The sequence below is a fragment of the Melghirimyces algeriensis genome (assembly GCF_900182565.1).
Taxonomy (GTDB): Bacteria; Bacillota; Bacilli; order Thermoactinomycetales; family DSM-45169; genus Melghirimyces; species Melghirimyces algeriensis.
In genome coordinates this window covers 173015-288357 of the sequence record NZ_FXTI01000001.1, presented here as the reverse complement: position 1 = coordinate 288357, position 115343 = coordinate 173015, and the positions used below count along the sequence as shown (strand labels likewise).

At 47.7% G+C, this 115343-nt stretch carries 110 protein-coding genes, 1 tRNA gene, 5 pseudogenes, 2 riboswitches and 1 other annotated feature (2 of these 119 running past the window's edge); of the genes and pseudogenes, 27 read left to right on the top strand and 89 right to left on the bottom strand.

The genetic code is table 11. From position 1 onward, the window contains the following. The 16 genes and pseudogenes from FN782_RS01340 to FN782_RS01270 all read right to left on the bottom strand — a co-directional run. Window positions 1–228: pseudogene (locus tag FN782_RS01340) on the bottom strand (ATP-dependent Clp protease proteolytic subunit); its annotated part reaches 144 nt to the left of the window's first position; the annotation flags it as partial. Window positions 229–387: 159 nt separating this feature from the next. Continuing rightward, the gene (gene tig / locus FN782_RS01335) at window positions 388–1680 is read right to left on the bottom strand and encodes a trigger factor (RefSeq protein ID WP_142503966.1); all 1293 of its coding nucleotides are present in this window, start codon (window positions 1678–1680) and stop codon (window positions 388–390) included. Window positions 1681–1896: 216 nt separating this feature from the next. Next, a tRNA-Arg gene (locus FN782_RS01330) sits at window positions 1897–1973 on the bottom strand. A 155-nt stretch (window positions 1974–2128) separates the two neighbouring features. Continuing rightward, window positions 2129–2632 (bottom strand): metallophosphoesterase family protein, encoded by a 504-nt coding sequence (locus tag FN782_RS01325; RefSeq protein ID WP_185955964.1) that lies wholly within the window; start codon window positions 2630–2632, stop codon window positions 2129–2131. 7 nt (window positions 2633–2639) lie between these two features. Next, window positions 2640–3293 carry an XTP/dITP diphosphatase gene (locus tag FN782_RS01320; RefSeq protein ID WP_142503964.1) on the bottom strand — a complete coding sequence of 218 codons (654 nt, stop codon included), beginning with the start codon at window positions 3291–3293 and terminating at the stop codon, window positions 2640–2642. Further along, window positions 3259–4035 carry a ribonuclease PH gene (gene rph / locus FN782_RS01315; protein ID WP_142503963.1) on the bottom strand — a complete coding sequence of 259 codons (777 nt, stop codon included), beginning with the start codon at window positions 4033–4035 and terminating at the stop codon, window positions 3259–3261. Before rph ends, FN782_RS01320 begins: the two co-directional genes overlap by 35 nt. A 135-nt stretch (window positions 4036–4170) precedes the next feature. After that, window positions 4171–5214, bottom strand: coding sequence for a GerMN domain-containing protein (locus FN782_RS01310; RefSeq protein ID WP_142503962.1), 1044 nt, complete (start codon window positions 5212–5214; stop codon window positions 4171–4173). Between the two features lie 110 nt (window positions 5215–5324). Then, on the bottom strand, window positions 5325–5522 hold the full coding sequence (locus FN782_RS01305; protein ID WP_142503961.1) for a hypothetical protein: 198 nt from the start codon (window positions 5520–5522) through the stop codon (window positions 5325–5327). Window positions 5523–5604: 82 nt separating this feature from the next. Continuing rightward, the gene (racE, locus tag FN782_RS01300) at window positions 5605–6426 is read right to left on the bottom strand and encodes a glutamate racemase (protein WP_142504294.1); all 822 of its coding nucleotides are present in this window, start codon (window positions 6424–6426) and stop codon (window positions 5605–5607) included. A 150-nt stretch (window positions 6427–6576) separates the two neighbouring features. Then, window positions 6577–7008, bottom strand: a complete 432-nt coding sequence (locus tag FN782_RS01295; RefSeq protein ID WP_142503960.1) for a MarR family winged helix-turn-helix transcriptional regulator — start codon at window positions 7006–7008, stop codon at window positions 6577–6579. Between the two features lie 283 nt (window positions 7009–7291). Then, complete coding sequence (locus tag FN782_RS01290; RefSeq protein ID WP_142503959.1) at window positions 7292–7474, bottom strand: hypothetical protein; 183 nt, start codon at window positions 7472–7474, stop codon at window positions 7292–7294. 35 nt (window positions 7475–7509) lie between these two features. Next, entirely contained in the window at window positions 7510–8379 is an 870-nt protein-coding gene (locus tag FN782_RS01285; protein WP_142503958.1) for a polysaccharide deacetylase family protein, read from the bottom strand. A 96-nt stretch (window positions 8380–8475) separates the two neighbouring features. Next, window positions 8476–8565, bottom strand: a pseudogene (locus FN782_RS01280) (helix-turn-helix domain-containing protein); the annotation flags it as partial. Window positions 8566–8581: 16 nt separating this feature from the next. Beyond that, window positions 8582–10048: a recombinase family protein gene (locus tag FN782_RS01275; RefSeq protein WP_246064804.1), complete on the bottom strand. Its 1467-nt coding sequence runs from the start codon at window positions 10046–10048 to the stop codon at window positions 8582–8584. Between the two features lie 54 nt (window positions 10049–10102). Next, window positions 10103–10273 carry a hypothetical protein gene (locus tag FN782_RS16615; RefSeq protein WP_185955963.1) on the bottom strand — a complete coding sequence of 57 codons (171 nt, stop codon included), beginning with the start codon at window positions 10271–10273 and terminating at the stop codon, window positions 10103–10105. 205 nt (window positions 10274–10478) lie between these two features. Continuing rightward, window positions 10479–11381, bottom strand: coding sequence for a DMT family transporter (locus tag FN782_RS01270; protein WP_142503957.1), 903 nt, complete (start codon window positions 11379–11381; stop codon window positions 10479–10481). 483 nt (window positions 11382–11864) lie between these two features. Here FN782_RS01270 and FN782_RS16610 point away from each other — a divergent pair, with 483 nt between their 5' ends. Both FN782_RS16610 and FN782_RS01265 read left to right on the top strand, forming a co-directional pair. After that, the gene (locus FN782_RS16610; RefSeq protein ID WP_185955962.1) at window positions 11865–12041 is read left to right on the top strand and encodes a hypothetical protein; all 177 of its coding nucleotides are present in this window, start codon (window positions 11865–11867) and stop codon (window positions 12039–12041) included. A gap of 269 nt (window positions 12042–12310) precedes the next feature. After that, entirely contained in the window at window positions 12311–13351 is a 1041-nt protein-coding gene (locus tag FN782_RS01265) for a flavin-containing monooxygenase (RefSeq protein WP_185955961.1), read from the top strand. Window positions 13352–13409: 58 nt separating this feature from the next. On the opposite strand, the gene FN782_RS01260 is transcribed toward FN782_RS01265, so the two are convergent. The 11 genes from FN782_RS01260 to FN782_RS01210 all read right to left on the bottom strand — a co-directional run bounded on the left by FN782_RS01260 (window position 13410) and on the right by FN782_RS01210 (window position 23124). Beyond that, the gene (locus tag FN782_RS01260) at window positions 13410–13712 is read right to left on the bottom strand and encodes a DUF4870 domain-containing protein (RefSeq protein ID WP_142503956.1); all 303 of its coding nucleotides are present in this window, start codon (window positions 13710–13712) and stop codon (window positions 13410–13412) included. A 71-nt stretch (window positions 13713–13783) separates the two neighbouring features. Then, window positions 13784–14863, bottom strand: a complete 1080-nt coding sequence (locus FN782_RS01255) for an NAD(P)H-dependent flavin oxidoreductase (RefSeq protein WP_142503955.1) — start codon at window positions 14861–14863, stop codon at window positions 13784–13786. Window positions 14864–14904: 41 nt separating this feature from the next. Further along, window positions 14905–15840 carry a hypothetical protein gene (locus FN782_RS01250; protein ID WP_142503954.1) on the bottom strand — a complete coding sequence of 312 codons (936 nt, stop codon included), beginning with the start codon at window positions 15838–15840 and terminating at the stop codon, window positions 14905–14907. Next, window positions 15768–16925 carry a type III-B CRISPR module RAMP protein Cmr6 gene (gene cmr6 / locus FN782_RS01245; protein WP_142503953.1) on the bottom strand — a complete coding sequence of 386 codons (1158 nt, stop codon included), beginning with the start codon at window positions 16923–16925 and terminating at the stop codon, window positions 15768–15770. Before cmr6 ends, FN782_RS01250 begins: the two co-directional genes overlap by 73 nt. Window position 16926: 1 nt before the next feature. Continuing rightward, window positions 16927–17364 (bottom strand): type III-B CRISPR module-associated protein Cmr5, encoded by a 438-nt coding sequence (gene cmr5, locus FN782_RS01240; protein WP_142503952.1) that lies wholly within the window; start codon window positions 17362–17364, stop codon window positions 16927–16929. Next, window positions 17364–18188, bottom strand: a complete 825-nt coding sequence (gene cmr4, locus FN782_RS01235) for a type III-B CRISPR module RAMP protein Cmr4 (RefSeq protein ID WP_142503951.1) — start codon at window positions 18186–18188, stop codon at window positions 17364–17366. Before cmr4 ends, cmr5 begins: the two co-directional genes overlap by 1 nt. Continuing rightward, a complete protein-coding gene (gene cmr3 / locus FN782_RS01230; protein ID WP_185955960.1) occupies window positions 18185–19285 on the bottom strand; it encodes a type III-B CRISPR module-associated protein Cmr3 in 1101 nt (366 codons plus the stop codon). The genes cmr4 and cmr3 overlap by 4 nt, the downstream gene beginning before the upstream one ends. Next, window positions 19282–21132: a type III-B CRISPR-associated protein Cas10/Cmr2 gene (gene cas10, locus FN782_RS01225; RefSeq protein WP_185955959.1), complete on the bottom strand. Its 1851-nt coding sequence runs from the start codon at window positions 21130–21132 to the stop codon at window positions 19282–19284. The genes cmr3 and cas10 overlap by 4 nt, the downstream gene beginning before the upstream one ends. Next, window positions 21129–22208, bottom strand: coding sequence for a type III-B CRISPR module RAMP protein Cmr1 (gene cmr1, locus FN782_RS01220; RefSeq protein ID WP_142503948.1), 1080 nt, complete (start codon window positions 22206–22208; stop codon window positions 21129–21131). The genes cas10 and cmr1 overlap by 4 nt, the downstream gene beginning before the upstream one ends. Window positions 22209–22350: 142 nt before the next feature. Further along, window positions 22351–22512 carry a helix-turn-helix domain-containing protein gene (locus FN782_RS01215; RefSeq protein ID WP_142503947.1) on the bottom strand — a complete coding sequence of 54 codons (162 nt, stop codon included), beginning with the start codon at window positions 22510–22512 and terminating at the stop codon, window positions 22351–22353. Between the two features lie 165 nt (window positions 22513–22677). After that, window positions 22678–23124, bottom strand: coding sequence for a hypothetical protein (locus FN782_RS01210; RefSeq protein WP_142503946.1), 447 nt, complete (start codon window positions 23122–23124; stop codon window positions 22678–22680). 130 nt (window positions 23125–23254) lie between these two features. Between FN782_RS01210 and FN782_RS01205 the strand changes: the two genes are divergently transcribed. Continuing rightward, on the top strand, window positions 23255–24013 hold the full coding sequence (locus FN782_RS01205) for a hypothetical protein (RefSeq protein WP_142503945.1): 759 nt from the start codon (window positions 23255–23257) through the stop codon (window positions 24011–24013). A gap of 28 nt (window positions 24014–24041) precedes the next feature. On the opposite strand, the gene FN782_RS01200 is transcribed toward FN782_RS01205, so the two are convergent. After that, entirely contained in the window at window positions 24042–25631 is a 1590-nt protein-coding gene (locus tag FN782_RS01200; protein ID WP_185955958.1) for a M2 family metallopeptidase, read from the bottom strand. Window positions 25632–25755: 124 nt separating this feature from the next. Between FN782_RS01200 and FN782_RS01195 the strand changes: the two genes are divergently transcribed. From FN782_RS01195 to FN782_RS01180, 4 genes are all read left to right on the top strand, one after another. Beyond that, a complete protein-coding gene (locus tag FN782_RS01195; protein WP_142503943.1) occupies window positions 25756–26010 on the top strand; it encodes a DNA alkylation repair protein in 255 nt (84 codons plus the stop codon). Window positions 26011–26144: 134 nt separating this feature from the next. Further along, window positions 26145–27683: a fumarate hydratase gene (locus tag FN782_RS01190; protein WP_142503942.1), complete on the top strand. Its 1539-nt coding sequence runs from the start codon at window positions 26145–26147 to the stop codon at window positions 27681–27683. Window positions 27684–27836: 153 nt separating this feature from the next. Beyond that, on the top strand, window positions 27837–29900 hold the full coding sequence (locus FN782_RS01185) for a penicillin-binding transpeptidase domain-containing protein (RefSeq protein WP_185955957.1): 2064 nt from the start codon (window positions 27837–27839) through the stop codon (window positions 29898–29900). A gap of 62 nt (window positions 29901–29962) precedes the next feature. After that, complete coding sequence (locus tag FN782_RS01180; RefSeq protein ID WP_142503940.1) at window positions 29963–30847, top strand: DUF1002 domain-containing protein; 885 nt, start codon at window positions 29963–29965, stop codon at window positions 30845–30847. 53 nt (window positions 30848–30900) lie between these two features. Here FN782_RS01180 and sdhB read toward each other — a convergent pair whose 3' ends face one another. The 10 genes from sdhB to FN782_RS01125 all read right to left on the bottom strand — a co-directional run bounded on the left by sdhB (window position 30901) and on the right by FN782_RS01125 (window position 42701). After that, window positions 30901–31674, bottom strand: a complete 774-nt coding sequence (gene sdhB / locus FN782_RS01175) for a succinate dehydrogenase iron-sulfur subunit (protein ID WP_142503939.1) — start codon at window positions 31672–31674, stop codon at window positions 30901–30903. Continuing rightward, the gene (gene sdhA, locus FN782_RS01170; protein ID WP_142503938.1) at window positions 31671–33446 is read right to left on the bottom strand and encodes a succinate dehydrogenase flavoprotein subunit; all 1776 of its coding nucleotides are present in this window, start codon (window positions 33444–33446) and stop codon (window positions 31671–31673) included. The genes sdhB and sdhA overlap by 4 nt, the downstream gene beginning before the upstream one ends. Before the next feature lie 17 nt (window positions 33447–33463). Beyond that, window positions 33464–34105: a succinate dehydrogenase cytochrome b558 subunit gene (locus FN782_RS01165; RefSeq protein WP_142503937.1), complete on the bottom strand. Its 642-nt coding sequence runs from the start codon at window positions 34103–34105 to the stop codon at window positions 33464–33466. A 278-nt stretch (window positions 34106–34383) separates the two neighbouring features. Continuing rightward, complete coding sequence (gene metX, locus FN782_RS01160) at window positions 34384–35481, bottom strand: homoserine O-acetyltransferase MetX (protein WP_142503936.1); 1098 nt, start codon at window positions 35479–35481, stop codon at window positions 34384–34386. A gap of 102 nt (window positions 35482–35583) precedes the next feature. Continuing rightward, window positions 35584–35694, bottom strand: a riboswitch (SAM riboswitch). Between the two features lie 73 nt (window positions 35695–35767). Continuing rightward, a complete protein-coding gene (locus FN782_RS01155; RefSeq protein WP_142503935.1) occupies window positions 35768–36781 on the bottom strand; it encodes an ABC transporter ATP-binding protein in 1014 nt (337 codons plus the stop codon). 15 nt (window positions 36782–36796) lie between these two features. After that, window positions 36797–37717 carry an ABC transporter permease gene (locus FN782_RS01150; RefSeq protein ID WP_142503934.1) on the bottom strand — a complete coding sequence of 307 codons (921 nt, stop codon included), beginning with the start codon at window positions 37715–37717 and terminating at the stop codon, window positions 36797–36799. A 1-nt stretch (window position 37718) separates the two neighbouring features. Continuing rightward, window positions 37719–38666: an ABC transporter permease gene (locus tag FN782_RS01145; RefSeq protein ID WP_142503933.1), complete on the bottom strand. Its 948-nt coding sequence runs from the start codon at window positions 38664–38666 to the stop codon at window positions 37719–37721. A 97-nt stretch (window positions 38667–38763) separates the two neighbouring features. Further along, window positions 38764–40407, bottom strand: coding sequence for a peptide ABC transporter substrate-binding protein (locus FN782_RS01140; protein WP_342778332.1), 1644 nt, complete (start codon window positions 40405–40407; stop codon window positions 38764–38766). A 244-nt stretch (window positions 40408–40651) separates the two neighbouring features. Further along, entirely contained in the window at window positions 40652–41893 is a 1242-nt protein-coding gene (locus FN782_RS01135) for an aspartate kinase (protein ID WP_142503932.1), read from the bottom strand. A gap of 113 nt (window positions 41894–42006) precedes the next feature. Then, a riboswitch (Lysine riboswitch) is annotated at window positions 42007–42191 on the bottom strand. Window positions 42192–42377: 186 nt separating this feature from the next. After that, a complete protein-coding gene (locus FN782_RS01125; RefSeq protein WP_142503930.1) occupies window positions 42378–42701 on the bottom strand; it encodes an SCP2 sterol-binding domain-containing protein in 324 nt (107 codons plus the stop codon). Between the two features lie 264 nt (window positions 42702–42965). On the opposite strand from FN782_RS01125, the gene tatA reads away from it, so the two are divergent. Continuing rightward, window positions 42966–43154 carry a twin-arginine translocase TatA/TatE family subunit gene (gene tatA, locus FN782_RS01120; RefSeq protein ID WP_142503929.1) on the top strand — a complete coding sequence of 63 codons (189 nt, stop codon included), beginning with the start codon at window positions 42966–42968 and terminating at the stop codon, window positions 43152–43154. A gap of 46 nt (window positions 43155–43200) precedes the next feature. Here the strand turns inward: tatA and mobA are convergent, their stop codons facing one another. Continuing rightward, window positions 43201–43791, bottom strand: coding sequence for a molybdenum cofactor guanylyltransferase (gene mobA / locus FN782_RS01115; RefSeq protein WP_142503928.1), 591 nt, complete (start codon window positions 43789–43791; stop codon window positions 43201–43203). Window positions 43792–43803: 12 nt separating this feature from the next. Beyond that, on the bottom strand, window positions 43804–45612 hold the full coding sequence (uvrC, locus tag FN782_RS01110) for an excinuclease ABC subunit UvrC (protein ID WP_142503927.1): 1809 nt from the start codon (window positions 45610–45612) through the stop codon (window positions 43804–43806). A 146-nt stretch (window positions 45613–45758) separates the two neighbouring features. On the opposite strand from uvrC, the gene FN782_RS01105 reads away from it, so the two are divergent. Together FN782_RS01105 and FN782_RS01100 are read left to right on the top strand one after the other, a co-directional pair. Continuing rightward, window positions 45759–46733, top strand: coding sequence for a hypothetical protein (locus FN782_RS01105; protein ID WP_142503926.1), 975 nt, complete (start codon window positions 45759–45761; stop codon window positions 46731–46733). Window positions 46734–46883: 150 nt separating this feature from the next. After that, entirely contained in the window at window positions 46884–48125 is a 1242-nt protein-coding gene (locus FN782_RS01100; protein WP_142503925.1) for an MATE family efflux transporter, read from the top strand. 54 nt (window positions 48126–48179) lie between these two features. Here the strand turns inward: FN782_RS01100 and trxA are convergent, their stop codons facing one another. From trxA to FN782_RS01070, 6 genes are all read right to left on the bottom strand, one after another. Then, complete coding sequence (gene trxA / locus FN782_RS01095; RefSeq protein ID WP_142503924.1) at window positions 48180–48494, bottom strand: thioredoxin; 315 nt, start codon at window positions 48492–48494, stop codon at window positions 48180–48182. Between the two features lie 220 nt (window positions 48495–48714). Next, on the bottom strand, window positions 48715–49698 hold the full coding sequence (locus FN782_RS01090; protein ID WP_142503923.1) for an electron transfer flavoprotein subunit alpha/FixB family protein: 984 nt from the start codon (window positions 49696–49698) through the stop codon (window positions 48715–48717). 21 nt (window positions 49699–49719) lie between these two features. Further along, a complete protein-coding gene (locus FN782_RS01085) occupies window positions 49720–50490 on the bottom strand; it encodes an electron transfer flavoprotein subunit beta/FixA family protein (RefSeq protein WP_142503922.1) in 771 nt (256 codons plus the stop codon). Window positions 50491–50577: 87 nt separating this feature from the next. Then, complete coding sequence (locus tag FN782_RS01080) at window positions 50578–51162, bottom strand: fatty acid metabolism transcriptional regulator FadR (RefSeq protein WP_142503921.1); 585 nt, start codon at window positions 51160–51162, stop codon at window positions 50578–50580. Between the two features lie 215 nt (window positions 51163–51377). After that, a complete protein-coding gene (locus FN782_RS01075) occupies window positions 51378–53075 on the bottom strand; it encodes a long-chain-fatty-acid--CoA ligase (protein WP_142503920.1) in 1698 nt (565 codons plus the stop codon). A gap of 183 nt (window positions 53076–53258) precedes the next feature. After that, window positions 53259–54746: a spore germination protein gene (locus tag FN782_RS01070; RefSeq protein WP_142503919.1), complete on the bottom strand. Its 1488-nt coding sequence runs from the start codon at window positions 54744–54746 to the stop codon at window positions 53259–53261. 122 nt (window positions 54747–54868) lie between these two features. Between FN782_RS01070 and FN782_RS01065 the strand changes: the two genes are divergently transcribed. Then, complete coding sequence (locus FN782_RS01065; RefSeq protein WP_142503918.1) at window positions 54869–56137, top strand: BaiN/RdsA family NAD(P)/FAD-dependent oxidoreductase; 1269 nt, start codon at window positions 54869–54871, stop codon at window positions 56135–56137. An 863-nt stretch (window positions 56138–57000) separates the two neighbouring features. Here the strand turns inward: FN782_RS01065 and cas6 are convergent. Both cas6 and FN782_RS01055 read right to left on the bottom strand, forming a co-directional pair. Continuing rightward, complete coding sequence (cas6, locus tag FN782_RS01060; RefSeq protein ID WP_142503917.1) at window positions 57001–57759, bottom strand: CRISPR-associated endoribonuclease Cas6; 759 nt, start codon at window positions 57757–57759, stop codon at window positions 57001–57003. Window positions 57760–58161: 402 nt separating this feature from the next. After that, a pseudogene (locus tag FN782_RS01055) lies at window positions 58162–58362 on the bottom strand (SelT/SelW/SelH family protein); the annotation flags it as partial. 198 nt (window positions 58363–58560) lie between these two features. Between FN782_RS01055 and FN782_RS01050 the strand changes: the two are divergent. From FN782_RS01050 to FN782_RS01040, 3 genes are all read left to right on the top strand, one after another. After that, window positions 58561–59934, top strand: coding sequence for an RsmF rRNA methyltransferase first C-terminal domain-containing protein (locus tag FN782_RS01050; protein WP_142503915.1), 1374 nt, complete (start codon window positions 58561–58563; stop codon window positions 59932–59934). A gap of 204 nt (window positions 59935–60138) precedes the next feature. Then, a complete protein-coding gene (locus tag FN782_RS01045) occupies window positions 60139–60552 on the top strand; it encodes a PH domain-containing protein (RefSeq protein ID WP_142503914.1) in 414 nt (137 codons plus the stop codon). A 19-nt stretch (window positions 60553–60571) separates the two neighbouring features. Beyond that, a complete protein-coding gene (locus FN782_RS01040; RefSeq protein ID WP_246064803.1) occupies window positions 60572–60730 on the top strand; it encodes a methyltransferase RsmF C-terminal domain-like protein in 159 nt (52 codons plus the stop codon). Here the strand turns inward: FN782_RS01040 and FN782_RS01035 are convergent. From FN782_RS01035 to FN782_RS00980, 13 genes and pseudogenes are all read right to left on the bottom strand, one after another. Next, window positions 60703–60945: a hypothetical protein gene (locus FN782_RS01035; protein ID WP_142503912.1), complete on the bottom strand. Its 243-nt coding sequence runs from the start codon at window positions 60943–60945 to the stop codon at window positions 60703–60705. The two genes, FN782_RS01040 and FN782_RS01035, sit on opposite strands and share 28 nt — an antisense overlap. Before the next feature lie 63 nt (window positions 60946–61008). Continuing rightward, entirely contained in the window at window positions 61009–62205 is a 1197-nt protein-coding gene (locus tag FN782_RS01030) for an MFS transporter (RefSeq protein ID WP_142503911.1), read from the bottom strand. 455 nt (window positions 62206–62660) lie between these two features. Next, the gene (locus tag FN782_RS01025; protein ID WP_142503910.1) at window positions 62661–63317 is read right to left on the bottom strand and encodes an NfeD family protein; all 657 of its coding nucleotides are present in this window, start codon (window positions 63315–63317) and stop codon (window positions 62661–62663) included. 136 nt (window positions 63318–63453) lie between these two features. Next, a complete protein-coding gene (locus tag FN782_RS01020) occupies window positions 63454–65811 on the bottom strand; it encodes an endonuclease MutS2 (protein WP_142503909.1) in 2358 nt (785 codons plus the stop codon). Window positions 65812–65917: 106 nt separating this feature from the next. Next, complete coding sequence (sleB, locus tag FN782_RS01015; protein ID WP_425462673.1) at window positions 65918–66619, bottom strand: spore cortex-lytic enzyme; 702 nt, start codon at window positions 66617–66619, stop codon at window positions 65918–65920. 57 nt (window positions 66620–66676) lie between these two features. Further along, window positions 66677–66889, bottom strand: a pseudogene (locus FN782_RS17415) (peptidoglycan-binding domain-containing protein); the annotation flags it as partial. A gap of 125 nt (window positions 66890–67014) precedes the next feature. Beyond that, a complete protein-coding gene (gene polX / locus FN782_RS01010; protein ID WP_142503908.1) occupies window positions 67015–68742 on the bottom strand; it encodes a DNA polymerase/3'-5' exonuclease PolX in 1728 nt (575 codons plus the stop codon). Window positions 68743–68813: 71 nt separating this feature from the next. Beyond that, on the bottom strand, window positions 68814–69317 hold the full coding sequence (locus tag FN782_RS01005; RefSeq protein WP_142503907.1) for a CvpA family protein: 504 nt from the start codon (window positions 69315–69317) through the stop codon (window positions 68814–68816). A gap of 18 nt (window positions 69318–69335) precedes the next feature. Then, entirely contained in the window at window positions 69336–69587 is a 252-nt protein-coding gene (gene zapA, locus FN782_RS01000) for a cell division protein ZapA (RefSeq protein WP_142503906.1), read from the bottom strand. Between the two features lie 73 nt (window positions 69588–69660). Then, window positions 69661–72087, bottom strand: a complete 2427-nt coding sequence (gene pheT / locus FN782_RS00995; RefSeq protein WP_142503905.1) for a phenylalanine--tRNA ligase subunit beta — start codon at window positions 72085–72087, stop codon at window positions 69661–69663. 18 nt (window positions 72088–72105) lie between these two features. Continuing rightward, entirely contained in the window at window positions 72106–73140 is a 1035-nt protein-coding gene (gene pheS, locus FN782_RS00990) for a phenylalanine--tRNA ligase subunit alpha (protein WP_142503904.1), read from the bottom strand. A gap of 73 nt (window positions 73141–73213) precedes the next feature. Continuing rightward, window positions 73214–73459, bottom strand: a binding site (T-box leader). A gap of 235 nt (window positions 73460–73694) precedes the next feature. After that, complete coding sequence (locus FN782_RS00985) at window positions 73695–74492, bottom strand: TrmH family RNA methyltransferase (protein ID WP_142503903.1); 798 nt, start codon at window positions 74490–74492, stop codon at window positions 73695–73697. A gap of 2 nt (window positions 74493–74494) precedes the next feature. After that, the gene (locus FN782_RS00980; protein ID WP_281285906.1) at window positions 74495–75175 is read right to left on the bottom strand and encodes a potassium channel family protein; all 681 of its coding nucleotides are present in this window, start codon (window positions 75173–75175) and stop codon (window positions 74495–74497) included. 85 nt (window positions 75176–75260) lie between these two features. On the opposite strand from FN782_RS00980, the gene sspI reads away from it, so the two are divergent. Next, a complete protein-coding gene (gene sspI / locus FN782_RS00975; RefSeq protein WP_142503901.1) occupies window positions 75261–75497 on the top strand; it encodes a small acid-soluble spore protein SspI in 237 nt (78 codons plus the stop codon). A gap of 79 nt (window positions 75498–75576) precedes the next feature. Here the strand turns inward: sspI and FN782_RS00970 are convergent, their stop codons facing one another. The 4 genes from FN782_RS00970 to FN782_RS17040 form a co-directional block, all read right to left on the bottom strand. Continuing rightward, window positions 75577–76653, bottom strand: coding sequence for a M42 family metallopeptidase (locus FN782_RS00970; RefSeq protein ID WP_142504289.1), 1077 nt, complete (start codon window positions 76651–76653; stop codon window positions 75577–75579). 411 nt (window positions 76654–77064) lie between these two features. Beyond that, window positions 77065–77262: a spore germination protein gene (locus FN782_RS00965; protein ID WP_246064801.1), complete on the bottom strand. Its 198-nt coding sequence runs from the start codon at window positions 77260–77262 to the stop codon at window positions 77065–77067. A 179-nt stretch (window positions 77263–77441) separates the two neighbouring features. Next, window positions 77442–78107 carry an SGNH/GDSL hydrolase family protein gene (locus tag FN782_RS00960; RefSeq protein WP_185955956.1) on the bottom strand — a complete coding sequence of 222 codons (666 nt, stop codon included), beginning with the start codon at window positions 78105–78107 and terminating at the stop codon, window positions 77442–77444. A gap of 142 nt (window positions 78108–78249) precedes the next feature. Then, window positions 78250–78375: a sporulation protein YjcZ gene (locus FN782_RS17040; RefSeq protein WP_221930153.1), complete on the bottom strand. Its 126-nt coding sequence runs from the start codon at window positions 78373–78375 to the stop codon at window positions 78250–78252. A gap of 197 nt (window positions 78376–78572) precedes the next feature. Between FN782_RS17040 and FN782_RS00955 the strand changes: the two genes are divergently transcribed. The 5 genes from FN782_RS00955 to FN782_RS00935 all read left to right on the top strand — a co-directional run bounded on the left by FN782_RS00955 (window position 78573) and on the right by FN782_RS00935 (window position 81627). Continuing rightward, complete coding sequence (locus FN782_RS00955) at window positions 78573–78869, top strand: hypothetical protein (protein ID WP_142503898.1); 297 nt, start codon at window positions 78573–78575, stop codon at window positions 78867–78869. A gap of 320 nt (window positions 78870–79189) precedes the next feature. Beyond that, complete coding sequence (fabV, locus tag FN782_RS00950) at window positions 79190–80383, top strand: enoyl-ACP reductase FabV (protein ID WP_142503897.1); 1194 nt, start codon at window positions 79190–79192, stop codon at window positions 80381–80383. A gap of 255 nt (window positions 80384–80638) precedes the next feature. Then, window positions 80639–80974, top strand: a complete 336-nt coding sequence (locus FN782_RS00945; protein WP_142503896.1) for a hypothetical protein — start codon at window positions 80639–80641, stop codon at window positions 80972–80974. A gap of 110 nt (window positions 80975–81084) precedes the next feature. Next, the gene (locus FN782_RS00940) at window positions 81085–81366 is read left to right on the top strand and encodes a hypothetical protein (RefSeq protein ID WP_142503895.1); all 282 of its coding nucleotides are present in this window, start codon (window positions 81085–81087) and stop codon (window positions 81364–81366) included. A gap of 42 nt (window positions 81367–81408) precedes the next feature. After that, window positions 81409–81627, top strand: coding sequence for a hypothetical protein (locus FN782_RS00935; protein ID WP_142503894.1), 219 nt, complete (start codon window positions 81409–81411; stop codon window positions 81625–81627). Between the two features lie 128 nt (window positions 81628–81755). On the opposite strand, the gene FN782_RS16605 is transcribed toward FN782_RS00935, so the two are convergent. After that, on the bottom strand, window positions 81756–81911 hold the full coding sequence (locus FN782_RS16605; protein WP_185955955.1) for a hypothetical protein: 156 nt from the start codon (window positions 81909–81911) through the stop codon (window positions 81756–81758). A gap of 439 nt (window positions 81912–82350) precedes the next feature. On the opposite strand from FN782_RS16605, the gene thiD reads away from it, so the two are divergent. Continuing rightward, window positions 82351–83178 (top strand): bifunctional hydroxymethylpyrimidine kinase/phosphomethylpyrimidine kinase, encoded by an 828-nt coding sequence (gene thiD, locus FN782_RS00930; RefSeq protein WP_142503893.1) that lies wholly within the window; start codon window positions 82351–82353, stop codon window positions 83176–83178. 52 nt (window positions 83179–83230) lie between these two features. Further along, complete coding sequence (thiE, locus tag FN782_RS00925) at window positions 83231–83905, top strand: thiamine phosphate synthase (RefSeq protein WP_185955954.1); 675 nt, start codon at window positions 83231–83233, stop codon at window positions 83903–83905. A gap of 42 nt (window positions 83906–83947) precedes the next feature. On the opposite strand, the gene FN782_RS00920 is transcribed toward thiE, so the two are convergent. The 4 genes from FN782_RS00920 to FN782_RS00905 form a co-directional block, all read right to left on the bottom strand. Then, on the bottom strand, window positions 83948–84115 hold the full coding sequence (locus FN782_RS00920; RefSeq protein WP_246064824.1) for a cysteine-rich CWC family protein: 168 nt from the start codon (window positions 84113–84115) through the stop codon (window positions 83948–83950). A gap of 70 nt (window positions 84116–84185) precedes the next feature. Beyond that, window positions 84186–84947, bottom strand: a complete 762-nt coding sequence (locus FN782_RS00915; RefSeq protein ID WP_142504287.1) for an SDR family NAD(P)-dependent oxidoreductase — start codon at window positions 84945–84947, stop codon at window positions 84186–84188. Between the two features lie 45 nt (window positions 84948–84992). Beyond that, on the bottom strand, window positions 84993–85778 hold the full coding sequence (locus tag FN782_RS00910; RefSeq protein WP_142503891.1) for an enoyl-CoA hydratase/isomerase family protein: 786 nt from the start codon (window positions 85776–85778) through the stop codon (window positions 84993–84995). Window positions 85779–85925: 147 nt separating this feature from the next. Next, window positions 85926–87425, bottom strand: coding sequence for a Na+/H+ antiporter NhaC family protein (locus FN782_RS00905; protein WP_142503890.1), 1500 nt, complete (start codon window positions 87423–87425; stop codon window positions 85926–85928). Window positions 87426–87723: 298 nt separating this feature from the next. Between FN782_RS00905 and FN782_RS17105 the strand changes: the two are divergent. Next, window positions 87724–87870, top strand: a pseudogene (locus tag FN782_RS17105) (GNAT family N-acetyltransferase); the annotation flags it as partial. A gap of 72 nt (window positions 87871–87942) precedes the next feature. On the opposite strand, the gene FN782_RS00895 reads toward FN782_RS17105, so the two are convergent. After that, complete coding sequence (locus FN782_RS00895) at window positions 87943–88875, bottom strand: sporulation protein (RefSeq protein ID WP_142503889.1); 933 nt, start codon at window positions 88873–88875, stop codon at window positions 87943–87945. A 219-nt stretch (window positions 88876–89094) separates the two neighbouring features. Here FN782_RS00895 and FN782_RS00890 point away from each other — a divergent pair, with 219 nt between their 5' ends. Next, a complete protein-coding gene (locus tag FN782_RS00890; protein ID WP_142503888.1) occupies window positions 89095–89496 on the top strand; it encodes a DUF4870 domain-containing protein in 402 nt (133 codons plus the stop codon). 23 nt (window positions 89497–89519) lie between these two features. Here FN782_RS00890 and FN782_RS00885 read toward each other — a convergent pair whose 3' ends face one another. From FN782_RS00885 to ilvD, 13 genes are all read right to left on the bottom strand, one after another. After that, the gene (locus FN782_RS00885) at window positions 89520–90401 is read right to left on the bottom strand and encodes a YitT family protein (RefSeq protein WP_142503887.1); all 882 of its coding nucleotides are present in this window, start codon (window positions 90399–90401) and stop codon (window positions 89520–89522) included. A 118-nt stretch (window positions 90402–90519) separates the two neighbouring features. Continuing rightward, on the bottom strand, window positions 90520–91200 hold the full coding sequence (locus FN782_RS00880) for a LutC/YkgG family protein (RefSeq protein ID WP_142503886.1): 681 nt from the start codon (window positions 91198–91200) through the stop codon (window positions 90520–90522). Then, the gene (locus FN782_RS00875) at window positions 91193–92629 is read right to left on the bottom strand and encodes a LutB/LldF family L-lactate oxidation iron-sulfur protein (RefSeq protein WP_142503885.1); all 1437 of its coding nucleotides are present in this window, start codon (window positions 92627–92629) and stop codon (window positions 91193–91195) included. Before FN782_RS00875 ends, FN782_RS00880 begins: the two co-directional genes overlap by 8 nt. Beyond that, window positions 92626–93354, bottom strand: coding sequence for a (Fe-S)-binding protein (locus FN782_RS00870; protein WP_142503884.1), 729 nt, complete (start codon window positions 93352–93354; stop codon window positions 92626–92628). The genes FN782_RS00875 and FN782_RS00870 overlap by 4 nt, the downstream gene beginning before the upstream one ends. 58 nt (window positions 93355–93412) lie before the next feature. Beyond that, entirely contained in the window at window positions 93413–94150 is a 738-nt protein-coding gene (locus FN782_RS00865; RefSeq protein ID WP_142503883.1) for a FadR/GntR family transcriptional regulator, read from the bottom strand. Window positions 94151–94267: 117 nt separating this feature from the next. Continuing rightward, window positions 94268–96040: an L-lactate permease gene (locus tag FN782_RS00860; RefSeq protein ID WP_142503882.1), complete on the bottom strand. Its 1773-nt coding sequence runs from the start codon at window positions 96038–96040 to the stop codon at window positions 94268–94270. An 830-nt stretch (window positions 96041–96870) separates the two neighbouring features. Continuing rightward, on the bottom strand, window positions 96871–98493 hold the full coding sequence (locus FN782_RS00855; RefSeq protein WP_142504286.1) for a long-chain fatty acid--CoA ligase: 1623 nt from the start codon (window positions 98491–98493) through the stop codon (window positions 96871–96873). Window positions 98494–98833: 340 nt separating this feature from the next. Then, a complete protein-coding gene (gene leuB, locus FN782_RS00850) occupies window positions 98834–99952 on the bottom strand; it encodes a 3-isopropylmalate dehydrogenase (protein ID WP_142503881.1) in 1119 nt (372 codons plus the stop codon). A gap of 40 nt (window positions 99953–99992) precedes the next feature. Further along, window positions 99993–101549, bottom strand: coding sequence for a 2-isopropylmalate synthase (locus tag FN782_RS00845; RefSeq protein ID WP_142503880.1), 1557 nt, complete (start codon window positions 101547–101549; stop codon window positions 99993–99995). Between the two features lie 25 nt (window positions 101550–101574). Continuing rightward, a complete protein-coding gene (gene ilvC / locus FN782_RS00840) occupies window positions 101575–102588 on the bottom strand; it encodes a ketol-acid reductoisomerase (RefSeq protein WP_142503879.1) in 1014 nt (337 codons plus the stop codon). A gap of 119 nt (window positions 102589–102707) precedes the next feature. Next, window positions 102708–103217, bottom strand: a complete 510-nt coding sequence (gene ilvN / locus FN782_RS00835) for an acetolactate synthase small subunit (RefSeq protein WP_142503878.1) — start codon at window positions 103215–103217, stop codon at window positions 102708–102710. Then, window positions 103214–104935, bottom strand: coding sequence for a biosynthetic-type acetolactate synthase large subunit (gene ilvB / locus FN782_RS00830; protein WP_425462672.1), 1722 nt, complete (start codon window positions 104933–104935; stop codon window positions 103214–103216). Before ilvB ends, ilvN begins: the two co-directional genes overlap by 4 nt. Window positions 104936–105608: 673 nt before the next feature. After that, window positions 105609–107303, bottom strand: a complete 1695-nt coding sequence (gene ilvD, locus FN782_RS00825; RefSeq protein WP_142503876.1) for a dihydroxy-acid dehydratase — start codon at window positions 107301–107303, stop codon at window positions 105609–105611. A gap of 237 nt (window positions 107304–107540) precedes the next feature. On the opposite strand from ilvD, the gene FN782_RS00820 reads away from it, so the two are divergent. The 3 genes from FN782_RS00820 to FN782_RS00810 all read left to right on the top strand — a co-directional run bounded on the left by FN782_RS00820 (window position 107541) and on the right by FN782_RS00810 (window position 110761). Next, on the top strand, window positions 107541–107963 hold the full coding sequence (locus FN782_RS00820; protein WP_185955953.1) for a MarR family winged helix-turn-helix transcriptional regulator: 423 nt from the start codon (window positions 107541–107543) through the stop codon (window positions 107961–107963). Between the two features lie 18 nt (window positions 107964–107981). Then, a complete protein-coding gene (locus tag FN782_RS00815) occupies window positions 107982–109586 on the top strand; it encodes an MDR family MFS transporter (protein WP_142503874.1) in 1605 nt (534 codons plus the stop codon). Window positions 109587–109696: 110 nt separating this feature from the next. Beyond that, window positions 109697–110761, top strand: a complete 1065-nt coding sequence (locus FN782_RS00810) for a thermonuclease family protein (protein ID WP_142503873.1) — start codon at window positions 109697–109699, stop codon at window positions 110759–110761. A 29-nt stretch (window positions 110762–110790) separates the two neighbouring features. Here the strand turns inward: FN782_RS00810 and FN782_RS00805 are convergent, their stop codons facing one another. The 5 genes from FN782_RS00805 to FN782_RS00785 form a co-directional block, all read right to left on the bottom strand. Beyond that, on the bottom strand, window positions 110791–111192 hold the full coding sequence (locus FN782_RS00805; protein WP_142503872.1) for a Ger(x)C family spore germination C-terminal domain-containing protein: 402 nt from the start codon (window positions 111190–111192) through the stop codon (window positions 110791–110793). Between the two features lie 212 nt (window positions 111193–111404). Next, entirely contained in the window at window positions 111405–111614 is a 210-nt protein-coding gene (locus FN782_RS00800) for a Ger(x)C family spore germination protein (RefSeq protein WP_142503871.1), read from the bottom strand. 340 nt (window positions 111615–111954) lie between these two features. Further along, window positions 111955–113532 (bottom strand): hydantoinase/oxoprolinase N-terminal domain-containing protein, encoded by a 1578-nt coding sequence (locus FN782_RS00795; protein ID WP_142503870.1) that lies wholly within the window; start codon window positions 113530–113532, stop codon window positions 111955–111957. Continuing rightward, window positions 113532–114620, bottom strand: coding sequence for an S-methyl thiohydantoin desulfurase family protein (locus tag FN782_RS00790; RefSeq protein ID WP_142503869.1), 1089 nt, complete (start codon window positions 114618–114620; stop codon window positions 113532–113534). The genes FN782_RS00795 and FN782_RS00790 overlap by 1 nt, the downstream gene beginning before the upstream one ends. Before the next feature lie 21 nt (window positions 114621–114641). Then, window positions 114642–115343, bottom strand: the 3' portion of a protein-coding gene (locus tag FN782_RS00785; RefSeq protein ID WP_142503868.1) for a cytosine permease. 624 nt of this gene lie beyond the right edge of the window; 702 of the gene's 1326 nt are visible here — the last part of the coding sequence; its start codon lies beyond the right edge, outside the window; the stop codon is at window positions 114642–114644.

Sequence of the window (115343 nt, the reverse complement as noted above, 5' to 3'; positions counted from 1 at the left end):
GCGGTTGGTGAATCATCACCTCGCTGTCGGGCAAAGCAAAACGTTTCCCTTTGGTACCAGCCGCCAACAGGAATGCCCCCATGCTCGCAGCCATGCCCCACAAAAAATGGTGAAACGTTGGGTTTTATGTACGGAATCGCATCGTGGATTGCCATCCCCGCCGCAATGGACATCAGGTATGTACAGAGAAATATCTTTATCCGAATCCTCCGCTGTCAAGAACAATATTGGAGACTTGGTCGTTTTAAAGCCACCAATTCAAATCATTCGATCTTTCAAAAGGCATAATGAGCGACTTCTTCTCCCCTGAAATCCTTCCCTCCTTTCCGGATGGTTTAAAAACAAGGCACGCTTTCAACGTGCCTCGCTTTTTCCGTCCTATTTTCATTATGCCGTATTTTTACTATTGGATACAAGTAGGTCAACCGTTTTTCGGATCTGTACCTCATCACGGATTTGATCCATTCCGCCCTGAGCTTGCAGGAGTTTACGGACTTCTTCTTGCTCCCGTCCCATCTGTTCTGCCAATTTTTTCAGTTCCTCGTCTACTTCCTCATCACTGACTTCCACTTCCTCCGCTTCAGCGATGGCTTCCAAAACCAAACTGGCACGAACTTTTTTCTCCGCGTCATCTTTAAACTGTTCACGCAGATCAGATTTTTCCTGCCCAGTAAATTGTGCATACTGATCCAAGGTAACGCCTTGCATTTGGAGTTGTTGCTCGAATTGACGCATCATCTGATCAATCTCACGTTCCACCATCACTTCGGGCAGATCGATCTCTGCATTTTCAGCCGCCTTTTCAACCAAGGTGTTACGTTTGTAATTCTCTTCCTCTTTAGACTTTTGCTCTTTCAGTTTATTCTCTGTATCCACTTTCAATTCTTCCAATGTATCAAACTCACTGACATCCTGAGCAAATTCATCATCCAATTCAGGAAGATTCATCCGTTTGATTTCATGCATGACGACCTTGAAAACCGCATCCTTGCCAGCGAGATCCTCTGCATGATAATCCTCCGGGAACTGAACAGAGATATCCTTTTCCTCTCCTGATTTCATCCCGATCAACTGCTCTTCAAAACCAGGGATAAATTGGCCGGACCCCACTTCCAACGTATATTTTTCCGCTTTACCACCTTCGAAGGGTTCTCCGTCAACAAATCCTTCAAAATCAAAGGTTGCACGATCTTTCTCTTGTACCTGGCCGTCTTCCACAACTTCCAGGGTACCTTGTCGCTCCTGCATTTTTTTCAACTCGGATTCCACATCTTCTTCTTTGACGGAAAAGTCTTTTTCCGGCACTTCCAACCCTTTGTACTCACCGAGTTTCACTTCCGGTTTCACTGTCACCGTTGCCTTAAAAATAAAGGGCTTTCCTTTTTCCACTTGTTCAATATCGATTTCCGGTTGATCCACTGGTTCAATACCCGTTTCTTCAACAGCCGAAGGATAAACTTCCGGAACGGTAATTTCCACAGCATCCTGGTAGAGCGTTTCCACTCCAAAGCGTTTTTCGAAAATCGGACGGGGAACTTTTCCTTTTCGAAAACCCGGAACGTTTACATTCTTCACCACTTTCCGAAACGCTTGATCCAGCGCCTTGGAAAATTGTTTTTCATCCACCTCAACCGTGAGAACCCCACGGTTATTTTCAGTTTTTTCCCAACTTGCCTTCATCAGACTGTTTCCCTCCTGACGAACTCTATTTGAAACCATACGGGACAAATCAGCCGCTTCCCGTTGAGGGTTCCGTACCAATACAACTGTTTCATTATACCATATGCGCACTCCTTTGCAAGAGAAGCCACGCAGGCACAATAAAAGCCCCTTTCAGGGGGCAGATCAGATATAACTGTATTCTTCCCGGATGAAACCGGGAAAGCAATTGGTATCTGGCGTCCCAGGAGAGATTCGAACTCCCGACCGACGGCTTAGAAGGCCGTTGCTCTATCCAGCTGAGCTACTGGGACAGATCGATAAAGTCGCACGATATATATTATACCACAAACAGCTTTCTGTCAAGAAAAACTTTATTCAAATCCAAGATAACTGAAACGATCGCCATGGCTTCAAGATCATCAGGAACAGCCCTCCCCCGCAAGCCTCTGGCTTTACTTTCCACATGTCAAGGACGAAACACCCCACCCCTTTCAGGGATTGTTTCCCCCTCCGGCGTATAAAACGTGACAGAGAGTTTCCTCTCAGCACCCATTTCCACCACAGCATACGAAGGTCGGGGAAACCCGCGCGGGTCCACCAAACTGCCCGGATTGATCAGCAGAACGTTTCCCACCTGTTCGCAAACCGGAAAGTGGGTATGACCAAAGCAGGCAATCGTTGCTTCAATCTCTTCCGATCGATACTGCACCGGCAACAGGGAGCTTCTTACTTGATAACGATGTCCATGTGTAACAAAGAAGCGGTGTTCATTCACATCCCACCAATCTTCCTCAGGAACATCCTCCCAATCGCAATTCCCTCTCACCACAGTCAGTGAGCATTTAGGAAGCTGGTCTCGACGGGTACAGAAGTCGCCACAATGAATCACATGATCCGCCTGGGCCTGATCGACGACAGAATGAAGGGATTTCCCGTCACCGTGTGAATCGCTGACAACAAGAACACGCATCAGGAAATCACTCCTTGGAAAGACTCTTCTGATCAAAATCAAATTTTTCATTCAGCAAATGGATTAACCGCTCCGTTGCATGCGCCCGGTGACTGATCTGATTCTTCACATGCGGTGGTAACTCTGCCATGGTGCAACCCCGATCCGGAAGGAAAAATACAGGATCATAGCCAAATCCATACTCCCCCTGGGGATGAAAGGCGATTCGTCCCGGACACTCTCCACGAACGATAAACGTTTTTTCTCCAGGAACGGACAAAGCGAGAACACAAACAAAAGAAGCCCCCCGCTTATCCTGTGAAACCCCTTTTAGCTCATACAGCAACTTTTCTACATTTTGCTCATCCGTTGCTCCCAATCCGGCATAGCGAGCCGAGTAAACACCAGGAGCTCCGTTCAGGAAATCGACCGATAACCCGGAATCATCCGCAAAAACAGGTCGTCCCAAAACCTGTGAAATGGTTTCGGCCTTCTTCCTGGCATTGCCCTCAAACGTATCCTGATCCTCGATAATTTCCGGAAGCCCCTTAAACGAATGGAGCCCTACGACTTTGATTCCAAGCTGTTCACGAAAAATAGAGTTCAATTCACTGACTTTATGTTTGTTTTGCGTGGCAAACACCCATTCATTCCGATTCCATTCTGCTTTGGTTGTCGTCATTCGCCTTTCCTCCGATCAACGTTCCTGCTTCCTTCAATAATTCTTTTTGATATTGGATCAAGGTTTCCGTTCCTTGCTTGGATAACTCCAACAGCTGATTCAATTCTTCAGGAGAAAAAGGGGATTCTTCCCCGGTCCCTTGAACCTCTACATATTTGCCCGAACCGGTCATGACGACATTCATATCCACTTGAGCTTTGGAATCCTCTTGATAGCAAAGGTCAAGGACCGGATCACCATCCACAATTCCCACACTTGTCGCAGCCAAGTAGTCTGTAAGCGGCATAGAATCAAGGGTCCCACTGCGAACCAAACCATACAAAGCTTGACCTAATGCCACAAATGCACCGGTAATGGAAGCCGTCCGGGTACCTCCATCCGCCTGAATGACATCGCAATCCACCCAGATCGTCCGTTCACCCAACTGATCCAACCGAACCACAGAACGCAGGCTCCGGCCGATCAACCGTTGAATCTCCATGGTCCGTCCGCCCACTTTTCCCTTGCTGGACTCCCGGACGGTCCGGGTCTGGGTGGCGCGGGGCAACATCGAATACTCCGCTGTGACCCAGCCCTTTCCGGTACCCCGAAGGAAAAACGGTACGCGTTCCTCCACAGAAGCTGTACAGATTACTTTTGTATCCCCGACACAAATATAGACGGACCCTTCCGCATGTTTAATATAGTCGGGAACCATTTGCACTTTTCGAAGTTCATTATATTGCCGTCCGTCTATTCTCAAAATCATACCCCTCCAATATATAGTTTTTTTATTATAACACAGCACCTCAACCGGTGCGAGGCACCAAATTCAAAAGAAAAAGAGGCGTTCAACCACCTCTTTCGCCTTACCATGCCCACATCTTGCAAAAGCCACTCACATTTCTGCAGGGTTAATCCGTTCAGGTCGGGTAACCGGTTTTTCAAAATTGTCTCCACCCTGATCTTCCAGATCCGACTTTCCTTCAACAGTAATTTTCACTTTTTTTGCTGCAGTATTTTCTGTCAGTGACAGTACAATCGCATGAAGGGCATTTCGGGAAGCCTTTTTATCATCACTGTATTGCAACAATTCCTTACTGAAATCAGCTGTAGCTGTATCTCCTTTGATCTTTACGCTGTTTACCTTGATCGCCTCTGTCAACGCACTAACCAGTGGAGATCCATGTTCAGGACCTTTTGCAAGCTCATTGATCACCGCTTTAGCCACATTCTTCTGCGAATTGATCATCCGGGTGACGGGAACATAATAAACCGTGTTATCCTGGGTTTGCCCAAGAAAATACAGCGTTACCGGCATACTGTGACTCGCTTGGGTCCCTTTGGCCAATTCCAGATTGATTCCCCCATTTCGCGTCATTCCCTGGGCGGGGGTTTTCCCTTTTGGCATCGCTTCCAGTGCCTGTCCATCCACCCGGATGTCCACTTCTTTCACGGAATCAAAACCGGTCAATGTCCACGTTACTGCACTCAGTATCTTTTCTTCCATCTCCTTTTTATAATCCAAAAACTGTTTCGAAAAATCAACAGTCGCCGTACCATCTTTAATATCCAACCCGTTGATTTGGGTTCCCTCAGGTAAAATACCGCTGAACCCTTCTGGCAAATCCGATTCCGCCGGGCCTCCTTTCACCATATATTCCATGGCTTCTTTGGCAATCCCCTCCACCTTAGGAACATTCATTGTATAAGGAACGACGTAACCTGCATCGGTCATAAAGTAAAGCTCCAATTCATCCTTATGCTTTGCAGCGGAATCATCTTTGGAAGAATCGGATGAATCTTCTTCTTCCTTTTCCATATTCTTAGGGGGAGGATCGATTGGAGCGGACTCCTTTTTTTCTGGTCCAAAGAGACATCCTGTCAGAATGATTGGAAATAGCAGCAGAGGAACGATCCCTTTCCATAATCTGTAGCACATAATTTTTCCCTCCTGGGACAAAGTTCTAGTATATGTATACGAGCCCTGGAAGGAAATATCACACTTTGTTTGTTTCCCCAGAATGTTTGAGGGAAATGAAAAATACTCCCCTAAAGGGAGTGAGGTTCATGACAAAGTGGTGAAGGGGAGATATCCGTCTCCGCATCTCTTTCCTCCAGCAAAGAAGTGGAAGGAGTCCGCTTCACCCCCTCCGGTTCCAACCAGCGGCCAAAAGGGGAAGCAGGTTGTCCGCTAAACGGTTGGGACCTCCAGGGGTTCCGCTGGGTCGTCGGAAAAGGATGTTCCACCGGATCTCCCCCTCTTATTTATCTTTGTCAGCAGTCTCACTCCCTAAAGGGAGTATTTTTTGCTTAGACAGGAACTATGGAGCTAACCCGCAGGAATCTCTTTCAGCTCAGGTAACGCCACCTGCTTTACTGTTACCGGCTGTTCCAACCATCGTTCAGCGATGAACTGAAAAATCTCTGGTCTTCCACTGGTAAAGAAAAGGTGTTCACCCTGCTTGGATATACCATCGTATTGAATGCCCTTTTGATGTAGAACCGTACTCAGTTCACGGGCCGTCTCTTCAGCAGAACTGATCAAGGCGACTTCACTTCCCATTTCCTTTCCAATAAGCGAAGAAATCAAGGGATAATGAGTACACCCCAATATCAACGATTCCAAGCGGTGTTCTTTTAACGGAGCTAATGCCTGTTTCACAATTTGGCGAGCCGACCCATCATCACTTTCACCACTTTCCACCAAAGGAACCAAAGCGGGACAGGGATGACTGACGACATATAAATCTGGATCGATCTGCTTCAACGCTTTCTCATAGGCTGAGCTGCGAATGGTTCCCTGTGTACCGATTACACCGATTCTTCCCTGGTGGGATTCTTTAACGGCAGCGCGAGCACCTGGTTCAATCACTCCCAGTACAGGGATGGAAACCTCCCGGCGAACATCCTCCAGGGCGACCGCAGTAGCTGTATTACAGGCAATGACCAAAGCTTTCAAAGGATAAAGAGATAAATAACGAACAATTTCTTTGGTAAACGCATTCACTTCTTCCGGAGTCCGGGGACCGTATGGACAACGCAATGTATCTCCGAAGTAAATTACTTTTTCCTTGGGCAATTGCCGAAACACTTCCTTTACCACTGTCAAGCCACCAACACCGGAATCCAAAATACCAACGGCTCCCCGCATTATATATTGATCCGTCAAATTGTTCATCCTCCAGTAATGTAAATAACTTGGCTCCTTATCCTTCAACCTATGTCAAATCAATTGGATTGGTTTGTGTTAGAACCCTGCCAAAACCTTAAGTGATTTGTAAGTCGTTTGAAGGAACAGGAATTATCGATTCATTTCTTTGTGCAGAAGAGACAAATGTTCGGATATGTTCCTTACTTCTGATTCGGAAAACCGGGAAAGAATACCAGCCAAATAGGCTTGACGGGCCTCCAATACTTCAGAGATGATGGATTCCCCTTTTTCCAAAAGGTGAATTTGAACCACTCTGCGATCCCTCTTATCCCGCACTCGTTCCACCAGCTGGTTTTTTTCCATCCTGTCTACCAGGTCAGTCATTGTACTGCACGCTAGATACATCTTCTGACTCAATTCCCCGATTGTCATATCCCCTTCCTGATTCAACCATAATAATGCAGCAAACTGAGGAGGAGTAATGGGGAATTCCTCCAAAATATCCCTTCCTTTTCGTTTTACGATCTCGCTAATCTCCCTTACCAGCCGTTCAATCTCCGACACCAATTCATTTGTAGTCATAGCGCGGTACTTGCCACCGAATATTCACACAAACAAGCCTGTCTTTCCAATACGTATCATTTCTTGTTACCCAAACGGGCAGTTGCTTACACCTATCAGTCATTGTGAGAAAACGGTGACAACACCCTCCCCCCCTCCTTATATCCCACTTTTCCGATTATTTACAGATACACCTTGGTTCCTGGAAAAATGCATCGTTCGTTTTCGTGAATAGGAACCAAAACCACTCGCTTACATAGTAACGGATCAACAAGCCGGAAACAAGCATCTTCCATTGTTGCTCTTAAAAGATAAATGATGACATCCTACAGAAGGCTTTCTCCCGCAGGATGCATGCTGAGGTTGATGGCAAAGTGGAGAGAAGAGTCCACTTCATCCCCTCCGGCACCAACCAGCGGACACAATATCCGCTAAAGGGTTGGAACCTCCAGGGATTCCGCTGGGTTGTCGGAAAAGTATGCTCCATCGGAAATCCCCCTTTTATTACTTTTGTCAGCAGTCTCATGATCCTTTTTTCACCATCTCCGGAACGGTGACAAAACGAATGCCATCCGCTTTCAAACGAGGAATGATTTCATCCAAGGCTTCCACCATGGTAGATAAATCCTGTGTCCAATGCCCACCGCTGTGAAATAAAATGATGGAACCCGGATGGGTATTGCTCAGTACATTATGCTTGATCTCCTCTGTAGGGAGTTGCCGCCAGTCCAGAGAATCGACAGACCAACCGGTGATGTAATACCCCATATCCCTGAGTCTGCGTAAACGCTTTTCATCCATTTCCCCATAGGGTGCACGAAAAAACCGAGGACGATCACCCGTCGCTTGCTGAATCGATTTTTCCGTTTCCCGTACCTCCCAGTCCATCCGTTCCACACTTTCTTTTGGCAAGTTAGGATGCCAATACGTATGATTGCCAATTACATGGCCTTCATCCCGAATGCGACGGGTCACCTCCGGCAACGCCTTCACCCGTGAACCCATCAAGAAAAAGGTCGCCTTGACACGGTGCTTTTTTAACACATCCAACACTTGTGGAGTAAATCGTTGATCCGGTCCATCATCAAAAGTGAGCGCCACTTCGTTCCGATTTCTAGGTGCTCGCAAAACAAAAACATCAGGGTATTTCCTTTGCAATAAATCATTGGATACAGGATGCGGTTTACGGATGGAGTATTCAGGCCCTCCTTCAAGCGTTGGCAAATTCGCCACTTCCCGTTCCTTTGGCGAAAAATAGGTAGATGGTTGGGGATGTTCCGGTGATGATGGCTGTTTTGGCTGACTTTTCTGGGTACCGGGCATGCATCCGGTCAGAGTACTTAGGAATAAAAGGGTGCATAAAAGGAAGATAGACCTCCAATGAAAAACCATTGTTTATTCTCCTTTTCAGTGTTTTTTTCAGTGTACTTCCAAATGCCAAAAACCATACAAAAAAACCCTACACAGAGGGTAGGGCCAAAACACAGACTAAATTTCCAATTCTCCGAGCCGGACTAATTCCACCACTGCCTGAGACCGTCCTTTTACATTCAGTTTCTGCATCACATTTCTTATATGCACCCATTGCAAACCATTACTGGACTGGCATCTCAAATGAATAATCCACCTCAGTCGCCCCGTCCGGGTAAACCCGAATTTCATCAATCAATGTCCTCATGAATTCATACAAGTCCTGATTCTGCTCTTGCAGACATTCAAAAGCCTCTCGAAGGGACTCCATATGTTGTTCTCTATATTCTTTTTTCTTTAAAATGGATATCTGATCGTAAATGGCGCGGATTTGCCGGTCCACCTCTGTTCTTTTTTGCTCAAATTCCTCTTTATCAATCAATCGGTCCAGATACAATTCCAGTAAACGTTTTCGTCGCCTTTTCCATCGCTTTAGGCTTCGCCTGTATTGAAACAACTCATCCTGTTTTCTCTTCTCCAGTTGATTGGTAAGCAGCAAAGGAAAGGATTCCCCTTTCTTTTGCATATGATTGAGGATCATGGAACGGAATGCTTCATATGTAATCGGCTGATGATTGACACATCCCCCTCCACGACGCCATTTACTGCATTTCAAATACTTCCAGTGAACTGTACTGCCATCCACCCGTTTGCGATAAGACTGTACGATCACCATATGGCATCCACACTCACTGCACTTGGCTATTCCACGAAATTCATTCCATGGGGTAACTTTTCTCCTTGAAACGTTGTCATCCTTGCGGTTGGCAATCTGCCACTCGGTTCGAGAGATGATTGCCGGATGATGATCTTTAAAATATAACCATTTTTCCGGGGGATTCCGGATCTGTTTGCGCCGTCCATCTCTCTTAACCGTCGTATATTGATTCAGGATAAAATCGCCACAATAAACAGGGTTTCGGATAAGCCGCTGAACGGATGTGACCTGCCACTTATCGATCAACTTCGGCTTGATTCCACGGTTGTTTAGTTCATTCATAATCCGTTTATAACCCCAACCTTGGTTGTACCAACGATATATCATCCGCACGGTTGTCGCTTCTTTTTCATTGATCCTGAGGAATCCGTCTGTTTTGTCATAACCGAATGGAGTCTTACCAATATGCTCTCCTCTGCGCACCTTTGCGGCGAGCGCAGCAGAAATCCCAGCAGATAGTGTCCGGCTGTATTGAGCAGAGAACAATGACCACAATTCAAAAGCCATATCATTTTTCCCCTCTTTTTGGGAATCATATCCTTCCTCCACGGAAATGATCCGAACGTTATGAGCCATAAACACTTCACGGATCTCCAATGAGTCTTTTAAGTCCCTGGCCAAACGGCTGATGGATTTAAACACAACCATTTGAATCTCTTTTCGCTTGGCCTTCTCCAAAATCAGTTGGATGGAAGGTCTCTCTAAAAACAGCGTTCCACTGATTCCTTCATCTTTGAACACCTGATTTTCATCCCATCGATAACCATTGCGCTCCAGCCAGTTTCGACAAATATCCATCTGATTCTCCACCGAAGCGATTTGCTCATCCTTATCGGTTGAAACTCGGACATAGACTGCGTAGGTTGTACTCATATGTCCCTCCATTCGCAAAAATCGATGTACGGTCAAAGACGAAAAAAGCCACCTCTAATCGGTGGTTCCTTCAAAATCCCTTCTGTTTTTGTTCATGGTTTTTTCTGTTTCCTGTATCTCAAAATAGGGTTCCAGTGCCTTCCGAAACGTCTCTTTCATCGGTTGCGTACCATAAGTCTCTTTCACTACTCTTAACAACGCTCTTTTCCTGGTTGTCTTTTTCATGCTGACCACCTCTATCCTGAAACTATGCAGGGTGGACAGTTGTACGTCCCTGTTTTTTCATTAAAAAAACAGAAGGAGCCAAACGGATCATACAGTTACGAATGTTGAACAGATCAAGTTCTTTTTTCAACAGAAAAAAGCAAAAAAGACAGATTCCCAGATTCCCTTAAGAATCAGGCATCTGTCTTATCAACTGAACACGGATTTATTGTTTTAACACTTCATTCTTCACTCTATTATTTGCTGAGGTGGATAAAAGAAGCATGGAAAGAAGCAGCACAATCACTCCAACCCACCCATAAGCATGTAATTGTTCATCCAGCAAGGTGACGGCCAACACAGTGGCGGTTAAGGGCTCCAACAATCCTGCTACGGAAGCCTGTGTCGCTGTTGTCCGTTTCAGCCCCCAAATATAGAGGATATAGGCAAGTCCGGTCGGAACCCAGCCCAGAAGAAACAGCGCCCCCCAAATCTGCAGGTCCAAAGGTGGAAAAGTAACAAAAGGAAGCATCAACAAGGCGCCGATCGAGAAAGCCCAGGCGATAATGCGAAAGGGCTCCATCCCGGAAAGAAGCCTTTTCCCTACCAGAGTGTAACCACCGTAACAGAAGGCGGCAACAAGCGCCAATCCATTGCCCAATAGGAAATGCGTATCGGATAGACCACTCAAACTGTCCACTCCGATCAGCAAAGCAGTCCCTGTAATCCCCAGAAGCAAAGCCCAACCGGTTTTCCGGCTCCAGGGTTCACGGAGAAACCAGCGGGCACAGACTGCCACCAATACAGGAGCCAAACAGATGGTGATGAGCGTCGCCGTGGATACCATGGTTCGATCCACCGCAGAAAAATAGCTGATCTGATAGCCGGCAATCCCTGTACCAAACAAGAAAAGAAGGTGCTTGTGCGAGGTGTGTAACGGTTGAGCACTTCCACGTCTCTTTCTCTCCATCCAGGCTGCCAGAAGCATCATTGGAACACCAAACAGAAGGCGCCACGCCCCTATCGTAAGCGGTGCCAAGTGATGTTCCACACTTAACCATTTCCCGATTAACCCAGCTGTTCCCCACATCATCGCCGCCATACAAACCAACAACATTGCAAAACGCAATCTGATCCCCTCCCAAATATCTAATGGAGCGGGATCAAGCTGTTTCCCCACCTCTCAATCCCGCTGTCAATCCTTTGCGGGAATGAAGGGAGGGGGGAGGACACCCCGTAAAGCCATGGACCTTCCCTCCTTCAATCAGATATATATATTATAATAATTCGCTACAATTAAAACACATTATATTTCCAAGAGAATGATTGGTAAAATGTAAAAATGAAACGTTACTTGATATCGATCTGTTTTTTTCCATCCCCCTTGTAACATTGATTGAAACTGTATGGCAATGGTTTGGTTTCCATTGGCATGGGTTTCTAACTTGGTCTTTATATTTTGGACTCCTCTTACTAGGTGCCTACTTTACCAAATATCTGATAACAAAGGAAGACTAACCCTTTGAATTGAATGAACATGATTGGAGCCAAATCTCTCGAAAACGTTCGTTGGAATCCCAATCGTTTAGTAAAATGGAATAGAGGTGATACAATGAATCGCTATTTTATGTTCGTCTGCTGTGTGGCCATCCCTCTGGCGGTGCTGATTCAAATGGTATCGGAATGGTTTGGTTTCCGTTCACATGGGATTCTAAACTGGTCTTTAAATGTGGGACTCCTCTTACTCGCTGCCTACTTTACAAAAGATGCGAAAACAAATAAACATTAACATTTGCAATTCTCGATCCTTAGGTGGGATCGGGTATTTTTATTACTGATCAAATATTGTTTTCCTGACAGATCAAGCAATATCTTCTCTTTATGTTGTCAGATCGATTAATTGGTCATATAATCAATAAATGAACATTTGCTCATATAATCATCCATCAAACCAAAAAGACTGCTATCAGTAAGAATCTAAGGCGGTTGCACCTGAGAAGTACACGTTGCTGTTTTGGGTAAATATACCGATCATGAATTATAAGGAGAATGTAACAGATGATGAACAGATTTGATGTCATTGTTGTGGGCGCTGGGCAAGCTGGGTTGGCAATGGGATACGATCTGAAAAGGAATCATCGCTCATTTTGTATATTGGAATCCAATCAACGGGTAGGGGATTCTTGGCGTAAACGGTACGACTCCCTTGTTTTGTTTACTCCCAGAGTTTACAGTCAACTCCCCGGTATGAACGCTTCCAGAGACCCCCATACATATCCGACCAAAGATGATATAGCAGCCGATCTTGAAGCCTATGCTCATCGATACGCGTTACCCATCCACTTTCAAACAACCGTTCATTCATTGGAGAAACGAGATGGCCGATTCATTCTGAAAACCAACCGTGGAACCTATCAGGCAAATAAAGTAGTGATCTCCACCGGCCCTTTCCAGCAACCCTGGATTCCATCCTTTGCTGAGCAGTTATCTCCTGACATTGTACAAATGCATTCCTCTTCTTATCGAAATCCAAACCAATTGCAGGATGGAAACCTGTTAATTGTCGGGGGAGGAAATTCAGGTGCTCAAATTGCCGTGGAATGTGCGAAATATAGACAAACCTTTCTTTCCGTCAGTCGTCCCTTGAAATTTATGCCTTTACAAATCTTTGGAAAAAGCATCTTTTGGTACTATGAAAAGCTTGGGCTAATGGATGCTCCCACTACAAGCAAAAAAGGAGTATGGCTGAAAAAGCAGCCAGAAATCATATATGATTTGCATTTAAAAAGCGTGTTGAAAAGCGGAGACATCACCCTGAAATCCAAAGCGATTTTCACCACCTCTGGCCATGATGTAACCTTTGAGGATGGTACCCGGTTGGAAGTTCAAAATATTATTTGGGCCACCGGTTTCCAATCCGACTATCACTGGATTCAAATCCCGGATGTACTGGATGCCACTGGTCAACCCAAGCATAAAAGAGGGGTAAGTCCGGTAGACCAACTTTATTTTTTAGGCCTACCCTGGCTTTCCTGCCGAGGTTCCGCATTATTGGGATGGGTCGGAAAGGATGCTCAAGCTCTGATGCAATATCTATGAGATCGTGAAAATCGCTCGCCGGATGTTTCCGGCGAGCGAACGGTTTGTTTACCCTGTGTTAATCGATCCATGATCCAATGATCGGATACTCAAAGGGACGATCTTGCAGGGCTCTTACGATCCCTATAATCGGCACAATGAAACCAATCAAACTGAACAGAATCAAAAACGGCAAACCGATCAGGACAAAGGAGAAGAAATAGGAGATCCCAACCAGCAACCAGATGACAAAATGAAACACCAGCGCCTGCAAGGCCAAACGTTTTAACTCCTTCTCCGTGGCCAGCAACCAGACAATCAGTGGGACCAACGCTGGAGCAAACCATGTACTGGCATGGAGTACAACTTTAATGATCCGCATGTCGCTTCTCCTCCGTGTGTATTCGCTACTGTTATTCTACGTACAGTAAATACTTTCTGATTCCGCTTTTATCACATCTTATGAAATAAATCAACCAAATCCGTCACTTCTTGATCCACCCGATGTAACAGATCCCCTGCCGATTGCAACTGACCGAGTGAGGCCGCTTGTCCGCCCCACAAAGACATAACCTCCGTATTGCCCTGCTGGGAGGCGGCTTTGCGTAAAGGCTTGGTCAGAGCATTTTGTATCGGATAAGGCGGGATGGTTCCTGAATAGGATTTCATTTCCTGAATGAATGCATTTTGCATCCCGCGAGCGGGTCTGCCGGAGAAGGCTTTGGTGATTACGGTAGATTCATCTGTACTCTGAAGCAGGGCTGTTTTATGCCGTTCGTGTGCTCCGCTTTCTACGGTGGTTAAAAACGCAGAACCCATTTGCACCCCGGAGGCACCCAGAATCAAACTGGCCAACACACTCCTGCCGTCCATGATTCCCCCCGAAGCGATCACAGGGATGGACAGTTGATCTGCCACTTGTGGAATCAACGCCATCGACCCAATGTACGGCATGTTCTCCGCATGTTGAAAAGTTCCCCGATGCCCACCTGCTTCGCTTCCTTGCACCACAACCGCATCCACACCCTGCTCTTCCAACGCCAGGGCTTCCTTTACTGTCGTTGCCGTCCCCATCACCCAGGTTCCGTTCGCCTGAAGTTGTTGGATGATGGATGGCTCCAGAGTACCAAACGTAAAACTGAACACGGGAACCTTCTCTTCCAGGACGACGTTCAATTGATCCTCAAAAGCGAACCCCGAACGAGATGTCTGCCCCTGCGTGGTAATCCCCCGTTTCTTTTCTACAGCATGCAGATAGTCCTGCATCTGTTGAACTGCTTCTGCATCTTCCTCATAAGGGGTGGGAATCATTAAATTCACTGCAAAGGCACGCGTTGTTTTCTGACGAATCTCCATAATCGCCTCGCGCATCGCTTCCGGTGACATATACCCGGCCCCCAACGTTCCCAGCCCCCCGCCATTGGAGACAGCCGCCACCAGATCCGGTGTAGTCACTCCCCCCGCCATTCCCGCTTGCACAATGGGGAGGGAAAGGTTCACGCGTTCTGTAAGCTTCGTTTGCTTCCACGTCATAAAAGAAGCCTCCGTTTACTGTAGGGTATCGATTTGGGTAATCAATGGAAAATTTGCGCAAAAGCATACGTATGGGTCGTTAAAGAAACTTGGCTTCTAGCAAATTGATACCACCGATAGCTTTTGATTTCTTTCATCATATCTTCATTTTTTATTTCACCCGAACAATAAATCACTATTGGAATGGTATCTTTATGTTTCTTCAGTTCATCCAAGACGTCAGCAATACAGGAATCTTCTTGGCTATTGGATTCCGTATCATATTCATATAAAACAATATCTACTTTTTCTTGAGAAAGATGATGAGCCAAATTGTTGTCGGGTAAAGCTCGATATTCAATTTTTTTCCTGCTTAGAGGAGAGGTCGACACAATATCTTTTAATTCATCTCGATACAAAACAAGTATGTTTGAATTTTGAAACCAAGATTCCTTGGCAATCATCGTTTCCAATTCATTTACCTTATGTCGCAACTCGGTTACTTTACTCTCCATCAATTCATAAAACTTCTGGTTTGCTTCCTTCTCTAATTTCTCCTTCATTTCTTCTACTTGCTCTGTGTATTCTTTTTGGATATTTTTAATAGCCTTTTTTGAATGAAAACCAAAAAAGAGCAAAACTCCACCAACGACTGAAACGGTTACGGCAGAAATACCTATTACCATGTTTGAAAACATCTCCCATTCCTTCTCAACAAATTGCCGATAGGACTTGGTCTCCTCCTTCAAATAATCATAACTGTCATCCTTGGCGCTTAATTTGTCCACTTTTTGTTCCAATTTCTCCACTTTATCGGAGAGATCCTTTTCGTTCTCGGCAAAGGCAGTGGGGGAAATGAACACCAGCAGGGCAAGGAAGAAGGTGACAGCGATTCCCCAGATGGATAATTTTTTCGTCACGTTCACTACACCTCTTTGCACAAAATCGCATGAATCCGGGCGATTTTCTTTTTGTTCTTCGGGTTGGGCTTTTTCCATTGATCCGACCTATATTCCTGATACCAATCGATCAAATATTGAGCGATTTGTTGCTGTTCCTCTTTCGGGGTCGTCTCCGCCTCCATTCGGGGAAGCCACTTTTCATTCATCGATTGCATAAAACGCCCCGCATCATCTTCATAGCCATCCTGGACCATCTCCCTCATAATCGGAGGCAGTCGATTCCGTCTCCGTTCTGCTTCCGCTTGCTCCCGCTTCTTTTTCCACTCGTCCAGTTTTTGTGAGTCCATTTTAAACCGTCCATACCCCACAGCGGTCTTGGCTCCGGCACCAAACCATTTCAATGCTTCTTTTAACCACTTCAACAATATTTTTCTATGGTAGATCTCTTTTTGTCCCCCCGGTCGGCGTGGGGCAATCGCAAAGACAAACGGTTGACCTTTGGCCACTGTAAGAAACGGAATGGGCACCGGGTCATGGCGGTCGTGGGGAGGATTTTGTTCAGGGTTCGCGTAATACGGACCATAGTGAGGGGTCATGATATCCATTTCCAATTGAACCGTTCCTTGGGGAAGGGCATCGAAGAAAATCCATTCCCCAACCCTTTTTTCCGATCCCTCTGCTTTGGGTTCCGGCCCTAACAGACGGTGGGCCAATGAAGCATTTCCCGTTTCGTTCGCCCAGGCGCGGACCATCCCCTTGACGGAAGAGCCCGGCAGATAGGGGGTTCCCAAGGTAGGGTGCCAGGCAAAGCCGTTTTCCACGGGATGGGAGCGCCCCAATCCCGTCACAAACCGGCTCTCTGTTTTCATAGGGATGAAACAGCCAGAGCGGGCCTCCACCAGCCGTTGCATGCGCTGGACCGCTTCCTGAATCCGGGATGGATTCCCCACCTCCTTTTGCATCTGACCGTTCTCATCCTTTGGTTCAACCGTTACGGTTTCCATCCAACTCTGCTTCTTACCCTCTTCTAAAACCCAGAGTCCTTCATCATCCTCCTCCATCGTCCATCTATCGCAAAACTTGTCATACCAGAGACCCAGATGGACATCTTTCTTTTGCCCCGGCCATCTATATCCGAGATCAATATGTTTTTTCCGATATAAGGGTCGATGAAAGCCCACGTTACTTTGCCCCTCCTTCCGGCTGTTTCAGATACGCTACAGCCAACTTCTTGTGCCACTCCAGCCAGGCCAATGCTTCCGCCTGTGCGTGCATATAGGAACTCCGGCCACCGTTTATGATCGCTTGCAAAATATCTTCTTCCCCGGAATACGGCGCTTTAGATTCCTTCTGACAAAGCCAATCACTTACATGTTTGTAAAGCAAATAGTGCGGATCTTCCGTCTTTTCCCCCCGCTGGGCCGCTGCCAACAGTTGAGCCAATGCCTGACCCAAACCATTGGTCAAGATCGTAGCCGGAAGCCGTTCCACATAATCGGCATAACTGTCCTGCCACGCTTTATCCGGATACATTTTCAGAACGTCATCCACTTTGTTCATCGCGTCCTTCGCCCGGCGCTGATCCAGCGTGGGTTGATCCTGTCCAAGATGTTGGTTCATCATGCACCCTCCCATCCATCCGCGGAAATCAGGCACCATCCCTGACCAATCGTCTCATTGCCACCCATTTGGATATACCGGTGTCTTTTCAGATGGTTCATCACATTGGATAAATCGCAATCTTTCCCTCCCGGTCGAAGCATCAATAAGGTATAGAGCACGGTATCCACAGGCAAGGTTTCCTCCGACCACAAGTTTTGACTGGTTTTTTCCGCGGATAACTGGTTGCGAATCTGTACCGGCAAGCTGTAGCGGGCAAGATGTGCAAAATCGTGATTGCTGACAATCGCCAATTGCTCCTTCAGACGATGACAGACCTCCTGATGACCGATCAAGGGAGCAATCTGCCTTGTTAAATCCTCCATGAGTTCTGCATCCGTCCTGGTTTGAAAGCTTAATTCCTCCAAAAACAGCCCTTCGGTTTGATCCGCCACGACGGCCTGTTCAGGATGGACCTGGGGCTTCTGAAACGTCATGGAATGTCCAATCATCGAGGCATCCCGCTCCAACCGCTCCAAAATATAGGGACAGGTGACCCAACGGTACACCCCCTGCAACGAACGAACCGGCAACAATAAGAGGCGCGCATCCGTCACCGCGATCAACCCGGCATGTTCCTGTTCACCAAACCAACGGGATGCCTCTTTTTTCTTATCTTCCTGGATCATCTTATCGCGTAACGCACCCTTCATACTGGAGCCGACTACAACGGGATAACCCGTCGTCGATTCACGGGCTACCGGCAGATCGATGGCTCCATTGTGCTGCCCACTCCCTGGATGCATCATCGTTTCTGTCAATAATCCAATCATTTTGGCTTTCATGGTTGGATAACCTCCCCATTCCATTGTCCAATCACCAGTTGTCCCATTCCGTACTTCATTTTCTGTCCAACGATGCGACCATGCAGTTGAATCACCTGATCCCATGCTTCTTCATTGGCTTCCATCCACCATGTACTGCCGGCAGGAAGCAATGCTTGCAAAGGACGTGGTTTATTTTCCTTCAAATCCCATCCGCCGATCAATTCCGGCTTCCCAATACTGGCGGACCAGCATTTACCCGGCAACTCCGGTGGTTTCTCACACACCACATCGTTTACGTTCTTGTATTGTGCCGGTGTGATTAAGGTTGCGGTATAAAAGAGGCGTCCGTTCTTCGTATAAAGCTCTGGCCGTTTTGGCAACCAAGCCTGCAAACCGTCGTTCTCATCGCTGACGTCCACCATCGCCATACGCCCTTCACCGCCCAGGGGAATGGTCGTCCGTTTGGGATGCCAATCAGAAGGAACTCCATCTACACCCACAACGACGGACAACCCCTCTTCAGGACGGGTATGAATCGACGTATATAAGTGATGATCCTTGGCCGTGCGGGTCTTTTCATCCCGCATGATCCCCACCCGTCGCTCCGCTTTCCATAAATCCTCCGGTGTGATTATCGCTTCGGATGGCGGAATCTCCCCCGCCAAAATCTCATTTATTCCTTGCAAGGTGAGCCATGCTTCCAAATGTTTTCCTTTGATGCTGTCATCCTCCGGTACAGGCAACCGAACCATGCCCAGATCCGTCTCCACCTCTGAACCCGGTTTCAGACGCGTCAACTGCCATGCCCCCGTTTGATCCTTTTTCCCAACCAACGAGTATGGCACCGGGTACAACAGCGTTTCCTGCCATTTTAAAAACGGTCCGAGCAATCGCAAATCCCCTAAATCATCCCAACACCCCAATGGATGCGGTAATGGTTTTTTGGGAACCCATCCCTGTCTTCGTGCCAACGTCGTTCGAATCGCCCCCTGAAGGGTTTGCATCGGGGGCGGAAACCCGCTTTCCGGTTGAACGGCACTGGATTCACCTTGATGAAAGGGCATTCCTTTGCGAAAAAACCAGGTATCCAATGGGTGAAATGTCCACCACTTCAATCCTGCCCCCTCCCTTCTGTCGCCAGGAAATGGGCGATCAGCGCCCCTTCTGTGCGAAAGCGACCCGTTTGGATGTTTTTGTGAGGGTCCCGCCATTTCTCAAGGCAGACGGACATTAATGCCTCCATGCGTTCCTCTGCCTGTTCCCGTGTAGCTGTCCCATTGCTGCGTCGGTATTCCGCCACCAACAATTGCTGAATTCTCTCCTGATACGTTTTTTGATCCTTCTCATCCGGATCATGCCATGGCTCCAACCGCGAGCGCAGATGATGGAAAAAGGAAGGGGTGTACGCCTGTTCACCTTGAATCTGCCGGGCGACCGTTTCCAGCACCGATTGATCCGTTTGACCCTTCAGCGCTTCCTGCCACGGGCATGACCAGGTCCACACCGGTCCGCCCCCCTTCCAGACCCGGATCGCCAGACTGTCCCGTCCGCAAGCCCTTTTGGCCACATCATCCAGCAATTCATGGGCATTCTTTAGCACGCTCTGCAATGGAGCCTTGTAGTGAGCGTAGACTAACGCCGCAGAAATGGATGCCTCACTGGAAATATCGGCAAATGCGCGCTGATAGGCTTGGCGCAACCTTACCGCCGCCGGTAATCCGTTTTTCAAAGGAAACAGCGCCAATACATCATCCCCACCGGCATAGACTGTAAACCCTCTTTCTTCTTGAACAATTTCCGGCAAATCCGCAGTAAACTGGGCTAAACCCTGACTCACCTTTTCTCCTTGGTCATCCAACAACTGCCCCAATTGGTCCCCGTCCATTAACAACAAGGCATAGAATGGGGAGGGGGTATCCTTTCCTTCATCTGTCAACCGATATAGCGATTGATATAGCGCTTTCTGCAATGCTGCCTTTTCTTCGCTGGTTTGCTCCCAACCATGTTCCCGCCAGTAATTCTCCCGCTGGATGTTGGACAGAAAAAAGGCGTTTCCTTCCAACTTATAAAATTTGGAATCCACCTCATGTCCAGGATCTTCGGAACACATAATCTTGGCCTGTTGGGCCAGTTGAGTAAAGTTCCTCATCTCCTCCTGTTGCTCTTTCCTTCGGGAAAAGATCCATGGCATGGCAGCCAGATACCCTGTCGAAGGAAAATTGAGAGCTCCTTTGGGAAGCTTCCATTCCAATGCTTCCTCTGCCACCAATGGATAAAAGCGTTTAATCAGGCCGATTGCGCTTAAGCGTTCATTTTCCTGCAGATCAAAGGCAGAGATCCACTTTTTCTCGCGGATCGATTCCCAAAATTCTTGTTGCTGTTTCGGTTCACGAGACCGGACAAACCCGGACAACTCCTGCAAATTTCCGGTCAAGGTACATTTATCCCCCGGTTCTGATGGTGGAAAATGGGAGTGCCAGTATTTGCGGCGGCTTAGCAGGGAGGAATCATTACCCATGACCCAGGAGATCTCCCAGAATTCATCGACTTGACGATCCCAAATCGTTTTGGTCGCTTCTGGACAACCATTGGGAAACACTTTTTTCCACACGGCGTTTGCTACCTTTTTCCAGGCGCAGTCAACTGCTTCCGCGATCTCTTTTGGATGTGTGTTTTTGCAAATCTGTGCCTGAAACCGGTTGGGCAGTGAACCGATTCCTGCGGAAAGAGATGTTTTCGGGGTTTCCCCATCGTAGATCGCCTGGAGTAAAGGATCCAAAATCTTCTTGTTCTCATCATGGACCAGGGGATAACGAATTTCCCCACCTCTTCTTAACACTTCAGCCATCGCTTGTCCGCTCAAAAAAGACAATAAAAACGAACCCGCCAGCAGATCCCGGGTCCTGCGCGCCTGCGATACAAAGGATTGAACCGGTCCAATCGTCAGCTGTAAGGTTTTCAATCGCCTCCTGCCTCCCATCTGTACCCTTGATTCTGAAGATGATGGCGAAATGCATCCAATGTTTCCGCAATTTCAACCGAAAGGGTTTGATCTGGTTGCTCTTCCCCTTTTTCATTTCGGCAGACCACTTGATCGATTGAAGTATCAGTGGATAACACTGTCACAAACGGGTAATATTTTTTTCCAATTTTCACTATTCGCATCCAAATTGGAGAAGCGTTTCGGTCGCCTTTTTTCGGACTAAATGTCTTTTGTTCCTCTTCCTGTTTAATTATCAATGGTAACCCAACCGCTGCCCCCTTGGACCACTTTTTCCTTCCTGATATCTCTCGATCTCCCTCTTTTTCTCGGAAGTCCTTCAACGTCTTTCCGAGCTCGTCCATCGCTAGTTTCCAGTCGTGATAACCGTGCATATGTAAATGAAACGTACTTTTTCCATCCAACACCGTATGCTTTGGTTCGGTTGAACGTTTTCCCAGCCACCCCTGAATTTGATCCATCCCGGATTGAAAGGCATGCATCCATTCATGCGGTTTTTTTTGCCGATGGATAAGCGGCAGGCTGAACGGTTCTGATACGGAAGATTTGGGATCGATGCTTTTCAGTGTCAGACTGCCAAAGCCCCGGCGGGACCGGGAACCCAATCCACCCATATGCCCCAACAACCACACGGACGCCATCAACCGCTTCCAATCCTCCTCGTTTCCATGATCATCCAAATGACCCCGACGATAAAAGGAAATCTCAAATGAGGTGCCCACAGAGATCGGCTCTCTATTTTTTTTGATGGAAAACGACAAATAGGAATACCCTACTCCCTTCCTCCATTTTTTTTCATATTTTTCAGGTTGTGATATTGTTTTCAACCGCATTAAAAACCGGCTCTGTCCTCCTTTTTCTCCACCGCTTCCAAAGAGTTGCGGCTCATGTTTCCAGTAATGGGGATCAACCGCCCGATACCAGAAACGCAACGCGCCTTTGATCGATGGAATCCGGATTTCCGCTCGGCTTTGATCCGCTCCAAACATCAACATGGGTGTAACGGTTTGAAACCCTGCGGTCACAGTTTCTTTCATATAACCCCCTCCATCCGTTCATAGTGACATAATTGATTTCGATAAAAAATGTTATTTTTCCTTTCCATCCATATCATTTTAATCAATTATAATATTCTAAACATTATAGGGGTTGTCTCGTTTAACCGTATAGAAACTGTTTTCAAATCCTACACATTACATTCGAAATATGATTGCGGACGGTTTTTTCGCTGATAAAGAGTTGGTGCGCAATCTCTTTGGTCGTCTTATCCTGTACCAACAGTTCAAATACTTCCCTTTCCCTGTTGGTCAGCAACGGTTTCCTACTTTGATTGCTCGTCAAATGTGTCACCCCTCCTTGCTCGGGCTCTTAGAACACGAGGGTAAGGGACTCAGTCAAGTTATCCTATGAACAGGCTTATACCGTGGTGCGACGGGCAGGAAAAAATAGGCTGAATTTCCTGTGATCATGCCGGCTCGAAAATCCAAGGGACTGTGCTATCTTATGTCATTGGGATTCATGTAGTGACGTTTTCTCTCTCTGAAATCGAGGAAATCTCCTCCACTCTCTGGGAATCCACAACATCAAGGGAATACCAGGCAATCGGCGATGAAGCCATTCAGCGGCCATGGGTCTCGTGGTCAGCACCCAAGCGACACGGGAAATTTCCAGGAAAGGTACCCCCCATTCATGGCGGCTGAGCTGTACTCTGGGATAGGGAACCCCCGGAAAAGCGAGGATCGTATCCCCATAGCGCAAACATTGCTGAATACAAAGAGGAAGCGGGTAATCTTTGGAGCTTCGGAGCAAATGAATCGGTTCAAATCCCAAACGATTTACCAGCCGATCCGCATCTGCCTTTTGTGTCGGGGTTTTCCTTCTCTTTTTTCCAGCACTGGATAATACAGAACCATGTTTTACAAGATGGATAAATGGAACACCGTGAACAAACATCCGCCATTCCCCCTCTTTTGTATCCTTTCCCAACTGTCATCCGCTCATAAATCCCCAAAGATTTACTGTGATAGGTCAAGCCGTTGACAACATAGCATGGGAAAAACCGAACTTCGGAAGGAGGGGGAAGATGAGGCAAACCAATCTCCGTCATCCAAAAATGACAAGGCTTCAATCATCCCAGATCCGCCTGAGGTCCATTCCCATGGATAAAATCTGGCCAAATCCTCCTTCCATCATCCTTGCTTTTACGGAATTGGAACAGGATGAAATGTATGGAATGATCCCCGATTCCTTTATTCCTCGTTATTTGGAGACTGCCATCACGTTTGGAAAGAATGCCGCTTTCCATGAGCGCTACAATGAAAACCTGCCCCACTTGATGAACCGCTTGATGAAGTCCGGAATTCGGGTTCGTTTTATCAAAAGAAACAACACAGAATCAACCGAATGGGTTCGGGCCCAATATCGGCGAAAACCACCCACCATTGAAATTCATCAATCTTCCATGGATCAGCTGAGAAATTTTTTTGACCGTTCCGGTTATTCCGTAATCGAAGACGATCTCATCGCTCTCCATTTGTATCACGAGTGGTTTCATCATTTGGAAGAATCGACCTTGGGTCATACGGACCAACGTGTACCCAAAGTGCAAACAAAGCGTTGGGGCCCATTTTCCCTCCGCCAACGGATTCATCGACTCAGAGAGATTGCTGCTCACGCGTTTACGCAAGAAGCAATGGGACTCACCTGGTCGCCACTATTGCTGGATCATATCATCCTCTTCACCGAGAGAGGCTGGTCCAAGTCTCGAATTCGTGAACATTTTCAACAACTGAAAGAAAAATATACCGCTCTAATGGAACACATTGAAGATCCTTCACCATAAAATCCCTGCCTTTCGGCAGGGATAATTTTTATGCCTTTCCTTCCGGCACCACATACCGTATATAATCATCCGGATTCAGCTTCAGGATCTGGTCCCAGGTACTGGACATCCCTGTGTCAAAAATCTGCTCCTTAAGAAAATGTCCCGCGTCCGGATTTTCCACTAAGGGATGGGGTACATCAGGAAACCTCTTTTTCATGGACTCCAGAATTTGTGACGCCATCATCTCACCCAACAGCGCATTTGGGCAATAAAGCGGTTGGGTGACAAAATGGATCTGTGCAGCCCAATCCGGAGCGTTTCGATATTCTGGACGGGGGACAAACTGAATGGGTTCCATATCATCCCACCAAATGGAGTCCAGATCCCTGTCAGGGTCTTTGTAAAGATCACGCTCAAAATAACTCCTCGCCAAACACCAACGCACATAAACGAGGCGGTCCAGAACGGCCTGTTTTTTCAAGGATTCCGCTTCAGCCATCCACTCATCCGAAGAACCGCCTTTGATTCGCTTTAACCAAGCCGACTCCGTCAGCAGGCGATCCATGATAAGAGCAACCGCTTCTTTGGCAACTTCATGGGTCGCTTTCCTTAACAGCCAAGGAAGATTTCCATTTTGGAACTTGGCATAAACCGCATATCCCAGTGTATGAAGCAAGGTTCTCATACTATATGCATCCGAACGAAGATTGCATAAAATCCGGATGTCTCCCGCACCATCCAAATCCATACAAAAAGCATGCTGAGACTTGCCTTCCCGTTCGTACAGATCACTTCGCTGAAGAATTTCCGCTATATCGAGACCCATGCCTTGAAATGTTTGAATCGCTTGATCCTCCAGGTTGATATTCTCCCACCAAGCATCCGTATGGGGTTCACAGATGGCAGGCGCTGTCCGAAAGGTTAAATCAGCATAATGCCAAGGCCGAATTCCTTCCGGACGCAAAAAGCGATACGGCTTGGCCACAACTTTATCCAACTCCTGTTTTGCATCGGAGAACGGTTGATCCGTTGCTTCCTTTAACTGATCCAGAAGATGAAAAAGTCCTTTTTCCTCCCAACCATTCAGCTCAAGTAACATTTGATAAAAATCTGCATACCCTTTTTTTCTGGCTGTTTGATTACGAAGATGGATCAGCTCCAAAACCTGTTCCGCTACTAGACTTCCTACCTCTTGACCCGCTTTCCAGAGCCTTTTCCGTTTGTATGTATCCGTCTCTGTCCGAAGCATCGCATGAATGTCATTTTCTGATAGGCTCCGTTCTTGATCAACCGCTCGGAAATGGATAAACGCCAACTCTATTTCCGATATTAATTCCACCATCCGGTCCATCTCTTCCGGTTCCAACAAACCAAACATAAACTCCTGATACAAAAGGTCCAGTTGCTGTTGTTCCAGCGAAGGATTTTCTGTTTGCTTCCGCATCGCCTCCAACTTCTCAAAGCGTTGGGGATCGGAGAAAAAACGGATCCGTTCCTTTAACAGACGCGCATACGCTTCTTTCTCTTCTCTCTTCCCTGTTGTAGCGAACTTCCAGTAAGCTTTGGCCATCCGTTTGTCTATGGATTGTACAGTAGACACCACTTCATCAAGAAATGATTGTACGGAAGAATTCATAACCATCCTCCTTTAATGATGATGGATGCTTCCATCTTCGATTTCGAAGCAGACGTCTCCTTTCTCGTATCGTTGAATGGAGAAGGCGATTTGCAAAAATAATACATCCAGGAGGTGTTTATCCGTGGAAAATCCGTATCTATGTCCGGGCTGTGGAACCAACCGTTCCCGGTTCAATCTTATTCAACAAAACGTTCGTCCAGTAAAAAAAGACCCACAGACAGGAGAAATTATGGAAGAAGTGGATGCAAATGATCCCCTTCAAGCTACATATCGCGGAGAAGCAATCCGCGTCCAATGTGGAGTTTGCGCCTTAGTGGACACAGAAGAACGATTTATCAAGATGGCCCTATCTGGAGTGGGAAAAACGAACAGCTGAACTCTTTATATGTTTGCCCGAAAACCAATGGTTTCGGGCATTCTTTGTTTTTCACTCGGAAGAAGCTTGATTGTTATAATATAATTGTAAGAGAGATGAAGAAAACCGAATGGATAAAAGGAGTTTGTCTGCTGATGCAATCATTAAAAGAATCCTTGCTAGAGCTGATTACGGAAACCTCAACCAACCTTCCGCCCGACGTTCGGGCAGCGATTCAACAGGCGAAGGAAAAGGAGAATTCAGGAACGCGTGCCGCTTTAGCCTTATCCACCATTTCCGATAACATTCAAATGGCAGAAGAAAACACCTCCCCGATCTGCCAGGATACAGGAATGCCGACGTTTTATGTTTATGTTCCGGTTGGAGCCAACCAAATCAAAATCAGTCAAGCCATCCGGGAAGCCATTGTAGAAGCCACCCAAAACGGAAAACTCCGTCCAAACTCTGTCGATTCCTTGACAGGTGAAAACAGTGGCAATAATCTGGGGGAAGGCGTTCCGGTCATTCATTATGAACAATGGGAAAAGGATGAAATCGAGGTCAAGCTGATTTTAAAAGGGGGCGGCTGTGAAAACAAAAACATTCAATACAGCCTTCCCTGTGAACTGGAAGGCCTCGGCCGTGCCGGGCGTGATTTGGATGGCATTCGCAAATGTATTCTGCACAGTGTCTATCAGGCTCAAGGACAAGGATGCAGTGCGGGTTTTATCGGTGTGGGCATCGGCGGGGACCGAACCACCGGATATGAATTGGCGAAAAAACAGCTGTTCCGAAAAGCACACGATTCCAATCCCAACCCTGACCTCGCCCGATTGGAAGAATACATTATGGAAAATGCCAATAAACTGAGTATCGGAACCATGGGATTTGGCGGAACCACTACCCTTCTCGGATGCAAAATCGGAGCGATGCACCGAATTCCGGCCAGCTTCTATGTTTCCGTCGCCTATAACTGCTGGGCATTCCGTCGGCAAGGGATCACTGTGGACCCGGAAACCGGAAAGATCAAACGTTGGCTATATAAGGAGCAACCAACAGTGAAACCGGTCACTGTTTCTGAATCGGCCACAAAAACGGAAACGTCCGCTCCCCGTGAGGTTCGACTCACCCCTCCGATCTCCGAAGAAGCCATCCGGTCTCTTCGGGTAGGGGATATCGTCATTTTGGACGGTCTGATTCATACCGGACGGGATGCATTGCACAAATATCTGATCGATCATGAGGCTCCGGTTGACTTAAATGGGGGAGTCATCTACCATTGCGGTCCTGTAATGCTGAAAGACGCAAACGGCAACTGGGAGGTCAAAGCGGCCGGACCCACCACCAGTATCCGTGAAGAACCTTACCAAGCCGATATCATAAAGAAATTCGGTATTCGGGCTGTCATCGGAAAGGGCGGCATGGGAAGCCGGACATTGGAAGGATTAAAGGAACATGGAGCGGTTTATCTCAATGCCATCGGCGGTGCCGCTCAATACTATGCCGATTGTATTACCGGAGTGGACGGTGTTCACTTTATGGAGTTCGGCGTGCCGGAAGCGATGTGGCACCTTCATGTAAAAAACTTTGCAGCGATAGTCACCATGGATTCACATGGAAACAGTCTGCACAAAGATGTGGAAATGGACTCGTTAAAACGGCTCTCTCAATTTAAAGAAAAGGTTTTCTCCTGACAGCATCGATAAACTGTATAAAAGAGGCGGATTTCCGCCTCTTTTTTCATTCTCTATATTCCAAGAGTTTTATTCACACCCAACTCGATTCAGGTTAAAATGTTTTTTGTAATCATAGATGACACCCTTTACCAGCGAGGTGAACCCATATTCATGAAACAAAAATGGAAAGAAATACGAATAAACAAACGAATCGCTATTAGTTCTGTTCTTGTTGTTGGCTTCATGGTTGGTGCCTTCTTTTTCTTTATGAATTCTCCCGACTCCACACCGGATCAAGCGATGCAACAATATTTGGAGCATTGGGAAGAAGGCGACTATCAGGCGATGTATGAGCTTCTCAGCGCAGAGGCCAAAAAAAGGATCAGCCAGAAAGAGTTTATGAAGCAACATGAATCCATCGCCAAAAAGATGAAACAAAAGCAAATAAAGCTGGATATGAAAACCGCACAGGAGAAAGACCGAAACACAATCCCTTTCTCCGCAAAAATCGTTTCATCATTGGTTGGTAACCTCTCATTTCAAAACAAAGCTGAGCTAGTCGAAGAAGATAATGGATGGAGAGTAAACTGGACGCCTTCAGTTATTTTCCCGGAAATGAAAGAGGGAGATCAGATTCGCACTCTTCGCATCCCACCGGGACAGCGCGGAGAAATTACCGCACGCAATGGTGAGCCATTGGCCGTCAATAAAAAACGGACTGCCGTCGGGATGGTTCCCAATGAAGTAACAGACCTCAAAAAAACCAGTAAAAAACTGGCCAAAGCCTTGGATCTTGAACCGAAAGACGTCTATAAAAAAGTGAAGTCCGGAGCAAAGAAAAACCCGGATCGTTTTGTGGAAATCAAGACATGGAAAGGGGATGGGAAGAAACAGATCAAGCCGTTAAAGAAGATTGATGATATTTCGATCCGGGATCGCTCCCTCCGGGTGTATCCCCGGAAAGATTTGACCGCCCATGTAACGGGGTATATCCGCCCCATCACGGAAAAGCAACTGAAGAAGCGAAAGAAAGAGGGCTACCAAAAGGGAGACTGGATTGGACAACGCGGATTGGAACAAACCATGGAAGAACATCTTCGAGGAGCTCCGGGTTGGAAAGTGGTAATAGCAAACAAAAACGGGAAACAAAAAAAGGTGCTAGGCACCAAGCCTCCCACAGACGGGAAAGATCTTCAAGTGACGATCGATCTTGAGACGCAGGCCCAACTTTATCAGGGAATGAAAAAAGACAAGGGGGGCGGGGTTGCGATTGACCCTCGCACCGGAGAAGTTTTAGCAATGGTCAGCGCCCCTTCCTACGATCCCAATCAGTTCATCCAGGGCATGTCTCAGTCTGAATGGAAGCGCATCAGCGGGCCCACACAACCTTTAGCCAACCGGGCCAAACTCACCTACGCTCCAGGATCTACAATGAAAGCCATCACAGCAGCGATTGGTCTGGATACCAAAAAAATCACACCGAAAACCACCTATAATACGGATTCCGGCAAATGGCAAAAGAATTCATCCTGGGGTGGTTACTATGTAACGCGGGTGGATAACCCTGGCGGAGGTGTCGACTTGGGAAAAGCCTTGGCCTGGTCGGATAACATTTATTTTGCCAGAGTCGGTTTAAAGATCGGAGCTCCCACCATGATCAAGTATTACAAGAAGTTTGGCTTTGATGAAACGATCGATCTTCCGTTACAAGTCACTCCGTCTCAATATGCAAACAGCAACAATAAAACGTTGAAAAATGAGATCCTTTTGGCTGATACTGCCTATGGTCAAGGACAGCTTTTGGTAAGTCCGCTCCATTTGGCAACCATGTACACCACATTTGCCAATCAAGGAGATATGATCAAACCGAAAATTTTGATGGACTCTGACAAAAAAGTCAAGCGGGAAATATGGAAGGAAAAGGTGATCTCTCCCCAGACCGCGAACAAAGTGAAGGAGCTTTTGCAAGGCGTCGTCGAGCGCCCCAAAGGCTCTGCCCGTGACTTAAAAGTCAAAGGTGTGGAATTGGGAGCAAAAACCGGAACAGCGGAACTCAAGCAAAGTAAGGAGGATGAGAACGGACGGGAACTGGGCTGGCTCGCTTGGATGGCTGGAAAAGAAGGAGAAAAGCCTGACATTGTGGTGGCGACGATGGTGGATGAAGTACAGGACCGCGGAGGAAGTCATTACATCTTTCCTACGATTAAGAAAATGTTGAAACAACGCTATCACTAAGGTTCCATGAAACTTTTTGAGTACTTTTCACGTCTATATTAGAGAGAAAGGGGTTTTCAACCATGTACAGAAGAAACGTTCTCCACAAATGGACGTTATTTACGCTGATTGGAGTTTTTCTGTTCGCCTTGGCTCTCCCAGCCACCGTTTCGGCCGATGCTGTGGTGGGAGAAACCGTGGTCACCCTGGGTCAGGACCTGACCCCACAACAGAAAGAAGACATTCTGCAAGAAATGGATGTTTCCGATGACGTGAAGCAAATCACCGTAACCAACGAAGAAGAGCACAAATATCTTGGAGGCTACTTAAGCAAAGCAACCATTGGAACCCGTGCCCTCTCTTCCGCCAAAATCACTTTGGCGAAAAAAGGAACCGGGATCAAAGTTCAAACACATAACATCACGACCATCAATGAACAGATGTATGCCAATGCCCTGATTACTGCCGGAGTCAAAGACGCAGAAGTATATGTCACGGCTCCGACCCAGGTATCCGGAACTGCTGGTTTAACCGGAATGTTAAAAGCTTTTGAAGAAGCGACCGGAAAAAATATCAGTGAGGATCAAAAACAGGTTGCCAACGAAGAAATGGTTCGCACCTCGGAACTGGGAGAAAAGGTGGGCGATGAAAAGGCGGCCGAATTTATGACCAGAGTCAAGGAAGAAGTCGCCAAACAAAAACCGGACTCACCGGAAGAAGTGAAACAGATTGTGATCAATATTGCAGGAGATCTCAATATTGATCTGAGCAATCAAGAGACAAAGCAAATTACCAACCTTATGTATAAATTCTCAGAACTGAACCTGGACTGGGACAGTTTTACAGATCAATTAAACCAACTAAAAGACAAATTTAATATCAATACGGAAGAAGCACAGGGTTTCTTTGATAAAGTATGGAAATGGTTTTCCGATCTGTTCGATTGGATCAGAGGACTTTTCTCGTAAGTCTTTGATTGGTCTATAAAAAAGCACTCTCCGATTGGAGAGTGCTTTTATCTTTACCGGGAAAGCCATTTACGGAACATATGCTTGGTTCCTTCCCGGTTCATCCTGGCAATGGTTGTGGTCAATGGAATACCTTTGGGACAGGCCTGAACACAGTTTTGGGAGTTCCCGCATTCCTGGAGCCCTCCCTCTTCCAACAGGGCGTCTGTCCGCTCATGTTTGTTCATCGACCCAGTGGGGTGAGAGTTAAACAGATCCACCTGTCCAACAATAAAAGGCCCCATAAAATTGGAACGATCATTCACATTGGGACAGGCTTGCAAGCAAACCCCACAGGTCATACACTTGGACAGTTCATATCGCCATTGCCGGTCCACTTCCGGCATACGGGGACCGGCACCCAGATCATGGGTTCCATCAATGGGAACCCAAGCCTTCACCCGTTTCAAAGCATCAAACATCCGGCTGCGGTCAACCACCATATCCCGCATCACCGGAAATGTGTTCATGGGCTGAATCCGAATGGGTTGCTCCAGACCATCAATCAATGTGGAGCAAGCTTGGCGAGGTGTACCGTTGATCACCATGGAACAGGCACCGCATACCTCTTCCAGACAATTGGCTTCCCAACAAACCGGAGACACCTTTTCACCTTTGGTATTGACCGGATTCCGTTGAATCTCCATCAAAGAAGAGTTCACCGTCATATTGGGGCGATACTCCAGTTCAAACTCTTCCTCGTAAGGTTCACTTTCAGGAGAATCCTGACGCATGATAATGAAACGGACTGTTCGCTTTTCCGTTGCAGTCACCGTCTGATCACTCATTTACTCTCCGCCCCCTTACCTTCCGCTTGCTTGGCTACATCATACCGACGCGGGCGAGGCTTGATCAAAGAGGTATCCACTTCCTCATATTCAAAAGCCGGCCCGTTTTCCGTATATTTAGCCTTGGTCGTTTTCAACCATTCTTCATCGTTCCGATCAGGATAATCGGGCTTATAATGGGCTCCACGACTTTCATTCCGGTTATAGGCGCCCAGTGTGATCACCCGTGCCAACTCCAGCATATTCCACAAGTGGCGGACAAATGGAGCCGTCTGATTGCTCCAAGTGCCGGTATCGGATACGTTGATCCGTTTGTAACGTTCCATCAGCTCCTGGATTTTTTCGTCCGTTTTCTTCAGACGGTCATTGTAACGAACCACGGTCACATTGTCGGTCATCCATTGACCCAGCTCTTTATGCAATTTATACGGGTTTTCATCCCCATCCATCTTCAAAATGCTATCGAACTTTTCCTGTTCCTTTTTCTGATGCGATTCAAAAATACTGGAGGGTAGATCCTCCGCCGATTGATCCAGCCCGCGGATGTATTCCAGGGCATTGGGTCCGGCCACCATGCCGCCATAAATGCAGGAAAGCAGTGAGTTGGCACCCAGACGGTTTGCGCCGTGGTATTGATATTCACACTCCCCAGCAGCAAACAAGCCCGGAATATTTGTCATCTGATTAAAGTCAACCCACATTCCCCCCATGGAATAGTGAACCGCGGGGAAAATCTTCATTGGGACCTTGCGGGGATCTTCACCCATAAATTTCTCATAGATCTCAATGATACCGCCCAGTTTGATATCCAATTCTTTTGGGTCCTTATGGGAGAGGTCGAGATACACCATGTTTTCGCCATTGATCCCCAATTTCATATCCACACAAACTTTAAAGATCGCGCGTGTGGCGATATCCCGCGGAACCAGGTTTCCGTATGCCGGGTACATTTCTTCAAGGAAATACCAAGGTTTCCCATCCTTATATGTCCAGACACGTCCGCCCTCTCCACGGGCGGATTCCGACATCAGACGCAGCTTGTCATCTCCTGGAATGGCTGTGGGATGCACTTGAATAAATTCACCATTGGCATAATAAACACCCTGTTGATACAGAGCGCTCGCCGCCGTACCGGTGTTAATCATAGAGTTGGTCGATTTACCAAAGATAATTCCCGGACCCCCGGAAGCCATAATGACAGCATCTGCACGGAAAGAGCGAATCTCCATACTACGCCGGTCCTGGGCAACAATCCCACAGCAACGACCTTTATCATCCAGAACCGCGGAGAGAAACTCCCAGTGCTCATACTTGGTTACGTTGCCAGCCACTTCCCAACGGCGCACCTGTTCATCCAAGGCATACAGGAGTTGTTGTCCGGTGGTCGCACCGGCAAAGGCCGTCCGATGGTGCTTGGTTCCCCCAAAACGGCGGAAATCCAACAGTCCTTCCGGTGTCCGGTTAAACGGAACCCCCATCCGGTCCATGAGATAGATAATCCCCGGAGCGGCTTCTGTCATCGCTTTTACCGGTGGCTGGTTGGCGAGGAAGTCGCCACCGTAAACCGTATCATCAAAGTGTTCCCACGGGGAATCTCCTTCCCCTTTGGTGTTTACCGCACCGTTAATGCCCCCCTGAGCACAAACAGAGTGAGAACGACGGACTGGTACAATTGAAAACAGGTCGACATCGGCTCCCGCTTCGGCCACTTTAACAGCGGCCATCAGTCCGGCGAGGCCGCCACCGACGATGATGACTTTTTCCTTCTTCATTTTGGCAGTGCCCCTTTCTACCGCTGAGCCAATTGATTAGCAATTTCCCCGAATGCAAAGATAGCACGAATCCCTATGTAGCTGACCAACACAAAGACAACAGCCCAAACATAGGAAGAAATCCGTTGCGCGCGGGGTCCAACCGTAATTCCCCATGAAACCAAGAACGACCACATTCCGTTCGCAAAATGGAAGGTTGCTGCCAGAACACCGATGATATACCAGACTTGCGTGACCGGATCAGACAACAGATTCGCAGTCAATCCTGTCAGCGCATGGGCGTCGTAATCATACAAAGCCACTTTCAGGCGCGTTTGCCATACGTGCACCGAAACAAAAATCAAGGTGATTACCCCGGTTGCACGCTGGAGCATAAACATGATGTTCCGAAACGTACTGAAGTTTGAGAGGTTGTTCTTCGCCGTAAAGGCAATATACAACCCATAGACGCCATGGTACAGGAGAGGAAGAAAAATAAAAAAGATCTCCAAAACCGGCAGGAACGGTAAGCCCCAGATCCACTCCACCTGTTCAACGTAAGCGTTCACACCTTTGGTTGCTTCATAATTTGTAATTAGATGTTCAACCACAAAAAAGCCGACTGGGATTACACCCAGCAGGGAGTGCAACCGTCTGTTAAAAAAACTACGGTGCTTCATTCATCTGCCCCCCAATTACCCCTAATGGTATCTTGCTTGAACTTCAGAAACCTTCTCCCTCTCAAAAATGTGACCGGCAAAAACGCCGGTACCCATAAAAAATATGGAGTTGACAGGGAAGAAATGTTTCATCTCAGTGACATTGTACTCCCAAATCTGACAAAGCGTCAAGTTGGGCTTTCCTACTTACGTGGTAAAATACCCCAAAAGTCATAAATAAACCCCAAAAATCTTTACAAAAAAAAATGAACCGGTCTGGAAAATCCAACCGGTCGCATTTATCCGTCTATTTCCTGCAAAAAACTTCTGATTTTGGGACCCATTTGCGCATAATCCACCAAAAAAGCATCATGTCCATAGTCTGAATCCATCTCCAGAAGATCACACGTTTTCCCTAACGCCTTCAGATGGTTATACAATTCCAACTGCTGACTGAAGGGAAAGAGTTGATCCTGGCGGATGCCGATGATCAATATATCAGCTGTTATTTTTGATAAAGCGGACAGAATTCCTCCCCGACCCCGCCCCAAATCATGGGTATCCATTGCCCTTAGCAGATAGAGATAACTGTTGGCATCAAACCGATCCGACAACTTCTTCCCCTGGTAACGGAGATAACTCTCAACCTGAAAGAGAGCATCCAGCCCCAGGCCTGTCTTCTGCAAATTTCGGCTAAACCGCTGTTCAAACAGCTGCGGTGTTCGGTAACTCACCATCGCTACCATACGAGCCACTTTCATTCCATTCACGGGACCCGGTCCCGGATAATAATCCCCGCCCTGGTAATCAGGGTCTGACAGAATGGCCTGACGTCCGATATCATTGTATGCAATCGCTGTCGGAGTCAGGGAGTCAGCTGTCGCAATCGGGATCAGCTTTCGTGCAAAGCCGGGATACATAATCCCCCATTCCAGGACGAGCATCCCGCCCATCGAACCTCCAACAATCATTTCCACCCGTTCAATCCCCAGCTTCTCCAGACAACGCTTTTGGACAGAGACCATATCCCGAATGCTGACAAATGGAAAGGAAGATCCATACGGTTGTTTCGCACCGGATGGAACAGAGGATGGACCGGTCGTACCTTTGCATCCACCCAACACATTCATGGTGATCACATGAAAACGATCCGTATCAATCGCTTGACCGGAACCGATCAGACCATCCCACCAGCCGGGTTCAGCGGAGTCTCCAACCGCATGAGCATCTCCGGTCAAAGCATGACAGACCAACACTACATTTTCCCCACTCGCCTCCGGTGCCTGCCCAGCTGTCTCCAGTGCCACTTCCACATTTGGAAGCGTCTCGTCATTTTCCAGTTGGATCGATCCAAGGGGGATTGTCTGTTTTTGAAAAATACGGGCAGTTACCGGCATCTGTCATCCTCCTTTATCAATCTCATCCCATTGAATACAAAAACACCCTCTCCTGACGGAAGAGGGTGGTCGATGCATATAAACAATGATCCCCAATCCCTCTTCTCATCTTCCAAGGCATATGCCCCGCAGGAATTGGCACCTTTCCCTCAATCAATCAGGGTGGTTGCCGCGGTTTCATCAGGCCAGTCCCTCCACCGCTCTGGATAAGAAGAAGTAAATCAACGATATGGAATTGGATTTATCATAAAATGATATCACTCGATTGTCAAGGTTCACACATTTTTTATTTTGAAAGAATATTGACCTTCAAATCATTGACTTTAGGTGCAGCTGGGTGCTCTAACCAACAAAACACTTGATGTGAATCCGACACCTTCGTTTGCTCTGGCATCTCTTCATGGCAAATCTGCATGGCATAAGGACAGCGATCTGCAAATGGACACCCCTGGGGTGGACTGAGCAAATCCGGTGGAGAGCCGGGGATGGACTCCAGCTCATCTTCCTGTTTTTGATCCATTCGGGGAAGCGACTTCATTAGTCCCCAAGTGTAAGGATGCCGGGAACGGTGAAAAATATCCTCCACACCTCCGGTCTCCACAATCGTTCCCCCATACATCACTGCCACCCGCTGGGCCATCTCCGCCACGACTCCCAAGTCATGGGTGATTAGAATAATGGAAGTCTCCGTTTTCTCCTGAAGATCTTTCATTAAATCCAGAATTTGTGCCTGAATGGTGACATCCAGAGCGGTTGTCGGTTCATCCGCAATCAGGATTCTGGGATTGCAGGCAAGAGCAATGGCGATCATGGCCCGCTGACGCATCCCGCCACTGTATTGATGCGGATACTGGTACACCCGTTTCTCCGGATTGGGAATGCCAACGATCCGAAGCATCTCCACCGCCCGCTGCAACGCTTGCACTTTTCCATAAGACTGATGCCAGATCAACCCTTCCATGATTTGTTTCCCCACGGTCATGGTCGGGTTGAGCGAAGTCATCGGGTCCTGAAAGATCATCCCGATTTCCGATCCGCGAATATGATACATCTCTTTCTTGTCCACTTGGGTCAAATCTTTTCCATCAAACAGAATCTCTCCCGCTTTGATTCTTCCCGGCGGTGAGGGAATCAAACGGACAATCGATTGAGCGGTTACGCTTTTTCCGCTTCCGGACTCCCCCACAATGGCAAGGGTTTCCCCTTTATCCAGGGAAAAGTTGACACCCCGAACCGCTTTCACCTCACCATTGTATGTGTCAAAGGAAACATGCAGTCCATGAACCTCCAATACAGCCATGACTACTCACCCACCCTACTTTCGCATTTTCGGATCCAAGACATCGCGAAGTCCGTCCCCCAAAGCATTGAAACCCAGCAATGTTAAGCCCAGGAAAAAGGACGGGAAGAAAAGACGCCACCATTCATCCGACAAAATGACCACCAGAGCATCATCAACCATTGTTCCCCAGCTGGCAATCGGGGCTTGAACCCCCAATCCGAGAAAGCTGAGAAAGGCTTCCGCAAAGATCGCTTGGGGAATGGAAAAGGTAAGCAACACCAATATTGGCCCCATCGTATTGGGAATCAGATGTTTAAACATGATCCACTTGGTATTCGCCCCCAACGTGCGGGCGGCCAGAACATACTCCTGGTTTTTCAGCTGTAGAACTTGCCCGCGGACCAGACGTGCCATATTTAGCCATCCTGTCACGGTTAACGCGATAATAATGGTGGTAATGCCAGGTTCCAGGACCACCAGGAGCAAAATGACCACCAAGAGATAAGGCAGTCCCCACAACACATCCACAATGCGCATCATCACCTCATCCGTTCGTCCGCCCTTGTAACCGGCAATTCCCCCATACAACACACCGATGAACAGATCGATCATCGCTGCGGCGATCCCAATGATCAACGAAATCCTGGCCCCATACCAGGTACGGGTAAAGACATCCCTTCCCAAATCATCGGTACCAAACCAATGTTCACTGGATGGCTCCAAGTTTTTCTCTTCCAACAGATTCTGTTCATAATAAGTGTAATCGGAGATCCATGGACCGATAACCGCCATCAAAACCAATAACGAAATGATGATCAATCCGGTCATTCCCAGCCAGTTGCTGCGAAGACGTCTCCAGACATCCTGCCAGTATGAAACACTGGGACGCCGAATCGCCTCATATTGTTCCGCTTTCCGTTCAACACGCTGAAATTTATGTGCGGGAATCCCCATCCTATCCGGCCTCCTTTTCACCCAGTTTGATCCGTGGATCGATCAGTCCGTAAACCAGATCAACGAAAAAGTTCATCAAAATAAGCAAGCCGGAGTAAAAGATGGTGACTCCCATAATGACAGAGAAATCCCTTGTGGAAATACTTTCAACAAAGTATTTGCCAATACCGGGGATGGAAAAAATCTTCTCAATTACAAAACTTCCCGTTAAAATGCCCACCACGAGGGGACCCATAATTGTGACCACGGGAATAATGGCATTTCGCAAAGTGTGCCGGGTCAACACCCGGAGTGGTGGCAATCCTTTGGCCTGAGCGGTTCGAATGTAATCATTCCCCAACACATCCAGCATACTGGAACGCATTAAACGGGTCACCAAAGCCAATGGAGTAAATGCCAGAGCAATCGAAGGAAGCACAGTAAATTTAAATTCACCCCAAAACCCGTCTCCCCACTGTGCTAGGGGAAACAGTTCCCATTTCAAGCCGAAGTATTTTTGCAACAAGGGACCCAATACAAAACTGGGGATCGAGATGCCCAATACGGCAATAAACATCAAAATCATATCAGCCGGACGATTTTGTCGCACAGCGGCAATCATTCCCATAACAATTCCCGCCAGGCTGGCGATTACAATCGCCTGAAGCCCCAAACGGGCCGATACCGGAAAACCGTCTTCCAACATCTCGTTTACGGTTCGGTTGGGGGTTTTGATGGAGATTCCCAAATCCCCGGTCGCCAGATTTTTAATATAGAGAAGATACTGTTGTGGCAGCGGCTTGTCCAGGTTGTACTTGGCTTTCAGAGCTTTCAGCGTCTGCTCCGGCAATTTCTTCTCTGAAGTAAACGGGTCCCCCGGTATGGAGTGCATCAAAACAAACGTCATCGTGGAGATCAACCATAGCGTAATCAGCAGGAGCAGCAATCGTCCCCCCACATATCGAAGCATGTTTCACACCCCTTTCTTAAATGGAAAACAGAGCAGAACGGCAAAGCCACCCCGAACGAGGGGTGACCCGGCCGAATCTCTCTTTCGGACTTCGGCTTTATTTCTCCGTCACATACGCATGGATATAGCTCACACTGGAATCCGGGAGACGCTTTACGCCTTTTACATAATCTTGTTGCATATGGATTTTGGTGTAGAAATAGATGGGGGCAATCGGCATCTCATCCATTAAGAGATCCTCTGCCCGATGCATTGCTTCCATCCGCTTCTTTTGGTCCCCGGTGGATTTGGCTTCCTTAATCAGTTGATCATACTTTTTGTTGCTAAAGTTAATGTCGTTGTTTCCACCACCAGTTACATACATATCCATAAACGTCATCGGGTCGAGGTAGTCAGGCAACCAACCGTAACGAGCCACCTGAAAATCACCGGACCTGGTTTTATCCAAATAAACCTTCCACTCGGAGTTTCTCAGTTTTACATCCACACCCAGATGTTTTTTCCACATTTGCTGAATCGCTTCAGCGATCTTCTTATGGCCTTCATCCGTATTGTAATCAATGGTGACTTCAGGGAGTTGATCCCAACCTTCCTCTTTCATCCCTTCTTCCAGAAGCTTCTTGGCTTTCTCCGGCTCCGCTGTAGGTTGAAGATAATCTTCGCGGGTCTTCACCCATTCCTTGTTTTGCGCAAGGTCCGGCATTTGCCAAGGTACAAACCCAGTGGCTGGCTGCTGTCCACCCTGAACCACTTGTTCAACGATAAGTTTACGATCGATCGCCAAGGCAAAGGCTTTACGGATCTTTTTGTTGTTAAATGGCTTTTTATCCACATTGAACTTATAGTAGTAGTGAGCCGCTTCCGGGGTCGTCTCTGCCTCCCCTTTATCCAGCGATGTCTTGGTCAAATCCGTAGGGATCATGTTGGTCTCGTCAATCTTTCCGGCCTTGAACTGCTGATAACCGGTTTTGTCATCAGCGATAAATGGTAAGTTGATCTGATCCAGTTTCACGGATTTGGCATCCCAGTAATGTTTACTCTTTGCCAACTCAATCTTCTGATCGTGTTTCCAGGTTTTCAGTGTAAAGGGACCATTGCTGACATAGGTCTTTGCTTCAGCCGCCCACTTTTTATTTTTCTCCACGGTACTCTTGTTGACCGGCATCAAGGTATAAAAGGACGTCAAGCTTACGAAGTACGGGGTGGGTTTTTCCAGTTCCACCTCCAACGTTTGATCATCTACCGCCTTGACGCCCACCTCTTCCACTTTTGCCTTGCCTGCATGGTACTTCTCCCCATTCTTCAGATAAAAGAGTTGGTAAGCATAATCAGCAGCATTATCCGGATTGAGTACCCGCTTCCAGGCATATTCAAAATCCTCCGCTTTTACGGGATCTCCATTGCTCCATTTGGCATCTTTCCGAAGATGAAAGGTGATTTTCGTGGCGTCTTCATTGATATCCCATTTCTCAGCTACTGCGGGTTTCGGTTTCCCATCTTCCCCCATCCGCGTTAAGCCTTCCATCACATGACGGAGAATCAAACCAGACACATTATCCGTTGCTTTCAATGGGTCCAGACTGGGTGGTTCACTTGGGACCCGTCCCACATTTAACACCTGTTCCTCGGCCAATTTGCCATTTCCCTTATCCGCATCACTTGCTCCACCACACCCAGCCAACACCAGCATACTGAGAATCGCCAGCATCGATACCCATTTGGTCAAACCCTTCCTTTTCAACCATACAACCCCCTTGAATGCTTGACTAATCGGAAAAATCCGATTTCTAAAAAGATTTGAACAACCGGACAAATGGATGAGATCTGCGACACAAAAGTTTTTGCGTCCATATTCTCTATTCTTTGTTTACGAGCGAAATCCTCCTTTTATGATTAAATTTTTTAAATATTTAGTTTTAAAATAATATTATTTAAATAAAAAATAAACCCCGAAAGGATTACCCTTCCGGGGAAGAAATGGTTCGTCAGCGGACAGTTGCCAATTCATCCGTTTTTACATCCAGTCCAAAGGCTGTATGCAACTCCTGAACGGCCTGGGTCGCTTTTTCTTGAGGAATGACACAGGAGATCTTGATTTCAGAGGTAGAAATCATTTTAATGTGTATTCCGGATTGGGACAAGGTTGTAAACATTCTGGCTGCCACGCCCGGATGACTCACCATTCCGGCACCCACAGCAGATACCTTGGCCAACCCTGTCTCCGAGATCACATTGAGATAACCCAGTTCATCTCGGTTGGACTGAATCTCTTCACAAGCCTGCTCGCATTCGTCCTGATGCACACTAAACGCCACATTGATCCGCTCATCCTCGTGTTCACTGGTAACGATCATATCCACATTAATCTGAGCGTTTGCCAATTTATTAAATAACAGGGTGAGATGCTCGGAGCGGTTGGGAAGCCCCATGACTTTGATCCGGGCCACTTCCAGATCATGAGCCACTCCTCGTACCTGTCGTTCCTCTTCCATTTGTTCGGCCTCCTTTACCCAGGTTCCTTCTTCATTCTCAAAGCTGGATCGAACCACCAGTGGGACACGATGCGTCATGGCACATTCAACGGAACGGGGATGCAATACACCGGCTCCCAGATTGGCCAGCTCCAACATTTCCTCAAAACTGATCTCCTGAAGCTTTTGCGCTTTGGGTGCCATGCGGGGATCAGCGGTAAACACGCCTGTCACATCGGTATATATTTCGCAACAGTCGGCATTTAACGCTGCCGCAAGAGCAACGGCCGTTGTGTCAGAACCTCCCCGACCCAGCGTGGTGATCGCCCCTTCCGGAGAAACTCCTTGAAATCCGGCTACCACGACAACCTCTCCCCGGTTCAGAGCCTTCTGGATATGCGCTGTATCAATATGTTCAATCTTTGCTTTCCCGTGAATCGAATCCGTCTGGATTCCTGCTTGCCACCCTGTCATCGGACAAGCTTTTACCCCTAATTCCATCAATGCCATGGACAGAAGGGCAATGCTCACCTGTTCTCCGGTAGTCAGCAATACGTCCATCTCTCTTTTTGGAGGAGCATCACTGATATCCGTCGCCAAAGCAACCAGTTCATCGGTGGCTTTTCCCATGGCGGATACCGTCACCACCACCTGATGCCCTTCTGCCTGGGTACGAGCAATCCGTTCTGCCACTTTTTTTATCCGTTCCACCGATCCTACAGATGTTCCGCCAAACTTCTGCACCACAAGTCCCATGTTGGTTTGAGATCTCCTCTCCTCAGTTTAATCGTCTTCCTCTGATCGAAACACAAAGGCGACAGCAGGAAAGATCCAGCTGTCGCCAACAAACAAACAGCCTCGATCGTTCCCTGTGACATAGTGCTCCACGATCCGCTTCAGCTTCACGTGACAGTCCCGACCCTGTTCGAATCGGTCCCAGCTTTCGCCCGTTGCGGTATGGACGAAAACTTCGGCAGATATCCCTTTCCCAGCCGATCGTAGGTACCGCACCTCACGACAGGTACTGATGATGATCTGCTCCTCTAGTTCACACGAACGTGAGGAATGCATAATTCAGTTTGGAAAGACTCTCGCAACTTCCAAAGTTGTTCTGATCTTAACACAGACACTTTTCGTTCACAAGCAAAGAATATTGAATCATCCATTGGATTGTAAAAGGATGTAGCCGTCTCCAGTGGCTCCTTTGAGCTGAGCGCATTTGAAGTCCCAAATCGTCCGATCAGCGATATCGATCCAATAGATTTTGCAGTTTGATCGCTAGAGAAAGATCTCCCTTTACTTTCAGTTTCCCTGTCATAAACGCGGTCGTCGGGTTGAGATTCCCTTCGAGCAACTTTACAAAATTCTCTTCAGACATCTGAATGATGCAATTCGCCTCAGACGCTTCTTCTTCCAGATATTCCGCAGAATCATTCTTTAAATGAAGCTGATGATTTCCAACCCCGTAAATATCAAACTGATAAACCGTATTCATCCCTTGAATGCCCTCAGGGTCTTTGTTCATCTTGTCAACAACGGTCATAATCGTTTCCTTTACAGTCACATCAGACCCTCCTGCGAATGATGATTCATTCATTATTCCAAATAATTTTAATCATTTTCCGGTATCCTGTCAATCTTCTCCGGCAAACGGAATGATTTTCAGCAATACTTAAAGGAAACAGCATCGCTTTACATAAAAAGGTACATAAAACGTTAACTTGGAATTCATCCGATGGGGAAGTATAATAACCAGTAGAATAACGGATCGATATTCAATCGCGGACCTTTAGGTCAGCCAGATCGGAGTCCAAGGAGTTGATTTTCTGTGAGTACAGTTGGAATACCCGGATTGATCCTGATCATTCTGGCCGCTCTTCTGCTGTTTGGTCCCAGCAAACTGCCTGAGTTGGGACGGGCTGCCGGACGGACTCTCAAAGAGTTTAAAGACAGTGTCTCCGGCCTGAGCGACGATAAAAAAGACTCAGATAAAATAAAAGAAGCCGACCAGAAGTAATCAACAAACCCTCCGCCATCCATCAGCGGAGGGTTTTCCTTTGGAATTACGATTGGCCTTTCTCCCACTCGTTCACTTGCAGGTAATCTTCCGGTCGATTCATATTAAAAAAAGCCCGCGTTGGAAATGGCCCTGTCGTATACCGGGTTTGAATCTCTTGCAAAAAATCCTGAACCCTTCCCTTCCCCGCTTTCAGAAACCTTTCCAATGGGTCTAAACACCGGCGATGATAAACCGCAAACAAAGGGTGTATCCGACCATCAGAAACAGGTACCACCGCATCAAAGTCACCCTTAATTGCCACCTTCCGCAAATGCTGTGCCACACACCTTGATGCATACGGCAGATCACAGGCTGTTACCAGATTGAGCAGATAGGGAGATTGGGTTAGACCCGCATGAATTCCTGACAACGGACCTTTTCCAGGGTATTGATCAACCGCTATGGAAATCGCTGAATCATGAAATTGTGCAGGGTGTTTCACACTGATGATCGGAACCCATTCCGGATCGTTACACAGGCGTCGCAGCAAACGCTGAATCATCGGTTCCCCTGCAATGGATAGGGTTGCTTTGTTCCTGCCCATCCGTCGGGACTGGCCTCCGGTGAGAATAATCACTCCTGTATACGGGTTCATAGGCTCTCCCTGCTAATCGCTTTTTTCTGAAGCATCCTTTTCAGTTTTCTCATCACGTAAATATTTCCGGATTTCCCGTGCCAACCGGTCTCCGATTCCGGCCTTTCGGTACTCCTCCACACTTGCCTTTTTCATTCGCTCCAACGAACCAAAATGTTGGTATAAAAGCTGTTTACGCTTCTTTCCCACTCCAGGAATCTCATCCAACACTGATCGCACCATGGCTTTTCCCCGCGTTTGCCGATGAAATGCAACAGCAAACCGATGCACTTCTTCCTGAATCCGCTGAAGCAGATAAAACTCTTTGCTTCCCTGGGCCATATCCACCTTTTCCGGTGGTTGCCCAAAAAGAAGACGTGCCGTTTTATGCCGCTCGTCTTTCACCAAACCGGCCACGGGAATAAACAGGCCCAGTTCATTTTCCAATACATCCACCGCCGCTGACATCTGACCTCCCCCGCCGTCCACCACCACCAGTTCAGGAAGGGGTAAGTCTTCCTTCAAAATCCGGGTGTAGCGTCTTCGAATCACTTCCCGCATGGTCTCATAATCATCTGGACCCTGAACCGTACGTATTTTATACTTTCGATATTCTTTTTTATCCGGCTTTCCGTCGATAAACACCACCATCGCAGATACCGGATCAGTCCCTTGAATATTGGAATTATCAAAGGCTTCGATCCGTTTTGGATAACCGATTCCCAGTGATTCTCCCAATCGGCGGGCGGCTTCTACCGTGCGTCCCTGATCTCTTTCCAGGAGCTGAAATCGTTCAGCCAGGGCGATACGGGCATTTTCCTGCGCCATTTCCACCAGGCGCTTTTTCATTCCTCTTTTGGGAATATGGACATGTACCTTGGTCAGCCAATCATCCAGAAGCTCCGCTTCTGTCTCTTCCGGAAGATTGATTTCTTTCGGCAATGCCGGTTGTTCATGATAAAACTGTGTCACATAGGAAAGAAAATCTTCCTGTGCCTCTCCGTAATAGGGAAAAATGGCCACATCCCGTTCAATCAATTTTCCCTGACGAACAAAAAAGACCTGAACACACATCATTCCCTTGTCCGCAGCATAACCGAACACATCACGGTCAGCATGATCATTGAGAATGATATTCTGTCGGACCATTACAGATTCGATGTGCCGAATCAAATCCCGCAGTTCTTTTGCCCGTTCAAAGTTCAACGCTTCGGACGCCTGTCCCATCTTTTGTTCCAATTCCCGCTGTACGTCCTTATATCCCCCACCTAAAAACCGGACGATATTTCGCGTCATCTCCTCATACTGGGTGGGGTCCACATCAAACTCACAGGGTGCCAAACACTGCCCCAGATGATAGTAAAGGCATACACGCTTGGGGAGGGTCCGGCACTTTCGTAAAGGGTATAGCTTATCCAACAGTTTTTTCGTCTGTTGTGCCGCTTGGGCATTGGGATAGGGACCAAAGTAACGGGAGCCGTCTTTTTTCACTTTTCTTGTGACTTCCAATCGGGGGTGCGTTTCCTTTGTCAGTCGAATATACGGATAGGATTTGTCATCCTTCATCAATACATTGTAATGGGGCCGATGCCGCTTAATGAGATTGGCTTCTAGGATCAAAGCTTCCGTTGCACTTTGGGTGACTATATATTCAACATCTTCAATTTGTGAGATCATCAACTGTGTCTTTCCATCATGACTTCCAGTAAAATAAGAGCGAACGCGATTTTTAAGACTTTTCGCTTTTCCAACATAAATAATTTCTGCACTGGCATTCTTCATCAGATAACAACCGGGGAGATCCGGAAGCAGAGAGAGTTTATCATGCAATTTCTTTTTCATGGTTCTTCCCCCCTAGCTATTTATTATAAGGCTGGATTCATATTTAAACAAAGGTGATGATCCATTCTTTCATAAAAGTACTGCTTGTCCTTTAAACATTGAAAAGATACGATAGTTGTGACCATAACGTTGGGGGAGGAATTGGTTTGGGGGAAACATTCCGCCTGCTAAACCGGCATGGAACCAAGCTCTGGTTTGGTTCTGTCGTCACCGGATGCTGTATCTTTGTCTTTTTGTTACTTCCTTTATTGTTTTTTGCCATGATCATGGAACCTAAATCCGCAGATCTATTGGACCTTCTGAAGCGTTTGGCCGCTTCTCCCAGAACTGTTGAATCCATTGCAACGGAATCCATTCAGATCGTAATGGAACATAGTCGGCTGGTCGCCGGATATATCGGATTTTTTATGTTGTTAACACTCTTGAGTATTACATTTTTCAGAGCTGGACTGATCGGAGCGATTAGGCAAGCGGTACTGGAAAACCAAACTGGCATCGGACATTTCTTCTCCTATGGATTTCGCTATCTGTTTCGGGTGATCGGTTTGAACATTCTCAGCGTCCTTGCCTTTGGCATCCTATTGACAGGCTGGGGCTGTCTCTCCATCCTCACGATGGGAGAATCGTTTTGGATGATCCTGTTGGCCATCATTGGAGGAATTCTCAGCCTGCTTCTATTAAACGCTCTCACCCATTCCTCTGTGGTCATGTTTGCAGAAGAGATGGGGGTCTTTCGTTCCTTTGCCAATGGATTTAAACTGCTGTTCTCTCAATTTGGCCGAACGGTGGTTTCCTGTTTGCTTGCCATGATCACAGCTGTATTGACATCGATTTTGGTCATGTTCATTGCCGTTTTCCCGTGGTTGATTCTTCGCTTTTTTGATGACGGAGCCATTGCTGACATGGTGGGATTTACTTTCGGTGCTGTTCTGTTGGTACTCTTGGGAACCTTGCCAACCATCACAGCATATGTGATCCTTTTCCGCCGATATATTCTCCGGAATGCAGGGGACTTGTTTCCGGAAGATGATCAAACCCCGGTTCAATTATTATCATCCATTGATGGAAGCGAAACAGACGGTTTCAGCAACAACAAAGAAAAACAAACGTCAGATGGTTAATACAATCGGGCACAGGGATCTCTCCTGTGCTTCTTTTTTTCTAGATCCAAATATCTAAAAATGGCTCCAGCGTAATTTTCTGAAACCGAAACGATTGTCAATCGTATATGATGATTGTAAGATTATCTTTAGCTGGGAGGTTGTTGTTATATGGATACATACTTTGGCCTGCTTAAAAAGCACGGCTTAAAGATGTGGGGAGGTTACTTCCTAGGAAACCTCATCACCACTGTTGTTTTAAGCATGTTTATACTCATCTTCTACTTGGTTGGTTTAATCACCATATTTGCTGCAGTAGGAATCTCCGTTACAGATCTGCAAACAGGAAATATACCGGAAGGCAATTTAGAAGCGCTAGGCGCAGGAATGGTCTTCGGTATCATTCTCTTACTCATTCTCTACTGTCTGACGATATTGTTCACCTCATCTTTTCAAACCGCTGGCAGTTTGGGAATGGCCACTGAAGCAGTGCTGGATGGCAGTACTTCTCTGCTCTCTTTCTTCCGTTTGGGTTTTCGCTATTTCTGGCGAATCTTCCTGCAATCCATACTGATCATTCTGATTACCATTCCGATCAGTGTCCCATTGATTGCAGCCGACCTGGGGATTATGTTTGCCTATGAAGCCGACAGCATGATCTTCATGGTTTTCTGTGGAATCCTGTGGTTTCTTTTTCTATTGGCTCTGATCGGTTTTTTATGTCTGTTGATCTTTGCACCGGTCATCTTGATTGCTGAAAACAAAGGACCTTGGGAATCCATTAAACTCTCTTTCCAAGCTTCCCGGAAATCATTGGGGAAAACAGTTGGAACCATCCTGCTTCTGATTCTGTTGATGGTGTTCTTTTTCATTTTCTACGGAATCATCGGTGTGATTTTCACACTGGTTGGAGCTTCGGATTCTGGGGCCATTGGCATTCTTGTCAATTTTATGATGTTTGTACTGGTTCTTCTCACCATTCCGATGATAGGGGTTGCATCCACACTGTTTATCGCTTACCGCTACAAGCGATACATGCGCCGATGGGTCGCTCCAGATAAGGAAAAAACCGAGGAATGGAACCATCCCTACGGGGGAGGAAATGAAACCACTGTACCGGATGAAGGGTCTCACCATTCCCATCGAAACGATTCCTTCAGATCGAGTGAGGAATCCTATTCTTCCCCGTCCTCAACGGATCCGTTTTCTCCGGCAGAGAGACCACCATCGCCAACGTCCAATGATTCGTATACACCGGCTGAGAAACCCTCTTCCTCTCAGGGGAATGATCCGTTTACCCCTCCGGAGGAAAAAAGATATGACCCGTTCCTGCCACCCAGTGAAGGAACCGATTTTGCTCCATCGCAAATGGATGACAAAACATCTAAATCTGACAATGATAACAACGATTGACCACAAGAAAAACAGCCTGCACCAGATAAAGTGCAGGCTGTTTTCTATCCGATATTAAAAGTGGGGATTCAACCACTCCAACAGTTGTTCTTTGGGCTGGAAGCCGTGTAGCTTATCCACCATTTCCCCATCCTTGAAAACCATCAGGGTGGGAATGCTCATTACACCGAAACGCCCGGCAGTATCCGGGTTTTCATCCACGTTTACTTTGGCGATCTGGAGCTTGTCGCCCACTTCCTGATCAAGCTCCTCAAGCACCGGCGCAATCATTTTGCAGGGGCCACACCAAGGAGCCCAAAAATCCACCAATACCGTACCGGATGCCACTTCATTGCTAAATGTTTGATCGGTAATATCTTTAATCGCCATACAACTTCCTCCTCAAATAATCCTGCTTAAGACCCCGCACGGCTGAAATCCCATGATACTGGGCTTTGTAAGCTTTCAGCCACAGTATTTGTCAACCGTATCCACAGTATACCACTCCGAATTGAAAGTTCACAAGCATCATATACTCCCATATGTATATTGAGAAGCGAAAAACGGGCAGAAAATGAACATTTTCGCCCGTTTCCTTCCTTATAAATGATCAGTTCTCCACAAGCACTTTCTTGAATTCTTCTGTCAGCATCGGAACCACCTCAAAGAGGTCCCCGACAATTCCATAATCGGCTACACTGAAGATATTGGCTTCCGGGTCTTTATTGATTGCCACGATTACTTTGGAATTGGACATCCCCGCCAGGTGCTGGATCGCTCCAGAAATCCCGCAGGCAATGTACAGATCCGGCGTAACCACTTTTCCGGTTTGACCAATCTGAAGGGCATAATCACAGTATTCTGCATCACAGGCACCCCGCGAAGCACCGACAGCACCACCGAGAACGCTTGCCAACTCTTCAAGCGGTTTAAAGCCATCCGCACTCTTTACTCCGCGACCCCCGGCGATCACGACTCGAGCTTCTGACAGGTCAACACCGTCTGAGGTTTTTCGAACCACATCCTTGATCAGCGTCCGAAGGGAGTCTTTCTCCAACTGAACGTCCAACTCTTCCGTCACGGCAGAGCGGGAGGTATCAGCTTCCAGTGCCGGAATGTTGTTGGGTCGGATAGTAGCAAAGACAATGCCTTCTCGAACCGCTTTCTTCACAAAGGCCTTTCCTGCGTAGATCGGTCTTGTAAACACCATTTTTCCGTCCACAAGCTCCAGCCCGGTACAGTCCGAAATCAAACCTAAACCGAGACGGGCAGCGATCCGGGGGCTGACATCCCGACCGACGGCGGTATGGCCAGTGAAGATGACATCCGGCTCCACTTTTTCAATCACTTGTTTAAAAGCCTGAAAATAGGCGTCTGTTGTGTATTGATCCAACGCTGGATCGGTCACCAAAACCACCTGATCCGCACCATGATGCGAAAGCTTCTCCACCAAATCCTTTGCGTTACTGCCAAAGACTGTGGCGGTCACTACCCCGCCTTCGGCCACTTTGGTTGCCGCTGCCAGACTTTCCAACGTAACATTTCTCAGCTCTCCGTCACGAACATCAGCCAGTACCAGTACTTTTTTGCTCATCTCCCATTCCCCCTTCTACGCTCAAATAACTTTTGCTTCATTTTTTAGCAATTGAACGAGCTCCTTGGTCTGTTCCTCCAATTCCCCTTCCAGGATTTTGCCTGCCTCTTTTTCCGGGGGCAGTGAAATTTCTAGGGTTTCCGTTTTTCCTTCCAACTCATCCTCATCCAAATCCAGATCATCGAGATCCAGGCGTTCCATCGGTTTTTTCTTTGCCTTCATGATGCCGGGAAGGGAAGGGTAACGAGGATCGTTCAGCCCCTGTTGAGCAGTGAGCAAGATCGGCAGCTTGGACTGGATGTATTCCACATCCCCCTCCACATCTTTTTCCACTTCCACTCGGTCACCGTCCACTGTCACTTTTGTAATCGTGGAAATATGGGGAATTTCCAACAGTTCCGCCAATCGTGGACCTACCTGGGCAGAACCGTCATCAATCGCCATATACCCACCCAAAATGAGATCGTAATCCAAATCATTGATCACGGCTGCCAACACTTTGGCAATCGAGTATTCATCCGCATTTTCCAAGTCTTCATCATCAACAATAATGCCTTTATCTGCACCCATGGCCATTGCGGTGCGCAGAGCCTGTTCCGCACGTTCCGGTCCAACCGTGATCACGGTCACTTCCCCACCGTGTTCATCCCGAAGCCGAATCGCTTCCTCCACAGCGTATTCATCATAAGGATTAATGACAAACTCAACACCATCTTCACTGATCTGACCGTCTTCAATCACAATTTTCTCTTCCGTATCAAACGTTTGCTTCAAGCACACCAAAATATCCATTTACCCATTCCTCCTTCACCTGTCCAATCGGGTAGAAAACACCATCAATCCACAATCCCAAACCAGAAGAGGACAACCCATTGTTCTTTACTTACTCAGCCCGTTTAAAAACAAATCCAGCATCGGCTCCACCTGGTCCGTCAAACTGTATTTGCAATCTTTCATAATCCAGGATGTTACGGTCTCGTCCATCGTTCCAAAAATCATCCGTCGGGCCGTCCGGACATCGATATCCTCCCGAAATAGTCCGTCCTTGATCCCATCCTGAATCACCCGGTCAATGACACCCAAATACCGTTTCAGGATCAAACCGATCTCTTTCCTTACCGCTGGCTTGGACTGACGAAGTTCAATCTGGGTTACAATCGCCAGTTGCGCATCTGCCTGGAGGTACTCAAAATGCAGGCGGATCAGTTCCCGCAGTTGATTGACCGGAGATGGAACATTGGACAACGCCTTTTCCACATCCGAAATAAAAGCCCCCATTTTTTCATTAAACAGCGAAACAAGAACATCATCTTTATTCTCAAAATACAGGTAAATGGTCCCATCAGCCACATTGGCCTCACGGGCAATCTTGGAGACTTGGGCTTGATGGTATCCATATTGAGCGATTACTCGAACCGCTGCATTAATAATCGCATCATACTTTTCTCCGGTACGTTTTGCCATAACCTGCTTCCTTCCCTATTTCAGATACAAAAATGAATGACCATTCATTCAATACCTAGTTTATTCGATCGTTCCCTAGTCTGTCAACTCCAGAGAAGGAGCATGTAAGCGAATCCAAAAATATTATAGCAAAAGTTTCGTTGTGTAAACAAAGTAAAGCTTGTCAAATTTCAAGAAAAACCAAAATATCATAAAACAATATCGCCATCAACGCTTTATCCCGTCGTTTCCATCCCTTCTGATTTTCTGTTTTCCTCTTCAATAAGTACCCGTTTTAGGACTTTGCCCACTGTGGTTTTTGGCAACTCTTCCCGAAATTCATACTTGCGCGGAACCTTGTAATTGGCTAACTTTTCCCGGCAATAACGATCCAATTCTTCCTCTGTGGTTGTTTTACCCGGTTTTAAGACAATAAAAGCTTTCACTGTTTCTCCGCGATATGGGTCGGGTACTCCAATCACTGCCGCCTCCTGCACCTTGGGATGATCATAAAGCACCTCTTCCACTTCGCGTGGATAGATATTGAAGCCACCGGCAATAATCATATCCTTTTGTCGATCCATGATATAAAAGTATCCCTCATCATCCATCATGGCTATATCCCCTGTGTTCAACCAGCCATCCGACAATGCTCTGGCGGTTTCCTTTTCCTGGTTCCAGTATCCTTTCATCACTTGGGGCCCACGGACCTGAAGCTTTCCAGGAACCCCTGGGGGAACTTCTTCCCCTGTGTTTGGATCAAGAATCCGACAGTCCGTATCCGGCCAGGGAAGACCAATACTGCCGTTTTTCCGCTTTTCCCAAATCGGGTTGGCATGAGTAACCGGTGAACTTTCCGTCAGTCCATATCCTTCAACCAACCGACCTCCCGTCAGCTTTTCAAACTTCTCCTGAACCACAAGAGGAAGAGGAGCAGACCCGCTGATACAGGCTTGAATCGATGAAAGGTCATACTTCGGCGTATCCGGATGGTTGAGCAGAGCCACATACATCGTAGGTGCTCCGGGAAAGAGAGTGGGCCGTTCTTTATCAATCACTTTCAAGGTTTCCTTGGTATTGAATTTTGGTAAGAGAATGATGGTCGCTGCTTTGTATATGGCATAATTCATCGCCACCGTCATCCCGTATACATGGAAAAAGGGAACCAAGGCGAGCATTTTTTCCTCCCCATATTTCGCTTTGTGAACCCAGGCATTGCACTGAATGATATTGACGACGGTATTCCGGTGCGTCAGCATCGCCCCTTTGGCAAATCCTGTCGTCCCCCCAGTATATTGAATCAAGGCAATGTCATCCATCGAAGAAATCTCGGATTTCACCGGTTGAGGAAGCGCTTTCTTCATTAGCTGAGAAAAAGCATAAACACCGTCACCATATGGAATCTCCACATGAATTCCGTCCTTTTTCAACTTCAGCGGATAAAGAAGATTTTTGGGAAAAGGAAGGTAATCTTTGATACCGGTTACAATGATTCGCTTCAGGGGCGTTCGGGCACGTATCTTTTCCACTTGCTGATAAACCAGATCCAGACAGATAATCGTTTCCGTCCCGGAGTCATTCAACTGATGTTCCAACTCCCGTTCCTTATACATCGGGTTGGTCTGAACCACGATCCCCCCGATCAGCAAAACGGCGTAATAGGAGATCACCGACTGGGGGGAATTGGGCAACATGATCGAAACCCGATCACCCTGTTTGATACCCAACTCCTTCAGCACCTGAGCCATCCGATAAACATCATCCAAAAGCTCCTGGTAGGTTAAGCGCTTACCGAGAAAGTAAAGCGCTTCCCGCTCAGGAAAGTCCTTGGCTGCCTGTTCCAAAAAATAAGGTAACGGATGATCCGGATAGGTTAAGCTTTTCGGGATTGCTTCCGGATAGCATGAATACCAGGCCTTTTCTTTTACTGCCATGATGATATGACTCCCTCCTTCTTATGAATGAATGGTCATTCATAAGGGCTAATTCAGGAATGAAGATTTTTTTTTCATTTTATCGAACTTTCTACGGTTTTTGAACCTTATCGGAAAAAAAATCACGCCGATTCTCAGGGAAATCGACGCTGAATCATGGATTCCTACCGTTTCATCTAGGTTTTATCCTTGCCTGCGATCCGGATCACCTGGAGACAAAACGTTTGGCCGTTTGGTCTTAAGGGGCATCGGGGATCGGATCAGAACATCCTGAAACGCCTTGGGATTGAAGGGAATCAACGGCCAGAGATAAGGAACATTTAATGAGCGAGTGGTGGCCAACAGAATAAACCAGACAACCACTCCAAACAGGAGTCCCCAAACCTGAAACAATGCTGTCAGTATTAAAAAGATCACACGAAATATCCGGTTGGCCAAACCCAGTTCATAACTGGGCGTGGCAAACGTTCCAATCACAGCCGCAGCCAGGTAAAGAATAACTTCTGCGCTGAAAAGTCCCACATTGACAGCAGTCTCTCCCAACAGAATGGCCGCAATCAGCCCCATCGCTGTAGCCAGAGGGGATGGAGTGTGAATCGAGGCCATTCGCAATGTTTCCACTCCAATTTCTGCAAAGATCAATTGTAAAAACAGGGGGATTTCCCCCGGTTTATCCGGTCCGATAAACTCCAGTGCCTTTGGAAATATTTCCGGCTGAATCACTGCCAAATACCATAACGGAAGCAGAAAGAGCGACGAAAACATGGCAAAAAACCGAACCCAACGCAGTACTGCCCCCACTGCCGGCTTTTGCCGATACTCTTCCGCATGTTGAACATGATGAAAAAACGTTGTCGGTGTAATCATGACACTGGGAGAGGTATCCACATAAATCAGAACATGCCCTTCCAACAAATGGACCGATGCTACATCGGGGCGCTCCGTATACCGAACCATGGGATAGGGATTCCAGTTCCTTCGGAATACATGCTCTTCCAAGCTTTTTTCCGCCATGGGAAGACCATCGATCTCCACTTTGGAGAGGGAGTCCTTCAGCGTTTCCACTAAATCCGGATCGGCGACATCCTCCAGATAAGCGATGGCAATATCCGTTTTGGACCGCTTACCAATCTGCTGGTACTCAAACCGAAGCGAGGGGTCACGCAACCGCCGCCGTGTCAGTGCCGTGTTAAAAATGATCGTTTCCACAAATCCGTCGCGGGAACCCCGAACCACCCGCTCCACATCCGGCTCTTCCGGAAAACGGGCGGGATAGGTCCGCGCGTCGATCATGATCACCTGATCTTCCCCATCCATCAAAAGGGCGATCGGACCGGACAACACCCCCGTCACTACCGCTTCCAACCGATCTGCCTTCTCCACTTCCAAGTATCCGATATGGGTCTCCAACAGCTTTTTGATCGGGTCGGGTGCCAACTCTCCGCGTTCCAGGCGACCCAGATACATCATCACCCGGTTCAGGATCTCATCTTTCACAAATCCATCCACAAAATAAAGAGCAAATTTTTTGCCCGCATAGGTTAAGTCCCTCTTGTTCATGTCAAAGCTTTTCTCGACACCAAGTACCTCATCCAAAATCTTGGTGTTCTTCTCCAGGGACTTTTCCACTTTTCGCTGTTTCCAGTCCGCATCTCGCTTTTGATCCGCCATTGGCTCACCACCTTCCATCCATCTCAGTATTTCCCAATGAACGAAAAAGCATGAAGGGATTCTCCATTTGCGTTATGATAAGAAAGGTTTGAATCGATGGATCAACAAGGAGCGTTTTCTTTATGAAATATGATGTCATAGTCATCGGTGGAGGCCCCGCAGGATTGATGGCCAGTGTATCGGCCGGAATGCATCACGCCAAGGTCCTTTTACTGGACAAGGGCGACAAACTGGGTCGCAAACTGGCCATTTCCGGCGGTGGACGATGCAATGTAACCAATATCAAACCGATCGATGAATTGATTCAACACATTCCGGGGAATGGCCGATTTCTATACAGCGTCTTTTCCGTTTTTAACAATCGGGATTTGGCTCAGTTCTTTGAAAATCTGGGGGTTCAACTGAAAGAGGAAGACAACGGGCGGATGTTTCCCGTTTCCGATCGGGCCAAGTCCGTCGTGCAAGCCCTGATCCGCAAGGTAAAAGAAGTGGGTACCGATATCCGGGTCAACACACCTGTCAAACGGGTGCTGTATAAAGATGGACGCGTCATCGGTGTAGAATGTCATACGGGAAAGAAATATTACGCTCCAGCGGTCATCATTGCCGTTGGAGGGAGCTCCGCAACACATACAGGGAGTACGGGTGACGGATATCCATGGGCTGAGGAAGCCGGGCACACCATCACCGAACTGTTTCCCACGGAAGTCCCTTTAACCTCATCCGCACCCTTGATCAAGGAAAAGGTATTACAAGGCCTGTCCCTGCGCGATGTTACCCTGAGTGTATTTAATCCCAAAGGCAAAAAAATGATTGAACATCGGGGGGACATGCTCTTCACCCACTTTGGACTTTCCGGTCCCATCGCCCTTCGATGCAGTCAGTTTGTGGTCAAAGCCCTGAAAAAGACCGATGCCCAAACGGTTCCCGTCGCCATTGATCTCTTTCCCGATGATAAAGCTGGACAACTGGAAGAAACCTGGTGGAAAAAAGGCAAAGCCGCTCCCCGAAAAACCTTGCGCAATGTCCTGAAATCCACCCTGCCGGAACGCATGATTCCCGTTCTGTTTGAGCGGGCGCACATGGCGGAAGACCTCACCGGCTCCCATGTCTCACGGGAGCAAATCCGCCAACTCGTGCAACAAGCCAAACAATTTCGGATCGAGGTCAACGGTACCCTCCCCCTGGAAAAAGCCTTTGTCACCGGCGGTGGCGTTCATATGAAAGAGATCCACCCGCAAACCATGCAATCCAAACGGATGCACGGACTCTACTTTTGCGGAGAAATCCTCGACATCCATGGCTACACCGGCGGCTACAACATCACCGCCGCCTCCTGCACCGGCTACGTCGCCGGAAAAAGCGCCGCTGAACAAACCCGTTCGGAATAGATCATAATAAAACCCCTTCTCAAGAGAACTCTTGGGAAGGGGTTGGTTTTTATACAAAATTTCATAGCACGATGCATTCAACGAAACAGAACGGAGGAGGTGAAATTTTGAAATACATATCAGCTGATTTCAATAGCAATATGCATTCAACGAAACGTGCCTTTGTTAAGTCCCCTTCAAAGGTAGAATTCATTTCAATAGCACTATGCATTCAACGAAACCCGTATGTGAACTCCAGTGCTACCAAGCATTTTCATTATAGCAAACATATCAAAAGTCTGTGAACCGGAGATGATGTAAAATCCCTGGGAGGTTCACATACTTTTTATCGCGCTAAAGTGCTTAACGCTTTTTAGATATTTGATCAACCAACCCGAAGGTAAAGTAAACTTCATGCTTGCAACGAGACGAGGAATGCATAACGGCGCATTCCCCAATATGAGTAAATTTCAATAGCACTATACTTTCAACGAAACTCTACCCAGTCCTCAAACTCTTTGGCCTTCAAACTATTTCAATAGCACCATGCCTGCAACGAAACGATGCATATAACCGACGAACAAAGGCAACAGGATTAAATTTCAATAGCATCATGCATTCAACAAAACCGTGTGTGAACTCCAGTGTTACCAAGCATTTTCATTATAGCAAACCTACCAAAAGTCTGTGAACCGGAGATGATGCAAAATCCCTGGGAGGTTCACAGACTTTTTATCAAACTAAAGTGCATGACGTTTTTCAATTCCGAAGATAAAGTGAACATCATGCTTTCAACTAAATGAACGTGGCACGTGAGATCATGAATACAGTTGAAATTCAATAGCACCATGCCGGCAACAAAGCGATGGGGTCAAAGGTGTGGTCTATTCCTTTCCTTCTTTCCATGTTTGAACCATGCCAAATCCCTGTGATCCATAGGAGCCCAGGCCACTTTCATAAATGACCTGCTGCATTTTTTTCGAGGTCTCTACGATGACGGGCACTTGATAGCCTTTAATGTTTTTGTTTTTGTAACGGATCAAAACGGCCGCTTTTCTCAATTGGAATTTTTCCGGTCGATACAGTTGGATGTGAAGTACTTCATCCTCCGGAAATTCTTCATTCCAGCGAAGGACGTACCAGTTTTTCAGCGAAAAGCGCAAGCTGTCATAAAAGCGGCTGTCCAACGGATGGCAATACACCACGTGCCCATCCGATTGAATCGGAACCACGATCGGGCTTACGGTTTGATAAATCATCTTTTGTTGAAAGGTAACAGGGGGCAACAGTTGAATTTCCTGCAAGGGAAAACATTTGTCATACAGGGGTAAATGCCCGATCATCCAAGCCCCTTCCATCATTCGGTGGATCACCTTCGGCAGAATGGAATCCACCTGAAAGGCGAGTCTCCCCTTCACTTTCATCGCGTCCTTCTGATTCACTTTGGACGAAAAGGTACACCGTGAAAATACAAAAGGTTTATAGTTTTTTCCGCGAAAATGGACTCCCGTATTATGTAACCAATCGGCCAAATCCGGATCCGCTTCCCGGAGACAGCGATAAAGATAACTGCTGATCGAATAGTTTAGATCATAAGGTAACAATGTCTCCTCTTCCAAGCGAAATTTCATTTCAACTCTCATTAAACCGTAGACCACCTTTTAATACTGTATACCCATTTTTCAATATTGTTTCAATATTCCAATAGCACTATGCCTACAACGAAACCCTGTGGGTAAACTTCAGTTTTACCAAGCTTTTTCATTATATCAAAAATACTAAAAATCTGTGAACCGGAGATGATGCAAAAATCCTGGGAGGTTCACAGATTTTTTACTGAGGGAATAACATTATGCTTTCAACAAAACGAGCCAGAAACTAGCGAACCAGTAACCAGCGAACCATTTCAATAGCACTATGCTTTCAACAAAAACCGGCATGTCAAGTACTTCCTCTAGGCTCCACCCGGTTTCATTTCAATAGCATCATGCATTCAACGAAACTCTCCGCTCAAGCTGGGAAAAACCGGGGGAATCGCCCGGTTTTCACTTCGGTTCGCCCACTTCCGCTTTCATCCGTTTGGGTACTTCGCCCTCTTCGGCATGGCGACCCGTTTCTTTTTTGGAATAGATCGTTTTCCCATTGACGGCCACTTCAAAAACGCCGCCACTGGAGGGAATCAAAGTCATTTCGGTGATCTGATGGCGAAATGCATCAAACAGTTCTTCTGCCACACGGGCAGCATAGGGTGCATAGTTTCAGGCCATGCAGAATTCAATGCTGACTTTGTAGTTCTTTTCCAATCCCATCACCTCTAAAAACGGTTGTCTTTATATTATACGTTTTTTGATTCCACAATTCATCCCTCCATTGCCTTTTTCTTTGTCACCGGGATTTGCTACAATAATGAGATGGTCAAAGGAACGGATTGAAGGAGGCAACTGATGAATCAACTTCCTGAAGCGTATCACCAACAGATGAAAGAGCTGTTAGGAAAGGAATATCCCGCTTTTATTGAAACGTATGAGGATCTCCCTCATCGGGCACTGCGCATCAACACGCTGAAGCTGTCCGTTGCAGAAGGGGTCCACCGTTTGCCTTTTGAGCTGGAACCGGTGCCATGGTGCCCAACCGGTTTTTACTATGACCATGATCGGGATCGCCCCGGAAAACATGTTTACCATGCCGCAGGCCTCTATTATATTCAGGAGCCCAGTGCCATGGCTCCGGTGGAAGCCCTCGACCCCCAGCCGGGGGAAAGAGTGCTGGATCTTTGCGCCGCACCGGGTGGAAAAACGACTCAGATTGCCGCGAAGATGGACGGACGCGGTGTTCTGGTCGCCAATGAAATCAGCAAGGAGCGGAGAAAAGCCCTGGTGGAAAATCTGGAACGGTGCGGGGTGAGCCATGCCGTCATTCTGGGGGAACATCCACAACACCTCTCCACCCGGTTTGCCGGTTGGTTTGACCGCATCCTGATTGACGCCCCCTGCTCTGGAGAAGGAATGTTTCGCAAAGATCCTGAAACCCAGGAGCGATGGAGTGTTCGCTCTACGGAAGCAGCCGCAGATTTGCAGTTATCCATTCTGGAAGCGGCTGCCCCCATGTTACGTCCCGGCGGACGGATCGTCTATTCCACATGCACATTTAATCCACGGGAAAATGAAGGGGTCCTGGATCAGTTTCTGAAACGGTTTCCCCATTTCACGCCCGTTGACGTTCCCCAAGCCTCCCATTACCGTCTGGCTTGTCCACAATGGGCAGACGCAGATCCCTCCGTCGGTCGAGCCACCCGCCTGTGGCCCCACCATCTGTGTGGAGAAGGACATTTTGTATCCGTGTTGGAAAAAACGGACGGAGCCGAAGGAAGTCGACAGAAGCCGGGGCAACTTCCTCCAGTCCATGGGGACGCCAAAAAGGTGTTTCGCCAGTTCATCGAGACATCGCTGACCCATGACCCGTTCCAAGGTCCATTCACCTTGTTTGGCGACCATCTCTACCAGGTACCGGAACATCTTCCTTCGCTGAAAGGGCTGGTGGTGGAACGGCCCGGTCTTCATCTGGGACAGGCCAAACGAAAACATTTCGCACCCTCCCATGCTTTTGCTTTGGCTCTTACCCCCAACCAGGTACAGCGAAGCATTTCGTTCGCCCCTGATGAGATCGAACTGCAACAGTATCTCCAGGGACAAGCCCTTCCCCATGATGGAGAAAAAGGCTGGATGTTGGTGACTGTGGATAATTTCCCACTCGGTTGGGGCAAGGTTTCCGGGGGGCTGATCAAAAACCATTATCCCAAATGGCTGCGCTGGAAATAAAAAAGATCGATCGAATAAGTGATCCATATTCCCTAACTGGCCCGCTCCCCGGAGTGGGCTTTTTCCATTTCCTGTGACTTCTTCCTCGCCTATATACGTAGGTGTCCGTTACAGAAGGAAGACTGCAACGAATGAAGAATAGAGAGTTAAATTCCAGTCATAGTTTGGATGAGATATTCCTGATTTAATGAGGAGGTACTTATTTTGAACACCTTTTTCAGCAAAAAAGATTTCTCTTTTGCCTTGTTGACTTGGGGACCACTCTTGATCATTCCCGCTTACTTACTCTTTTCCATCATGTCCTTACAAGAAGCTCTCATTCCCATTGCCCTGTTTTTGATATTTTACAGCTTTACGCTGTGGATCTGGTTAGGGACCTATTACAAATTTGCGGAGGAGGAACTGATTATAAAAGCTGGACCCTTCCGCTGGAACATTCCTTATCATCAGATTCAAAGGGTGATAAAGACAAAAAGCCTCCTCTCCAGTCCTGCTCTTTCCCGCCATCGATTGGAAATCACTCATCAAAAAGGTCACATTCTGATTTCCCCGCAACGGGAAAAGGAGTTTTTGTCCAAGTTAAAGGGCAAGAATGAACAAATCGAAATGGATCTCTAACCTCAAAGAGAAGAGTTTTTTGTTGCCAAACCACACTGTTACAACAGGTACTTCTCTTCCCCATGATGGAGAAAAAGGCTGGATGCTGGTGGCAGTGGATGGTTTTTCTCTCGGTTGGGGCAAGGTTTCCGGGGGACTGATCAAAAACCATTATCCCAAATGGCTACGCTGGAAATAAAAAAGATGAATCGAATAAATGATCCATTGAGGTTCATGACAAAGTGGTGAAGGGGAAATTTCCGTTTCCGCATCTCTTTCCTCCAGCGAAGAAGTGGAAGGAGTCCGCTTCACCCCCTCCGGTCCCAACCAGCGGACAAAAAGGAAAAGAGGTTGTCCGCTAAACGGTTGGAACCTCCAGGGGTTCCGCTGGGTCGTCGGAAAAGGATGCTTCACCGGAAATCCCCCTCTTATTCCCTTTGTCAGCAGTCTCGATGGACCCGGTATGATCCATCTTCCCTAACTGGCCCGCTCCCCGGAGTGGGCTTTTTCCATTTCCCGTGACTTCTTCCTCGCCCATGCATACTGAATGGCAGACCAAACAACAAACAACAGAGAAAAGAAAAACATCCCCCGATAACCCAACCATTGGGCGACAAAGCCGAGTAAGAAGGAGCCAACCCCAATTCCCAGGTCCAAGGCCATAAAGAAGGTAGCCGTCGCTGCTCCCCGGCGCTTTTCCGGAGCCTGTTGGATAATGATTGCCTGGATGGACGGTTGGATACTGCCATAACCCAGACCGATCAAGACGGCGGCACTGTAAAAGAGAAACATTCCCTCTGCCAGCCCCAGAAGGACAAGACCTGCGGCATAAAAAAGCAAGCCGGGATACACCACATAGTCAGAGCCTTTGGTGTCATTCATACGCCCTGCAAAAATCCGGGACAGGACCAGAGCAAGAGCGTAAACAAAAAAATACCCTCCAGCGAGTTCCGGATGTCCAAGCTCCACCGCATAAAGCGAAATAAACGCGCTGATTCCTCCAAAAATAACGGCGGCACCGACGACGGACATGGCAAAGGGAATCGATCCCTTATCAATGAGATGTGTCCATTGATTCAAGGAGAAACGAATGTAGGGTTTTCCGGATCTTGCCTTTCCGGGATAACGAATCAATGAGGCTAAAACCAAACACAACAGAGCCGCTGAAAGACTGCCCGCAAACAGAGCGGAATAGCCGAAATCGGCCAATTTCAGCCCGATGGTGGGTCCCACCACCATGGCCAGGGTAATAAAGGTTCCATTGTAACCCAAACCTTCTCCCCGACGGGAAGCCGGCACCAGATCAGCCGCCACGGTCCCGGAAGCTGTGGAGGCCATCCCGAAGACCGCTCCATGAATCAGGCGCAACACTAACAACAGTATAAACGTAACCGTCACATAGTAACCGGCAGTCACCAAAGCAAACAGCCCCAGGGAAACCAACATAAATGTCCGTCGCCCCAGCTGGTCAAGCAGCATTCCTGACCACGGACGAACGACAATTGCAGCGATGGCAAACGAACCGGCAATCAACCCCACCTGGTTTTCATTTCCACCCAGCTCTTCTGTCACATAAAGAGGCAAGGTTGGCAGCAAAAAGAAAAAGCTGCCAAACATCAACAGATTGACGATTCCAAGCAATATAAAATCCCGTGTCCACAGTCGTTCCTTCATGTATTCGGCATCCTTTCTTTCAAGATCCTTTTATTCGTATATACGCAAATTTAGTATAACGAAATATATGCATCGATGCATGTTCAACATTTCCTCATACTTGCCCTTTGGCAGAATAGACCAAGCCAGGACTCCCATATATTATGAATAAAATAAAATGGAAGCGGGTGAGATGATCTTGCATTGGAAATCATTTGTCAGACCTTACACATTCTTTGCCCCTTCCTTTCCCATCACCATTCTCCAACCAAACTGGCTTTATTTATACCACCACTACTGGGAAGAATGGGAAGAGAAACCGGAAGGGGATCACACACAGAAAAAACGACCGTCCGTCACGGTTCAACAACCACAGAATATACAGGTTAACATTCGCGCAAGGATATAGACAACCCTCGATACCATATATTGCTAAACCTCCAGCGATTGCTGGAGGTTTAAATGGTGTTTTTGCACTATTCTCCTTGCGTTGGAGATTTATCTGCCATGGACAACGGTTGAACCAAAATCCGGGTTCCATCTACAGAAACCACTTGAACCGAAGTCCCCTTCTCCATCCAAACTCCCTGACTGATCCCACTATAACGCACACCATCAATTTCCAGCGTTCCGGAAGGACGAAAATCCGTGAGGGCTGTCCCCTTTTTGCCAATCAATTCACGGTATCTGGCATTCACTGAACTGTATCCGGTCTCACGGGTCAAAGCATTTTTAAGAATAATGTTATTCCATAGGTCTCTGTGTGGCAAGACTTTTAAGGAAAAAAATCCAATCAAGAGTCCCAGAATCCACATGACAGCCACCAAACTGCCGGTCAAAAAATCTCCCGTGGGAAGAACCAAACCGACCAACTTGGCCAATAGCCCAATTGCAGCCAATGTTCCATCCTGTATCAGTTTTCCGTCCATAATAAACAGAATCAAACCGATCACAAGCAATCCAACAGACCAGGGATCAACATCCAAGCTTCGGGAATAGATATAAAGGACCAACAAAAGGGTTCCCGACAATCCAGCAAGTCCTTTTGCTTTCACCAGCAATTCTGTCATCAAAAGCATTCCCGCCAAAAAAACAATCAAACCTGCACCCCATGGTTCCAAAATCCAATCCATTCCATCCCCTCCCCGTCAAATTTATGTGGCATACAGGGCAAACCAGACGGCGCCGATCATAAAGAAGAGAAGTGCGATGGAGGCCAAAATCAGTGCCAGTCGCGCCAACATTCTTGATTCCCCCTTTATGAGATCCTTATTTTAGTTCCACCACCGTTACACCGAGTCCCCCTTCCCCTTGACCGCCTGAGCGGTAGGAACGGACACGGGAATGATTGTCCAGGTACTTTCGTACTCCCTTTCGCAGTGCTCCGGTTCCTTTTCCATGAATCAAGAAGACATTGTCAAACCCGGCCAGCAATGCATCATCCAGATACTTGTCAATTTCCGGAATGGCCTCTTCTACCAGTTTTCCTCTGAGATCCAACTCTGGCCGTACATTGCTGGAAAAACGTCGATAAGAGGTGGTGCCGGATTCCGAATGGACCTGGGGAGATGCTTTCCACTGCAAACTGTTGCGGGGCACTTTCATTTTCATCAAGCCAACCGCCACCTGGAACTCATCATTCCCCAAATCTGCGATGACCTGGCCTTTTTGATTCAATGTTTTCACCCATACTTCATCCCCGACAGCAATCGCTTTCTGGGGACGGTCTTCACTTTCCACGTCTTTAACCCACTTGGTTTCCGGTTCGACATCGGTAAGCCGTTTTTTTGCTTCAATCAGCTTATGTTCCTTTAATGATCCCGGTCGCTCCTTGGCCCATTGACGCAGCTGATGGATCACTTCCTCGGCTTCGCGCTTGGCCCTGGAAACAATGCTTTTTGCCTCTCTGCGTGCCGACTCCTGTATCCGCTCTTTTTCCTTTTCCCACCGTTTTAACTGCTGTTTCAATTCCTGATGCAAGGCTTCCGCTTCCATTCGAAGCGCTTCTGCCTTTTGACGCTCTTCCTCTGCCTGGCGTTGATCCTCACTCAGCGCACCAATCATATCCTCCAACCGATTTTCCTCACTGGAAATTTGGGAACGGGCCGTCTGGATGATCTCTTTTGGAAGTCCCAGGCGCTCTGCAATTTCAAACGCATTACTTCTGCCAGGGATGCCAATCAATAAGCGGTACGTGGGACTTAATGTTTCCACATTAAATTCCACACTGGCATTGATCACTTCATCCCGGCTATTGGCAAACAACTTCAGTTCGTTATAATGGGTGGTGGCCACCAAGCGACACCCGCGTTCCAGTACTTTCTCCAGGATCGCAATGGCAAGAGCGGCACCTTCCGTAGGGTCGGTTCCTGCCCCCAGTTCATCCATCAGAACGAGACTCCGTGCATCGATCTGTTGCAGAATATGAATAATATTGGTCAAATGAGAAGAAAAGGTACTCAGGTTTTGCTCAATACTCTGTTCATCCCCAATATCCGCAAACACCCCGCTAAATACGGACACAGTGCTTTCTTCCTCTGCCGGAATGGGAAGTCCCGCCTGCGCCATCAGCGTAAGCAGCCCCACCGTTTTTAAGGAAACCGTTTTTCCACCTGTGTTGGGCCCCGTAATCACGATGGCACGATACGCTCCACCCAGCTCCACATCGATGGGAACCACTTCTTCCATATCAATCAGCGGATGGCGAGCTCCTTTGAGGCGAATCAACCCATCTGTATTTAAACGGGGCACAATTCCTTTCAGTTTCCGTCCCAAGCGGGCCTTTGCAAAGATGACATCCAGTTCGGTGCAAACGGATAGATTATTCTCTACATCCTCCGCAGATTCGCCCACCTGTACGGTTAACTCGCCGAGAATCCTTTCGACTTCCCTTGCTTCTTCCAATTCAAGCTCCCGAAGGCGGTTATTCAAATCCACGACGGACTGCGGTTCAATAAACAGGGTTTGTCCCGAAGCCGACTGGTCGTGGACAATCCCTCCAAAGGCCCCTCGATACTCCTGCTTGACCGGAATCACATAACGATCATTTCGCTGTGTAACAATGGACTCTTGAAGCATCTTCACATATTTGGAATGGTGCAAAATTTCTTCCAAAGAACTTCGGATTCGTCCCTGAAGCTGAATGATACTTCCCCGAATCCGCTTCAACGCTGGACTGGCTTCATCCTTGACCTGCCCATCCTCATCAATGGAAGATAAAATGGATTCCGCCAATCCGCGTGTTTCCGCCAAACGCCCCACCAACTCCCGAAGAATGGGTAGGGGCGCATCTTCCGGTTCCAATCTTTTGAAAGCGGAAGAGACTCTTTTTTCGGCTGCAGCAGTTCCAGCGACATCCAGTAGTTCCACTGCCGACAATACACTGCCGATCCGGGCCCGCTGTAGAGAAGGACGTATCTCTTTGACCGACTCAAAGGAGAGGTTCCCCGCCAGTCGGAGAAAATCCATTGCTTCCGCCGTGGATTGAAGCATGTGACTAACATCCTCTGTACAGGTAGAAGGTTGCAATTCAGTGGTAACCGTTTTTCCTGTTTCGGAGGAAGCCAGCTCAATCAAACTTTCAATCATTCGATGATATTCCAAGGTTTGTTGCATACGTGGGTCCAAACCTGTAACCTCCTCTTTCCGACACAATCCTTATCCATTATATCATGCAGAAAAAACATTACACAGGAGCAAAAAACAGCCGACTTCTGACAGTCGGCTGCTTTGTTTACTTTGTGAAGATATGCTTTCCAATCCGTTTAATCTGGGGCCGTCCCCAAATCCAGTCAGATGTGGCGGTATCCGGATTGAAATAATATAAGGCTCCGCCACTAGGGTCCCAACCATTGATCGCATCATAGACCGCTTTCTTTGACCGTTGATTCGGCTGCAGCCAGATCTGTCCATCTGCGACCGCTTCAAACGCCAACGGTTGGAATATGATGGCGGAAGGGGAATTTGGAAACTTCTCGCTTTCCAGGCGGTTCAAAATGACAGCAGCGACAGCAACCTGTCCCACATACCGCTCACCACGGGCCTCAGCGTAAACCGCTTGGGCGATCATACGAATGTCTTCCTTGGATAACCCCTTTGTATGTTCGGGAACTTTTCTCATCGGTTTGACTTCCGTAAGCGCCGGTTTTCTCCTTTTTGCGGGAGCTTTTGCACCCAATTTCATACCGCGCGTTGCTTTCCACAATTTCAGTTTGGTCTTGGGACCTACTCGTCCATCCACCTTGAGGGCAAACCGATATTGAAAATCACGGGTTGCCCGATCTGTCTGCGAACCGAACTGACCATCAATTTTTCCGGCATAATATCCGATGAATTGAAGCCTACGTTGCAACTCCCAGACATATCCTCCCCGGTCTCCCTTGCGATAGATCCGATTGGAAACACCCGGAGCCCACTCTTTGGATGCTTCCACCAGTTTCCTTTTTGTTTTTGGTCCCGCAATTCCATCCACCTTGAGTCCAAAGGAGTACTGGAAAAGCCGGACCGCACGGTAGGTTCGTTTCCCAAGCTTTCCATTCACCTTACCGGTGTAGAAACCGAGATACTTCAGCCGTCCCTGCAACTCATAGACATCGCCTCCCGTGGCACCTTTTTTCAACTCTTCCTTGCCAAACGCGAGTTCCGCCTGGGTGACGGTGGCGACCGAACCAGATACAAAGAGGAGACAGGCACAGAATAACAGCATTATTCGTTTGATCATGATTCGTCAACCTTTCTATCGGTTGGTTCTTTATGCTGTTAGTATTCCGTCATTTCCCCTGCCTATGCAAAAAGCCCTGTCATCCCAAAGCGGGCAGCTCGCACTTTGTATCAAGCATTGCGGATCGCTTTTAAGCGTTTCCTGAGCGCCTCAAGCGAATAAGTATTCACGACATCCTCAGGCTCCAGCCAACCGCGACGGGCGGTGGAGATTCCCAATCGAATAAAAGAAAACATTTCGGGTGCGTGCGCATCTGTATTGATGGAAAAATGAATCCCATATGCTTCCTTTGCTTTTTTCAGGTTTACATCACTCAGATCCAGGCGATTGGGATTGGCATTTAACTCCAGAATGGTTTTGGTTTCAGCTGCCGCTTCAAATATACGATCCAGGTCCACTTCATATGGGTCCCTGCGATTGATCAAACGACCGGTTGGGTGCGCAATGATATGAACGAACGGATTTTCAATGGCATTTAGGATTCGACGAGTCATCCTGTCCCGGCTTTGGCGAAATGAACTGTGGACAGAAGCAATCACCAGATCCAGCTCCGACAGGACCTGATCAGAAAAATCCAATCTTCCATCCGGCAGAATATCCATTTCTATCCCTGCCAGAACCGTGATTCCGTCCAACTCCTCATTTACCGCATCAATTTCCTCCCGTTGTCGCTTCAGATCATCTTCTTTCAAACCACCAGCGACTTTGAGGGATTTGGAATGATCGGTAATCGCAATATATTCATACCCCCGTTTTTGAGCCGCCAGAGCCATCTCTTTCACAGAAGCAGAGCCGTCACTCCACCGGGTGTGCATATGAAGGTCTCCCCGAATGTCCCCTTCCTGCAACACCTGGGGAAGTCTTTCCCCTGGAACATCCATCTCGCCACGATCTTCCCTCAACTCCGGAATCACAAAGGGGCATTGAAGCTGTTGATACACTTCTTTCTCTTCTGTAAAGGTCAGCTCTCGTTCATTCTCCGAATCAACAATTCCATATTCGTTCACTTTCCATCCAAATTCCTTTGCACGCTGCCGTATTCTGACATTATGCTCTGTGGACCCGGTAAAGTGTAGCAGTGCCGTAATGAAATGACGGGGCTCAACCAAACGAAAATCAACTTGAATATCAATCCCCATCCCCACGACAACACTTACCTTGGTCTCTCCGTGGTTGATGACTTCCTTTACTTCCGGCATGGATACAATCCATTCACCAACCGCTGTCGGTCTCTCTGTAGCCACCACCAAGTCAATATCTTTAACCGTTTCTTTCATCCTGCGGAGACTGCCTGCCGGCTTCACTCTCTGTACATCAGGATGCTCCATCAACCGTTTTTCCAGCGTTTCCGCCACAGGAAGAGCATGAATGAGCAAGAACCGGGCAGGACGTTCCTTCATCCGAAGAATCCCTTCCAGGATTTTCTTCTCTTTTTTCTCACCAAATCCCGGCAGCTTTCGAACCTCTCCTTCTGTTAAAACGTTCTCCAGCTCTTCCATATTTTTAACGCCCAAATCCCGATATAACACATGAATCGATTTTGGTCCCAGTCCTGGAATCTTCATCAATTCTGGCAATCCTGTCGGTAACTCTTCCAGCAAGTTTTGCAGTGCTTCCAGTGTTCCCGTGTTCATGATTTCCTGAATCGCCGCGGCCGTCCCTTTTCCCACACCCGGCAGTTCTTCAGGTCCTTTTTCCAGCTCGTCCAGTGCTTGACGGCTGTTTTCCACTGCCCGTGCCGCTTTTCGATATGCATTCACCTTGAAGGGATTTTCCCCTTTCAATTCCATCAGATCAGCCAACTGATTTAACTGGGAGGATACCTGTTTGTTGTTCATCCTCCAGCCTCCTTCCTCCATTGCAAATGCCCCTTTGACAAAGGAAAACCCCCGCAAATAGGGGGGCGAAATTACTTGAAAAAATCCGGAGTCAGCTCCAAAAATCCCTGACTGATGAGGGAACCGTCTACTGCCTCCTGTCCATTCTCCCAGGGAAGAATCTGAAGGAGGTGAACGGCGATCACTACCAGCAACAAAACCTTTAAAAACCCAATCAGGGCGCCACCTACCCCATTGATTTGCCGCAGGACCGGAAACTGGGTCATCCGCGTCAACAGTGCAGCCACAATGGAAAGCATCAACTTTGTTCCCAAAAACAGAAGAAGAAAGGCCAGCGCATAATAAATAGTTCGTTCAATCGGTAAAAGCTTTACCAAACCGTTATCGCTCACTTCCTGCGGAAGTGGAATCACTCCCTTGAGGGCCGGGGCCAGATCCGAACTGAACTGATAAGCGACAAACAAAGCAAGGAGCACTCCCACCAAGGAGATCATCTCTTTGATCAAACCCTTACGATATCCCAGAACCAAGCCCCCGATGAGTAACAGGATGATTATGAAATCCATTGTATTCATGATGTTTCATCACCTTTTTTATGGTTGGTCATCTTCGATCAGGTGTAAAATCTCTTCATACTCCTGTTTCAATTTCATATAGGCATCGGTAATGTTGACAGCAGAAAGAACCGCCAGTTTCGTTGTGTCCAGGCGCGGGTTGTTTTTGGCAATCTCCCGCATTTTCTCATCTACCTGACTGGCAACCTCCCGAATATAACTCGGACTGGTCTTTCCCACGATATGGTACGTCTGACCATAAATCTCCACCGTGTGTTTGGCGCTGCTCATCACTTTGCCTCCCAACATCCTTAGCCTATTCTCTATTTCTTCTTCGGGAAGCGCAGTTCCTGCTGAAACGGTTTTATTGACGCAAGGAAGCGTTAAACGCTTTTTCCAACTGTTTGATCACTCTCTGATGCGTCTCGTTGACTTCCTCATCCGTCAGGGTGCGATCCTCTCCCTGATATTGAAGAGAAAACGCTACACTCTTCTTCCCTTCCCCAATCTGATTCCCGGTAAACACATCAAAGAGGGAAACGGAACGAAGCAGATCGCCACCAGTCAAGCCAATCGCCTCTGAAAGATCCGCGACCGGAATATCCTGATCAACGACGAGCGCAAGATCCCGTGTGGTGACAGGATGTTTCGACAAGGGCTGATAATGAAGTGTCCGGTTGAGTGCTTCTTCAATCATCGGGGTAACATCCAGTTCAAAACCGTAAGTATCCCCCAGATCATGTTCCTTTGCCTGTTGGGGATGGATTTGTCCAATTACACCCAAACGGTAGTCCTTTCCTTTTGCCAAAGCGGTTCGTCCTGGATGATACCCCTCCGGCTGTGCCGCTTCATAAGAGACATCATCGATCCCCAGCCGTTTAAACAGCCACTCCACGACACCTTTTACAGTAAAGAAGTCAATGGTTTCTGTCCGTTTTTGCCAGTGTGGTGGTGTGATGGAACCGGTCACCAACCCGGCAAGCACCCATCGTTCCTCCGGTTGCTGGGTCAGCTTTTTCTCCTCCGTTATAAAGACTTTCCCCAATTCAAAGAGGGCTGCTCCTTCCTCTCTTCGATGAACATTATATTCAGCTGTTTCCAGAAGCTGTGGAAGAAGGGATGTCCGGAGCACTTTCCGCTCATCACTCATGGGCATACTGATTCGAATCGGACGGGCATCCGGATAGAGTACGGAGGGCAATTCACGCAGTCTTCCCGGTGAGGTCAAACTGTAGTTCACCACTTCATGGTATCCGGCATCCCGCAGTGTATGGCGAATCACTCGGCGAAGGCTCTGTTCTGGAGTGAGCGCACCCGGTGATTGCTGTCCCCATGGAAGGGTTGTTGGAATTCTGTCGTACCCGTACAACCGCGCCACTTCTTCAATCAGATCCACTTCAATGGACAGATCCGGACGCCGTGACGGAACTTTCACCCGATAGACACCCTCCTGTTTCTCTGTTGGAAACCGAAGGCGACGAAAAACATCTTCCACCGCTCGTTCTTCCACTTGAACCCCCAGCAGGCTGGTCAAGCGTTGATGGCGCAATTCAACCGTAACATCCTCAATGTCACCCATTCGCTCCACTGTGACAGAAGAGGCCACTTTTCCCCCTGCCAGCTCTCCCAGCAATTCCACTGTACGTTGAAGTGCCGGAATGATCCGCTCTGGATCAACCCCCTTTTCAAAGCGGGTACTCGCTTCTGAACGAAGTCCCAGGCGGCGGGCCGTCCGTCGAATGGATTCCGGAGCAAAGTAGGCTGACTCCAACAACACCGTCGTCGTTTGCGCTTTGACCTCCGAATTCTCACCGCCCATGACACCGGCAATCCCTATCGGTTTTGTCCCGTCTGTAATCAGGAGTGTTTGCTCATCGCAGGCTCGTGTCACCCCGTCCAATGTCTTGACCGTCTCACCTGTGGCCGCCCGTCGAACAACAATTTCGCCCCCTTCTACCTGATCATAGTCGAAGGCATGCAACGGTTGTCCATATTCCAACATGACGTAGTTGGTGATATCCACCACATTGTTGATGGGTCTCACACCGGCAGCCAACAGTCGATTTTGCATCCAGCGGGGAGACTCACCCAGTTGAATCCCTTCAACCACTTGTGCAGCATAGAAAGGGCAATCCTCCTCCGCATCCAAGACCACATCGACAGGTTTTGCTTTACCGGCTGGCTTCTGTTCTTCCGTCTGAGGCAGGCGGATATCCCGATCCAAAAGAGCTGCTGCTTCATAAGCCACTCCCCACATACTGAGACAGTCTGAGCGGTTAGGTGTTAGGTCCAATTCCAAGACCACGTCATCCAGACCGAGAACAGATGTAATATCTTTTCCCAAATGGGTATCATCCGGCAAAACCAGAATTCCATCCTGCTGTTCTTTGGGAAGTAACTTCTCAGGCATCCCCAGTTCTTTGGCGGAACAAATCATCCCCTGGGATAAAACCCCGCGCAGTTTGGACTTTTTAATCTTTAAGCCACCCGGCAACCGGGAGCCGACAAGGGCTACCGGCACTTTTTGATCCTCTGCTACATTGGGAGCGCCACAAACAATGTTCAGGGTCTCTTCCTCTCCAACATCCACCGTACAGACACGCAATTTATCGGCGTTGGGGTGGGAGTCCACTTTTTTGACATGGCCCACCACCACTTTTTTTACCCCTTGATCCAGCGGGTGGATTCCATCCACCTCAATCCCCCCGCGTGTCAGCTCATCTGCAAGCTGTTCCGGGGTGACACCGTTCAAATCCACATATTGACTTAACCATTGGTAGGAAACAAGCATCCAAACCCTCCCCTTCTATCAAACGGATTGGAATTGACGCAGAAAGCGCAAATCATTGGTGTAGAATTGGCGGATATCATCGATTCCATATTTGAGAAGTGCAATTCGTTCCGGACCCATTCCAAAGGCAAATCCGGTATAGCGTTCAGAGTCATAGCCACCCCGCTCCAGTACACGGGGGTGAACCATTCCTGCTCCAAGGATTTCAATCCATCCGGTGTGCTTACACATCCGACAGCCGCTTCCACCGCACTGAACACAGGAAATATCCATTTCCACACTCGGCTCTGTAAACGGAAAATAACTGGGGCGCAGACGGCTTTCCAGCTTTTCCCCAAACATCTGCTCCGCAAAGGCCAGCAGCGTACCGTGTAACTCGCTCATGGCGATCCCCCGATCCACCACCAGACCTTCCACTTGGGTAAACTGATGGGAATGCGTGGCATCGTCATCATCCCGCCGGTACACTTTACCGGGGCAGATAATCTTTACCGGGACCTTTCCCTCCTTGGACTCCATGGTTCGAACCTGTACCGGTGAGGTCTGTGTCCGAAGCAGAATCTCCGGAGTAATGTAAAAAGAGTCCTGCATGTCACGGGCCGGATGGTCTTTGGGAAGATTCAGAGCTTCAAAATTGTAATAATCAGTTTCCACTTCCGGTCCCTCTGCAACCTCAAAGCCCATTCCAACAAAAATATCCTCAATCTGCTCAATCACTGCGTTCAATGGGTGAATTCCACCCAGCGGACGCGGTTTGCCCGGAAGGGTCACATCAATCGTTTCCTTCTTCAGACGCTCATTGAGGTGAATGGCTTCCAACTCCGCTTCCTTATCGTTGATCCATTCTTCCAGAAGATTTCTCAGCTCATTGGCCTGACCGCCGATGATCGGCCGTTCTTCGGGAGAGAGGTCTTTCATTCCTCTCAGCACTTTCGTGATTTCCCCTTTTTTCCCCAAATACTTTACCCGAAGCTGTTTCAATGTTTCCAGATCCGATGCAAAACGGACTTGCTCCGCCGCTTCCTTTTTCAACCGCTCCAATTTTTCTCGCATCGTCACGGACTCCCTTCGTAGACTTCCAATTCAATCATGCATTCTCTTTCAAGGAAATAAAAAAACCCCGCGTCCGAGGGACGAGAGATTCGTGGTACCACCCTTGGTTGAGCAATCATTGCCAATGACAGAAAGATTGCCCCACTCTGGGAAAGGATAACGGGTTTCAGCCGGTAGCCCCTACTTCTTCCGAGATGGAAGGTTCAGAGTTCAGCTCAGGAGGGAACTTCCCACCACCGTTTCCTTGGGGCGCTTCCAGTCACGGCAACCCCTCCCTGTCAGGGCGTATGGCGGTACTTTTCTCCGTCTCAGCTTTTAACCATACAAACTTTTGGCAATAAGTATATTTTAAATACCGATAAATTGCAACAAAAATCCTTTAGAAAAAATCAGACGGCTACAGTTTCATTGGAGACTCTTTTTCCTGGAGTCAGGGATCTGCTGGAAAAGGCGGTCAAATTCCTCTTTCGGAAGTACCATAATCTCATCCCCTGATAGGTCCACTAATTATATGTAAAAAGCCAAGCAAATGGATTTTCGCTTGGCTTTTGTTGTCATCCATCGATCCCTTGGTATTTCTGACGTACCCATTCATACAGGAGTATTCCGGTTGTTACGGAGACATTGAGAGATTCCACTTGCCCTGGCATGGGAAGCCGAACGTGCAGATCCATAAGCGCCTTCAATCTTGAAGAAATCCCTTGACCTTCATTTCCCAGAAGAAAGGCCACCTTTTCCGGATACACTTTATCATAGTGGGCCTGTTCCGCGTGTGGACTGGTCCCAACGACAAAGTAGCCCTGTTTTTTCAACTCAGGAATCGCCTCTGAAAGGTCACCTCTTCGAATTCGGGAGCGGAAAAGCGATCCCATGGCTGATCGAACCACCTTGGGATTATAAGGGTCCACTGTACCGCTTCCTAACCACAGATCCCTGGCACCAACTGCTTCAGCCGTTCGCAGAATCGTTCCCAGATTTCCGGGGTCCTGTACAGCATCCAGCAGTAAAACCGGCCCTTCTCCCTTTAATTGATACGCCCTTTGTTCATCGGGGACCACCACTTCTGCGGCAATGCCCTGAGGGGATTGTGTATCCACCAATTGAGAAAAGTTAGAGGAATATAGGGAGTAGACAGGGACTCCTTCCAATCGGGGAAGCCGATCCAAAATACCGATTCCGCGTTCCGACACCAGTACGGAACGCACCTGCCAACCGGCCTTTATCGCCTCAATCAGAAGCTTTTCTCCTTCAATCAAAAGGCTTCCATATTCTTCTCTTCCCTTACGGGTACTCAACTTCCTCCAACGTTTCATCTTTTCATTTCGTGTGGAAGTAATCTGAAGGATATTCATCCTTATGCACGTTCCTCCAATTTTTTTAAATCATTGTTATGTCCAATGACAACCAGGATATCTCCGCGTTGAATCCGATCCCCGGCCAGTGGAGCAATATTAATATGATTTCCGCTTTTGATCGCCATTACGTTACAGCCGAACTGAGCACGGATATCCAGTTCCTCCAGAGTTTTGCCAACGAAGTAATCTCCGGCACTCACCTCAATAATACTGTAATCGTCAGCCAATTCGATATAGTCCAGGATATTGGGAGAGATTAAATGATGCACCACGCGTACCCCCATATCCCGTTCCGGATAAACAACTTTATATGCCCCAACTTTGAACAGCACTTTTCCATGGAGGTCATTTGTCGCTTTGACGACAACCTTCTCTACGCCTATATCCTGAAGGATTAACGTCGTCATAATACTGGATTGGATATCTTCACCGATAGCAACGACCACTACATCAAAGTTGCGAATTCCAAGAGCTTTTAAAGCATTTTCATCTGTGGAATCCGCTTCCACAGCATGAGTCACAATTTGGGCAAAATCCTGAACCCGTTGGGGGTCTCTGTCAATCGCCATCACTTCGTAACCCATATCATGTAAGGTTTTGGCAACACTTCCACCAAAGCGTCCCAATCCGATCACGGCATACTGCTTGCTCATGAGATCCTCCTTCTTGTTGGAACCGATACCGGATATTATACCACAATTTTCTTTCCTGACGGATGAATGATGGAGATAAAAGGCAAACTACCTAAAAAGGAGGGAGTGCAAAATGAATTTCCCCATTCGTGGAGCTGTTTATTACAATATCCAAAATATGAGTACTGAAGAACTGAAAGATATGGTAAAAGATTCGATCCAAGGAGAAGAAAAGCTTCTCCCCGGACTGGGCGTCTTATTTGAAGTGATTTGGCAAAACAGCGATGCATCACACAAAGAACAGATGATTGAAACATTGCATGAACATCTTCCCAGAGAAAAGGCCCAGCCTCCAATCTCTCCATCTTAAAACCAACAACAGGACGGGAGATTCTCCGTCCTGTTGTGCTGTTATGCATTCATAATGAAACCTAAAGCAGGGTGAGTCCTTATCCTTTCAACAGTTCCTCCACCTTGGGCGCATCCAATCGATCGATCACGGCTACGAGAAGTTGGATCAATCCTTCAACATCTTTTCGGTGAATCATCGATGTATGGCTATGGATATAACGGGCTGGTACACCGACCGAGACAGCAGGAACTCCCTGATCATACAGATGAATATGACTGGCATCCGTCGCCCCGCCCTTGATCCACTCATGTTGGAGAGCGATTCCTTCCGCTTCCGCCGTTTCCTCAACGAGATGAAGGAGTCCGCGATGGGGGAGATGTCCAGCATCATAAAGGACCACTTGCGGACCATCGCCGAGGCGACAAGGAGCCTGATCACGATTGACACCCGGAATATCTCCGGCAATCCCCACATCCACGGCAAACCCGATATCCGGTCGGACAGCAGCGGTGGCCGTAAAGGCTCCCCGGCGTCCCACTTCCTCCATCACTGTACCCACTCCAAAAACGGTGTTGGAGTGTTTTGTCTTTTCCAGCCTCCGCAAGACTTCAACTGAAACCGCACAGCCCAGTCGATTATCCATCGCTTTGGCAAGCCAAATATCAGACTGGTTCATCTCTGTAAAGGGAGAGTAGGGAACCACAACATCTCCCGGACGAATCCCCATTTCTTCCGCTTCGTCTTTATCGCAGGCTCCCACATCAATAAACAGTTCATCCAATGGAACCGCTTTCTTTCGTTGCTCCAGAGAAAGGAGATGAGGCGGTTTGGAACCGATCACTCCTAAAAGCTTTCCCTGTTCGGTCACCACTTCCACCCGTTGTGCAGAAACCACCTGACTCCACCAACCGCCTAGAGGTTGAAACTTCAGGAATCCCTCATCTGTAATGCGGGTGACCATAAAACCGACTTCATCCAGATGACCGGCAACCATAATTCGGGGACCCCCGTTTCCTTTACGGGCAATCATTGCCCCCAATCGATCCGAGTACACCTCATCCGCCGCAGTCGCCGCCCATTCACCCATCAGTTTTCGAACCTTCCCCTCATGCCCCGGTGGGCCTGCCACTTCCGTCAATTCTTTTAACATCTGCTTAAAGTCGCCTTGTTTCATTTCTTTCATATGTACACCTCTCTTCTAAAATACACCCAACCTTTATCTTATCATAATCCTCCCAACCCGTAGGATTGGATGGTGCTCATCCCACTCGCAGTGGGTTTTTCCTTGAAAACGTTCTGGTATGGGGTTCCAGTGGCGAACGTGTTCTCCCGCTGAGTAAAACCATAAAAGGAAACCAGCGTACTGGATAGGTACGCTGCCCATGCGGCTTAGCCGTAGTACGGCATGGGACGGGCTGATTTAAACAGAAAATGGACTGAGGGCGCTACCAAGAATCCCACACCTTTAGGCGTGTGGAGTATGAAGTAACGAAAGGGTCAAGCATGGAGTTACCGCTTTGAATCGTTATATCCCCAGAAAAAAACACCCAATGGGTGCTTTTTCTCTGGAAGCGGTTCCTACGTCTTACACCTGGTCTAAAATATCCGGATCAATGGACTGATTCTGTCCTCCATCTATATTGATTGAAAAGTCCCCAATAGGACCTGAACCCCCTAGGCTCTGTGTATTTTCATTTTGATACAGATTGACGGCATCTCCCAAGTTAAACAAAGCCGTATTAGATATATCCTGAACCTTCGTATTAAAAATATGATTGATCACTCCGATAAAAATTCCCCCCTTCCAAAACAGTCATCCCATGATATGCATCGTTCTGCGAACCGGTCACAGAAAAAATTTCCAAAATAAATCCTATATGTCACCACGAAGGAATCCCGCTGTTTCACCGTGCCCACAAAAGAGCCCTCCCAATTTTTTAAGAGAGGGCTGCACAATGGACATCATGATCCGTATATCGCATTTAAAAGCGCCCCCGTGATCACTTGATGTCCTTGAAGATTGGGGTGAATCGGTTTGCTTCCCACCAACCGGATATCGGACAGTTTTCCGTTTCGGTAGCCGTGAATCAGTTCCGGTTGACGCCCCTGGAAGACAGAGTAAATATCAATCAATGGAGCGTGCCATCGGTTGCAGGCATCTTGAAGAGAGTGATTTAATGCGGATATCAGCTTCCAAGCCAACGCAGAATGCGGGAAAGGATTATAAAGGTTGCAGACAAACGGAGGTCTGGATTGCCGGCTTCGAATAAGGGACAGGATTCCATTGATATTTTTTTGGTACGAGATCAACATCGGCTCATAGATTGCAGGATTCCTACATAGCATCTTGTTTCGAAGATACGTATAAAGTAGATCATTTCCACCAATCCAGAGTGTAAGCAAGCCAGCCCGTTGAACCATGAAACGGAGACAGGGTGAAAATCCGAGTAACAGAAGGAGTTGACCACTCGTCAGCCCTTTTTGTCCGGCATTGTAAACCCGGAAACAAGGAATTCTCTGATCCAAAACAGTTGCCAGCATATAAACATAACCCCGTTTACCGGGAGCGGAATACCCTTTGGTAATCGAGTCTCCCAGAGCGGTGTAGAGGAACTTCGTGCTTGTCATCGGCAGTCCCCCTATCATGCACCTTATTTCAAAAATATTCTCTATATTTCATATGAGAAGCAATAAAAAAAAGACACGGCATACGGCTGAAAAATAATAGAAAAGGAACCCTGTTCAGAGGGTTCCTTTTGAGAGACGATGTTTAATAACCGCCCCAAACTCCAACCAGCGCAAAAATGGTGGCAATGACCAACAGGAAGATCAACAGACGACGCAGACCAAATCCACCAAAACCGCCATAACCACCGTAGCCTCCAACTCCGGACATACCGCATACCTCCTTTACTCAAACTGATATACCTTATGTACGCAACATACACACGGGAAACGGCCAATAACTATTCAGGGAGGAATTTCTGACACATAGGAGTCTATTTCACGTGATATTGGCCAAATACCCTTTCACCTTTGACATCTCCAACATAGATTGAAGATGAATCGCAATGGGGAAAGGAGGAATAAAAAATGAGCCAGAACATTCCTGATCTATGTCACCAGTATATCGGCCAACCGGTGCAAATACATTTGCAAGATGGAAGAGTTCTTCCAGGGGTCATTCACGAAGTTAGACCGGATGGGGTCATATTTGGTCCGCTGAATGGAGGAGTACCCCATGAAGTAAAGGGCGGCCACAGAGGAAACATTCAACCTGCAATCGGAAAGGGGCAATCAAAACCACAAGTTCAAAATGTCCTGTTTTTCTTCCCGTTTTTCATCCCTTTCTTTTCAATCTTCTTTGTCCGACCGTTTTTTTTCTGGTAAATACCAGGCATCCAAAGCATTGCAAGATGTCCACCTCGTTCTCTTTCTTCAACAGGGAGGGAACATTTTTTCATTCACAGGGTGCTAGGATACACCCTCAACCTTCCTTAGTCGCTTTCGAATAAAATGTGTTACCGTATTTCAACTGGTTTGCTTCATCAAAATTGGTGCTCCAGAGATCAACCTAAACCCTCTATTCACCCAATTCTATTCCAGATTTGTTTTCATGAAACGCTTCCTGTATCTTGGATGGTATACTGGTAAGAGTCTATAATGTGTTTGGTTAATCGATTTTTCAGTTGATATTGGAGGCGAGCAATATGATCGTAAAACCGAAGTTCAGAGGATTTATTTGTACGACGGCGCATCCGGTCGGCTGTGCGCAACATGTACACGAACAGATTCAATATGTGAAAAGTCAACCGACCATCGATGGACCCAGACGGGTTTTGGTGATTGGATCGTCCACCGGCTATGGATTGGCTTCCCGGATTGTCTCCGCGTTTGGTGCCAAATCCTCCACCATCGGTGTCTGCTTTGAAAAACCTGCTTCGGGCAAGCGAACGGCCACTGCCGGATGGTACAACACGGCAGCGTTTGAACGCGCGGCTCAGGAAGAAGGATTATACGCCAAAACCATCAACGGTGATGCCTTTTCTCAGGATATCAAGCAACAAACCATGGATCTCATCCGACAGGATTTAGGACAAGTGGATCTTGTGGTATACAGCCTGGCATCGCCAAAACGCGTTCACCCTGTCACCGGGGAACGATTCTCCTCTGTCATCAAACCGATCGGAAAACCCTATAGCAGTAAAACCATCGATTTTCACACAGGGGATATATCCGAAATTACCATCGATCCCGCCACAGAAGAAGAGATTCAGCATACCATAGCCGTCATGGGCGGCGAAGACTGGAAAATGTGGATGGATGCTTTGAAAGGTGCAGATTTGTTGGCTCCGGGAGCAACCACAACCGCTTATTCCTACATCGGTCCTGAGATCACTCATGCCATCTATCGGGAAGGAACCATCGGCAAAGCCAAGGATCATCTGGAAATGACCGCCCGTGACCTTCAGAAGCAGCTCCAAGACCTAGGCGGACGAGCCTACATATCCGTTAACAAAGCTCTAGTCACCCAGTCCAGCTCCGCCATTCCTGTCGTTCCGCTATATATGTCTCTATTGTTTCGGGTGATGAAGGAGAAGAACCTGCATGAAGGGTGTATTGAACAAATGTACCGCCTGTTTGCAGATCGACTTTACGCCGGAAAAACATCGGTGGATGACAAGGGTCGCATTCGCATGGATGACTGGGAAATGAAAGAGGAAATCCAGAATGCCGTCAACCAGTTATGGAAAGAGGTCAATACCGACAATGTTCATGAGCTGTCCGACCTTCTTGGATACCGAACCGATTTCTTCCGCCTCTTTGGTTTTCAGTTTGACGAAATCAACTATGATGAGGAAGTGGATCCAGAAATGATGATCCCTAGCATATCCGGACGTTAATCGCCCGTGAAATTCATACCCGACAGAACAAAACCAATCCCTCGCTGATTGCATTTGGGGGATTGGTTTTGTCGTTTGAGAAAAGAAATCGTTCTCTTTAGACCTTGATTCATTTTACTTGACTATTATATCAACCTACTACTGGAAACGGGCATAGGGCAAAACCTATTTTTCTATCATATTCTCACGATTTTGTCCATTTGATTGTATACTGTAGTGATCGATCCCTCAAAAGGAAAGGAGTTGATTCCATCAATGACCCAACCACCCAAAATAGATACCGCAGAAATGGACAAAATTTCCCGTCAACTTGAAGACCAGGTCCGAAAACAGGTATATGACACGATCAACGAATTCTTGAAAGAAGAGGTTCCGACCGGTCAACCCGATGCAAACCGTTCGCAACCGAAACAAAAGGAAGCTGAAAACATGGACAATATGTTTTACAGCCTCTCCAATTTTGTCAGCAACGCTGTTCGTTTCAGCATGAGCACATTGAACCAACAAAAGAAAAGCCTGCTTCGAAAAGCCCAACAACAAATGCAGATGCAAATGAACCCTTCCAACCAAAGCCCCAATAATGAGAAGTAACCCTCTATACTCATGTAACGTTTCTGTGGAGGGTCGATCAATGATTCTCCAGGGGCTGGGCATAATACACCTTCCTTCACTTCATGGACTTTGAAAGGAGGTGATGTTGGTTGGAACCGAAGCTGACCAAAAAACAAACTGAGCAAGTGAATGCCCAGATGGAAAAAGAACTTCGTGATAGTAGAGATTTAGAAATGATGAAGGAGCTGCAGGCATTCCAAGAACCCTCTGGAGGCTTGATCGGAAACCTGTTAAACAATGTAGCAGGCTTGGTGGTGGATATCGGGGGCTTAGTTGGCCAACTGTTTGATGATCTGATCCCAACGCCGCCCCCAGAACCTGAACCCGGGGAACCTTGTAACAATATCCAAAAATCGAAGCAGTCACAATAATTTTCTGTTTTCCGGATAATTTGATCAAAAGGAGTGTTCCTCATGAAATGCTGTTGTATCAAAAAGAAAAAAAGAAGAAAAAAAGTACACGTAAAATTGAAAAAAGAAAAATTCAAAGCTGCTGCCAAGACGGTTAACAAAGCAAAAGTCCGCAATACTGCCGGATTGGTCAACGTAATCGTCCAAGTGCCGATCCAAATCGGTTCTGACAGCAACAACATGGTGGGCAGCGACGACAACGCCGTCAGCCAAGGCGTCTAGTCATTTTCCCATTTCTCTCCAAAGCCAGTGGCCAATCAACGATTGGTACACTGGCTTTCTTTTACACCCATTCACTATAAAAAAACCTCCGCATATGGGAGGTTGGAGACCAAAGGAATCGTAACCAATTAATAGTAGGGCCCGTATGGACCGTAAAATCCTCCTCCCCACCACCAGAAAAATGCAAAGAACAAAAACAGGATAATAATGATCGCAATGGCGATCCACCATATCCATTTAAACCCGAACAATCCAATGAGATTGCTGGTTCTCGCTCCGCTCATTCTCTCCCCTCCTTCCTGCACAATGACTCATTACAACCTATGCCCCTTTTCTGTCTTTGGTATGGACACCAGCCCGGCTACTCCCCCTTCCTTTCAACGATCTTATTCGTTTCCTATCATTATAGGCATACACACCCTCTCGCAAGTGTGAAGATTCTGTGCTATGATTGAATCAAAGTTATTACCGTCATGTCCATTAAAAATATCTACATTCTCCACCTCTCAATGTAATACAGAGTGGATGAACAAGCGGGAGCCCAGGGAACTGGGCTGAGAGGGTGGCTCATTCCGCCGCCGACCGTCAAACCTGATCTGGGTAATGCCAGCGGAGGTAGCATACAGGAAACACACATTTGTATTGTTTGTTTCTTTTCTGATGAATGAAACACCTACCGTCGGCATCGTCCGACGGTTTTTCTTTTGAAAAGGAGTGTAGGATATGACAACACCACGCGCATTAACCATTGCAGGATCTGACAGTGGGGGAGGGGCGGGAATCCAGGCAGATCTGAAAACGTTTCATCAATTACATGTTTATGGAATGAGTGCTTTAACAGCTGTTACCGCCCAAAATACACTGGGTGTAACCGACATCTATGAACTGGAAGCAGAAGCGGTAGCCCGGCAAATCGATGCAGTTGCCGAGGATATTGGGATGGACGCGCTGAAAACAGGGATGATTTCCAGTACTCCCATCATGGAAGTGATTGCAGAAAAAATTAGACAATACCATCTTTCTCCCTTAGTGGTAGACCCGGTCATGGTATCCAAAAGCGGGCATTCCCTTTTGGAGGAATCCGCCCGTAAATCACTGATTCACACACTTCTTCCCCTGGCCTGTTTGGTAACACCCAACCTTCCTGAAGCTGAAATCCTGGTGGGTAAAAAACTGGATACAGAAATCAAACGGAAAGAAGCTGCCCGGAGGATTGTGGATATGGGTGTCTCCGCGGTTGTGATCAAAGGTGGACATTTGGATGGGGATCAAGCGACAGACCTCTTCTTTGATGGAGAACAATTTCTTGCATTTTCTGCTCCCCGAATAGCAACACATCATACGCATGGAACCGGATGCACTTTCTCCGCAGCGGCAACAGCGGCTTTAGCCAAAGGTGAATCGGTAACGGAAGCTGTTTACACTGCCAAAACCTTTATTACCCAGGGAATTGCTCATTCCTTGGGCCTGGGTAAAGGGTATGGTCCCACCAATCATTGGGCGTACCGTAAACATTCAGATTGTGTCATATCCAAGACTCCTTCAACATAGAATTGTTTATTGGAGTCTAAACTCAAAAAGCGAATCGGTAAGAGGTGAGTCCATGCCTAACCATCTGTCCTCTTCAACCCTGCGTCTGTACTTTGTTATGGGAAGCCAGGATTGTAAAAACAGAGACCCTGTATGGGTGCTGAAAGAAGCCATTGCCGGCGGAATCACCATGTTTCAGTTTCGGGAAAAAAACTCTGCTCTTACCTTGTCCCAAACGGTCTTCCTCGGTAAAAAACTGCGAGATCTCTGCGCCAAACATCATATTCCCTTTATCGTAAATGATCGGGTGGATTTAGCGATGGTTCTGAAAGCCGATGGCGTTCATGTGGGACAGGAGGACCTTCCTGCCGTGCAAGTGCGTCGCCTGTTGGGGAGCGATCCAATCATCGGGGTTTCGTGCAAAACCCCAGAGGAAGCGGACAAGGCCATGCAAGCCGGAGCGGACTATTTGGGAGTGGGAGCCATGTACTCCACCCGTTCCAAACAAAATGCAGGCTCTCCTGTGGGTCCCAGTGCTATTCAAAGAATCTATCACATGGAAAACAAACCTCTGCCCATGGTCGGAATCGGTGGCATTCATCATCAGAATGCTGAAGCTGTCATCCGGGCAGGAGCAGAAGGAATCGCAGTCATATCCGCGATCACCAACGCCCCCTCCCCTCGTCATGCCGCCATGCGTCTTCGTGAAACAGCAGAACGCATCCATGCGGAAAAAAAAGCGATATAAACCCCAAAAGGGCGGTCTCTCCAGGAGCACCACCCTTTTTATTCAGGCATGATTGAACCGATCCAAACATTCCTTACAAATGCACTTCTTCCCTATTGCCTCTGGCGGCAGAAGCTGAAAGATCTCTTTTGGGAAAACCTCTTTCCCACACCAGCAGGTTCCATCTGGCTTCCCGGAGGGGTTGCCACAATGATGGCCCTTCCCACAAATGGGACAGGTTGCAGATAATTGCTTTTTAGTTGCGATCTCCTATCCCCCATTTCACTGGAGATTGCTCCTGTCAGACCGTGGGGCCTCCGGTTACATACAGAACTTGCCCATTGACAAAAGAGGCTGCCTCTTCCGCAAAGAAAAGAACTGCGTTGGCAATGTCCTCAGGTTGTCCAATCCGCTGAACCGGAATCTCTTTTTTAATTTCTTTTGCAAAATCCTCAAAGGCAATCCCTCTCCGTTCTGCAACCGCGCGGGTCATATCCGACTCAACAATCCCTGGAGCGACCGCATTAACAGTAATACCAAACTTGCCAAGCTCTATGGCCAACGTTTTGGTAAAGCCCTGTAATCCTGCCTTCGCTGTGGAATAATTGACCTGCCCCCGATTTCCAAGCGCAGACAGAGAGGATAGGTTAATAATGCGACCATACTCCTGTTCCACCATGTACTTCTGAACAGCTCGACTGCAATAAAAACTCCCTTTTAAGTGAACATCCATCACGGTTTCCCAATCTTCATCCGACATTTTGTAAAGAAGGTTATCCCGGATTACCCCAGCATTGTTCACCAAAATATCCAACCGGCCAAAATGCTCCACCGTCTCTTCCACCGTAGATTCCACCTGGTTTGGATCGGTTACATCCATGGTGGCAAATAAGATGGGAATCCCTTCAGACTCCAACTCCTTGGCAGAATGATAAAGTGCTTCTTCATCCATATCCAGCATTACAATGCGAGCACCTTCATGCCCCATCCGTCGTGCCACTTCTTTCCCAATCCCCCGACCGGCACCGGTAATCATCGCCACCCGATGAGCCAACCGTCCCATCTCTCTCTCCTTGTCCACACGGGAACCTCCTTTGCAAAATACAGATCAGCGACCCAAAAAGTGTGGGTTTCTCTTTTCAAAAAAGGCTGTAATCCCTTCGATGTGGTCTTGACTGCGACCACAAACCGTTTGTTGCCGGGCTTCCGCTTCCAGGAGAGCCGGCAAATCGCACTCAAAGCTCTTCAGGAAATTTCGTTTGATCCCCCCTAGTGCACGGGTTGGCGCCGAAGCCAGACGTTTGGAGAACTCATCCGCGACGGTTTCCAGATCTTCCATCGGTACCACACGGTTCACCAGACCCAGAGAATAGGCCTGTTCTGCGGTATATGTATCCCCAAGCATAGCCATCTCCAGTGCCCGGCTGTATCCAACAATCCGTGGCAGGAAAAAAGATGCCCCCGCATCCGGAACCAGCCCAATATTGATAAATGCCAAACAGAGAGAGGTGTTGTCAGCAGCAATACGAAAATCACATGCCAAGGCCAAACTGAGTCCAGCACCGACAGTCGGTCCATGCAACACAGCCACAATCGGCTTATCCACCTCAGCCATCCGCATTAAGAGGGGATTGTACGTCTCACGTAGAAAATGACCGTAATCTGCTTCCCCTGCCGCTGCATCCTTTCCAATACTGAGGTCTGCTCCCGCACTAAACCCCTTTCCACTTCCTCTCAAAACAATACAGCGAACCTCTTCATCGTGAGCCGCCGTTTCCACGGCTTGCACCGATTCTTTAAGCATTTTCCAGTTAAAGGCATTTACTGTTTTGGGACGGTTAAACGTGATGTGGGCTACCTTCCCTTTTACATCATACTGAATCGTTTCATACATGAGTACCACCTCTTTAAATAAAATTTGATAACTGCATGAATGTTCATTCATTATTAAGTCTATAAAAAAACCGGAAACAAAAAAAGCGATTTTTAGGAAATCACGAAGATCATCAAAAAAAAGCCGCCTGATGGCGGCATATGGAAATCAATCCTTGGGGTATTCTTTTAGTTCTTCTCCGTTCTTTCCTTGATAACGAAGTCCCCATCCGGTCAAAGCAGCAATCAACATAACCAGTACCAGGAACCAGCCATGGAAGACAAAAGGAAACACTTCTGTTGGAGAAACGACTGGAAGCCAATCATATTTCTCTTTCATCTCCCCGATGGTTGACCATCCCAGAAGTAATGCCGCACTCCAGGGGAAAATATAACCCAGAGCGGAGCTGACTGCATCCAAAAAGTTGGCCCGTCGATACGGATGAATCTTATGTTTTTCACCAATCTCTTTCACGAAGGGAGCGGCAGCGATTTCCGCAGCAGTATTAATCGTGATAACACTGTTTAGCACCGATACAATCGCCCACATCGCCAATTCCGCTCTCCGGACCACTCCCCGAATCCAACGATTCAAACCCTTGGTGATCGCATCCATGGTCCCGCCCAGACGCAACAGATGAGATGAGGCCACAATCAGGAGAATCAGAATAGCCATGTTCATATAGCCGGCAACTCCCTCAATCAAAGCCCCTTCCACAATATTGTCGGAATCCGGATTAAAGCGAATGAAATCTCCCAGCGTTCCGAGGTTCGTCAGAAGAATCAAAGGCACAGACGAAATGATTCCCCAGGTAAGAGAAGTAATGAGATGTTGGCCTGACAATGCCAAAATAATGACCAATGCAAAGGGCAGGAGAAGAATCAAACCTTCTGGTTTAGAGGACTCTTGCATTGCTGCCATCGCCGCTTCATTCCCTGCTGTTTGGCCATCTCCCCCTCCAAAAACAGCAAACAGAATAAGCGCCGGAAGTGCTGCAACCAAACTGTATTTCAATCGAGACCGAACCACTCCCGGTACATCAGCCTCTTGAGTAACAGCGGACACAATCGTGGTATCCGAAACAGGAGCCAGGTTATCACCAAAAGCCGCCCCACTGAGGATTGACGCAAAGAGAATCACCGGATCGGCTCCCATCGCTACACCTGCTGGATACATCAGTGTACAAAAAGCAACGGTGGTTCCATATCCCGTTCCGACCGCTGTGGAGAAAACAGCTGCCAGCAAAAAGGTGAGAGCCACAAACATCGCCCCCGTCATGCCGGAAGCTTCACCCAGCCACACCAGTCCTTCCACCAAACCGCCGGCACGGAGCACTTGAGCAAACATTCCAGCCCAAAACCAAGCGATAATCGCTACGACACCGACCGGTTGGGCCATCCCATCAAAGATTCCCTGTGCGTAACGATCCCACTTACTCTTGGAAAAGAATAATCCCAATGCCAGTCCAAATACGGCTCCCAACACTAGCCCCAGTTCCGAGGTAATATCCAGCAAACTAGTGGAGACAGCCCAGACCACAAAAAACAACATCGGTATAGCGGCACCAAACGCTCCCAACCGGAAGTCCAACTTTTGGACTTTTTTGCTTCCGGTTGCTTCCGCCAACTGCTCATCCTGGTTGTTGACTTCTTCGTTCTGCTTTGACATACTCTCACTCCCATCTCCATTTTCATATGGTGTTCCCTCGAAACCGTCGCGATACCCCTCTTACAAAAAACAAATGGCAATAAGTCAAATAAACCTCTTGTCGTAAACGGTTTCATTTCTGATTGTAACAGATTTGCCATACTTTTTGCATATAATCAGCCATTTGGGGGAATCTTCCTACGAAATGAGATTTATACTGTTCTATGTCGATTAGCTATGAGGAAAAAATTTGCAAAACAATGGGTTGTTCACGCAGTCCAAATGGCCAGTCGAGAGGCTACAAAACCATGAACTGGAAAATTCCGGTATCCATCAGTTTTATCTCTATCAAAAATGTGGTTTTCGAATCACTGGAGTGGATCGGAATTTTTTTCTCACACACTATACAGAGAAAATCTACGAAAATGGTATCCAATGTCGGGATATGATCCCTATAGAAAAGGAAACCAGTAAAAAGAGACTCCAGACTCCGCTCAGAAAGAGGAAGGAGTCTGGAGTCAAAGAACAGCAACTCTTATTATTCTCCATCAAAATCAAAATCGTCAAAAAAGCCGCCTTCGTCCCCCCCATCTTCACCTTCTCCTTCGTCTTCGCTTCCCAATTCACCAAGATCATCCATTAAACTGGCCAGAACCAACCCACCCAGTACACCGGCGGCAAAACCGCCAACTGCACCTGTCAGCCCACTGTGGCGATGAATGCGTTCTTTTTTTCCGACGAAAGGATACTGATAGGATTGGGGATTTTGCAGCACATCATCGATGGCTTTTTCCAATTCCGCGGCAAGAAAGGACTCATCATTCAACTGTTCATCAGTAAGAACAATTTCCCGTTTAATCTCCACTTCCCGGAAAAGGGAACGCATATCCACTTCCATAAGCAACCGAAGGCCGTTCGGTTCCATGGCCGCAACAAATTCCACTTCTTCCACTGTTCCCCGTAGATGATCTGGTGGATAGAGGGCGAACTCCTGGGCGTAACCAGTAAACTTACGGGATTCGTACTGTTCCGAGAATCCCAGCTCCTGAAAAGCATTTAATACGTGCTGAATCCGATCGGGCGGTTGAATCAGAATTGGATCGGTATCCAAATGATCCACACCCGCTTTGATATCTAAACGAGTGGTAAAGTAGAAGCTAATCGAATGGCCAGATACAGGCAGATCCTCTGGCAACCGCATCGTAAATGGCAACGTTTTCTCTTCATCTGGTGACAGAGTAAACGCTTCATATACCGGCACACGAAGAAGGCATTCTTCATGAACCTGATCTTTCACAGCTGCACGAATCATCAAGTCCACATCAATCCGATTGATCGATTGTTCCACAGTACCTCCCCGGATTTGCAGTTCACCGGTCACTTCATCACCAGGCTGAAACGTATCATGGTCGAGTACAAGGTCAATTTTTGCTGATCCTTTCCCCAGCTTGGCCATCATTTTCTTCAGCATCGATTTCGGTTCCTCCCTTATTCCCACTCTTTTCTTCTCTCTCTAGTATATTTGATGTCTACAAAGTTTGAAAGTTTTTCTAATCAACCGCTTTTTATTGGTGAATGGGAGGATTTTTCCGGAAAACAGTCTCTATAGTTCTGGAAGTAGCTATTTGCATTATCCCCATCCTTCCAGAATAAATATAACGGGTGATTCCCATCGAGAGGAGGAGGAAAAATGAGTGGGGAAACGGGCGAAAAGCAGGAACAAGTGAACAATTGGGCTATGTTATGTCATTTAATCGCATTATCAGGGCTTATTATTCCAACAGCGAACATTCTCGGTCCATTGGTGATCTGGCTGTTAAAAAAAGATGAATTTCCGGAAGTGGATCAACACGGAAAGGAATCTCTCAACTTTCAGATTTCCATTACCATTTATTTAATCATTTCCTCCGTTTTGATTCTGCTCCTGATCGGCCTTTTGTTGATCCCGGTGATTTCCATTGCGATGATCGTGTTTGTCATTATCGCTTCCCTGAAAACAAAGGAAGGCATCCCCTACCGATATCCGCTCTCAAATAAAACGTCGGGGAGCGGTTCTCCCCGACGCAACATTCTTTTGAATGGAAACATTTAGCCCAGCCCGATACCGTACACGACTCAGTGAATATCCCGTTTCTTGAAACGTCCACCTTTCACATCATGAATATCTCCGATTGCAAGGAATGCTTCTTCATCAATCTCTTCCACGATCGACTTCAGTTTGGCTTCTTCCAGCCGGGTCACCACACAAAAAATCACTTTTTTATCATCGCCGGTGTATCCTCCTTCACCATTGAGATATGTAACCCCCCGTCCCAAACGATGAAGGATCGCTTCTCCAATCTTGTGATGTTGCTCACTGATAATCCAGACCGATTTTGTTTCATCAAACCCTTCAATGGTTAAATCAATCATTTTAAAAGCGATAAAGTAGGCCATCAGTGAATACATTGCCCGATCCCATCCAAACACAAACCCGGCACTGCCCAAAATAAACAGGTTGAAAAACATCACGGTTTCCCCAACGGAGAAGGGAAGACGTTTGTTAAACAGAATCGCCAGAATTTCCGTTCCGTCCAAAGAGCCCCCGTAACGAATCACCAGACCCACACCGATTCCCAGCACCACACCGCCGAAAACTGCTGCCAGCAGAGGGTCTCCTGTTACTGGATCCAATGAATGAAACCCATACGTTCCAACTGCAAGAATGAGTACCCCGAATAAAGTGGAAAATGCAAAGGTTTTACCGATCTGTTTATATCCAACAAAGAAAAAGGGAAGGTTAAGAAAAAACAGAAACAGACCTAACGGGATTCCCGTTAAATGGGAAAGAATAATGGAAACTCCCACAATTCCCCCATCGATGACCTGGTTGGGAACGAGAAATGTTTCCAGACCCAAAGCCATCAGGACGGCTCCTATACAGATCATGACAGCTCGCTTGAACAGTTTCCCCTTACTCAGCTTTTTATGTTCTTTCTTTTTATGAGCAGCTTCCATCGCTTCAGCTCGGCACCCTTTCGTTTAAATTCCGGATGATGGATCATCCTTTTCATTCTTTAGTATAGCATATGAGAAACAATACAAAGCCACTCAAAACGCCAAAAAACAGGAGTATTCACACTCCTGCTTTTTCCACCACATAAATCTGAACCCGCCCTGGTCCGTGCACACCCAGACTTAAATCGTTTTCAATATCTGAGGTGCGGCTGGGCCCTGTAATAAAATTGAGACAAGAAACCATCTTGTTCTTATTTTCGATTTTCTTGAGCACCGGAAACATACGGGACGCAATGTGATCCGCATCCAACACCACATACAACACAGGTGGCAACAGACTGACAGCCCGTCCTCGCCCCCTCTTTTCATCATTCCACAACACCAACGTACCGGTAAATGCTAATCCCCACTCTGCCCGAACCAAACCGACATCTGATTGTTCTGCTTCACGCAACTGTGCCATACGATCTCTATCAGGCTCCCAGATGCAGACCTGTATCCCTTCCGTTCCTTCCAACAAGGGAGCGGTTTCCTTCCATGTCAATACCTTTTTGAATCCATCCTTTTTTAGATCGCTGTCAATCAACTTCCGAAGGGACTGTTCATCCCTTACCATCCGCACTTCAGCTCCCGCCTGTTCCGCTTCTTCTGAAAAGCGACCAACCCGATCCGCTTTCGTCTCTTCTGAATGATTGTCCCAAGGGGCGAGGTCTGGTGGAGTAACCTGTCGTGGGCGGGGACGGTTTAAACGCTCGGTAATGCGTTGGAGAAATTGCTGTTTGCGATTCGCTTCAACCATCCTGTTTCCCCTCCTTTCGCCACCATTTGCGAAATGATGTTTTTGCGGGTATGGGAAGATCACGGCTATCTGTCCATCCCTTTAGGGGGCCAGGACCTTTCTGTAAGAAGCCTTCTTGATCCGCCAGGGGCTTCCCCATCCAATGCCCCATCACCGCCGCTTTCTCAAACCATTCAGGGTGTTCAGCCAACACACCAAATCCCTTGAAGGCCAACCGTTCCGACCATGGTGTCTGCTTCGTCTCCACCTCATCTGCCCGCAGATCGAGGAGTCGTTCATGCAACGGAATCCTTACCGGACAAGCATCCGTACAGGCTCCACACAGACTGGAGGCATAAGGAAGCTCTGTCCATCCTTCAAACCCTTCCAACAGCGGTGTCAACACCGCTCCGATCGGCCCAGGGTAGACACCCCCATAGGCATGTCCGCCAATCTGCCGGTAAACGGGACAAACATTGATACATGCACCACAACGGATACAATGCAGGACGTCTTGATAACCCGTTCCCAACATGGACGAACGACCATTGTCTACTACAATGACATGCATCTCTTTTGGTCCATCCGCTTCCCCCTCCCTCCGGGGTCCCGTCAGCGCCGTCACATAGCTGGTGATTTTTTGTCCGGTGGCACTTCGGGTCAGCATCGTCAACAAAACATCCAGGTCTCGCCATCTTGGAGCGATCCGCTCCATCCCCATCACCACAATATGCGTGTCAGGCAACGTGGTCGACATTCGAGCGTTTCCTTCATTGGTAACCAATACGACAGAACCGGATTCTGCTACACCAAAGTTACACCCGGTGATCCCGATATCTGCCTGCAAAAATTTCTCCCGCATCCGTTTCCGGGCAAACGCTGTCAATTCTGCGGTTTCCTCTGAAAGTAGCTTGCCTGCCTCCTTGGAAAAGAGACGTGTAATCTCCTGACGGTTTTTATGAATCGCAGGTACAATAATATGGGAAGGAGCTTCATCAGCCAGTTGGACGATATATTCACCCAGATCAGACTCCACCACTTCCACACCCTGTTGTTCCATTACATGGTTTAAATCTACTTCTTCTGAAACCATCGACTTGGATTTGACAATGGAACGGGCCTCTTTCTTCCGTACAATTTGGGTAACGAGATCCAACACTTCTTGTGATGTGTCGGCAAAGTGAACCGTTCCGCCAGCATTCTCTACATTCGTAGTAAATTGATCCAAATACACATCCAGATGCTCAACCGTGTGACGCCGGATGGCTTCCGCTTTCAGTCGCCATTCTTCCCAGTTCCCAATCTCCGCTTCGGCTCGTTTTTTTCCGCCTCTCAGCCGATCCTGGGTATATCGAACCGCTTTTTGTAGAAATGGGTGTTCAATGGCTTCCTTCGTGCGATCATGAAAAGGAGGACGCTGTTTTCTTGATATTTGCTGTTCTATACTCATTTCATCATCCCCCGATCCAAAACTTGAGCCACATGCATGATTTCTACCGACTTCTCTTTCCGACGGATTCGCCCCCCCAAATGCATGAGACAGCTCATGTCAGATCCGATCAGATAATCCGCTTCGGTGCTTTCTAAATGCTGGATTTTTTCATCTGCCATCTCTTGTGAGATCTCTGACATTTTGACGGCAAACGTTCCACCAAAGCCACAACAGTCTTCATGATAAGGAAGGTTCACCACCTCTAACCCCTGTACCTGTGAAAGAACCTGGAGTGGAGGTTCTGTCAAACGCAACCCCCGGTACATGTGACAAGAATGATGATAAGTGGCCTTCCCTTCCAGACGGGCATCAATCATTTCCAGCGACAGTCGACTCACCAGAAACTCCGAGAACTCATAACACCGATCGGCCAACGATTGTGCTCTTTCTTTCCATTCAGAATCATCGTTTAAAAGATGTGGATATTCCTTCCGTACCATCGCGGCACAGGACCCGGAAGGAGTGATCACCGCATCATACCCTTCAAAAGCACGAATCATTTGCTTCGCCGCTTTGGCAGCATCTTGCCGGTATCCACTGTTAAAGGCGGGTTGCCCACAGCAAGTCTGTTCAGTAGGAAAATCCACTTCCACTCCCAAACGGCGTAACACCCGCACCACGCTCATCCCTACACTCGGATAAAATACATCCGACAGACACGTAATAAAAAGTGCAACCTGCATCAATACCTCTCCCTTCCAAGCACAAACCCGCTGGTAAAGCGGGTTTGTTCAATGACCCCTATTCTTTATCTTCATCCGCCTTGTCTTCCATAAATCGACGCAATACCTGTTCAACTTTGACCAAATGAGCCAGCATTTGTTGCTGTGCCAATGTCGCATTTCGGTCTTTAATCGCGTGATAGATGGCCTGGTGTTCTCGATAAAGTCTTTCCGCTGTCTCCTCTTCTGCATAAAGCCAGATGCGGCGACTTTCCCGCATCGCTTCCTGCATGGTGCCAGAAATGGTTGTCATGAGATGATAAAGCAGGTTATTTTTCGTTCCTTTGGCAACCGCCAAATGAAACTTGGCATCCGCTTGCTCTCCCAGCTCTTCGGAAGCGCCCAAGCTTTCTTCCATTTCTTTCAAGGCATCTTCCATCTTTCTCAGATCCTCTTGATCATGCTCGGTCGCACAAATGGCTGCCGATCCAGCTTCCATAATTTTGCGGACTTCCAACAACTCCAGAATCTGTTCCTGATTCATTAATGTTGCCTCCACAATGGGTCGGGAGACGGTGTTTGGATCAAATGTCTTGACATAAGTCCCTTCCCCTTGTCGCATCTCCAACAATCCCATCGCCCTTAGAGCGGACAATGCTTCCCGGACGGCTGAGCGACCTACATCAAACCGTTCCGACAACTCACGGACTGAAGCCAGCTTGTCCCCCGGCTTTAACTTCCCAGACTGGATCATGCCTTTAATTTGTTCTGCCACTTGCTCATAAATTTTTCTTCCACGAATCGGTTGATATTCCATTGGTTCACCTCTGGGAAATGTTGTGTTTTTTCCTATTGTATCATTCCCAGAGGTATGCCGTTTAACGGGATATGAAAGGATATTGACAGGCCTTGGACGATTGCTATCAAACCATCTTCAGTTTAGCTTTGAAGAAACCGCCACCGACTCCTTATTGGATCGAACAATCACATACACCCAGGCAATCACTACTGCGAGAACAATGATCGTTCCAATGTTCAAATCCCACCCGTTCAGAATCACATATCCGATCCCGCCGGCAAAGAGGGTATAGTAGGTCATCGGAAGCAAGACTTTCCGGATCAGGGGGCCTTCCCGGTTCACCAATCCCACTGTAGCGGATGCGGCAACCACATTGTGCACACAGATCATGTTGCCTGCGGCACCACCAACGGCCTGCAAGGCTACCACCCAGGACGGGTCCACTCCAATCCGCTCTCCCACACCGAATTGAAACAGGGAAAACATCATATTGGAAATCGTGTTACTTCCCGCCACAAAAGCACCCAAAGCTCCGATAACCGGCGCGAAAATCGGCCATGCACTCCCGGTCAATGCCGCTACACCCTCCGCCAACTCAATCGGCATGCTCTCATATCCGGCGGCTCCATCTTGCGATCCAATAAACAGTTTCACCATCGGAACGGCAGACAACAGGGCTACCGAGGCGACAACGGTGGTTTGAAAAGCATTACCCCATGCCTTTTTGAAAGCGCCTCCATTCATACGGTGAAGAAAATAGGTGCAAAACACCACAAGGATAAAAATAGTACCCGGTAGATACAGAGGCGCAACAGATACATCCATACCGGAACCGAAGAGATCTTTTCCTGTGATGGTTACTCCGGTCATCCACGCTTTGATCGGTAAGAAGGTTACCCTGGACAGTACCAGAAACAGTCCAACCAGCAGATAGGGCGTCCAAGCCTGTATCATCGATATATTGGTTCCTTCCCGGATCTGACCACGCACATCGACTTGACCATTCCAATCGGCATCCCAGTTTTCCCTTTTGTCAAAGTTCCACTCGCCGTCCTTCGGCAAAAACCATCCCTTTTTAGCAGCCGATACGACCAAAAGTAACCCAATCAGTCCGCCAAACAGAGAAGGAAATTCAGGTCCGAGAATAACTGCTACTGCATAATACGGTACCGTCATTGCCAATGCGGCAAACAAGGCAAACTTCCACGCCTGCAATCCTTCACGGAAGGTACGGTTCTTCCCAAAAAACCGAGTCATCACGGAAATCATAATCAGTGGAATCATGGTTCCCACAATCGCATGTAACAAGGCCACTTTTGCTCCGATGGAGGCAATAAAGGCCCCCCACTCCCCCGCAGATATACCGACAGTTTGTGTGACCTCTGCCAGCTTTCCTCCACCCAGCCCGGTATGGATGCCAACCAAAACCGGGGTTCCCAATGCGCCAAAGGAAACGGGGGTACTTTGGATGATCAGGGCACAAATCACGGCAGCCATCGCTGGAAATCCAAGACCTACCAACAGCGGAGCAGCTACTGCCGCAGGTGTCCCAAACCCAGCAGACCCTTCAATAAAAGAACCAAACAACCAAGCAATAATGATTACTTGAATACGGCGGTCCACCGTGATCTCGGACAACCCTTGGCGGATCTTATGAATGGCACCGCTTTCTGTAAGCGTATTCAAAAGCAGGATCGCACCAAAGATAATATAAAGTAAGCTCAAGGCCGTCACGACCCCATCCACGACTTCAGCAGCCACTACATTCCCCGGAATCTTCCATACACCCAGCGATAAACCGGCTGTCACGACCAAAGCCAATGGCATCGCATATTTAGCCGGCCATTTCAACACTACCAGAAACAGAAATACGGTCAGGACAGGAAGTAAAGCAAGCCATGCCAACATATTGGGACCTCCCAATCCAATATTTTCCCTCTGACTGAAGTGTTTCCAACAACACCTTCCCCCACTTTTTTCATCCATCACCTTCTTTAAAGGTTTTCCCATGGGAAAATATGATGATAAGGTTATCAGGTCATCTGATGACTTGTTTGATATTAAAACACAATTTTTCGACAGATGTCAACCTTTTGTCAAAAAATATGTCGATGGTAAACCTATCCTGATTGGGTAGAAAACCCTATGTACATTGGATCATGACAAATGAGGTGTGATCCATTCATACAAATAATTTTAAATGATATCTCCCTTCTATCTCCACTAGGTTCATCTAAAACTGAGGAACTGTTATCAAAACAAGAAGAAGCGATAACGCTTTATATCCCACTACGTTCATCTAAAACCTTAAAACCGGCAAAGAGAAAACCCTGTCATGACAGGATGAAGCAAAGATCCGCTCTATGTAGGAAACCACTTGATTGCAGTAAAGTGGAAGTCCTTTTTTTCAAAACGAGTCAAAAATCCCTATAACCGTTGAAAAACAAGGGATAATCAGTATTTTTGCCAAAACGGGGTTCACTGCAGTTTATTCTCTAAAACATAGAGTTCTAGGTTGATCTTAAATATCCTTTCTCAGATTTTTGCAAGCTATTAAAGCTACCTTATTATATCAAACGCACCAGAAGCCTGCGAACTAAGGATAATGCAAGAACCCCAGGGGGTTCACCGGACTTTTTATCATACGAAAGTGTACAGTCTTCAACCGTAATTTTTCATCCCCAGCAGTATTCCCGCCCAAAAAAACGGCTGCCTGTGAGGCAACCGGATGGATTGGGTTATACAGATTCCTTGGAAGCAAAACGCGCTTTCATCTCCTCTCGCAATGCTCGCTTCAGAAGCTTTCCGACAGAGTTTTTGGGAAGTTCTTTCATAAAAATGATTGCATCCGGAAGCCACCATTTCGCCACTTGCGGTTTTAAAAAATCCAGCAGATCCTGATCGGAAACCTTCCCCACAAAATCATCTTTCAGAACGATACAGGCGATTGGGCGTTCCAGCCATTTTTTATGAGGGACAGCCACCACAGCCGCTTCATAGACGGCTTCATGAGCCATCAAGGCATCTTCCAGATCGACCGAACTGATCCATTCTCCCCCACTCTTAATCAAGTCCTTGGTTCGATCTACAATTTTGATCGCACCTTCTTCATCCACCGTTACCACATCTCCGGTGTGAAGCCATCCATCCTGAAATGCCTTCTCACTCCGCTCATCATTAAAATAACCAGCAGCAATCCAGGGTCCTCGCACCAAAAGTTCCCCCATCTCCTGCCCATTCCATGCCACTTCACCATCTGTACCCACCACTTTGATTTCCACTCCGGGAGCCGGAATCCCTTGCTTGGATTTCAGCTCCAATCGCTCTTCTTTCGAAAGGCTTTGCTGATGGCTCTTCAGGTTGCAGACCGAGACGACCGGGCTGGTTTCCGTCATTCCATAAGCATGGACCACGGGTATCCCATACTTCTCTTCATACGCCTGGATCATGCTTTTGGGAGCAGCTGACCCTCCAAAAAGAAGCTTTCGCAAGCTGGACAGGTCATAATCGTTCTGCTCCAGCTCTTTAAGCATACCAATCCAAATGGTTGGAACACCACCAGTAACTGTCACCTGTTCCGAATTGATCAGTTTCGCGATATTTTGCGGTGTCATCTGTGGCCCTGGCAACACCTGTTTGGTTCCAAACCAGGTGGCGGCAAAAGGAAGTCCCCACGCATTGACATGGAACATCGGCACAACAGACAGACAGGTATCTGACTCCGACAATCCCAGAACATCCGCCAAGCCAAGAGACATACTGTGCAGAAAAATACTGCGCTGGGTATAGACCACTCCCTTGGGCTTTCCGGTAGTCGCTGAAGTATAGCACATCCCTGCCGGATCGTTTTCATCCAACTCACGGGGAAATTTCCATTCCGGATCTCCGTTTTTCAGCAGTTTCTCATAAGAATAGAGCGGTTGCACCGTTGTCTCCGGAAGTGCTCCATCGGTCATCACCACAAAGTATTCCACCGTTTTCAACTGATCCCTGATTTTTTCAACCAAAGGCCAGACAGTCACATCGATCAGCAGCACACGATCCTTGGCGTGATTGATTACATAAGCCAGGTGTTCAGGGGAAAGTCGAATGTTAATGGTATGCAAAACGGCTCCCATACCAGGGATGGCAAAATAGGCTTCCAGATGTCGATGATCATTCCAGGCCAATGTTCCCACCCGTTCCCCTTTTTGAACCCCCAATTGTTTTAAAACGCTAGCAAGTTGTCGGGTACGACGGCCCATTTCTGCATAGGTATATCGATAGGTCCCAGATTGGGTCAGAGAAACGATTTCTTTTTTCGGAAACAGGCGCTCTGCCCGCTCCAACATGGGTGCTACCAACAGCGGAACATCCATCATCATTGATCCACACCACCTTTGGTTGCGATCTTCCTTCTATCGGTATCTTTCGAATTTACTTTCTTTTTTAAGTATACTGGGACTTTATTGTGCGTACAAGAGTTTCCTTCCCTGCAAAGGGATGGGAAATTTCCCCTTTTACATAACCACCATTTGAATGAAAGAGGAGATGATGTTTGATGAATCCAATGGGTTGGAGCCTTTTTTTGTACATCGCTTTGATTGTAGGATTGGTTTATATCTATCAGTATTAGGAAATGTGAGCAGAAATCCATATAAAAACCCTCGCAATAAAGGAATTTCCTTTTTGCGAGGGTTGTTTTCTCTTCAGTTCCAGGGATTACATCATCGCCTCCACTGGAATTTTGGGGTCCGGTTGACGTTTCTTTAACTCTTCCACCACCCTGTCTCCCATCTGATCCGTTGAAAGGGCCAAATCACCAGGCACTGCAACATCCATGGTACGCGCGCCCTGAGCCAGGACATTGATCACGGCATGTTCAATGGTTCGGGCGGCTTCTTCATCCTGAAATGAATGCCGGAACATCATAGCCACAGAGAGAATGGTGGCAACAGGATTGGAGACGCCCTGCCCGGCAATATCGGGAGCTGAGCCGTGAACCGGTTCATACAGGCCTTTTGTTCCTTCACCAATACTCGCTGAAGGAAGCATTCCGATGGACCCGGTGAGAACCGCAGACTCATCACTCAGGATATCACCAAACATATTTTCCGTAACAATGACATCAAATTCGGCAGGGCGACGGATCATTTGCATGGCACAGTTGTCCACCAACATATGTTCCAATTCCACATCCGGGTAGTCCCTCGCCACTCGTTGGGCCACTTTTCTCCAAAGACGGGAGCTTTCCAGAACATTGGCTTTATCCACAGAAGTTACTTTTTTCCGACGTTTACGGGCCAATTCAAACCCACGCCTCATAATCCGCTCCACTTCATGTTCCTGGTAAACCAATGTATCGGTGGCTTTTTCTCCTTTTCCTGTCTTCTCTGTATATTTCTCCCCAAAATAGATGCCTCCGGTCAACTCCCGAACCACGAGCAGATCCACACCGTTAACAACATCCTTTTTTAATGTGGAGCTCTCCTCTAAACCGGGAAAACATTGGACGGGACGAAGATTCGCAAATAAGCCAAGCTTCTTCCGCAAGTCCAAAAGCGCTTTTTCCGGGCGAAGTTCCGGTGGATTCTGATCCCAGTCGGGACCTCCTACCGCTCCCAGCAATACGGCATCCGCATCGCGACATTGACGAAGGGTTTCCTGTGGAAGCGGAGTCTGTACCCGATCAATGGCACCGCCTCCCACCAACCCAAAATCCAGTTGAAATCGATAGCCAAATTGTTTTCCCGCCTGCTTCAATACCTTGACGCCTTCTTCCACAATTTCCGGACCGATCCCATCTCCAGGCAACACAGTCACCTTGTACTGCTTATCCATCCATTTCAACCTCCTTTTCTCCGTTATGGGGGATTCCGACTCAAGAACCGACAGAAACCGGAGCGTTCTCCATCTTGATCCCACCGTCGCGCCGGGCAATCATTCGGTTCACAGCATGAATATAAGCCCTGGCACTGGCTTCCAATATATCGGTGCTCACTCCGCGTCCCTGGACAATGCGATCCTCTTGTTTTAACTTGACATAAACCTCTCCCAGGGCATCTTTTCCATGGGTCACGGATGCAATCTGAAAGTCCACCAAATGCATCGACTCTCCCGTTACCCGATCGATCGCCTTAAAGATGGCGTCCACGGAACCGTTTCCGCAGGATGCTTCTTCCAACCTTCGCTGATCGCGAACATCAACCACCTGAACGGAAGCGGTGGGAACGGATTGGTTCCCATACGAGAGTTGTATGGTTTCCAACGTATAGACCTCTTTCTCTCCGGCCCATCGTTCTTCAACAAGGGAAGCAATATCCTCGTCTTCGATCACTTTTTTGCGGTCAGTCAATTCCTTAAAGCGAACAAACAGCTGGGAAATCTGTTCATCCGACATTTCATATCCCATGCTTTTCAACTTATCCCGAAACGCATGGCGTCCGGAATGTTTGCCGAGTACCATGCGACTCGCTTCGTAACCGACCATCTCCGGTCGCATGATTTCATAGGTGGAACTGTTTTTCAGCATCCCATCCTGATGGATGCCTGACTCATGAGCAAAAGCATTGGCGCCAACGACCGCTTTATTGCCTGGTACAAACATACCGGTCATTTTACTGACCATCCGGCTTGTTTTGGCAATCTCCTTCAGATTGAGCCCAGTCGTTGCCTGATAGTAATCCTTGCGAGTCGCCAAAGCCATCGCCACTTCTTCCAGGGACGTATTTCCCGCCCGTTCACCGATCCCGTTGATAGTACCTTCCACCTGATCCACACCGGCTTCAATGGCCGCCAACGTATTGGCCGTTGCCATCCCCAGATCGTCATGGCAGTGAGCAGACAACTTCACCTTATCGATTTCCCGAACATTTTCCCTGAGATATCGAAAAATCTCTCCGTACTGCTGTGGTGTCAAGTAACCAACCGTATCCGGAATATTGAGGACATCGGCTCCAGCCTCGATCACCCGCTCCGCCACCTGACAGAGAAACGCTTTTTCCGTCCGTCCTCCATCTTCCGTAGAAAACTCCACGTTGGGAAAATATTGTTTGGCCAAGCGGACAGCGGATTCCGCTCTTTCCAACACTTCATCCTTTGTCATATTCAACTTGTATTTCCGATGGATTGGTGAAGTGGCGAGAAAAACATGAATACCAGGATTTTTTGCATGCTTTAATGCTTCCCATGCTTTTTCAATATCGGCTGGGACAGCTCGTGCAAGGCTAACCACCGTTGCACTCCCAACGGCTTCACCCACCTGTCGAACGGCTTCCAGGTCTCCGGGGGAGGCCGCAGCAAAGCCGGCTTCAATCACATCAATACCCAGCCGTTCCAGTTGAAGGGCAAGCGCCACCTTCTCCTTGGCACTCAAGTTTACACCGGGGGATTGTTCCCCGTCTCTCAACGTTGTGTCAAAAAACTGCACCCTTCGCATGCCGCTTCCTCCCTATCATAAAATCTCACTGTTTAACGGGTTCCTGTTGTTCTTTATCGATCCAAGCCATTGTCTTACGAAGCTTTTTGCCCACTTGTTCGATGGGGTGATCCTGACCCTCCTTGGCCAAACGGTTGAACTCTCTCCGTCCCTCTTCATTTTCCTGAATCCAGCGCTTGGCAAAGGTGCCATCCTGGATTTCCTTCAACACTTCTTTCATCGCCTTTCGGGAAGCTTCACCAACCACCCGCTTGCCACTGACATAATCGCCATACTCCGCTGTATCGCTGATGGAATAACGCATGCCGGACAATCCACCTTCATACATCAGATCCACAATCAGCTTCAATTCGTGGAGGCACTCAAAGTAGGCGATTTCTGGCTGATATCCTGCTTCCATCAAGGTTTCAAATCCATTTTGGACCAGTTGACTGACTCCTCCGCACAAAACCGCCTGTTCTCCAAACAAATCCGTTTCCGTCTCTTCCTTGAAGGTGGTTTCAATCACTCCGGCGCGAGTGGCACCAATTCCTTTGGCGTAGGCAAGCCCGATCTCCAACGCTTTTCCGGACGCATTTTGATGAACGGCAATTAAACCGGGAACACCAAATCCTTCTTCATACACCCGTCGAACCAGGTGGCCGGGACCCTTGGGAGCAACCAAAACAACATCCACATCTTCGGGAGGATTGATCTGTTGAAAATGGATGTTAAACCCGTGGGAAAAGAAGAGTGCTGCTCCCGGTTTTAGACAGGGTGCCACCTGTTCCCGATAAACGTTTGCCTGCACTTCATCCGGCATCAGGATTTGCACCACATCTGCCTCTTTGACTGCTTCCTCCACCGTGTACACCTCAAATCCATCCCGCTTGGCCTGTTCCCAGGAACGGCCGCGACGAAGGCCGATCACTACATGAACACCACTATCACGCAGATTTTGCGCTTGAGCGTGACCTTGGCTGCCATAACCGACCACAGCCACTGTTTTCCCTTTCAAAGCATCAAGATTTGCATCATTTCCATAATATACTTTCGCCATCTGACATCCTCCTTAGAAAAATCCAGTTTTTGTTGATTTTAAGCGGTGCAGTATTAAAGTAGAACCATACACATGATCATAAAATTTTGATTCCAACCCTTTTCGATCCACATCAACGATCAACCACCAGCCAGAACTGCGGTTCCTGCTTTGGACGCTCCTCTGGACAAGGCTGTTACTCCTGTGCGAGCAATTTCCTTAATCCCGTATGGATGTAACAACTCCAACAGAGCATCCAGCTTGGAACGCTCCCCTGTCGCCTGAATCATCAGACTCTGTGGACCTACATCCACCACCGAAGCCCGAAACGGTTCAATGATCCCACCAATCTCCATTCGATCTGCCGGTCCAGCTCCCACTTTGACCAGAAGCAACTCGCGTTCCACCGCAGAATGTTGACTCAAATCCTGGACTTTAATTACATCAATCACTTTGTGGAGCTGTTTTTGCACCTGTTCCATGGTTCGTTCATCTCCGGTGGTTACGATGACCATCCGCGACAATCCAGGCTCCTCGGATTCACCGACACTGATACTTTCAATGTTGAAATTCCGGCGACCGAGAAGGTTTGCCACCCTGGCGAGAACACGGGGTTGGTCGTTTACCAACACAGAAAGAATGTGTCTCATTTATCCTCATCCCCCATAATCATCTCATCAAGACCCGTCCCCGGCGCCACCATGGGATAAACATTTTCCTCAGGGGCTACCCGAAAATCAACCACAGCCGGTCCCGGATGGGAAAGTGCCTCTTTCCAAACCCGTTTGGCCTCTTCTTTATTCTCCGCCTTCCATGCCTTTACTCCATAGGATTCAGCTAATTTGACAAAGTCTGGACTGTCAGCCAAATCAACTTCACTGTATCGCTTTTTATAAAAGACCTCCTGCCATTGGCGAACCATTCCCAGACAGCGGTTATTGATCACAGCCACTTTCACCGGAATATTGGCCAGAGACGCCACTGCCAGCTCCTGGCTCGTCATTTGAAACCCTCCGTCACCAGTCACACTGATCACTGTAGCTTCCGGTTTTCCCAACTGAGCTCCAAGAGCGGCAGGAAAGCCGAATCCCATCGTTCCCAACCCACCGGAGGTAATGAAGGAGCGGGGGTTGGCAAACGGGAAATACTGAGCCACCCACATCTGATGCTGTCCAACATCTGTCGTCACAATGGCATCTCCACCCGTACTTTCATAAAGATGGCGAATCACCCATTGAGGCTTCAGTTCTTCATCAGAGTCACAAAACGTATAGGGCTTCTCCCGAACCCATTTCTGAAGTTTTTCAATCCATGCATCAGAAGGGGTGCGGGGAACTTCAGCTACAGCTGTGGAGAGCACCTTTTTTACATCTCCAACAATCGGAATATAGGTGTCCACGTTTTTGCCGATCTCCGCCGGATCGATGTCAATATGAACAATATTGGCTTTGGTTGCAAACTTATCAAGACGTCCCATGGTTACCCGGTCATCAAAACGGGCACCGATCCCAATCAACAGATCACATTCCAAAAGGGCGTGATTGGCAGCATACGTTCCATGCATTCCCGGCATCCCCAACCATAAGGGATGTTGCCCTGAAAAACCTCCCAATCCCATCAATGTTGTGGTTACAGGAATATTGGCTCTTTCCGCAAACATGATCAGCTCTTTTTCCGCACCGGCAGTTACCACACCACCACCAGCCAGAATCAGGGGCTTCTCCGCCTTAGTGAGAATTTTGTGTAATCGGCTGATTTGCAAAGGATGGGGATCTGTCTTCGGCTGATATCCGCGGATGTGTATGCTGTCCGGATAAGAGTAAGAAGACCGGGCATTGGAAACATCTTTGGGAATATCGATCAATACCGGTCCCGGTCTGCCTGTGGAAGCGATATGAAATGCCTCTTTTACCACTCTGGGAAGATCCTGGACATCCGTAACCAGATAACTGTGTTTGGTAATCGGCATTGTTATTCCCGTAATGTCTGCTTCCTGAAAGGCATCTGTCCCAATCAGGTTTTGCGGAACATTTCCTGTGATACAAACCAGGGGAATGGAATCCATCTGGGCATTGGCAATCCCGGTGACCAGATTGGTTGCTCCTGGCCCAGATGTTGCGATCACCACTCCAGGTTTACCCGTCGCGCGGGCATAACCATCCGCCGCATGAATGGCTCCCTGTTCATGGCGGGCCAGCAAGTGCTTCAACGCTCCCTGATAGAGCGAATCATAAATGGGAAGCACCGCTCCTCCCGGATATCCAAAAACCACCTCCACCCCTTCCTCAATTAAACATCGAAGCAAAATTTCCGACCCTGTATAGTCTTGTTGCAATTGACCGGAATGGTTCCGATCTTTCACTGGCATCGCCAACCGTTGGGGCATCCTCCCTCGCAACCTCCTTTTGTAAAAATAAAAACCTTTCGTCTCCAACCTCCCTTGACACATTACAATCCTGGTCATGGCTTGATTGGGGCGAAAGGTTCGCGGTACCACCCAATGATTACCGCCACCTCACGGTGGACGGCCTCTGCGGGTGCAACCCGGTCTTACGGGTGCACCCCATCAGATAACGGCGATTGCCGGATACGTTCTACTCGGCCCATTGCCTTTCGACGCACAGCTCCAAGGTGAGATCGCCTGCCATACCGCGATTCCGGTCTCAGCCATCCGGAACTCTCTGTGACACAGGTGATAACAGGGAATAGCCTCTTCATAGCATTTTTCTTTCTATTTTTTGAAATAAATTCCGTTTGCGATAAATAAATATAGCCTCTGGGCATTCCATACCCGTCCGCAATGATAATCGAATCGGGCAGGACCTGCCGCAGAGGCTTTTATCCTCACGGTGTACACCATCAAGATGGTGTTGGTGCCACTTGGTCACAGTCCCCGCCACCTTGGCGGGCGGAACCCTAGACACCCTCCTACACGGTCGCGAACTGTTGGTTGTTCGCTGTGATAACCATGTTTCATTATTTAGATGATATTATAGCTAGGGTCGGATTCAATTGTCAACAGATTATTTGTAAAAATGATATTAATCTGTGACGGCCCCTTTGGAGGCTGAAGAAACCAACCGGGAATACTTGTGGAGCACCCCACGGGAAGCGGGAAGCGATGGAGCTTTCCAATTTTTCCGGCGCTGTTCCAACTCAGCTTCGGTAAGGTTAACAGATAGCTCCCGTTTTTCGCTGTCAATCGTGATCCGGTCCCCATCCTGAATCAAAGCGATCGGTCCCCCCACTTGCGCCTCCGGCGCCACATGCCCGATGACAAAGCCATGGGAACCACCGGAAAAGCGCCCATCCGTAATCAGAGCAACCTTTTCTCCAAGCCCTTTTCCGACGAGAATTCCCGTAATAGAGAGCATTTCCGGCATTCCCGGTCCTCCCTTGGGTCCTTCATAGCGGATAATGACAACATCTCCCTCTTTTACCTGATCGGAAAGGATCGCTTTTGCAGCATCCTCTTCATTGTTAAACACCTTGGCCGGTCCTTCGATCCGGGTCACTTTCAGCCCGGATACCTTAGCTACCGCTCCTTCGGGAGCAAGATTTCCTTCCAATACGACGAGGGGGCCGGTTTTACGGAAGGGGTTGTCCAATGGACGAATCACCTTCTGTTCCGGTTTGAGCGAGTTCGCTTCCGATAAATTTTCCGCAAGGGTTTTTCCCGTAACCGTCAAGCATTCTCCATGAAGCAAACCGGCATGCAACAGTTCTTTCATCACCGCAGGAACCCCTCCAACTTCGTGCAGATCCTGCATCACAAAACGCCCACTGGGCTTCAAATCCGCAATATGAGGTACCCTTTTTCGAATCCGTTCAAAGTCGTGAATCGTTAAATCCACATCGACCGCATGGGCCATCGCCAATAAGTGGAGAATCGCATTGGTGGAACCACCCAGAGCCATGACCACGGTGATTGCATTCTCAAAAGCCTTTTTCGTCATAATATCTTTGGGACGAATTCCCTTTTTTAGCAACTCAACAACAGCTTTTCCCGCACGATAACAGTCTTCTCGTTTATATTCCGATTCAGCAGGATTGGAAGAACTCCCCGGCAAGCTCATCCCCATCGCTTCAATAGCGGATGCCATCGTGTTTGCGGTATACATCCCACCGCAGGACCCCGCTCCGGGACAGGCATGACATTCAATCTGATGCAATTCCTCGTCACTGATCTCCCCTTTGTTATGCTGGCCCACCCCTTCAAAGGCGGAAACAATGTCAATGTCCTTGCCATCCACATTTCCGGGACGAATGGTTCCTCCGTAAACAAACACTGCCGGAACCTCAGTCCGCCCAATGGCAATCATACATCCAGGCATATTTTTGTCACAGCCGCCGATCGCCACATATGCGTCCAAACGCTCAGCGCCAACCACTGTTTCAATGGAATCCGCAATCACTTCCCGACTGGGAAGAGAATACCGCATGCCCTCATGTCCCATGGAAATTCCGTCCGATACCGTAATGGTATTGAAGATCAAAGGTGCTCCCCCGTTTTCCTTGGCCCCCTCCTTCGCTCGTTCCGCCAGCTCGCGGATATGGATATTACAAGGCGTTACCTCACTCCATGTACTGGCCACTCCTACCATCGGCTTTTGAAAATCGTCATCTTGAAACCCAACAGCCCGCAGCATGGCTCGATTGGGAACGCGACTCTTCCCTTCACTGATCACCCGACTTCGAATTCTGAGGTCCTGTTTTGATTCCCTGTCTGTTGTCATAACGCTCCCTCCAACCCTTTGAAAAGATAGTTGTTGAACAGTGTAAATTATTTTTCAAAAACTGTCACGCTCTTTTTTTATTTTTCGCTGAATTTCAATCTTCAGGAAAGATAAGGAAAAGGGAAAAGGTTAAATACACCCTAGCTATTGACATTTTAATTCATGATATGTAAAATTCGATAGGGTAATATTTCACTTAGTTAACTATTTAAACAACCCATTTATGGGGGGATGGTTTTGGATCATCGCAAAGTACTCATTAACCAGCTGGAAGATACCTTTCGAGCGGTATTCCGTCAGATCCGACGGGACTTACAGGAATTATTTGGAGACGAGATCAATGGCAGTGAATTTGGCTTTCTCAAGCACTTGATTGAGAATGGTCCACAAAAACCGTCCAGTCTGTCTGTGAAGTTAAACGTATCAGCCAGTCATGTCACAAATGTAACGGATGCACTGGTTCGAAAAGGATGGATTCGCCGTCGTCGTTCCTCGGCGGACAAACGTGTGATTGAATTGGAAATCACATCAGAAGGAATCGAAACATGCAAACGCGTGGAAAAAAACAAGGTGGACTATTTTAGACATAAGTTTGACTCCCTTACCACAGAAGAGATTGAAACCCTTCAACAGCTGCTTCAAAAACTTCATAAAAAATGAAAGGGGCGGGATAAACAGATGGAACATCTGCATCTCAGACAAAAGATCACGATTATGCTGGCTATTATGGCTTCTCTTCTGTTTGCCAGCCTCAATCAAACGATCGTGGGAACAGCTTTGCCTGTCATTGTGACTGAGCTGGGAGGAATGGAGTTTTTTAACTGGGTGTTTACGATTTACATGTTAACTTCCAGTGTGACTGCCATCCTGGTAGGAAAATTATCCGACATATACGGTCGAAAGGTCTTTATCCTGTCCGGACTGGGCCTTTTTATGATCGGAACCTTCCTGTGCGGAACATCCACCACCATGACTCAATTAATTCTTTATCGTGGACTGCAAGGGTTTGGCGGTGGATTAATTATGTCCACTTCCTTCGCTTCTGTCGGTGATCTCTTTTCCCCGCGGGAACGTGGTAAATGGCAAGGACTGTTGGCGGCTGTATTTGGCTTGTCCAGTGTTTTTGGTCCCACATTGGGAGGATATATCGTAGATCACTTTGATTGGCATTGGGTTTTTTGGATTTTTCTCCCGATTGGGTTGATCGCCTTTATTCTGATCCTTCGCCTTTTCCCTAAAACCGACGTTGGCGAAAAGAAAAAAATCGACTATCTTGGTTCGCTGTTTTTGGTTCTCACCATTATTCCCTTATTGCTCGCCTTTACATGGGCAGGAAATGAATATGCGTGGAGTTCCATCCAGATCGTAACACTCTTTTCTTTCTCCGTTCTCTCTTTGGTCGCATTTCTATTCACAGAAAAACGGGCGGAAAACCCCGTTCTTCCCTTGTATCTGTTTCAAAACGGTGTTTTCTCTCTATCCAATTTCATTGGATTTTTAATTGGAATCGGCATGTTTGGAGCGATCATGTATATGCCCTTCTTTATCCAGGGGGTCATGGGAACATCCGCTTCCAAAAGTGGATTCGTTGTCATGTTCATGATGTTAAGTATGGTATTTTCCAGCACCATTACCGGACAGGTTGTCACCCGAACCGGCAAGTATAAAAAGATTGCCCTGTGTGGATTGGCCATTATGGGTCTGGGAATGTACCTTTTGAGCCAAATGACAACAGAAACCACCAACATTACTGCTGCTTTAAACCTGGTTGTGGTTGGATTCGGTCTGGGAATGGCATTCCCTATTTTTAACCTGATCATCCAAAATGCAGTTCCTCACCGTGAGTTAGGTGTCGCAACCGCTTCGATCCAGCTGTTCCGTCAGGTTGGAGGAACCGTTGGCGTTTCCGTGATGGGAACCATTATGTCTTCCACGATGAAATCTGAGTTGAGTGAAGGAATAGGAAAGATGCAAAAAGGGAGCTTGCCTCCCCAACTGGCAGAGAAATTCAAAGAATTAAAAGACCCGCAAATTCTTCTCTCTCCTGATCATTTGAATCAGATCAAGAGCCAGCTTCCCCCGGAAATGAGCAGTTTCTTTGATTCCTTTGTCCAATTTATGCGAGAAGCCATGAGTTCCGGTCTGTCTCATGTCTTTTTGGCAGGCATGGGGGTCATTTTGTTGGCATTTGTATTAACCTTCTTTGTTCAGGAAATCCCACTTCGAACCAGTAACCAGGATTCCGAGGCTCCATTGTCCACCAACACGCAACCCCAAAACTGAATTTCCCCCTCCCCCCGGTTGTAACCGGGGTTTTTTAAAAAAACTTTACCTTCCCTTTATATTTTTTCCAATCCCATCAACTAAACTCTTAGAGGAAGGAGGGAAAACCAATGAAAAATGTCCTTACTCTGATTTGCATCGTTGCTGTCACATCAGGGCTGTTGATGGGAGTTGCACCGGATGTCCATGCCAAATCATACACAGCTACTGTGGAGTCCGTATCTGATGGAGATACGATCCGAATCCGGGAAACGATCAAAGGAACCAATAAGATTCGCCTGCTCTCCATTGATACACCAGAAATGTACTATCATGGGGAAAGCCAGGAACCTTGGGCCACGCAAGCCAAAACGTACCTTCAACAACTTCTGCCCCCCGGCACGTCCATCACATTGGAAACCGATGTGGAGGAAACAGATGATTATGGTCGCCTGTTAGCCCATGTCTGGAAAGGAAACCGGAATATAAACCATGAGATGGTTCGCCAGGGTTATGCCGTTACCTATTTTATCTGGCCCAATATCCAAGGGATCACTTCATTCCGTTCATCACTGGTTGAAGCCAAAAGAAACGAACTCCAGATCTGGAATGCCTCCAATCCCCTCCCTGAGCTGCCGTTTGAATTCCGACTCCGTGCCTCTGGCCGCCAACCGGAAAAATATGTAGGAAATGTTCAAACTCACACATATGTCCAACCGGACGCATATCAACAAGTCCCTGTGGAAGATCGAATATTCTTTTGGAGCGAAGCCGACGCCCGGCAAGCTGGCTATACTCCCGCAGACCAAAACGAAGGACATATTCTGCTCAACGAAGTGATGCCCGACCCTCACACCTCATTCAAGCATGAGTTTGTGGAATTGTACAATCCCGGAGATCAACCAGTAGACATCAGTGGATATATCATTGACGATCGGGTTGGGGGAGGTTCCTCTCCATACACGATTCCTGACGGAACAGTCATTCCCGCCAAAGGCTACTGGATCTGGGAACCCGATTATTACTTCAATAACGCCGGAGATGATGTCACACTGAAATCTCCCGACGGCACCATCATCGATCAATATTCATACCAATTCTCCTCCAATGACGCTTCCTGGTATCGCTCTCCCGATGGCGGAAGCTGGTCTGAAACCATGGATCAAACCCCAACCAAAAAGGATCGTAATCAATGAAGTGACCCCCCTTCCAATTGGGGGATCACTTACATGGTTACGCCGAAATTCCTGATCTCTACTTGGGGCGATACCGTTATCCTGGCACGGGACAGGGCCTTTCCCCAGTCGTCCTGTTCTTTGTTCCATGCATCGTATGGATATTCCCTTGCATAAACTCCCAATCCCAAAGGATCAACCTGATGTTTTTGCAGTTTTTCCACTAGGGCTTCGTTTTCTTTTTTTAATCGATGTTCCAGAAGAGATTCCATACGCTCAGGGTGCTTGTTAAGATCAAACGGAAACAGGCGTTCCGTTACGACTACTTCGACATTCACATCAATATTAAACACAAACCGACCTTGATGATAATCGGTTTTTACTTTAAGGGAATGGTCCTCAACCTTCAGATTGATCTGGCTTTCTCCGTCTTCATCGTGATTTTCTGACAGATTTCAGTTGAAACATCAAAGGGATCGATTCTTTCATTTTTTGTTGCAACAAAAGGTACTTTCTTTCTGATTGAGTGACCCCACATACGTTCCGTTCGGGTTCAACAGAGCCGTCCCTGTTACCATCACTTCATTTCCCTTCATAGTCATTTCCGATAGATAAGGGGTGATTCGTTTGTCCAATATCTGGCGGTGAAACTGAAACAATCGCGTTAGAACAGCCCTTCCCTTCCCTTCCGGTTGGATAAATCCAGTATTTCCCGTATAACCACCGCTAAGCGCCCTTTGTCCTTTGTGTCCGCGTACATGATATCCCGAACCGGTCCATCCACCGCTACTACCCGTGCATTGGTTTCGTTTTGGGGATCGCGAAAGAGAACGTCCAGAAAGGGAAAGACGTCCCGTTCTTGCTCAAGTTGCAATGAAAGCCCTCCCCTAAGAGCCATCTCTTTTAGAGAGAAAAGGGGTACTCCAAGTTAATTGGAATAAAATAGATAAACCCTTTGATATATGAGAAGTATGCGTATCGTTAATCGATATGTTCCAAACATTCATGATAAAAAAGGTATGACTCCTCTGCTTTCATCTTCCGGAAAATCAGAGCCTACGGGAATGATTGCCCCTCATTAAACGCATTTGGTGTCATCACACTAACCATTTATGAAATAATGATCAAAAACCTCCAACCGTACATCCCGGTTGGAGGTTTCTTGTCTACTGATCAACTATATCCCTTTTACAGAGCGGCTAAATGGAACCCTCCTACAAAACCGCTGTATCTTCAGCAGATGTTCGTATATCCCCCGCTGCCTTAAGACGAAACCGAACACTTTTTCCCGGAAGGTAAGAGAGGGGAATTTCCTCGACAGAAATCAAGCGAACCGTTTTCGGATCAGCCCCTTGTCGGACAGTGGCCTCAAACGTTTCCTTTTTGAGATGCTGATACACGTAATCCCGCGATTCCTCTTCCAGTGAAACAATCCGCTCCACTTGAGCCCCCACTTGACCCAGAGCGGCTCCGACCGCATTCGCCACCTCATGGTGTGGAGGTCGAATCACTTGGGAAGCTCCTGTCAGCTCATCAGGGAGTAAAGAGCTTCCACCACCAACCAAAATGACGGAAACAGGAGAGGGCCCTCCTTTTATACGATCAATCGCTTCCTCTACACGATTTTTCACCACAGACATCGCTTTTTGTGAGCGTTGTTTTTCTTCCTCTGTCACACTCATGAAAGGAGTCCATCCAATTCTGCCGATTGCAGCAGCGGCATCCGTCAAGGTCCAGGTACTCCCTCCAAAACATCGAGCAAGTTGCGTCAAACGATGGCCTACGCTGTCCGGACCCAGACAGATATCCTCCGGACCTCCCCGTATAACCGTTCCTCCTCCCACACCTACCGACAACAAATCCGGCATGGAGGCATTGATCTTCACACCCCCAATTTCCGCAGGGTCTATCGACTCTCTCGGAAAGCGATTGGACACCATTCCCACGTCCGTAGTGGTTCCACCCACATCCACTACCACTGCATCTGACATTTTGGAAAGATGAGCCGCTCCCCGCAAAGAATGAACAGGACCGCAAGCGATCATGCGGATTGGAAACCGTCGGGCCATTTTTTCCGGCATCATGGTCCCATCATTTTGTCCAAAGAAAATATTTGCCTGCATTCCCGCTTGCTCTAAAGCTCTCCGAAATCCTTCGATCACCCTGTTAGCCGTTCGGTTCAGTGCAGCATTTAATATGGTTGCATTTTCCCGATCCAACAATCCCAGTCCTGCCAATTCTCCGGAACGGGTAACAGGAATGGATGCGCCCAATTCCTCCCGGACAATCTCCGCTGCCAAATCTTCATCAGCAGGGTCAGTCGGCGCGAAAACCGCAGTGATGGCAACTGCATCCACCAATCCTTTCATCTGTCGACAAGCATGGCGAATCTCCTCTAAATCCAACGGAACGATGGGAGTGCCATTATATTCCCTTCCACCTCGGACAAGAAAGTAAACCGAACCAATCGCCTTCTTTAGGTCCTCCGGCCATCCGACCATCGGAGGCACGGATCGAGTGGCCGGTGCTCCAATCCGAATCATGCCTACACGGGATAAATTCTTCCGTTCCACCACAGCATTGGCACAATGCGTGGTACCCAGCGTTGCCAGTTTCACCTGCCGGGGATGGATTCCGCTTTCTTTTCCCAAACGCTCAACAGCCTCTCTGATCCCGGAGTCTACATTAGCCGTCGTAGGAACCTTCACTCCATGAACACAGCAGAGATTTTCATCCAACAACACAGCATCCGTATGGGACCCTCCCACATCCACACCCATTCGGTAATGCATCATACACTCCCCTGAATCGTTTTTGGTATCGGTACATAATCAAAGGGGTATCCAAACCGGCGGGGACCAACCAAATTCAGCCCATCCACTGTGCGCCATTTGGGATGGCAGGGAAGTCCAATCACTACGGTCCGCATTCCGTAACGGATTTTCTCCGTCGTAACCGGAGTCCCCGTTTCTTCATCCAGAACACAGATCAAATCGGGAGTGGTGGCAATCACTTTCCCTTCCCCCTGGGCCGCGAGAAACTCATTCTGAAACAGTAACTCACACTCCCGTTCCCGGTAGGAACCCGTCCCGGTCAAACAAACCTTTCCTTTTGCAAAGCCGCTTTCGGTTCGGCGTTCCACATCCACCACTTTTCCTTGAAATAATAACACCGCTTCTAACTGCTCGATCATGGATTGAACGGGAGAATTCTCCCGACTGTGGAATTGGCGCAACATTGAGCCCACCCGTTCAGCCAGAGAGAGTGTTCCAGGAATGGCACTCTGTTTGACCTGTTCCCCCCGTAAAGGATAATCCAGTACAGCGACCGATCCTCCCATCCGAACCGTTAACTCCCGTGCCAGCCCTTCGTACCAATCCCCATCCGCAGGATAGAGTACCGCAGTATTGCCTTTTTCATCCGCCAAGACGGCCGGTTCGGGTGATAATCCATTCAGATGAAAGACCGTCATATGGACTTCGGGAAAGGCACGTCCCATCGAGTCCGCATCTACCACAGGGATTCCCTTCTGGGCAGCTAATACCAGAGGAAGGAGAGAATTGACCCCACCCGCTTCCACAGGCATAATCGCTTCGATTGTTTTTCCCAAGAGCGTCTCCATCCGTTGATAAGCATTGACCAACTCCTGACCTCCTGGAATTTTTTCAACCAGGACGGTTGGTGCCCCCATCATGCCAGCAGGGACAACCAATGAATCCCGATCCAGCTCATCCACTGTTATCAGACGTACCGGGCCATATTCTTCAATCGCATGAATGGCCATCCATTGACCAAGGCTAGGATCTCCACCGCCTCCGGTTCCGAGAACCGCCGAACCTACCGCAATATCACTCACTGACTCCCGCGACAGTTCCCTCACGAAACTTCCTCCTTTATGCGATCAGGCAGTCACCTTTTTTTCCTTCTCACGATTCCCCTGTGTGGGAAACAGCCGACCAATCAGCCACTGCAAGAGAAAACCGACAAGAATACCATCCATGGCAGGAATCGTTGTAAACTGAAACCACCCAAATCCTCCCGGCGCGGGTGTGGTGGCAAAGGAAACGAAAGAAGCCCCCAACCAAGCGATCATGGAACGCCACCAAAAAACAGGCATCTTTTGTTCACGAATGTAAGCAAAAGAAAAACGGGAACGATCCAGCAGAAAATACTCCGCAAGATAAATCCCTCCGATGGGTGATACAAGCACCGTGAGGTAGGAGAGAAAATCGGTAAAGTGGTTGTAGATGCCGAAGAAAGCAATGAAACTTCCCACAATTCCGGCAATCAATGTGATCCAGACCTTGGACAGTTTTCGAAAGACGACGGACCAACTGAGAGAAGAGGAATACAGATTGTTATCATTGGTTGTCCATTGAGCGAGAATCAAAATCAGCATCGCTGGAATGCCCATACCCAAAGAGGTGAATATCTTCACCAAGTCACCCGTACCCGTTACTTTGGACAGAAAAATAGCAATAAACAACATCAGGCTGTTACCGATGAGAAAACCAAAAAAAGCCGATAAAACAGCATCCTTTTTCGTTCGTGCCCAGCGAGCCACATCTGGGGAAATCACCGTTCCCACCAGGAAAATTCCCAC

Coding starts and splice junctions, on each gene's coding strand:
- FN782_RS01150 (WP_142503934.1), bottom strand. CDS start 37,717: ATGGGGATTCCCGCACATAAATTTCAGCGTGTTGAACGGAAAGCGGAA.
- FN782_RS00945 (WP_142503896.1), top strand. CDS start 80,639: ATGACCCAACCACCCAAAATAGATACCGCAGAAATGGACAAAATTTCC.
- FN782_RS00895 (WP_142503889.1), bottom strand. CDS start 88,875: ATGCTGAAGAAAATGATGGCCAAGCTGGGGAAAGGATCAGCAAAAATT.
- cmr1 (WP_142503948.1), bottom strand. CDS start 22,208: ATGAAAGAAACTGTGACCGCAGGGTTTCAAACCGTTACACCCATGTTG.
- uvrC (WP_142503927.1), bottom strand. CDS start 45,612: ATGAAAAAGAAATTGCATGATAAACTCTCTCTGCTTCCGGATCTCCCC.
- FN782_RS00875 (WP_142503885.1), bottom strand. CDS start 92,629: ATGAGTATAGAACAGCAAATATCAAGAAAACAGCGTCCTCCTTTTCAT.
- FN782_RS01185 (WP_185955957.1), top strand. CDS start 27,837: ATGAAACAAAAATGGAAAGAAATACGAATAAACAAACGAATCGCTATT.
- FN782_RS00865 (WP_142503883.1), bottom strand. CDS start 94,150: ATGGAATATCAACCGATTCGTGGAAGAAAAATTTATGAGCAAGTGGCA.
- FN782_RS01325 (WP_185955964.1), bottom strand. CDS start 2,632: ATGCGTGTTCTTGTTGTCAGCGATTCACACGGTGACGGGAAATCCCTT.
- FN782_RS00970 (WP_142504289.1), bottom strand. CDS start 76,653: ATGAAACAAGGCGACTTTAAGCAGATGTTAAAAGAATTGACGGAAGTG.
- FN782_RS01275 (WP_246064804.1), bottom strand. CDS start 10,048: ATGAGTACAACCTACGCAGTCTATGTCCGAGTTTCAACCGATAAGGAT.
- FN782_RS01310 (WP_142503962.1), bottom strand. CDS start 5,214: ATGTGCTACAGATTATGGAAAGGGATCGTTCCTCTGCTGCTATTTCCA.
- FN782_RS00860 (WP_142503882.1), bottom strand. CDS start 96,040: ATGTTGGCATGGCTTGCTTTACTTCCTGTCCTGACCGTATTTCTGTTT.
- FN782_RS01025 (WP_142503910.1), bottom strand. CDS start 63,317: ATGGATTGGATTTTGGAACCATGGGGTGCAGGTTTGATTGTTTTTTTG.
- ilvD (WP_142503876.1), bottom strand. CDS start 107,303: ATGACAACAGACAGGGAATCAAAACAGGACCTCAGAATTCGAAGTCGG.
- zapA (WP_142503906.1), bottom strand. CDS start 69,587: ATGAGCAGCGCCAAACACACGGTGGAGATTTATGGTCAGACGTACCAT.
- FN782_RS01030 (WP_142503911.1), bottom strand. CDS start 62,205: ATGAAGGAACGACTGTGGACACGGGATTTTATATTGCTTGGAATCGTC.
- FN782_RS16605 (WP_185955955.1), bottom strand. CDS start 81,911: ATGAGCGGAGCGAGAACCAGCAATCTCATTGGATTGTTCGGGTTTAAA.
- FN782_RS01070 (WP_142503919.1), bottom strand. CDS start 54,746: ATGGCGGATCAAAAGCGAGATGCGGACTGGAAACAGCGAAAAGTGGAA.
- FN782_RS00885 (WP_142503887.1), bottom strand. CDS start 90,401: ATGGAAGCTGCTCATAAAAAGAAAGAACATAAAAAGCTGAGTAAGGGG.
- FN782_RS00845 (WP_142503880.1), bottom strand. CDS start 101,549: ATGCGAAGGGTGCAGTTTTTTGACACAACGTTGAGAGACGGGGAACAA.
- sspI (WP_142503901.1), top strand. CDS start 75,261: ATGAATTTCCCCATTCGTGGAGCTGTTTATTACAATATCCAAAATATG.
- FN782_RS00915 (WP_142504287.1), bottom strand. CDS start 84,947: ATGGGACGGTTGGCTCATCGGGTGGCGATGATTACCGGTGCCGGTCGG.
- FN782_RS01080 (WP_142503921.1), bottom strand. CDS start 51,162: ATGGCAAAACGTACCGGAGAAAAGTATGATGCGATTATTAATGCAGCG.
- FN782_RS17040 (WP_221930153.1), bottom strand. CDS start 78,375: ATGTCCGGAGTTGGAGGCTACGGTGGTTATGGCGGTTTTGGTGGATTT.
- FN782_RS01320 (WP_142503964.1), bottom strand. CDS start 3,293: ATGACGACAACCAAAGCAGAATGGAATCGGAATGAATGGGTGTTTGCC.
- metX (WP_142503936.1), bottom strand. CDS start 35,481: ATGCCGGTAACTGCCCGTATTTTTCAAAAACAGACAATCCCCCTTGGA.
- ilvC (WP_142503879.1), bottom strand. CDS start 102,588: ATGGCGAAAGTATATTATGGAAATGATGCAAATCTTGATGCTTTGAAA.
- FN782_RS01085 (WP_142503922.1), bottom strand. CDS start 50,490: ATGGATATTTTGGTGTGCTTGAAGCAAACGTTTGATACGGAAGAGAAA.
- trxA (WP_142503924.1), bottom strand. CDS start 48,494: ATGGCGATTAAAGATATTACCGATCAAACATTTAGCAATGAAGTGGCA.
- sdhA (WP_142503938.1), bottom strand. CDS start 33,446: ATGAAGAAGGAAAAAGTCATCATCGTCGGTGGCGGCCTCGCCGGACTG.
- FN782_RS01290 (WP_142503959.1), bottom strand. CDS start 7,474: ATGGAGCATACTTTTCCGACAACCCAGCGGAATCCCTGGAGGTTCCAA.
- leuB (WP_142503881.1), bottom strand. CDS start 99,952: ATGGATAAGCAGTACAAGGTGACTGTGTTGCCTGGAGATGGGATCGGT.
- FN782_RS00960 (WP_185955956.1), bottom strand. CDS start 78,107: ATGACAAGCACGAAGTTCCTCTACACCGCTCTGGGAGACTCGATTACC.
- FN782_RS01075 (WP_142503920.1), bottom strand. CDS start 53,075: ATGGCAGTAAAAGAAAAGGCCTGGTATTCATGCTATCCGGAAGCAATC.
- FN782_RS01205 (WP_142503945.1), top strand. CDS start 23,255: ATGAGGCAAACCAATCTCCGTCATCCAAAAATGACAAGGCTTCAATCA.
- pheT (WP_142503905.1), bottom strand. CDS start 72,087: ATGCTTGTTTCCTACCAATGGTTAAGTCAATATGTGGATTTGAACGGT.
- ilvN (WP_142503878.1), bottom strand. CDS start 103,217: ATGAGACACATTCTTTCTGTGTTGGTAAACGACCAACCCCGTGTTCTC.
- FN782_RS00890 (WP_142503888.1), top strand. CDS start 89,095: ATGAGTGGGGAAACGGGCGAAAAGCAGGAACAAGTGAACAATTGGGCT.
- FN782_RS00935 (WP_142503894.1), top strand. CDS start 81,409: ATGAAATGCTGTTGTATCAAAAAGAAAAAAAGAAGAAAAAAAGTACAC.
- FN782_RS16610 (WP_185955962.1), top strand. CDS start 11,865: ATGAATCGCTATTTTATGTTCGTCTGCTGTGTGGCCATCCCTCTGGCG.
- FN782_RS00870 (WP_142503884.1), bottom strand. CDS start 93,354: ATGCAGGTTGCACTTTTTATTACGTGTCTGTCGGATGTATTTTATCCG.
- FN782_RS00955 (WP_142503898.1), top strand. CDS start 78,573: ATGAGCCAGAACATTCCTGATCTATGTCACCAGTATATCGGCCAACCG.
- FN782_RS01210 (WP_142503946.1), bottom strand. CDS start 23,124: ATGTTTGTTCACGGTGTTCCATTTATCCATCTTGTAAAACATGGTTCT.
- FN782_RS01090 (WP_142503923.1), bottom strand. CDS start 49,698: ATGAGCAAAAAAGTACTGGTACTGGCTGATGTTCGTGACGGAGAGCTG.
- cmr5 (WP_142503952.1), bottom strand. CDS start 17,364: ATGAACCAACATCTTGGACAGGATCAACCCACGCTGGATCAGCGCCGG.
- FN782_RS01005 (WP_142503907.1), bottom strand. CDS start 69,317: ATGAATACAATGGATTTCATAATCATCCTGTTACTCATCGGGGGCTTG.
- FN782_RS00905 (WP_142503890.1), bottom strand. CDS start 87,425: ATGTCAAAGCAGAACGAAGAAGTCAACAACCAGGATGAGCAGTTGGCG.
- FN782_RS00810 (WP_142503873.1), top strand. CDS start 109,697: ATGAAAAATGTCCTTACTCTGATTTGCATCGTTGCTGTCACATCAGGG.
- FN782_RS00985 (WP_142503903.1), bottom strand. CDS start 74,492: ATGAATATCCTTCAGATTACTTCCACACGAAATGAAAAGATGAAACGT.
- FN782_RS00880 (WP_142503886.1), bottom strand. CDS start 91,200: ATGGTTGAAGCGAATCGCAAACAGCAATTTCTCCAACGCATTACCGAG.
- FN782_RS00910 (WP_142503891.1), bottom strand. CDS start 85,778: ATGTATGAAACGATTCAGTATGATGTAAAAGGGAAGGTAGCCCACATC.
- tig (WP_142503966.1), bottom strand. CDS start 1,680: ATGAAGGCAAGTTGGGAAAAAACTGAAAATAACCGTGGGGTTCTCACG.
- thiE (WP_185955954.1), top strand. CDS start 83,231: ATGCCTAACCATCTGTCCTCTTCAACCCTGCGTCTGTACTTTGTTATG.
- racE (WP_142504294.1), bottom strand. CDS start 6,426: ATGCGGGGAGCCGTTGGTATTTTGGATTCCGGTGTTGGTGGCTTGACA.
- ilvB (WP_425462672.1), bottom strand. CDS start 104,935: ATGCCAGTGAAAGATCGGAACCATTCCGGTCAATTGCAACAAGACTAT.
- FN782_RS01190 (WP_142503942.1), top strand. CDS start 26,145: ATGCAATCATTAAAAGAATCCTTGCTAGAGCTGATTACGGAAACCTCA.
- FN782_RS01050 (WP_142503915.1), top strand. CDS start 58,561: ATGAATCAACTTCCTGAAGCGTATCACCAACAGATGAAAGAGCTGTTA.
- FN782_RS01165 (WP_142503937.1), bottom strand. CDS start 34,105: ATGAAGCACCGTAGTTTTTTTAACAGACGGTTGCACTCCCTGCTGGGT.
- FN782_RS01145 (WP_142503933.1), bottom strand. CDS start 38,666: ATGCTTCGATATGTGGGGGGACGATTGCTGCTCCTGCTGATTACGCTA.
- pheS (WP_142503904.1), bottom strand. CDS start 73,140: ATGCGAGAAAAATTGGAGCGGTTGAAAAAGGAAGCGGCGGAGCAAGTC.
- FN782_RS01295 (WP_142503960.1), bottom strand. CDS start 7,008: ATGACTACAAATGAATTGGTGTCGGAGATTGAACGGCTGGTAAGGGAG.
- FN782_RS01155 (WP_142503935.1), bottom strand. CDS start 36,781: ATGGCTGTATTGGAGGTTCATGGACTGCATGTTTCCTTTGACACATAC.
- FN782_RS00855 (WP_142504286.1), bottom strand. CDS start 98,493: ATGATGGATGTTCCGCTGTTGGTAGCACCCATGTTGGAGCGGGCAGAG.
- mobA (WP_142503928.1), bottom strand. CDS start 43,791: ATGAACCCGTATACAGGAGTGATTATTCTCACCGGAGGCCAGTCCCGA.
- FN782_RS01100 (WP_142503925.1), top strand. CDS start 46,884: ATGGATACATACTTTGGCCTGCTTAAAAAGCACGGCTTAAAGATGTGG.
- cmr4 (WP_142503951.1), bottom strand. CDS start 18,188: ATGAAAGCCAAAATGATTGGATTATTGACAGAAACGATGATGCATCCA.
- polX (WP_142503908.1), bottom strand. CDS start 68,742: ATGAACAACAAACAGGTATCCTCCCAGTTAAATCAGTTGGCTGATCTG.
- cas6 (WP_142503917.1), bottom strand. CDS start 57,759: ATGAGAGTTGAAATGAAATTTCGCTTGGAAGAGGAGACATTGTTACCT.
- FN782_RS01260 (WP_142503956.1), bottom strand. CDS start 13,712: ATGCGGATCATTAAAGTTGTACTCCATGCCAGTACATGGTTTGCTCCA.
- FN782_RS01135 (WP_142503932.1), bottom strand. CDS start 41,893: ATGGGACTTGTGGTGCAGAAGTTTGGCGGAACATCTGTAGGATCGGTG.
- FN782_RS16615 (WP_185955963.1), bottom strand. CDS start 10,273: ATGAAAAAGACAACCAGGAAAAGAGCGTTGTTAAGAGTAGTGAAAGAG.
- FN782_RS01265 (WP_185955961.1), top strand. CDS start 12,311: ATGATGAACAGATTTGATGTCATTGTTGTGGGCGCTGGGCAAGCTGGG.
- FN782_RS01255 (WP_142503955.1), bottom strand. CDS start 14,863: ATGACGTGGAAGCAAACGAAGCTTACAGAACGCGTGAACCTTTCCCTC.
- FN782_RS00815 (WP_142503874.1), top strand. CDS start 107,982: ATGGAACATCTGCATCTCAGACAAAAGATCACGATTATGCTGGCTATT.
- FN782_RS01250 (WP_142503954.1), bottom strand. CDS start 15,840: ATGGAAAAAGCCCAACCCGAAGAACAAAAAGAAAATCGCCCGGATTCA.
- FN782_RS00795 (WP_142503870.1), bottom strand. CDS start 113,532: ATGCATTACCGAATGGGTGTGGATGTGGGAGGGTCCCATACGGATGCT.
- FN782_RS01285 (WP_142503958.1), bottom strand. CDS start 8,379: ATGGTTTTTCATTGGAGGTCTATCTTCCTTTTATGCACCCTTTTATTC.
- FN782_RS01180 (WP_142503940.1), top strand. CDS start 29,963: ATGTACAGAAGAAACGTTCTCCACAAATGGACGTTATTTACGCTGATT.
- fabV (WP_142503897.1), top strand. CDS start 79,190: ATGATCGTAAAACCGAAGTTCAGAGGATTTATTTGTACGACGGCGCAT.
- sdhB (WP_142503939.1), bottom strand. CDS start 31,674: ATGAGTGATCAGACGGTGACTGCAACGGAAAAGCGAACAGTCCGTTTC.
- FN782_RS01200 (WP_185955958.1), bottom strand. CDS start 25,631: ATGAATTCTTCCGTACAATCATTTCTTGATGAAGTGGTGTCTACTGTA.
- thiD (WP_142503893.1), top strand. CDS start 82,351: ATGACAACACCACGCGCATTAACCATTGCAGGATCTGACAGTGGGGGA.
- FN782_RS01065 (WP_142503918.1), top strand. CDS start 54,869: ATGAAATATGATGTCATAGTCATCGGTGGAGGCCCCGCAGGATTGATG.